This window comes from Erwinia sp. STN24 (assembly GCF_041320675.1).
In the GTDB taxonomy this organism is placed as follows: domain Bacteria; phylum Pseudomonadota; class Gammaproteobacteria; order Enterobacterales; family Enterobacteriaceae; genus Erwinia; species Erwinia aeris.
Genome location: NZ_JBGGPM010000005.1, coordinates 230,686 through 326,827 on the forward strand (window position 1 = coordinate 230,686; position 96,142 = coordinate 326,827).

Annotated in this window: 81 protein-coding genes, 4 tRNA genes, 2 pseudogenes and 1 riboswitch (1 of these 88 cut by a window edge); of the genes and pseudogenes, 51 read left to right on the forward strand and 36 right to left on the reverse strand. The window is 55.9% G+C overall.

Annotated features, from left to right (window positions below; genetic code table 11):
• Both ACA373_RS17590 and ACA373_RS17595 read left to right on the forward strand, forming a co-directional pair.
• Nucleotides 1-2,961 carry the 3' portion of an efflux RND transporter permease subunit gene (locus tag ACA373_RS17590; RefSeq protein WP_370734896.1) on the forward strand. 147 nt of this gene lie to the left of the window's left edge, so 2,961 of the gene's 3,108 nt are visible here — the last part of the coding sequence; its start codon lies beyond the left edge, outside the window; the stop codon is at nucleotides 2,959-2,961.
• A complete protein-coding gene (locus ACA373_RS17595) occupies nucleotides 2,961-4,010 on the forward strand; it encodes an AI-2E family transporter (RefSeq protein ID WP_369895398.1) in 1,050 nt (349 codons plus the stop codon). The genes ACA373_RS17590 and ACA373_RS17595 overlap by 1 nt, the downstream gene beginning before the upstream one ends.
• On the opposite strand, the gene ACA373_RS17600 is transcribed toward ACA373_RS17595, so the two are convergent.
• A complete protein-coding gene (locus ACA373_RS17600; protein ID WP_253456434.1) occupies nucleotides 3,998-5,437 on the reverse strand; it encodes a carboxylesterase in 1,440 nt (479 codons plus the stop codon). The two genes, ACA373_RS17595 and ACA373_RS17600, sit on opposite strands and share 13 nt — an antisense overlap.
• A gap of 619 nt (nucleotides 5,438-6,056) precedes the next feature.
• Here ACA373_RS17600 and mgtA point away from each other — a divergent pair.
• Complete coding sequence (gene mgtA, locus ACA373_RS17605; protein WP_370734897.1) at nucleotides 6,057-8,702, forward strand: magnesium-translocating P-type ATPase; 2,646 nt, start codon at nucleotides 6,057-6,059, stop codon at nucleotides 8,700-8,702.
• 211 nt (nucleotides 8,703-8,913) lie between these two features.
• Here the strand turns inward: mgtA and ACA373_RS17610 are convergent, their stop codons facing one another.
• On the reverse strand, nucleotides 8,914-9,156 hold the full coding sequence (locus ACA373_RS17610) for a DUF1158 family protein (protein ID WP_125289315.1): 243 nt from the start codon (nucleotides 9,154-9,156) through the stop codon (nucleotides 8,914-8,916).
• Between the two features lie 371 nt (nucleotides 9,157-9,527).
• Between ACA373_RS17610 and mntP the strand changes: the two genes are divergently transcribed.
• Both mntP and azuC read left to right on the forward strand, forming a co-directional pair.
• Nucleotides 9,528-10,094, forward strand: a complete 567-nt coding sequence (gene mntP, locus ACA373_RS17615) for a manganese efflux pump MntP (RefSeq protein ID WP_253456428.1) — start codon at nucleotides 9,528-9,530, stop codon at nucleotides 10,092-10,094.
• A gap of 172 nt (nucleotides 10,095-10,266) precedes the next feature.
• Nucleotides 10,267-10,344, forward strand: a complete 78-nt coding sequence (gene azuC, locus ACA373_RS17620; protein WP_367317866.1) for a stress response protein AzuC — start codon at nucleotides 10,267-10,269, stop codon at nucleotides 10,342-10,344.
• Between the two features lie 349 nt (nucleotides 10,345-10,693).
• Here the strand turns inward: azuC and ACA373_RS17625 are convergent, their stop codons facing one another.
• The 7 genes from ACA373_RS17625 to ACA373_RS17655 form a co-directional block, all read right to left on the reverse strand.
• On the reverse strand, nucleotides 10,694-11,035 hold the full coding sequence (locus ACA373_RS17625; protein WP_253456425.1) for a hypothetical protein: 342 nt from the start codon (nucleotides 11,033-11,035) through the stop codon (nucleotides 10,694-10,696).
• A gap of 108 nt (nucleotides 11,036-11,143) precedes the next feature.
• Nucleotides 11,144-11,326, reverse strand: coding sequence for a hypothetical protein (locus ACA373_RS17630; RefSeq protein WP_253456422.1), 183 nt, complete (start codon nucleotides 11,324-11,326; stop codon nucleotides 11,144-11,146).
• A gap of 172 nt (nucleotides 11,327-11,498) precedes the next feature.
• Nucleotides 11,499-11,954, reverse strand: a complete 456-nt coding sequence (locus tag ACA373_RS17635) for an SgcJ/EcaC family oxidoreductase (RefSeq protein ID WP_253456419.1) — start codon at nucleotides 11,952-11,954, stop codon at nucleotides 11,499-11,501.
• 349 nt (nucleotides 11,955-12,303) lie between these two features.
• Nucleotides 12,304-12,945: an RpiB/LacA/LacB family sugar-phosphate isomerase gene (locus tag ACA373_RS17640; protein ID WP_370734898.1), complete on the reverse strand. Its 642-nt coding sequence runs from the start codon at nucleotides 12,943-12,945 to the stop codon at nucleotides 12,304-12,306.
• Nucleotides 12,946-12,987: 42 nt separating this feature from the next.
• The gene (gene kduD / locus ACA373_RS17645) at nucleotides 12,988-13,749 is read right to left on the reverse strand and encodes a 2-dehydro-3-deoxy-D-gluconate 5-dehydrogenase KduD (protein ID WP_253456414.1); all 762 of its coding nucleotides are present in this window, start codon (nucleotides 13,747-13,749) and stop codon (nucleotides 12,988-12,990) included.
• Between the two features lie 13 nt (nucleotides 13,750-13,762).
• Nucleotides 13,763-14,902: a glycoside hydrolase family 105 protein gene (locus ACA373_RS17650; RefSeq protein ID WP_253456411.1), complete on the reverse strand. Its 1,140-nt coding sequence runs from the start codon at nucleotides 14,900-14,902 to the stop codon at nucleotides 13,763-13,765.
• A gap of 31 nt (nucleotides 14,903-14,933) precedes the next feature.
• A complete protein-coding gene (locus tag ACA373_RS17655) occupies nucleotides 14,934-16,520 on the reverse strand; it encodes an MFS transporter (protein WP_301252841.1) in 1,587 nt (528 codons plus the stop codon).
• A gap of 308 nt (nucleotides 16,521-16,828) precedes the next feature.
• On the opposite strand from ACA373_RS17655, the gene adhP reads away from it, so the two are divergent.
• The 3 genes from adhP to ACA373_RS17670 all read left to right on the forward strand — a co-directional run bounded on the left by adhP (nucleotide 16,829) and on the right by ACA373_RS17670 (nucleotide 19,775).
• Nucleotides 16,829-17,854 (forward strand): alcohol dehydrogenase AdhP, encoded by a 1,026-nt coding sequence (gene adhP / locus ACA373_RS17660; RefSeq protein WP_253456406.1) that lies wholly within the window; start codon nucleotides 16,829-16,831, stop codon nucleotides 17,852-17,854.
• A gap of 356 nt (nucleotides 17,855-18,210) precedes the next feature.
• The gene (locus tag ACA373_RS17665) at nucleotides 18,211-19,221 is read left to right on the forward strand and encodes an alpha/beta fold hydrolase (RefSeq protein ID WP_370734899.1); all 1,011 of its coding nucleotides are present in this window, start codon (nucleotides 18,211-18,213) and stop codon (nucleotides 19,219-19,221) included.
• A gap of 407 nt (nucleotides 19,222-19,628) precedes the next feature.
• Nucleotides 19,629-19,775: a hypothetical protein gene (locus ACA373_RS17670; RefSeq protein ID WP_253456401.1), complete on the forward strand. Its 147-nt coding sequence runs from the start codon at nucleotides 19,629-19,631 to the stop codon at nucleotides 19,773-19,775.
• A 9-nt stretch (nucleotides 19,776-19,784) separates the two neighbouring features.
• Here ACA373_RS17670 and ACA373_RS17675 read toward each other — a convergent pair whose 3' ends face one another.
• A complete protein-coding gene (locus ACA373_RS17675; protein ID WP_370734900.1) occupies nucleotides 19,785-20,801 on the reverse strand; it encodes an ABC transporter substrate-binding protein in 1,017 nt (338 codons plus the stop codon).
• Nucleotides 20,801-22,915, reverse strand: coding sequence for a TonB-dependent receptor (locus ACA373_RS17680; protein WP_370734901.1), 2,115 nt, complete (start codon nucleotides 22,913-22,915; stop codon nucleotides 20,801-20,803). Before ACA373_RS17680 ends, ACA373_RS17675 begins: the two co-directional genes overlap by 1 nt.
• 867 nt (nucleotides 22,916-23,782) lie before the next feature.
• On the opposite strand from ACA373_RS17680, the gene ACA373_RS17685 reads away from it, so the two are divergent.
• Nucleotides 23,783-24,379, forward strand: a complete 597-nt coding sequence (locus ACA373_RS17685; protein ID WP_370734902.1) for a helix-turn-helix transcriptional regulator — start codon at nucleotides 23,783-23,785, stop codon at nucleotides 24,377-24,379.
• A 46-nt stretch (nucleotides 24,380-24,425) separates the two neighbouring features.
• Here the strand turns inward: ACA373_RS17685 and ACA373_RS17690 are convergent, their stop codons facing one another.
• The 7 genes from ACA373_RS17690 to tssF form a co-directional block, all read right to left on the reverse strand.
• Complete coding sequence (locus ACA373_RS17690; protein WP_253456389.1) at nucleotides 24,426-24,911, reverse strand: DcrB-related protein; 486 nt, start codon at nucleotides 24,909-24,911, stop codon at nucleotides 24,426-24,428.
• The gene (locus ACA373_RS17695) at nucleotides 24,908-26,305 is read right to left on the reverse strand and encodes an OmpA family protein (RefSeq protein WP_370734903.1); all 1,398 of its coding nucleotides are present in this window, start codon (nucleotides 26,303-26,305) and stop codon (nucleotides 24,908-24,910) included. Before ACA373_RS17695 ends, ACA373_RS17690 begins: the two co-directional genes overlap by 4 nt.
• A 2-nt stretch (nucleotides 26,306-26,307) precedes the next feature.
• A complete protein-coding gene (locus ACA373_RS17700; RefSeq protein ID WP_370734904.1) occupies nucleotides 26,308-26,892 on the reverse strand; it encodes a hypothetical protein in 585 nt (194 codons plus the stop codon).
• A complete protein-coding gene (locus tag ACA373_RS17705; protein WP_370734905.1) occupies nucleotides 26,889-28,220 on the reverse strand; it encodes a GlcNAc-transferase family protein in 1,332 nt (443 codons plus the stop codon). Before ACA373_RS17705 ends, ACA373_RS17700 begins: the two co-directional genes overlap by 4 nt.
• A 96-nt stretch (nucleotides 28,221-28,316) precedes the next feature.
• On the reverse strand, nucleotides 28,317-29,354 hold the full coding sequence (locus ACA373_RS17710; protein ID WP_370734906.1) for an ImpA family type VI secretion system protein: 1,038 nt from the start codon (nucleotides 29,352-29,354) through the stop codon (nucleotides 28,317-28,319).
• A 29-nt stretch (nucleotides 29,355-29,383) separates the two neighbouring features.
• The gene (gene tssG, locus ACA373_RS17715; protein WP_370734907.1) at nucleotides 29,384-30,388 is read right to left on the reverse strand and encodes a type VI secretion system baseplate subunit TssG; all 1,005 of its coding nucleotides are present in this window, start codon (nucleotides 30,386-30,388) and stop codon (nucleotides 29,384-29,386) included.
• On the reverse strand, nucleotides 30,388-32,265 hold the full coding sequence (gene tssF, locus ACA373_RS17720; protein WP_301730628.1) for a type VI secretion system baseplate subunit TssF: 1,878 nt from the start codon (nucleotides 32,263-32,265) through the stop codon (nucleotides 30,388-30,390). The genes tssG and tssF overlap by 1 nt, the downstream gene beginning before the upstream one ends.
• A 436-nt stretch (nucleotides 32,266-32,701) precedes the next feature.
• Between tssF and tssH the strand changes: the two are divergent.
• The 16 genes and pseudogenes from tssH to ACA373_RS17800 form a co-directional block, all read left to right on the forward strand.
• A pseudogene (tssH, locus tag ACA373_RS17725) lies at nucleotides 32,702-35,344 on the forward strand (type VI secretion system ATPase TssH); the annotation flags it as partial.
• A 146-nt stretch (nucleotides 35,345-35,490) separates the two neighbouring features.
• Entirely contained in the window at nucleotides 35,491-36,024 is a 534-nt protein-coding gene (gene tssB / locus ACA373_RS17730; RefSeq protein WP_253456366.1) for a type VI secretion system contractile sheath small subunit, read from the forward strand.
• Nucleotides 36,025-36,047: 23 nt separating this feature from the next.
• Entirely contained in the window at nucleotides 36,048-37,535 is a 1,488-nt protein-coding gene (gene tssC / locus ACA373_RS17735) for a type VI secretion system contractile sheath large subunit (protein ID WP_369895430.1), read from the forward strand.
• A 111-nt stretch (nucleotides 37,536-37,646) separates the two neighbouring features.
• The gene (locus ACA373_RS17740; RefSeq protein ID WP_253456364.1) at nucleotides 37,647-38,132 is read left to right on the forward strand and encodes an Hcp family type VI secretion system effector; all 486 of its coding nucleotides are present in this window, start codon (nucleotides 37,647-37,649) and stop codon (nucleotides 38,130-38,132) included.
• An 82-nt stretch (nucleotides 38,133-38,214) separates the two neighbouring features.
• Nucleotides 38,215-38,739, forward strand: a complete 525-nt coding sequence (gene tssJ, locus ACA373_RS17745) for a type VI secretion system lipoprotein TssJ (RefSeq protein ID WP_370734908.1) — start codon at nucleotides 38,215-38,217, stop codon at nucleotides 38,737-38,739.
• A gap of 3 nt (nucleotides 38,740-38,742) precedes the next feature.
• A complete protein-coding gene (gene tssK / locus ACA373_RS17750; protein WP_301252824.1) occupies nucleotides 38,743-40,089 on the forward strand; it encodes a type VI secretion system baseplate subunit TssK in 1,347 nt (448 codons plus the stop codon).
• Complete coding sequence (tssL, locus tag ACA373_RS17755) at nucleotides 40,089-41,438, forward strand: type VI secretion system protein TssL, long form (RefSeq protein ID WP_370734909.1); 1,350 nt, start codon at nucleotides 40,089-40,091, stop codon at nucleotides 41,436-41,438. The genes tssK and tssL overlap by 1 nt, the downstream gene beginning before the upstream one ends.
• 10 nt (nucleotides 41,439-41,448) lie before the next feature.
• A complete protein-coding gene (tssM, locus tag ACA373_RS17760; RefSeq protein ID WP_370734910.1) occupies nucleotides 41,449-45,273 on the forward strand; it encodes a type VI secretion system membrane subunit TssM in 3,825 nt (1,274 codons plus the stop codon).
• Between the two features lie 22 nt (nucleotides 45,274-45,295).
• A complete protein-coding gene (locus ACA373_RS17765) occupies nucleotides 45,296-45,925 on the forward strand; it encodes a hypothetical protein (protein ID WP_370734911.1) in 630 nt (209 codons plus the stop codon).
• 92 nt (nucleotides 45,926-46,017) lie between these two features.
• Nucleotides 46,018-48,201: pseudogene (locus tag ACA373_RS17770) on the forward strand (type VI secretion system Vgr family protein); the annotation flags it as partial.
• 126 nt (nucleotides 48,202-48,327) lie between these two features.
• The gene (locus tag ACA373_RS17775; RefSeq protein WP_253456345.1) at nucleotides 48,328-48,594 is read left to right on the forward strand and encodes a PAAR domain-containing protein; all 267 of its coding nucleotides are present in this window, start codon (nucleotides 48,328-48,330) and stop codon (nucleotides 48,592-48,594) included.
• Between the two features lie 15 nt (nucleotides 48,595-48,609).
• Nucleotides 48,610-49,422, forward strand: a complete 813-nt coding sequence (locus ACA373_RS17780; protein ID WP_370734912.1) for a TagK domain-containing protein — start codon at nucleotides 48,610-48,612, stop codon at nucleotides 49,420-49,422.
• Nucleotides 49,423-49,439: 17 nt separating this feature from the next.
• Nucleotides 49,440-50,243 (forward strand): type VI secretion system accessory protein TagJ, encoded by an 804-nt coding sequence (locus ACA373_RS17785; protein ID WP_253456339.1) that lies wholly within the window; start codon nucleotides 49,440-49,442, stop codon nucleotides 50,241-50,243.
• A 3-nt stretch (nucleotides 50,244-50,246) separates the two neighbouring features.
• Complete coding sequence (gene tssE, locus ACA373_RS17790) at nucleotides 50,247-50,735, forward strand: type VI secretion system baseplate subunit TssE (RefSeq protein ID WP_369895418.1); 489 nt, start codon at nucleotides 50,247-50,249, stop codon at nucleotides 50,733-50,735.
• A 75-nt stretch (nucleotides 50,736-50,810) separates the two neighbouring features.
• Nucleotides 50,811-51,206, forward strand: coding sequence for a polyketide cyclase (locus tag ACA373_RS17795; RefSeq protein ID WP_253456333.1), 396 nt, complete (start codon nucleotides 50,811-50,813; stop codon nucleotides 51,204-51,206).
• A gap of 88 nt (nucleotides 51,207-51,294) precedes the next feature.
• Nucleotides 51,295-51,822 (forward strand): GNAT family N-acetyltransferase, encoded by a 528-nt coding sequence (locus ACA373_RS17800; protein ID WP_253456330.1) that lies wholly within the window; start codon nucleotides 51,295-51,297, stop codon nucleotides 51,820-51,822.
• Here the strand turns inward: ACA373_RS17800 and ACA373_RS17805 are convergent.
• From ACA373_RS17805 to ACA373_RS17820, 4 genes are all read right to left on the reverse strand, one after another.
• Nucleotides 51,800-52,402: an alpha/beta hydrolase gene (locus tag ACA373_RS17805; RefSeq protein ID WP_301730634.1), complete on the reverse strand. Its 603-nt coding sequence runs from the start codon at nucleotides 52,400-52,402 to the stop codon at nucleotides 51,800-51,802. The genes ACA373_RS17800 and ACA373_RS17805 overlap by 23 nt on opposite strands.
• Nucleotides 52,403-52,521: 119 nt before the next feature.
• The gene (locus ACA373_RS17810; protein ID WP_301252810.1) at nucleotides 52,522-53,433 is read right to left on the reverse strand and encodes a LysR family transcriptional regulator; all 912 of its coding nucleotides are present in this window, start codon (nucleotides 53,431-53,433) and stop codon (nucleotides 52,522-52,524) included.
• A gap of 69 nt (nucleotides 53,434-53,502) precedes the next feature.
• Nucleotides 53,503-54,465 carry an alpha/beta fold hydrolase gene (locus tag ACA373_RS17815; RefSeq protein WP_370734913.1) on the reverse strand — a complete coding sequence of 321 codons (963 nt, stop codon included), beginning with the start codon at nucleotides 54,463-54,465 and terminating at the stop codon, nucleotides 53,503-53,505.
• A 94-nt stretch (nucleotides 54,466-54,559) separates the two neighbouring features.
• Nucleotides 54,560-55,165, reverse strand: a complete 606-nt coding sequence (locus ACA373_RS17820; RefSeq protein ID WP_370734914.1) for a TetR/AcrR family transcriptional regulator — start codon at nucleotides 55,163-55,165, stop codon at nucleotides 54,560-54,562.
• Nucleotides 55,166-55,279: 114 nt separating this feature from the next.
• On the opposite strand from ACA373_RS17820, the gene ACA373_RS17825 reads away from it, so the two are divergent.
• Nucleotides 55,280-57,112 carry an ABC transporter ATP-binding protein gene (locus tag ACA373_RS17825; protein ID WP_253456315.1) on the forward strand — a complete coding sequence of 611 codons (1,833 nt, stop codon included), beginning with the start codon at nucleotides 55,280-55,282 and terminating at the stop codon, nucleotides 57,110-57,112.
• 30 nt (nucleotides 57,113-57,142) lie between these two features.
• On the opposite strand, the gene ACA373_RS17830 is transcribed toward ACA373_RS17825, so the two are convergent.
• From ACA373_RS17830 to ACA373_RS17840, 3 genes are all read right to left on the reverse strand, one after another.
• A complete protein-coding gene (locus tag ACA373_RS17830; protein ID WP_370734915.1) occupies nucleotides 57,143-58,270 on the reverse strand; it encodes a GNAT family N-acetyltransferase in 1,128 nt (375 codons plus the stop codon).
• Nucleotides 58,271-58,372: 102 nt separating this feature from the next.
• Entirely contained in the window at nucleotides 58,373-59,749 is a 1,377-nt protein-coding gene (locus ACA373_RS17835) for an MFS transporter (protein ID WP_370734916.1), read from the reverse strand.
• A 310-nt stretch (nucleotides 59,750-60,059) separates the two neighbouring features.
• On the reverse strand, nucleotides 60,060-60,959 hold the full coding sequence (locus ACA373_RS17840) for a LysR family transcriptional regulator (protein ID WP_125289359.1): 900 nt from the start codon (nucleotides 60,957-60,959) through the stop codon (nucleotides 60,060-60,062).
• Between the two features lie 163 nt (nucleotides 60,960-61,122).
• Here ACA373_RS17840 and ACA373_RS17845 point away from each other — a divergent pair, with 163 nt between their 5' ends.
• The 4 genes from ACA373_RS17845 to ACA373_RS17860 all read left to right on the forward strand — a co-directional run bounded on the left by ACA373_RS17845 (nucleotide 61,123) and on the right by ACA373_RS17860 (nucleotide 63,504).
• A complete protein-coding gene (locus tag ACA373_RS17845; protein WP_301730638.1) occupies nucleotides 61,123-61,497 on the forward strand; it encodes a helix-turn-helix domain-containing protein in 375 nt (124 codons plus the stop codon).
• 27 nt (nucleotides 61,498-61,524) lie between these two features.
• Nucleotides 61,525-61,755 carry a hypothetical protein gene (locus ACA373_RS17850; protein WP_370734917.1) on the forward strand — a complete coding sequence of 77 codons (231 nt, stop codon included), beginning with the start codon at nucleotides 61,525-61,527 and terminating at the stop codon, nucleotides 61,753-61,755.
• A 95-nt stretch (nucleotides 61,756-61,850) separates the two neighbouring features.
• Nucleotides 61,851-62,357: a TIGR00645 family protein gene (locus tag ACA373_RS17855; protein WP_125289362.1), complete on the forward strand. Its 507-nt coding sequence runs from the start codon at nucleotides 61,851-61,853 to the stop codon at nucleotides 62,355-62,357.
• 244 nt (nucleotides 62,358-62,601) lie between these two features.
• Complete coding sequence (locus ACA373_RS17860) at nucleotides 62,602-63,504, forward strand: alpha/beta hydrolase (protein ID WP_370734918.1); 903 nt, start codon at nucleotides 62,602-62,604, stop codon at nucleotides 63,502-63,504.
• Nucleotides 63,505-63,539: 35 nt separating this feature from the next.
• Here ACA373_RS17860 and coaA read toward each other — a convergent pair whose 3' ends face one another.
• Nucleotides 63,540-64,490 carry a type I pantothenate kinase gene (gene coaA / locus ACA373_RS17865; protein ID WP_253456300.1) on the reverse strand — a complete coding sequence of 317 codons (951 nt, stop codon included), beginning with the start codon at nucleotides 64,488-64,490 and terminating at the stop codon, nucleotides 63,540-63,542.
• A 208-nt stretch (nucleotides 64,491-64,698) separates the two neighbouring features.
• Between coaA and ACA373_RS17870 the strand changes: the two genes are divergently transcribed.
• From ACA373_RS17870 to rpoC, 14 genes are all read left to right on the forward strand, one after another.
• Nucleotides 64,699-64,935 (forward strand): hypothetical protein, encoded by a 237-nt coding sequence (locus ACA373_RS17870; protein WP_253456297.1) that lies wholly within the window; start codon nucleotides 64,699-64,701, stop codon nucleotides 64,933-64,935.
• A gap of 17 nt (nucleotides 64,936-64,952) precedes the next feature.
• Nucleotides 64,953-65,028, forward strand: a tRNA-Thr gene (locus ACA373_RS17875).
• A gap of 12 nt (nucleotides 65,029-65,040) precedes the next feature.
• Nucleotides 65,041-65,125: transfer RNA gene (locus tag ACA373_RS17880), tRNA-Tyr, on the forward strand.
• 472 nt (nucleotides 65,126-65,597) lie between these two features.
• Nucleotides 65,598-65,672, forward strand: a tRNA-Gly gene (locus ACA373_RS17885).
• Between the two features lie 6 nt (nucleotides 65,673-65,678).
• Nucleotides 65,679-65,754 (forward strand) — tRNA-Thr (locus ACA373_RS17890).
• A gap of 113 nt (nucleotides 65,755-65,867) precedes the next feature.
• Nucleotides 65,868-67,052 carry an elongation factor Tu gene (gene tuf / locus ACA373_RS17895; protein ID WP_253456294.1) on the forward strand — a complete coding sequence of 395 codons (1,185 nt, stop codon included), beginning with the start codon at nucleotides 65,868-65,870 and terminating at the stop codon, nucleotides 67,050-67,052.
• 229 nt (nucleotides 67,053-67,281) lie between these two features.
• Nucleotides 67,282-67,665, forward strand: coding sequence for a preprotein translocase subunit SecE (secE, locus tag ACA373_RS17900; RefSeq protein ID WP_253456291.1), 384 nt, complete (start codon nucleotides 67,282-67,284; stop codon nucleotides 67,663-67,665).
• 1 nt (nucleotide 67,666) lies between these two features.
• A complete protein-coding gene (gene nusG / locus ACA373_RS17905) occupies nucleotides 67,667-68,212 on the forward strand; it encodes a transcription termination/antitermination protein NusG (RefSeq protein WP_024966040.1) in 546 nt (181 codons plus the stop codon).
• Nucleotides 68,213-68,375: 163 nt separating this feature from the next.
• Entirely contained in the window at nucleotides 68,376-68,804 is a 429-nt protein-coding gene (gene rplK, locus ACA373_RS17910; RefSeq protein WP_125290943.1) for a 50S ribosomal protein L11, read from the forward strand.
• Between the two features lie 3 nt (nucleotides 68,805-68,807).
• On the forward strand, nucleotides 68,808-69,512 hold the full coding sequence (gene rplA / locus ACA373_RS17915) for a 50S ribosomal protein L1 (protein ID WP_125290944.1): 705 nt from the start codon (nucleotides 68,808-68,810) through the stop codon (nucleotides 69,510-69,512).
• A 414-nt stretch (nucleotides 69,513-69,926) separates the two neighbouring features.
• Nucleotides 69,927-70,424 carry a 50S ribosomal protein L10 gene (gene rplJ, locus ACA373_RS17920; protein WP_125290945.1) on the forward strand — a complete coding sequence of 166 codons (498 nt, stop codon included), beginning with the start codon at nucleotides 69,927-69,929 and terminating at the stop codon, nucleotides 70,422-70,424.
• A gap of 59 nt (nucleotides 70,425-70,483) precedes the next feature.
• Nucleotides 70,484-70,849 (forward strand): 50S ribosomal protein L7/L12, encoded by a 366-nt coding sequence (gene rplL, locus ACA373_RS17925; protein WP_253456287.1) that lies wholly within the window; start codon nucleotides 70,484-70,486, stop codon nucleotides 70,847-70,849.
• A 320-nt stretch (nucleotides 70,850-71,169) separates the two neighbouring features.
• A complete protein-coding gene (gene rpoB / locus ACA373_RS17930; RefSeq protein ID WP_253456284.1) occupies nucleotides 71,170-75,198 on the forward strand; it encodes a DNA-directed RNA polymerase subunit beta in 4,029 nt (1,342 codons plus the stop codon).
• A gap of 77 nt (nucleotides 75,199-75,275) precedes the next feature.
• On the forward strand, nucleotides 75,276-79,496 hold the full coding sequence (gene rpoC / locus ACA373_RS17935) for a DNA-directed RNA polymerase subunit beta' (protein WP_125290948.1): 4,221 nt from the start codon (nucleotides 75,276-75,278) through the stop codon (nucleotides 79,494-79,496).
• A 725-nt stretch (nucleotides 79,497-80,221) separates the two neighbouring features.
• Here the strand turns inward: rpoC and ACA373_RS17940 are convergent.
• A complete protein-coding gene (locus tag ACA373_RS17940; RefSeq protein ID WP_370734919.1) occupies nucleotides 80,222-80,419 on the reverse strand; it encodes a DUF1127 domain-containing protein in 198 nt (65 codons plus the stop codon).
• Between the two features lie 468 nt (nucleotides 80,420-80,887).
• Between ACA373_RS17940 and ACA373_RS17945 the strand changes: the two genes are divergently transcribed.
• The gene (locus tag ACA373_RS17945; protein WP_253456279.1) at nucleotides 80,888-81,916 is read left to right on the forward strand and encodes a glycosyltransferase family 32 protein; all 1,029 of its coding nucleotides are present in this window, start codon (nucleotides 80,888-80,890) and stop codon (nucleotides 81,914-81,916) included.
• Nucleotides 81,917-81,972: 56 nt separating this feature from the next.
• On the opposite strand, the gene thiH is transcribed toward ACA373_RS17945, so the two are convergent.
• From thiH to rsd, 7 genes are all read right to left on the reverse strand, one after another.
• The gene (gene thiH, locus ACA373_RS17950; RefSeq protein WP_253456277.1) at nucleotides 81,973-83,094 is read right to left on the reverse strand and encodes a 2-iminoacetate synthase ThiH; all 1,122 of its coding nucleotides are present in this window, start codon (nucleotides 83,092-83,094) and stop codon (nucleotides 81,973-81,975) included.
• A complete protein-coding gene (locus ACA373_RS17955; RefSeq protein WP_253456274.1) occupies nucleotides 83,091-83,867 on the reverse strand; it encodes a thiazole synthase in 777 nt (258 codons plus the stop codon). Before ACA373_RS17955 ends, thiH begins: the two co-directional genes overlap by 4 nt.
• A 1-nt stretch (nucleotide 83,868) precedes the next feature.
• Nucleotides 83,869-84,069, reverse strand: a complete 201-nt coding sequence (thiS, locus tag ACA373_RS17960) for a sulfur carrier protein ThiS (RefSeq protein ID WP_253456271.1) — start codon at nucleotides 84,067-84,069, stop codon at nucleotides 83,869-83,871.
• The gene (locus tag ACA373_RS17965; RefSeq protein WP_253461160.1) at nucleotides 84,053-84,814 is read right to left on the reverse strand and encodes a HesA/MoeB/ThiF family protein; all 762 of its coding nucleotides are present in this window, start codon (nucleotides 84,812-84,814) and stop codon (nucleotides 84,053-84,055) included. Before ACA373_RS17965 ends, thiS begins: the two co-directional genes overlap by 17 nt.
• The gene (thiE, locus tag ACA373_RS17970; RefSeq protein WP_301253452.1) at nucleotides 84,807-85,451 is read right to left on the reverse strand and encodes a thiamine phosphate synthase; all 645 of its coding nucleotides are present in this window, start codon (nucleotides 85,449-85,451) and stop codon (nucleotides 84,807-84,809) included. Before thiE ends, ACA373_RS17965 begins: the two co-directional genes overlap by 8 nt.
• Nucleotides 85,451-87,382, reverse strand: coding sequence for a phosphomethylpyrimidine synthase ThiC (gene thiC / locus ACA373_RS17975; protein ID WP_253456266.1), 1,932 nt, complete (start codon nucleotides 87,380-87,382; stop codon nucleotides 85,451-85,453). Before thiC ends, thiE begins: the two co-directional genes overlap by 1 nt.
• A 75-nt stretch (nucleotides 87,383-87,457) precedes the next feature.
• A riboswitch (TPP riboswitch) is annotated at nucleotides 87,458-87,558 on the reverse strand.
• 89 nt (nucleotides 87,559-87,647) lie between these two features.
• Entirely contained in the window at nucleotides 87,648-88,151 is a 504-nt protein-coding gene (gene rsd / locus ACA373_RS17980) for a sigma D regulator (protein WP_253456264.1), read from the reverse strand.
• Between the two features lie 73 nt (nucleotides 88,152-88,224).
• Here rsd and nudC point away from each other — a divergent pair, with 73 nt between their 5' ends.
• The 6 genes from nudC to ACA373_RS18010 all read left to right on the forward strand — a co-directional run bounded on the left by nudC (nucleotide 88,225) and on the right by ACA373_RS18010 (nucleotide 92,627).
• On the forward strand, nucleotides 88,225-88,998 hold the full coding sequence (gene nudC / locus ACA373_RS17985; protein ID WP_253456262.1) for an NAD(+) diphosphatase: 774 nt from the start codon (nucleotides 88,225-88,227) through the stop codon (nucleotides 88,996-88,998).
• Nucleotides 88,999-89,037: 39 nt separating this feature from the next.
• The gene (hemE, locus tag ACA373_RS17990) at nucleotides 89,038-90,105 is read left to right on the forward strand and encodes a uroporphyrinogen decarboxylase (protein WP_125290957.1); all 1,068 of its coding nucleotides are present in this window, start codon (nucleotides 89,038-89,040) and stop codon (nucleotides 90,103-90,105) included.
• Nucleotides 90,106-90,107: 2 nt separating this feature from the next.
• Complete coding sequence (gene nfi / locus ACA373_RS17995) at nucleotides 90,108-90,776, forward strand: deoxyribonuclease V (protein WP_125290958.1); 669 nt, start codon at nucleotides 90,108-90,110, stop codon at nucleotides 90,774-90,776.
• Between the two features lie 65 nt (nucleotides 90,777-90,841).
• Nucleotides 90,842-91,432 carry a YjaG family protein gene (locus ACA373_RS18000; RefSeq protein WP_253456260.1) on the forward strand — a complete coding sequence of 197 codons (591 nt, stop codon included), beginning with the start codon at nucleotides 90,842-90,844 and terminating at the stop codon, nucleotides 91,430-91,432.
• A gap of 188 nt (nucleotides 91,433-91,620) precedes the next feature.
• Nucleotides 91,621-91,893, forward strand: a complete 273-nt coding sequence (hupA, locus tag ACA373_RS18005) for a nucleoid-associated protein HU-alpha (RefSeq protein WP_017803060.1) — start codon at nucleotides 91,621-91,623, stop codon at nucleotides 91,891-91,893.
• A 146-nt stretch (nucleotides 91,894-92,039) separates the two neighbouring features.
• Nucleotides 92,040-92,627 (forward strand): DUF1481 domain-containing protein, encoded by a 588-nt coding sequence (locus ACA373_RS18010; RefSeq protein ID WP_301253455.1) that lies wholly within the window; start codon nucleotides 92,040-92,042, stop codon nucleotides 92,625-92,627.
• Between the two features lie 51 nt (nucleotides 92,628-92,678).
• On the opposite strand, the gene purD is transcribed toward ACA373_RS18010, so the two are convergent.
• Both purD and purH read right to left on the reverse strand, forming a co-directional pair.
• Nucleotides 92,679-93,959, reverse strand: a complete 1,281-nt coding sequence (gene purD, locus ACA373_RS18015; RefSeq protein WP_253456258.1) for a phosphoribosylamine--glycine ligase — start codon at nucleotides 93,957-93,959, stop codon at nucleotides 92,679-92,681.
• A 13-nt stretch (nucleotides 93,960-93,972) separates the two neighbouring features.
• Complete coding sequence (gene purH / locus ACA373_RS18020; protein ID WP_369896996.1) at nucleotides 93,973-95,562, reverse strand: bifunctional phosphoribosylaminoimidazolecarboxamide formyltransferase/IMP cyclohydrolase; 1,590 nt, start codon at nucleotides 95,560-95,562, stop codon at nucleotides 93,973-93,975.
• Between the last annotated feature and the right edge of the window lie 580 nt (nucleotides 95,563-96,142).

Sequence of the window (96,142 nt, forward strand, 5' to 3'; positions counted from 1 at the left end):
CCCGGCGCCAGCGCCCGCGACGTGGCCGAAGCGGTGGGCGGGCCGGTCGAGGCGCAGCTCAACGGCGTCAGCAATATGCTCTACATGGAGTCCACCAGCAGCAATAACGGCAGCTATCAGCTGAGCATTACTTTCGCCAGCGGCACCGACCCGGATATGGCGGCGGTGGAAGTACAGAATCGGCTGTCGCAAATCAGCGCCCGCCTGCCTGCTGAGGTCAATCAAAACGGCATCGCCGTGCGGAAACGGGCCAGCAATATTCTGATGAGCATCAGCGTGCTGTCGCCGGGCAACAGGCTTGATGCGCTCTCTCTCAGCAACTACGCCTCGGTGCGTCTGCGCGACGCGCTGGCGCGTATCCATGGCGTAGGCGACGTGCAGGTCTTTGGCGCGCGCGATTACAGTATGCGTATCTGGCTCGATCCGCACCGCATGGAGGCGCTAAACATCACGACCGATGACGTGATGCAGGCACTAAGGCAGCAAAACGTGCAGGCCGCCGCCGGGCAAATTGGCGCCGCGCCAACGCCTGCGACCCAGCAAACCGTACTGACCGTCAGCGGCCAGGGCAGGCTGCTGACGCCGGAAGCCTTTGCGCAGATTGTGCTGCGCAGCAACGCACGCGGCGGCATGGTGCGTATTGGCGATATCGCCAGCACCGAGCTGGGCGCGCAGAATTATCAGATTAACGCCGCGCTGAACAATACGCCGGGCGTTTTTCTGATGGTCTATCCCGCTCCGGCCGCCAATGCGCTTAGCGTGGCGAAAGCGGTGCGGGCCGAAATGGCGGAGCAGGCGCGGGTTTTCCCACAGGATATGGCGTATCAGATCAAGTTTGACGCCACTACGCCCGTGACCGCCACGCTGCATGAGATCGCGCTTTCGCTGCTTGTCACGCTGGTGGTGGTGCTGGTGGTGGCCTGGCTGTTTTTACAAAGCCTGCGCGCGACATTTATCGTGGCGTTGACCATTCCCGTTTCGCTGCTGGGCACCTTTGCCGTGCTGCTGGCGGCAGGCTACTCGGCCAACACGCTGAGCCTGTTCGCCATTATCCTGGCGCTGACCATCGTGGTGGACGACGCCATCGTCGTGGTGGAAAACGTCGAGCGCCTGATGGAGGAGGAGCCGCTGCTGTCGCCAGCCGAGGCGACGCGCAAGGCGCTTGCGCAGATTGCCGGGCCGGTTATCGCCACCACGCTGGTGCTGCTGGCGGTGTTTGTGCCGACTGCCGTGCTGCCCGGCATCGTGGGCGAACTTTATCGGCAGTTCGCCGTCACGCTGTCGGCGTCGATGGTGCTGTCCAGCGTTTGCGCGCTGACGCTGACGCCCGCGCTTTGCGCCTGTCTGCTGCGGCGGCGCGTCGTGCCGACGACAGGGCCGCTGGCGAGCCTCAACCGTTTTATCAACCGGACGCGTGACGGCTATGTCGCGCTGACGCAAAAAATTAATCGCTACGCCATCACCACGGCTGCGGTGATCCTGGCGGCAGGCGTCGTGACCTGGATGAGCTATCAGCAGCTGCCCGATGGCTTTCTGCCGCAGGAAGATGAGGGCTACCTGTTTATCAACGTTCAGCTGCCGGAAGGCGCGGCGCTGCCCAGAACGCAGCAGGTGATGGAGCAGATGTACCAGGTCGTGAAGAAAAATCCGGCGGTGGCGGACGTGATCAAAATCACCGGTTTCAGCCTGCTGGGCGGCGGTAATTCGCCCGACAGCGGCTTCGGCATTGTGCTGCTGAAAGCGTGGCACGAGCGTCCATCCATCGCGCAGCTTTTGCCGCCGCTTCAGCAGCAGCTGGCCGCCATTCCTGCCGCCACCATTATGGCTTTCGTGCCGCCGCCGGTCAGCGGTCTGGGCAACGCTGCCGGTTTCGATCTGCGTATTCAGGCGCTGGAAGGACAGTCGCCGCAGGCGCTGGCGCAGGCGGCCCACGCCGTGATTACGGCGGCGAACCAGCATCCTCAGCTTAGCCGGGTATTTACCACGTTCAGCGCGACGGTGCCGGAAATGAGCCTGACCATCGACCGCGAGCGGGCCGCGCTGATGCAGGTGCCGGTCAGTCGAATTGTTGCCGTATTGCAAACCGCGTTCGGCGGCAGCGAGGCGGGCGACTTTACCCGGAACGGCCGCCAGTTTCGGGTACAGGTGCAAAATGAGATGCGCTTTCGTCAGCACAGCGAGCAGCTGCTGGCGCTGACCGTGCGTAGCGACACGGGCGCGCAGGTCAGGCTGAACCAGCTGGTTACGCTGAAGCCGTCGCTCGGCGCGCCTTACATCATGCAGTACAACCAGTTTCCGTCGCTGGCGATCGGCGGCGGCGGCGTGCAGGGCGTCAGCTCAGGGCAGGCGATGCAGGCGATGACCGAAGTGCTGGCGCAGCATCTGCCGGAAGGCTACAAATACAGCTGGAGCGGCATGTCGTATCAGGAGCAGCAAACCGGCAATCAGGCCGTGCTGATCTATCTGGCGGCGGTGCTGTTCGCCTGGCTGTTTATGGTGGCGCAGTATGAAAGCTGGAGCGTGCCGCTGGCGGTAATGCTGTCGGTGGTTTTCGCCGCCGCAGGCGCCGTAGCCGGCCTGCATCTGATGGGCTTTACCAACGATGTCTATGCGCAGATTGGGCTGGTGTTGCTGATGGGCCTGGCCGCCAAAAACGCCATTCTACTGGTCGAGTTTGCCCGCGATCGCCGCGCCAGCGGCGTGCCGATCGGCCAGGCCGCGAAGCAGGCCGCCAGCCAGCGTTTTCGTGCGGTAATGATGACCGCCATTTCCTTTATCGTCGGCGTGCTGCCGCTGGTGATGGCCAGCGGCGCCGGCGCGGCCAGCCGCCGGATTATCGGCATCACGGTCTTTAGCGGCATGCTGGCGGCCACGCTGTTTGGCATTTTATTTATTCCCGCGCTCTGGCTGCATATTCAGCGCCTGCGGGAGTGGCGCAAACGGCCCCGGGGAACGCGTTAATGGCCCACCATGACAGGGCATTGAAAGCCGTTGTGATGCTGGGCATGTTGGTCATTATTTTTGCGGGCATCCGGGCGGGGGCCGATATCGTGGTGCCCTTTATTCTGGCGCTGTTCGTGGCGGTCATCCTCAATCCGCTGGTGATGTTGTTGCAGCGGATTGGCCTGCCGAGGCTGCTGGCCGTTGCGCTGATTATCGGCATTATCGTGCTGGCAAGCGTTCTGCTGCTGACCACGCTGGCGGCAATGCTTAACGACTTTGCCCGCACGCTGCCGCAATACCGGCTGGTGATGCTTGCCTGGCTGGAAGAGACGCGGCAGCTGATGGCGCGTTTTGGCGTGCCGTTCTCTTTTGGCGAAGCGATGGCGCTGGCCGATCCTAACGCGGCCATCAACCTGGTCAGTCGCCTGGTATCGCAGCTTTCCGGCGCCATCAGCGGCATCTTTCTGCTGCTGATGACGGTGGTGTTTATGCTGTTCGAAGCGCCGCTGCTGCCGGGAAAGCTACGGCGGATCCTCAGCCGACCCGGCGATGGCATGGCGGCTATCCAGCAGGCGCTCGACAGCGTAAGCCGCTACCTGATCCTGAAAACCGCTATCAGCCTGCTGACCGGCGTGGTGGTCTGGCTGCTGCTGTGGCTGATGGGCGTGCGCTTTGCGCTGCTGTGGAGCGTGCTGGCCTTTGCGCTGAACTACATCCCCAATATCGGCTCGGTTATCGCCGCCGTTCCGCCTGTGATCCAGGCCTTAATCTTTAATGGCAGTTGGGAAAGTGTGGTGGTGGCCGTCGGCTATCTGCTGATTAATCTGGTGATTGGCAATATGCTGGAGCCGCGCTGGATGGGGCGCGGGCTGGGCCTGTCCACGCTGGTGGTTTTTCTGTCGCTGATTTTTTGGGGCTGGCTGCTGGGGCTGGTCGGGATGCTGCTCTCCGTGCCGCTGACCATCGTGGTGAAGATAGCGCTGGAGCAGACGCCGGGCGGCGAACGGCTGGCGCTGCTGCTCAGCGACGGCAGGCCTCCTGGCGACGGCAGGCCTCACAGCGTCTGATTAACGCGCTGCTGCATCCAGAACCAGAACGGATTGGAGGCCTGGCGCATCAGCATATCCAGGCTGACCATCAGCACGCTGCGCTCGCCGCGCGGCGTCAGGACGCCAAAGCTGACGCCAAACTCGTTCGGCCGGTCGGGCTGACGGCCATACAGCGAATCGCTGAACGGAAAGGGCAGCGCCACGTGCGAGAGGGAATAGACGTCCGCCGGATAGCGGACGCCCAGCGGCACGCTGGTGGTCACCTTGCTGCCCGCGGGCGTGGTGCGGGCAACGGCATCGTTGCTGGTCGGCGCCGCGTTGGTCACCAGCGTAACGGCGTAATTGCGCGGCGTCGCCGGCAGCAGATTATCCGCCGCGTGCAGCGCCGTGGGACGCATCAGCGGAGAAAGCGCCACCGAACGATTAACGTCGAAAAGCACCAGCTCGCTGCCGTTAGCGGGCAACAGATTATAGAGGCCGCGCACCACGGCGGGCGTGCTGACCGTCGCATCGGCCACCGACTGGAAGGTCAGCACCGGCGGCAGTTTGTCCAGCAAACGGCTGGCGCGATCGCGGTGCAGCTGACTTTGCAGCGCGCTGGTCAGCAGCCACGACTGCCGCGCCGCTTTTACCGGAAAGGAGTTGTATTTAAAGGGATTGAACTCCGGCAGGATGCTCAGCCAGGCCGAACGGGCAAACGCGGGCAGCAGAGAAGGCAACCCGGCCAGGCCCGCGTAGCGCGCATAGCTGCTGACGCCAATCATCGGCGAAATCAAAATTAGCCGGTTCGGCACGGGCAGCGAGGGATCTTCCAGCGCGTCCAGCGTATATTTCATCGCCAGCGCGCCGCCGTTGGAAAAGCCCATTATTTGCAGCGGCGCGCCCGCCGGAATGCGCCGATGGGCTTCCCGCACCGCCAGCCTGGTGGCCGCCAGCCAGTCTTCCCATTCGGTTTGGGTCAGCGCCGCCGGGACGGTGCCGTGACCCGGCAGCCGGATGGCGACCACCACATAACCATGCTGCTGATAATCTGCGGCGAAATGTCGCAGGCTATAGGGCGAATCCGTCAGCCCGTGCAAAAGCACCACCGCACCGCGAGGCTTTCCCTGCGGCAATAACTGATAAGAACGGTTCCAGTCCGTGGCGAAACGCGCCGGATAAACCGGGCTTTTCTCCGCATAACGGTTATAGCTATCCGCGCTGTCTTCCGACGGTCTGACGTCGATTTTCATCCGGGCAAAGATCTGCTGCTCATTGCGCAAATAGGCGGACCAGTCGCTGCGGTCCATCTGACGGTCGCTCATTTCGGCAGGCAGCCAGGTATGCCACGGCTCCAGGGCTGGCCCGCGCTCGGTAACGGCAACACGCAGCGCCAGCAGCAGGAAGGCCAGCAGGACAACCAGTAACACCAGGCGTCTTATCCAGAATCGTGTGCGTTGTAGCATGGCTGTTCCCGTTGGCAAATTTGCGCAGGAAGTATAGAGGAAATCAGGACGATAGCGTTGATCGTCATCATTCGCGCTGGTGTGCCGTACCCACCAAGTGACCCATTAAATCGCACTCGTTGAGTCAGGGTTTAGATTAACTCAGCGGTTAGTTACGGTTATAAATTAGTTTAATATATTGATTATAAATGAAAAATAATTGTTTACGCTGAAAAATTCGCTCGCCGCCGTCTGGGTTTACTTCCCCGGTAAGCGGGATTATAGTGGCGGCGATTTCCTTAACGGAGCCAATAATTGGACAGTCATCCTTTACGTTTTAACTCATAAGGCAGGCTACGCCGTTTGCTTGCCGATAACCGGTGGGCACTGTTTTTCTCTCTCCTGAGCATTACGTCCCCGTCATAACTTTTTTCTCCCGCGCAGCCGCCGGGCAAGGATTAACGATGAAAGAACCTCCGACCAGCGACGGGCGATGGCAAACAGGCAGAGTTAAGCGTACACGCTTCCCGTAACGTCCTCTTTTCCTCTTCCCCGCCTCGCCCAATCCTGACCCCAAAAATCAAATCCTCATGCGCAGGGTCGCTTCTCTGCGCCTGAATAAAAATAAAGGATTAGGCACATGAAAAAATCCCGCTCCCGCGATCTGGCTATCGCACACGAAATAAAACTGAGCCTGGACAGCACGCTGGCTCGTCTGCACACCCAACGCCATGGTTTGACCGCCGCTGATGCCAGCGAGCGCCTGTTGAAATATGGCAAAAATGAGGTCGCCACGGCTCAGGCGCCGCACGCGCTGATCCAGCTGATCCAGGCCTTTAATAACCCCTTTATCTGGATCCTGATCGTGCTGGCCGCCATCAGCTTTTTCACGGATTACCTGCTGCCGCTGCGGCAGGGTGAAGAGACCGATCTTACCGGCATTATCATCATGCTGACCATGGTGGCGCTCAGCGGCCTGCTGCGTTTCTGGCAGGAGTACCGCACTAATAAAGCGGCGGAAGCGCTGAAATCGCTGGTACGCACGACGGCAGCCGCTATTCGCCGCAGTAGCGAAAACGCCGCGCCGGTCAGAATGGAAGTTGCGCTACAGGACGTGGTGCCCGGCGACGTGATCTTTCTGTCGGCTGGCGACATGGTGCCGGCAGATGTGCGCCTGCTGACCGCTAAAGATTTGTTTATCAGCCAGGCTTCGCTAAGCGGCGAAGCGGTGCCGGTAGAAAAACATGCCGCGTCAGATCGGTGCCAGCCAGATGACGATCTGCTGAACAGGCCCGATATCTGCCTGATGGGCACCAGCGTCGCCAGCGGTACGGCTACCGCCGTCGTAGTCGCGACAGGCAACCGTACCTGGTTTGGCTCGCTGGCAAAATCCGTGACCGGCAGCCGGCCACAAACCGCTTTCGATCGCGGCGTAAACAGCGTCAGCTGGCTGCTGGTGCGCTTTATGCTGGCGATGGTGCCCGTGGTGTTGTTTATCAACGGCTTTACCAAAGGCGACTGGGCAGACGCCACGCTGTTCGCGCTGGCCGTGGCGGTTGGCCTGACGCCGGAGATGCTGCCGATGATTGTCAGCTCTAATCTGGCGAAAGGCGCCATTGCCCTGTCGCGGCGCAAAGTGGTGGTGAAGCGGCTTAACGCTATTCAGAATTTTGGCGCGATGGACGTGCTGTGTACTGATAAAACCGGCACGCTGACCCAGGATCGCATTATCCTGGCGCAGCATCTTGACGCGCACGGGCACAGCAGCGATCGGGTTTTGCAGCTGGCCTGGCTGAACAGCCGCCATCAGACCGGCGTAAAAAACCTGATGGACAGGGCGATCCTGAGCTTCAGCCAGGGAAAATGGGTGGTTAGCGGGCTGCATCGCTATCGCAAAATCGACGAGCTGCCGTTTGATTTTGAACGCCGCCGTTTGTCCATTGTGGTGGCGGACGAACACGATCGGCAGAAACTGATCTGCAAGGGCGCGGCGGGCGAAATGCTGTCTGTCGCCACGCACTGGCAGGACGGACGCGAACGGCGTCCGCTGGATGAGGCCGCGCGTCAGCAGTGGAGCCAACAGGCGGCGCGCTGGAATCAGCAGGGTTTTCGCGTACTGCTTATCGGCGAGCGCGATCTGAGCGATATGCCGCTAACGCTGCCGCTGCACAAGGATGATGAGCGGGATTTGACGCTTTGCGGCCTGCTGACCTTCCTTGATCCGCCCAAAGAGAGCGCCAGAGAAGCGATTGCCGCCCTGCACGAGCACGGCGTAACGGTAAAAGTGCTGACCGGCGATAACGCCATTATCACCAGTAAGATTTGCCGCGATGTCGGGCTGGAGCCAGGAGAGCCGCTGTGTGGCAGCGAAATCGAGCGGCTGGATGACCGCGAACTGGCGACGCTGGCGGACTCACGCACCATTTTTTGCCGCCTGACGCCGCTGCAAAAATCCCGCGTGCTGAATATGCTGCAACAAAACGGCCATACGGTCGGCTTCCTGGGCGACGGCATCAACGATGCGCCAGCGTTACGGGAGGCGGATGTCGGGATTTCCGTCGACAGCGCTACGGATATTGCGAAAGAGTCTGCCGATATTATTCTGCTGGAAAAAAACCTGATGGTGCTGGAGCAGGGCGTTATCAAAGGCCGTGAGACTTTCGGCAACATTATTAAGTACCTGAATATGACCGCCAGCTCCAACTTCGGCAACGTTTTTTCCGTGCTGATCGCCAGCGCATTCCTGCCTTTTTTGCCCATGCTGGCTATCCAATTGCTGATCCAGAACCTGATGTATGACCTTTCCCAGCTGGCGCTGCCCTGGGACAAAATGGATAAGGCGTTCCTGCGTAAGCCGCGTAAGTGGGACGCAAGGAATATCGGCCGCTTTATGCTGTGGATGGGCCCGACGTCTTCGCTGTTTGACGTCACCACCTTTCTGCTGATGTGGCACGTTTTTTCCGCCAACAGCGTGGAGCATCAGGCGCTGTTCCAGTCAGGCTGGTTTGTCGAAGGTCTGCTGTCGCAAACGCTGGTGGTGCATATGCTGCGCACGCAGAAGATCCCTTTTATCCAGAGCCGCGCGGCGCTGCCGGTGATGCTGATGACGGGGCTGGTGATGGCGCTGGGGATCGCCATCCCCTTTTCACCGCTGGGCGAAGCGGTTGGGCTGACGCCGCTGCCCTGGGCTTACTTCCCGTGGCTGGTAGCGACGCTGCTGGGTTATTGCCTGGTGACGCAGGGAATGAAGCGCCTTTATATCCGCCGTTTCGGCCAGTGGTTCTGAGGAGGAAAGATGAAATATAACAACGCCATCACTGCTATCGTGCTGTTCTTTGTTGCGTTAGTTATCCTGTCCAGCGGCCTGCTGATGATCTTCGGCCACTGAAAAGGAGCAGGTATAGAGCCGGGCGCGGTTGGCAGAAGCTGTAAACGAAGCCCGCCGCGCCGTCGTTAACCTGATCCGGAACCCGCGTGGAGGGCCGGCAAAAGTTTGTTTATACCTTGATAAACCGCAGATAAATAAAGCGAATCACATAGTATTCCAGCGCGCCTAATAGTAAAAACCACAGGCAGAACACCAGCGTATAGAGCTGGCCGACATCGCTGAGATGAAACAGCGTGGTCAGGCGGCGCGTCAGCTCCACGCCAAACCAGGGCGCGGGCAGCAGCAGCGCGGAGAGAAAGCCCAGCATCAGCGTGCTCATCGGCATTAAAAAGGTCAGAAAAGGATTGTTCATAGCGGTTCCGTCTCGGTCAGTGACGGCCATTTTCCGGTAAACGGCTGGCGGGTTCAACCTTGCACGCGCAGGGAATTTTTTCGGCGCTTTTTGGCGATTTTTATCGCGCGTAATTCCCCACCGGCTGAAAGGTCGCTCATCATAACCCGGTAATTCCTTTAGTGTTTTTGCGCCTCTTTTTTGCGCGAAATTAGCATTCGTTAAAAAGTATAGCCAAGGCTATACTTAAACACCTGATTTTATTGTCTTTTTATACGCGCAATCGCGTGGTAGGATGCACGCACATTAAGCCTGAGGGGCTTGTTTCTTCAACAAGAACCGTTCTTTTGATGTCTGGGCGAGAAGATAACCGCCAGACCGGTATAACCACAATGAACCTATATGCAACCCTTATTCTGGCCTTCGGCATGTCGATGGATGCTTTTGCCGCCGCGATTGGCAAAGGCGCAAGCCTGCAGCGTCCGGGTCTGAGAGAAGCGCTGCGCATCGGCCTGATTTTCGGCGCGATTGAAGCGCTGACGCCACTGATTGGTTGGGGCGTAGGCATTGCAGCCAGCCGCTACGTAATGGCATGGGATCACTGGGTCGCTTTTACGCTGCTGCTGGTGCTTGGCGGCCGCATGATTCTGGAAGGTTTCCGTAAAAAGGATGAAGAGTGCGAAGCGCCCCAGCGTCACGGATTCTGGCTGCTGGCGATGACCGCCGTTGCGACCAGTCTGGATGCCATGGCCGTCGGCGTCGGCCTGGCTTTCCTGCAGGTGAATATTGTGACGACCGCGCTGGCGATTGGCGCTTCGACGCTGGTAATGGCTTCGGCGGGCATCCTGTTAGGCCGTTTTCTTGGCCCGGTGATGGGCAAGTGGGCGGAGATTTTCGGCGGCGTGGTGCTGATTGGCATTGGCACCAGTATCCTGGTTGAGCACCTGGGCATCCTGTAAAGGTGCAGACAAAAGACCGGGTTTACCCGTCTCGTTTAGCTTTTGTTTAGGTTCGCTTTCGCATAATCTTGCGAATTATGTGATCTGCTTCAAATTTATTTGCCTGGAAAGTGCGCTTCTTGTATACTTTTTTTGCGTTCTATCAATAAAAGTTGAATTTCAGGTGCAAAAAATGAAAAAAGTTATCAATTACGTGTTCCGTAGCTATGTTGAAACATTTAAACACGTACCGCCAGGCGCTATGTATTAATGGCTCCGGCCCGAAACCCTCGATAGCCGCGGTCAGGGAAAGACCGATGGTTATCACCTGTTATCCCGCTAAAATTTTCTTCGCTTATCCCGTTTTCGACTCGCTAAAACCTTCTTCTCTTATCCCGTTTTTGACTCGCTAAAACCGTCTTCGCTTATCCCACGTTTTAATCGTTTTCAGCTCGCTAACACGCTCTTCGCTTTTCAATCGCTTCCGGTCTGCTGATGACAATGACCGCTTTGGCTTGCTACGCCTGCGTTCTCTGCCGCCCGCCGGTTTTGATGGCGCCACGCAGTCAAAAAGAAGCCGCCGCTGCTGACTGCGTCACAGCCAGCAGGGCGAAAAGCCATTAATCCTGGCTCTGGTACTCGTCCAGCGTAGCGCTCTGACAGGCTTCCATATTCTGGCTGGCCTGCTTCTTCTGGTCTTCGCTCAGATTCATCCAGGCAGCAACCACGGTTCGGGCTTCGTCTTCGTCAAAGTCCGGTTTTTCCTGCGCGGAAGGCGACTGGCCGCGCATGTGCAGCGCTTTCAGCTTGGTGATATAGCCATCCGCCGAGTCGGCTGCTTTATCCTGCGTCACCAGCGTACAAAGGTTAGCGATATAGCCCTGGGCCGGATCGTCTGAGTCTGCAGCCTGCGCTGCGCCAGTTACCGCCAGAGCGGCAAGCAGCAGCATTATTTTTTTCATATTTGCTCCTTAACAAGGATTTACGTTCGGCCGGTTCGGCATGGCCCGTTAAGGATAGCGCTTCCGTAGCGGGCCGGCACCGTACGCCTGAAGAGTAAATACTTTAATTCAGAGCCAGGCTCTGTACCAGTCGATCTGCTGCGCGATGAGGTGATCGAAGCGCGGGCCGCTGTAGCGAGCGTAACGTTTTGCCTCCGCTTCTACATGCAGCTTTTTCTCTGCCGCCGCCACGATATCAAACAGCGCAATGCCCTGCGGCGGCGGATTGACGCGATCGTCGCCCGCTATCACCAGTCCCGGGCAGGAAAGCTGGCTGGTAGTGCAGCGTCTTCTACATGGTCAGAAAGGCGATTTTAGTAACCATCACCGGGAACGGTGTTTTATGGCGCCTGAATAGTTTTAGCGGGAGGAATAAGAAGGAGGTGCAAAAGTCTCCACGATCTCAACCGTGGAGACAGCAATCTTAACCTTCGGGCATGGCGGAGGAATGATGGCTTGAAATAAGCCATTTCTGTCCGTCCCATGCATAGGTAAAGGTATAACGCGCGGCGGCTTTAGAACCATCGCCAAAGGTAAAGGTATAGGTGCCGGTATCGATAGCTTTATTACAGCCGATGCGAACGGTACGGCTGTCGATATGGCCAACCGGCTTCTTCGCCAGGAATTTTTTAAAATAATCAACGCGCTCTTCGTCCGTCAGGCGAGCTTTGTTCGACAGCGTTGGCAGCAGCACGGCATCTGACAGATAGTTCTGCGAAACGGTGTTGGCATCGCCTGTTTTTAGCGAATCATTCCAGCGATCGAACATAGAGGCAACTTCCTGCTCGGTCATTTTAACGCAGGAAGTACTCTCCTGAGCAAAAGCCGCCGAGCTGGTAAGCACGCCGGCAATCATCAAACCAATTAATCCAGCCTTCATTAATTATTTCCGTAGTATTTGTGTTTTTAATAAAGATAAAATACCAGAAGCTAATAAACGCATATTAAACGTTCGCAGCGATGGGAAAAGGCTATGCCAGAGGATTGATATAGATCACGTCAATAAGCATTCTTTATTGTAAGCACTGCGTTAATTATTTATTTATTATTAACGGCAATAATAAAGATGAATAACATAATTTATATTATTCGGGCGTTTCTTTAATAAGCTGAGATAAAGGCAGGGTTTTATAGCGAAAATGCGCCGTGTGGATAAGCAGGGCAGTGCAAACGACAGGAGCCGGGCGGGTAAAAAAAAGATGGTCAGCCGAAGCCGACCACCAACGTTTTTATTTCTGTAATAGCTGCTTAACCCAGGCAATGATTTCTGCATCTTTGCCCTGCTCAAACAGGCATTTCTGGAAGCGTTCGCCGCCGACGGCGGTTTTCACCAGTTCCGGGTCAATTGCGCACAGCGTATCCAGATAGTTATCTTTGATTACCGCGCTTTTTACCTGATTGAGGATACCGGCGTTGCGTACCTGCGGCTCTTTACGCTCGACGGGATAGCCTTCGCCCCGGCGGCCGGTAAAGGCCTTTTCAAACATATAGCGCACGTTCAGCTCGGCGCCCCAGCCAAAGCCTTTGGCAAAGGCCAGCGACAGCGCGTTGCCGTTATTGATTTGCGCAAACAGAAACGCATCCGCCGGATCGAGGCAGTAGCCGCAAACCACGCCAGGATGGATATTTAACGACATCAGCGCGCCCTGACCGGTGCCGCAGCCGGTGACCACGAAATCTACCGCCTTTGCGTTCAGCAGAATGCTGGCCATAATGCCTAAGTGGATATAGGTCAGATGATGATCGTTCTCGTCGCTCATGCCGACGTTAAACACCGCGTCTTTATTCTGCGCCGCTACGGCCTGTAACTGCTCCAGCACCACGGCGTTTTTCGCCGCCTGGCTGTTTTCCATCATCAGTGCAATATTCATCTTTGTTCTCCAGTATTCAGTCATTGAGAGGCCGATGGCGCATCAGCGCGCCAGCCAGCCGCCATCTACCGCAAGGGTATAGCCGTTGATGTAGTCAGCGGCTTTTGATGCCAGAAAAATCACCGGACCCATTAAATCCTGCGGCGTACCCCAGCGGCCTGCCGGGATACGCGCCAGAATTTCCGCACTGCGCTCTTCATCGCTGCGTAGCTGCTCCGTGTTGTTAGTGACCATATAACCCGGCGCCAGCGCGTTAACGTTGATGCCGTATTTCGCCCACTCGTTGGCCAGCTGACGCGTCAGCCCCATCACCGCGCTTTTCGACGCGGTATAGGAAGGCACGCGTACGCCACCCTGGAAAGAGAGCATCGAGGCAATATTGATAATCTTGCCGCCGCTCCCTTGCTTAATGAACTGACGGGCGGCCAGCTGCGATAAAAAGAACAGCGTCTTGATATTGACGTTCATCACGTCATCCCAATCCTGTTCGCTAAAGTTCAGCGCGTCTTCGCGGCGGATCAAACCCGCGTTGTTGACCAGGATATCGATATGCCCCATCTCTTCTACCGCACGTTCCAACAGTGATGACAGCCGATCCTGACGGCCGAGATCGGCTTGCAAGCTGAGAAAGCGTCTTCCCGTTGCGCCGACTTCCGCCGCGGTATCGGCGGGATCGCGGCGATTAATCGCCACGATGTCACAGCCCGCCTGTGCCAGAGCCACTGCCATACTTTTCCCTAAGCCGGTATTACAACCGGTGACCACAGCCACCTTTCCCTGTAGAGAAAAATCGTCAAGAATCATGCAGTTTCCTTATTTATAGATAGACGTGCAGGTATTCCACCAGACACAGGATCGCCATCGCCTGGCCATAAGGCATGGAGGTCAGCGGTATCTGGCGGTAGAAATCGAGGTCTTTACCCATGCCGGTGCCAAAGGAAACCTGTGTCAGCTCTCCGTCCTTATTGATGCGGGAGATCAATCCTTTAATCGCCTTTTCCGCCACCGCTATATAGCGAGGATCGGCACAGCGGCGACGCGCGGCTTTTAACATGCCGAAGGCGAAGCCAGCCGTTGCGGAGGCTTCAAGATAGGAGTTGGGATCGTCCAGCAGCGTATGCCACAGGCCGCTTTCGTCCTGACATTTTTCCAGCGCCTCCAGCTGGCGGGAAAGCACCTGTTGCAGATAGCGCCGGGTCGCATCACCTTCCGGCAGCTCAAGCAGCTCAACGAATTCCGGAATAACGATGGTCAGCCAGCTGTTGCCGCGCGCCCAGCGAGCGTTAGCAAAATTATGGTGACCATCGAACGTCCAGCCGTGGAACCACAGCCCGGTTTCCTTATCCATCAGATGCTGGATATGCAACATAAACTGATACTTGGCTTCTTCGATATAGTCCGCGCGGTTCAGCAGCTTGCCGATTTTTGCCAGCGGCAGCACGGTCATCATCAGCGTGTCATCCCACAGCTGCTGATGGTTCTCTTCCGCCAGCGTGATGTGCTGCAAACCCCTCATATCGGTACGCGGCATATCATGCATAATCCAGTCTGCCCAGCTTTCCAGGTAGGGCAGCCAGCGTGGATCGCGGGTTTCCTCATAGCGGTATGCCAGCGTCAGAAACGGGCAAACCGTGTTCACGTTACGGGTGGTGGAACCTTCAGCAAAACGGTCGTTGAACCAGTTATCAATGATGGCTCGCAGCCGATCGTCCCCGGTTTGGCGGTAATACTGATGAATGCCGTACAGGCCGATGCCGTGCGTCCATTCCCATCCTGCCCAGCCTTTGGTATCAATCACCCGGCCATCGTCAAGCCTCAGTAAAAACTCGCCGGTTTCGTCGGTAATATTCACCAAATTGTCCACCAGTTTGTTGATCAGCTGATGCAGCTCCTGGCTGGAGATAAACCTTTCCGGCTGGCGCAGGAGTGGGCTGTGTTTTACTGGGTATACGACCATAATTGCTCTGTCCTCGTGGATCTTAAGTTGACTATGAATGCGTTAAATTGTCGCCGGGCGCCGCTTTTGTGGTCTGAGCGGGCAGAGTGCCGGCCGCTGGCTTATGCCGATTCAGGTAACCAATGTTGTTATTGCCCCACAGCGATTCGTAAGGCATTCCGGCCAGCATCTCGACGGTAGCGCGAGCCTGCGGCGTGATGCTGTCAGGGACGACGCCGCCCGCTATGCGCATTTTCTCGGTTTCGTCACGCAGGATTTTGTGCGTGGTCAAATTCAGCTTGAAGCGCAGGGAGATCAGGAAGCCCATGCACAGGACCAGGATCGTGCCGCCGCACATGATCATCAGGATCGCATGACTGACGTTTTCGGCCTGCTCGGTGCTGCCCGCCACAAAACCGGAAAGCTGCATCAGGATGCCGACCAGCATGACGGCACCAGCCTGCGAAGCCTTACGCGTCAGGGTCATGATCCCGGCGAAAATGCCTTCGCGACGCTGACCGGTAATCACCTCGTCCACGTCCGCAATGTAGGTATAGATATTCCACGGCACGTAGTTAATGCCGCCGCGGCCCAGGCCAGCGATAGCGGAGATCAGCAGCAGCAGCGAGAAGACATCGCTCATGCCGCTGTAATAAAGCACGCCGTAGGAAAGCGTACTGAGCGCAAACAGCGCCACCACGATGCGGTAGGCGGGCGCCGGCCCAATACGGATACAGAGCGGGATCATGCCGATCACGGCAACAAACTGGAGGATCGCCATCGTGCCCATCAGGTTGGAAGCCACGGTGGCCTGCTGCATCAGCACAAATACCACGTAGTAGGTAAACACGGCGTTAAAAACGTCCTGCGCGATATAGCCGCCCAGATACATGCCCAGATGCTGACGGAAGATACGGATGCGCAGCGTAGATAACAGCTCGGTTTTCAGGCGGCCAAGGCTTTGCCCCAGCGTCAGCTTCTGCTGCTCGGCTGCCAGCGCGGCGGCGGATTTTTTCTCGGCCGGGCGCTCCCAGGTATAGCGATAAACCAGCGTCAGCACGATGGCGCACAGCACGGAAAAGACCAGGCTGGAATAGAAGAAAGAGAGCGGATTATCCTTGCCGAAATAAGCCAGCAGGATACCCGGCAGGAAAGCGGCCAGAATAGCGGAAAGCTGCGCCAGCGCGATGCGTGCGCCGGAGAATTTGGTTTTCTCTTTAAAGTCGTCGGTCATCTCCGGCACCAGGGTTTCATAAGGCACCAGAATCGAGGTGTAGACCACTTCAAAAAAGAGGTAGGTCAGCAGGTAGTAGACGTAGGTCATGTCGCCGACCCACATCAGGCTGTAGCTGAACACAAGGGGAATGCCCAGAAGGATAAAGAATTTACGGCGGCCGAAGCGTTTGCCGAGTCGGGTAGAGCCGAAGTGGTCGGTTAAGTAGCCCATTAGCGGGCTGACCACGCCATCCACAATGCGCGCCATGGCGAAAATAGAGGTGGCTTCAATAGGGCTGAGGCCGCAGAAGGTGGTGTAAAAGTAAAGCAGCCAGGCAGATGTTAATGCCATCGTACCGGCACCCAGAAAATCCCCTGATCCATAGGCGAGATAATTAAGCGTTCCTGGTTTACGTATTGTCATAATGTTCATCCTGAGTAACCAACATGCACAGCCCGGCTGTATGTCGGGAGAGGAAGTACGTTAGAGTTATGACGTCCAGAAAACCTTTGCGATTTTGCCAGCCGATATAAGGCGGTGGCGAAGAAAAGAAGATAACGGCGGGCGGCTTCACTAATTTAATAAAATGGCGTTTCAATTTTATTGAATTAGCCATTCAGGCTTTGCCAGGCAAGATTTGTTGCGATCTGTGGTTGATTTTATGGCGTTAAATCAAAGTCAGCGGTGAAAATGTTTATATAGTTAAAAACCCAACCGAAGAGGAAAGCACAATGAAAGCTGCCGTGGTCAACAAGAATCATACTGTCGATATCGTTGAGAAAAAGCTGCGCGCGCTGGCGCATGGCGAAGCGCTGTTAAAAATGGAATGCTGCGGTGTCTGCCACACGGATCTGCACGTTAAAAATGGGGATTTTGGCGATCGTACCGGCGTGGTGCTCGGCCATGAAGGCGTCGGCGTCGTCAGCGAGGTCGGGCCTGGCGTGACCTCATTGAAGGTGGGCGACAGGGCCAGCGTGGCGTGGTTTTATAAAGGCTGCGGCCACTGCGAATACTGCACGACGGGCAATGAAACCCTGTGCCGCAACGTATTAAATGCCGGTTTTACCGCGGACGGCGGCATGGCGGAAGAGTGTATCGTGGTAGCGGACTACGCGGTGAAAGTGCCGGACGGGCTGGATCCGGCAGCGGCCAGCAGCGTAACCTGCGCGGGCGTCACCACCTATAAAGCAGTAAAGGTTTCTGGCATTCAGCCAGGCAAGTGGCTGGCAATTTATGGCCTGGGCGGACTGGGCAATCTGGCGCTGCAATATGCCAAAAATGTTTTTAATGCCAAAGTTATCGCCGTGGACGTAAACGATGCGCAGCTGGCTTTTGCCAAAGAAATGGGCGCCGACTTAGTTATCAACTCGCTGAAGGAGGATGCGGCGAAGATCATTCAGGAAAAAACGGGCGGCGCGCATGCGGCAGTGGTAACCGCAGTGGCCAAAGCGGCATTTAATTCGGCGGTAGACGCCATGCGTGCCGGTGGCCGTATCGTGGCCGTTGGCCTGCCGCCAGAATCGATGAGTCTGAATATCCCACGTCTCGTTCTGGACGGTATTCAGGTGGTCGGCTCGCTGGTGGGCACGCGTGAAGATCTGGCTGAGGCTTTTCAGTTCGCGGCAGAGGGAAAAGTAGTGCCGAAAGTCACCAAACGTTCTCTTGAGGAGATTAATGAAATTTTCGACGAAATGCTGGAAGGGAAAATTAAAGGCCGTATGGTGATTGATTTTACTGCTGACACCCACGCTGGCTAAAGCTGACTTGCCTGTGGAAACGGCTTAACCGCTTATTTCCACAGGCAAATATTTACAAAACCTGTCACGCGCTCATAAAGAAGCTCGACCGTGCTGGCGCTTCCGGCTCCAGTCGGCAACAGAGGCTTAGCCACAGCAGTGACACCAGCCAACCCGCATTGTTTAACATTTGTTTTCCCTTTGAACACATGGTAACAAATTAACTTTACTCACCCGTGGAGAATTCGCCACAGGCGTAGCTCTTTTTGCTAAGCGCTGTGGCGTTGTACAGCAAGGGCTGCACGCCTTATCGGGACGATTAACCGCTAAGCTCAGAAGTCATCGTTTCGCTTTGAACGTTAATGAGGAGAGTTAAGGTGTTAAAAAAGGCTAAAACAGGGCTGCTCGCAGCCGCGCTGCTGACCTTTAGCGCAGTGGCTGCCGACAATACGCCGCAGTATGGCGTAGAGCTACAGGGCTTCGATTTCCCTTATCCAATTGAAAAGTTTAATTTTTCATCACAACAGCAGCCGCTTTCTATGGGCTACATTGACGCGCGACCGGCAGGGAAAGCGAACGGGCGGACGGTAGTGCTGATGCACGGCAAAAACTTCTGCGGCGTGACCTGGCAGGATGCCATAGAGGCGCTGCGTCATGCGGGCTATCGGGTAATTGCGCCGGATCAGATCGGCTTTTGCACCTCAACCAAGCCTGCTTACTATCAATACAGTTTCCAGCAGCTGGCGTTAAACACGCATCAGCTGCTCGCCAGCCTGCATATTGATAAGATCACGCTGGTCGGCCATTCAACCGGCGGGATGCTGGCTACACGCTATGCGTTAATGTACCCACAGCAGGTAGAAAAGCTGGCGCTGGTTAACCCGATCGGGCTGGAGGACTGGAAGGCGAAGGGCGTGCCCTGGCGCAGCGTGGACGACTGGTATCAGCGAGAGCTGAAAACCAGCGCGGAAAGCATTAAGGCGTATGAGCAGAAAACCTATTACAGCGGCCAGTGGAAGCCGGAATACGATCGCTGGGTCACTATGCTGGCGGGGCTGAATAACGGGCCGGGCCACAAGCTGGTTGCCTGGAATTCCGCGCTGCTCTACGACATGATATTTACCCAGCCGGTTTATTATGAATTTGGCAATCTGAAGGTGCCGACAACGCTGCTGATTGGCACAGCAGACACCACCGCTATCGGTAGCGATATCGCGCCGCCGGAGGTGAAAGCGACAATAGGGCATTATAACGAGCTGGGCAAAGAGACGGCGAAAAAGATCCCCCATGCCGTGCTGATCGAATTCAAAGGAATGGGACATGCGCCGCAGATGGAAGATCCCGCTATGTTTAACCGTACGCTGATTGACGATCTGAACAAGCTATGACGGGCAGCGCAGGCTTCCAGCCTGCGCTGTGCACGCGTCAGCATGACGCCGGGTGCCTCCCGGTGAGTCAGAAAAGCCATAACCTGACCCGCTATTTGCCACATGGTTAGCTGACTGGCTTAGCCCCGCCGCTCAGGGGGATCCGCCATACGGAAAAAAGCATAAATTTATCGGCATCAACCAAACCGAAACGATAGCGTGTTGCTTGCGAAATAAATAATAATTAACGGGAAGGTTTCAGGTGTTAATAGTGGATTAAATTAATAGCTATTCGCGCCATATTAATAATATTATTTCCTTCAAAGTTGTAAGTTTACTATTAATTTTTGGCTATTATTCGGCGCGTTATCATTACGTTGACGCTATCGTTTTTATTCTTTCTTCAGGCAATTTTCTCTGAAGATAATATGAAAAAATATAGCGTTCTGGTCTGTTTTTTACTGCTGTGTGGCTGCATGGGGCACCGTCATGCTCAGCAACATAATCCGGTTGCAGACTGTTCCAGCCACGACGATGAAATCGACTGTAGCTGGAACGTGCCCGACAGGCCGTAACGGCCGCGCTTATGCCGGCCCCTGCGCGTGCAATATGCGCTGCGCCTGGTCCACCGTTAGCGCGTAATCGAAAAAGCGGCGGTAAAAATCCTGCGTCGCCTTGACCATATCAAGCTGCGGGAAAAGCTCGGGATGCAGAAGTTTTGCCGCCCACTGAATTTGCAGCCCGGCTTCCGTGCCGTAGCGATCCCAGGGAAACACGCCCGCCGGATTTTGCCAGACCTGATGGCGTTTTACCGCCTGCAGATTGGCAAACAGCGCCGCATAGTCTGAATCGGCCAGCTTTCCGGCTCCCGCGCCGATAATGATGATATCCGGCTGCCAGAAAAGCACGTTTTCCGGCGAGGTTTCTTTCATATTGCCGTTTACTTCCGCCGCCACATTGCGGCCGCCAGCCAGGCGGATCCAGGTGTCGATCAACGTGTTGCGTCCGTCAACCTTCAGCGGATGCAGGGACTGAATATGTAAAACGCCAGGCCGCTGGCTATTGCTTAGCCCTGCGGTTTTCGCCTGTATAGCGGCAATCCGGGCATCGAGCCAGGCGTTATAGGCTTGTGCTCGCCGTCGCGCCTGCGCCGTGCCGACCACCCCGGCCGTCGTCAGCAGCGAGCGCTGCATAGAGGGAAAATCGTCAAAGTGCATGACCAGCGTCGGCAGCCCGGCCCGCCGGTAAGCGTCAGCATCCGCATCTTCTGCCGCTACAAATACTGTATCGACCCTTGCGGCCAGCAGCGCCTCGCTGTTAAACGTGCGGCCATGAACCGACAGCGCCTGATGCAGCGACGGCGCTATTTTAAACATCCAGGGGCGATCGCTGGCGTGATTAACGGTCGCCACGATGCGGTCGCCCGCGCCCAGGGTCATCAACAGCGAATGATGCGCATACCAGCCGTCGGCGATCCGTCGGGCCTGCTGCGGTACCTCGACCTTGTTGCCGGCGTCGTCAATAACGCTCCGGGCAAAGCCAGGTGTAGCAAAAAGCAGGAAGAGAGCCGCCAGCAGCGGCGTAATCAGGGGTTTTATCATCAGAACCTCAGCTGTAGAGAAAGCTGCGCCATGCGCGGTTCGCCGAGCTGGGCGCTGGCATAGCCCGCGCCGCTGTAGCCGTTCAGGCCGCCGGGCACGATATTCGTCCAGTAATGGCGATTAGTCAGGTTGGTGACATCCAGGCGAAAAGTGGTTTCCGTATTGAAGAGCCGCGTTGTGTAGCTGCTGCCGATATCGAAAGTCGTATAGCTTCCTGTCCAGCTGTCGTTGGCGTTATCGGTACTGCGGCGTCCTACGTAGTGCATCCCGCCATGAATATCCGTACCGCGTAAAAAAGGTAAATCGTAAGCGGTGAACAGGCTGGCCGTATAGCGAGCCAGGCCCACTATCTGCCTGCCGGTCGTGGCGGGGCTGGCAGTATCGCGCAGGCGTGGATCGAGCCATGTCATGCCGCCATACAGATGCAGCCTGTCGGTAACGTCGCCGTCGGCCATCAGCTCCAGCCCCCGGTTGCGCTGGCTGCCGTCCACGGCATAGTCGCCGCTGGCGGTGGCATAAGCGAAAGGGCGGTCAATCCGGAACAGCGCGGCGGTCAGCAACAGTTTATCAATCGCCAGCTTGCTGCCCACTTCCAGCTGCTTGCTGCGATAAGGCGCCAGGATACTGCCCGCGTTCGTGGAGCCGCTCGGCGCGGTATCGCCCTGTTGCAGGCTGTCTGCCCAGCTCATATAGAGCGTCAGCGGTTCGACAGGCTTAAACATCAGGCTGGCCGAACCGCTAAAGCCGCTGTTATCTGAATGGCTGCTGCGGCTGCCGGTTTTTGCATAGTTAGCGGAAGTCAGGAAGCTTTCGCTACCGGCCAGCAGCAGGCTCCACTGCGGTGAGAAGGTCAGCGTATCGCTAAGCAAAAAGGCCTGCTGCGTGGCGGTAGCCGAGTGGTAGTGATGGGTGAAATCCGGGTAGTCCGGTTCGGCAAAGGATTGCGGCTCGTCGAGCGAGGCGCTACCCAGCGTGCTGGTGGTGCCGTTCAGCGGATTATAATTTTTCCAGACAAAGCCGCGCAGGCCGGTGGAAAGCTGATGATGCAGCCAGCCCGTTTCCAGCTCGCCGTTCAGGTTCGCCATATAGCTGTTAATGGTAAAGCGGCTGGCTGTAGAAGAGGAGGTGGTGGTTGTATAATGACCGGCGCGGTCGGTAAAAGTATTCGTTACCGCCGTGGATTCACGATCGGCAATCTGCCGCAGCACGCCCAGTTCGCCCTGCCAGTTCCCGTCAAAATCGTGCTTCAGATGTACGCTGGCGGTCAGCGTATGGTTATCGCTACCGGCATAGTATTGTCCGAGATACGTCTTTTTGGGATCCGGCGCGGCGGGGAAAGAGAGGCCATTGCCCAGCGCAAATTTGCCCGGCAGCCCTTTTTCATAATAGTGGTAATAACTGAAATTGCTTTCTAACGTCGTGCGATCGGTTAGCGTTGCGTCCAGCCCCAGGCTGAACAGCTGACGGCGCTTTTTACTGCCGTGTGCAAAGCCGTCACCCTCATCATCCAGAAAATTAGCGCGATAGCGCAGGCGGTCATTGTCGTCCAGCGGGCCGCTGAAGTCGCCGGAAACCAGGCGGCTGAGGCCGGTGCCAGCGCCAAAAGTAAGGCTGTGCTGTGCGATATCGGTGGGGCGCTTCGCCACAAAGTTAAACAGCCCGGCCGGATTTGCCGGCCCGTAAAGCGATCCACCCAAACCGTTCAGCACTTCCAGATGGTCAAACTGCTCGGCAGCGTAATCGGTAGTCGAGACGACATTCAGGCCGTCAATCATAGAGTTCTGTACCACGCTGCCCTGCATTCCACGCGTTTGCGGGCGGGCGCCGTCACCCTGCACGGAAGGCATATAGCGATAGATATCCGTGATGCTTTTTAACTGCTGGTGCTTCATCAGCGTTGGGGAGACTTGCTGCACGGACCAGGGCGTATTGCGGATTTCCTGCTTGCCCAGGTTACCCAGCGTGACCTGCCTGTCGGGCGCAGCCGCTTCGCTATCCGGCGCGGCGGCTACAGTGAGGGTTTCTTCCTGGGTAGCGGCCTGAGCCTGAATACCTGTCAAAATCAGTACGTAAAGCGCGCGCTTCATCATGCGCGGCGGTGAGGCTATTGTCATTTTATACCTTGCCGATCGAAAAGCAGCCTTCGGGCTGCCTGAATGCAGATGCCTGTAAAGTTCACGCGAAAGATAGCATATCGTTATATGATAAATTATATAGCGAGTGCTATCCGCAGGAGCCTGGAATATGCTGCTGGATAACGGCCCATCAACAATAATTAATGATGCCTACAGATTTTCTGCATCATATTATTTTGCGTAAAGCGGGAACATTATCAGATGGGTAGAAAATTTTTGTGATAAGCGGCAGGCCTGTAAGGACGGTTTTTTCGCCTGTATTTGATGCCAATATGCCATCAGGTATTTTACCGCCAGGCAAATGCCGTCCGTATTTGTTGTGCCCGATCTGAATTTTGATAAAATAGCGACTTGTTGGTAACCTTCAGTAATACGGCATAAAAGGCACACAGAAAGGTTGAGCCTGTTCCTTGAGGAATATTTGTTATTCACGGTATCAGATTATTTTTGTATAAAATACTGCTATATCTGTTTATTATGGGATCAATAAGATAACGTAATCCATGCAGGTCTGTCGGAATAGAAAAGGATGTGTTTCGGCAAGTTATTTCTTCCCGGTTTTACCGCCGGAGTGGAAAGTATCAGGATCTTATAGGCTATTTTAGCCATTGCTATCGATTATTATTTTAGGGTTGTTCATATTTCACTCACTTTTTAAGGTGGAAAAAGCTTGCGTAAGGATGGGCGCACGGCATCGGCGGGTAAACCGTCTTTTACTTTTCCTGTGCCTTTAAAATCGATACCGGCGTTTATCTCCGCCGTCACAGCATATTAATGTTGTGAAAAACCTGCGCGACTGCATAAAACAGAAACTCATTGCGTAATTTATATTCAGGATGAAATATTATGCTAAAGATAATCGTTTCCAGCGATAACGTATATTACCGGAAAGGCGTTGAATCGCTGATTACAAGTGCAGGGAAAACCCTCAGGGATGGGTTATTTGAAGTGGTTTCAGAAACAAGTAGCCCGGTAACGAAAGAAGCCGATATTGTGTTCAGAGACATTATGATCAGCGTTTTTTTCTATAAGCGCGAAACGATTGCCGGCAAGGGCCAGGCGGAACCTCACCTGTCAGCGCTACACATTCCCTTTATCTGTCGTGGAGATAATATACCGCAAATTACCGGAAAGATTAGAAAAATCATGCTGATAGCCACTACTAACGCGGCCAGCTTTGCCAGCCGTGAAAATTATAAGTTAACCGGGCTAAAAGACTTTATGCAGCTCTCTTCTACAGAAAGCAAGGTTATGCTGATGGTTGGCCAGGGCTACGATACGGAAAATATATCCAGGATGTTAGGGCGTTCAAAAAAAACCGTCAGTACGCATTGCCGCAACGCCATCAGAAAAATGGGGATGCTTAACCGGGTCGAATTTTACAAATATGCCTCTTTTGTAGCGCAATATGGTAATAAAAAAGGTAATACGCTCTGCCTGTAACATTATCTTACGGCCCGCCTTTAAGCGGGCCATATAAAGCGGTAGCTTAACTGTCGACTATCGACACGGTTTCAGGATTAAAGCTGTTGATGATTTGCACATAATGCTTACGCTGGAAGTCATTAAATTCCGCTGAGGAAGCCAGCGTAAATACAATCAGATTTAGCCTGGCAGGATTGATTACCGGATGCCAGGGAAGCTCGACGGTAGACTGCACCTGCTTAACCGGCTGTCCATTCTCCAGAAAAGAGTTGGCCGTCTGGATCACCGGCAACTTAGCCGGGCCGATTTCATTCTTCAGCATTTTTCCCTCGCTTTTATAGCCGGGCAGGCTGTTGGCCATAAAATTAGTTTGCGTTTCGCAAAATTCTTCCAGCGTTTGCCCCTCATTTTTAAATGATCGATTAATCAGGATGGTATATTCGTTCGCTTCCGGATCGCGAAAACGCAGGACGTTAATGCTCTGATCATAAAAGGGCGCCTCGGTCAGAAAAGTGCCTTCGTACATGATGTAGCTCTTTTTTTTACTCATGGTTCACCTGTTTTATTTGTTGCATCCGCCAATGGGATGATTTCCACACGCCTGTTTCTTTCCCGGCCTTCTCCGGTCTGATTACTGGCAACGGGCAGGCTGTCGCCCATCCCTTTAATCACAAGTTTGTCCGGCGGGACGTTGGCATGGCTGACCAGCCAGTCACGAACCGCCTTCGCCCTGCGTATCGAGAGCTGGTAGTTGGCTTCCGGGCTGCCGGTATTGTCGGAATGCCCAACGATGGCAAAAGTTGTTTGGGCATTGTTTTGCATTAACGGCAGCAGCCAGGCCAGATTTTTACTGCTGTCAGGCCCGAGCGTGGCGCTTCCTCTGGCAAACAGCGCGACGGAGCCTGACGCCATAAAAACCGGCGACGGATTGTAATTTTGCAGGGCGTCACTGACGCGTGCCGCCATTTCCCCACAGCGCGAAAATCGCCATAGCCGACTAAACCAGGCGTCGCGGCAGTACAGCAGCTGCTGTTTCTGGTCGCGCAGTCGTTGATAAACCGCTCTTTTTTTCTGCAGCTGTGTCTCTTCCGTTTGCCGGAAATCGGCCAGCGTACGGGTCGCCGCAGCGATATTTTTAGCCTCAAACCAGGTGGAGCCGATCAGCAGCATCGCCAGCAGCAGCGCAGCGCAAACCGGCAGCCAGCGCCAGGAAAACCCCGAGCGTTGCCTGTCGGGCTGATAAGGCACGCCCGGGTCAATGACGTCAGGTAAGCTGGGCAGCATAACGCCCGGAGAAAGACCCGGACAGAGCCCGAATTTCTGCTGTAGCCACTGCGCCCAGGCGCCATGACGGGTAAAGCCGTTGCCGTTATCTGCCAGCAGAACGGCGCTTAGCCGTAGCGAAGAACCGGAGAACAGCGCCTGTAGCGCTTTGGCTATCCCCGAACTTTCCAACCACAGGCGCAGCGCGTCCGTCATGGCGTAACGGTAGATTGAGTGGCAGCTGAGCGGCTCAGAGACGGCGAGTAGCTTTGCCAGCTCGCGCGCGAGGGTGGTTTCACCGACCTTGCGGAGGTCAAACTTACCGGACCATTTTGCCTGTCCGGCCTGGCTTTCATGGCTCAGACGGGCATAGAGACCCAGCACGCACGGCAGCGCCTCCTGCTCATATAAGCGCCATGCTGCGATTTTCGCCAGCGCCTGAGCGTCGGTTTCCTCGCCGTCCGGGAAAAAAGGGAAAAAAGCATAGAGGCGATGCTTCTTCTTTCTCATCCGCTTTACTATTTCCGGCAGCGCTTCCGCTTCCGGTACCACGATCCAACTTATCGGCTCGTCTTCCTGTTCCGGCTGCCGGTCAGAAAACCATTTTGCGGCATAGGGGCCGATAATAAGGATGGCGGGCGCGGCGGCAGCGGGCTGATTTTTTAATAACGAAGCTGGCATGGTTAAAGCGCCTCCAGCCAGGCAGAACAAAACAGCCAGAGCACGATCAGCAGCAGGCTCAGCAGGATAAGCTGCAACGGCAGATGAAAACGAGGCGGTGAGCGCGTCGGCAGGGTATCCGGAGCCGCCTCCTCTGTTTCTGTCTGGCAGGCGGCGGCTGGCTGAGTGACAGACAGTGACAGCAGGGGAGCACTGTTCCTGCCGGTAAAGGCCGAAACAAGAAACAATTTCCGGGCGTAGGTGAAGATCTGGCCCTGGCCGTCGGCCAGCAGCGGTTCAAGCCTGTCGCCCAACGTCATTGGGCCGTCCGTATAGCCGTAAAAATAGTGCGTCAGCGCATAGCGGTCCCAGGCAATATTGTCGGCGCGAAGGCGTAACGCGACTCGCCGATCCAGATAGCAGCAGAGCGCGTGGCACAGCTCATCGCTAAGTTGTTCGCATTCACCTTCAGCAATCAGCGCTTTGCTGAACCGCTCAATAAGCGCGATCAGCATTAACTGCAATTCCGGCAGGGAAGGAATAATGCCGTCAAAAGAGAGCAGGGCATCAATGCAGATCAGGCGATGGTAGAGCGTTGTGCTTTTCACCAGGCTTTCTCCACAACCTTACTCCACCCGTCGCTATCGTCATAAGCGCTAAAACGTATCGCGGCGGGCGTGAACATGATCGGAAATGTCACGTCCAGATCGATTGCGATTTCTCCGCCGTCATGCCCGGCCAGGCATTCATTTATTTCCTCTCCCGACAGGATTTTTTTATAAAGCAGATCGTTGGCGTTGCTATAAACACCAATATGCAGGCAGGTGATATCAGCCAGCGGCGAGGTAAACTCTTCCTGCGTCAACCCAATAGTTTTTTGCTGATGGCTGCTTAATCTTTCCCGCCAGTTGCCATAGGGCGGTGGAAACCAGGCGACACGTTCCGTTCCCAGCACTTCTGGCAGCACGGCAAATTTGGTAAAGGAGATGCCCAGCGCGGCCTCGAACTCAGCCAGCGTGCGCCTGCTGCCCAGCCCATAGCGACCCATGTCGGCCGGTTCAGCCTGCTCCATACCCAGCAGGGTTCTGACTCTTTTTTTCGACAGGCTGTCTCTTTCGTGCCAGGCACGGTCTACGGAACCGGATTTTTTTGCCTCGTCATCATGATCGCCCCAAATTCGACTGGCCTCTTCCCTGCCGTAAAAATGCCACAGCACTATTTTATGCGGATGCCAGACGTCATAACCGTGGGTAAAGGCCCGGGCCGCCATCGCTATCTCTTCGCCCTCGAAGAAGATTTGCGGATCGTTCGGCACCTCCTTTACGAAACGGCCTTCGGCGAAAATAAAGCCGCCCGCCAGATAACTGCCTCTGACTGGCGCCGCTTGTTGAAAATCAACCGAAGTGAGCTGCACTATTTTTTCACTGGAAAAGCCTCTGAAAACCAGGCGAAATATCGCCTGGGTTTTTTCCTCTTCTTTGCCGGGTACATAGCCCGGCGGATAAGAGGAGAGCACCGGCTTTTCACTTTGCGCCTTCAGCGCTTCCAGCATGGCAACCATTTCTCTGTCCCAGCCCTCTACAAAGCGGCAGTGGGAATCGATTTGCAGCACATACTCTTCCTCGCGGTAAAGCGTTTCACACTGGTTTCTGGCCCAGCAGGCGCCTTTACTGAAGAAATAGTGCAGGGAAATCATCCGGATTTCCGTCTCCAGATAACGCCAGGTCAGGAGGTCATACTCTGCTGTTGATTCCGCCGCGCAGAGCGTCATGCCGGCCTGCTGAAAGCGCTGGCGGTCGCCCTCATCCTGCCAGCAGACGGCCACGGCAAGCCTGTAGCATCCGGAGGCCTTCTCAATTAAATCCCGGAGCGTCGGGATCAGTTCCGGATCGCGATAGCTGGCGATGCTGATAAAAATGGCTGGTTTCCTTTCCATAGAGCCGCCTTGTGATTTGACGTTGATAAATCCCTTGATCGAACGGTGCTGCCAGAGTTGCCGGGCGCGGCTGGCTGCCGCAAGCGGCATGCTACGCTATTCTTTGTCGCTATCGAGCCTGTCGATAATTTCCGGCGGCAGCATTTTTACCAGCTGAGAAAAGCTTTTTCCCACCGTCTTCTCCGCATACTGAAGCAGCAGGATCGCCGGACTGCCGGGTTCCATTCGGGTAAACCATAGCCGCAGCTCCTGTAGCCTGAGCAGCGCATCGGCGCGGCTGGCAATACCGGTCTGGCGGGGCGTAATCAGGGGGGCGCTGACGGCTTCGTTTTCTGCCGCCTTTTCTGCCTGAACCGGCTGTTCTACCGTTTCTTCTGCGACAAAAGAAACGGCTGGCAACGGCGGCGAAACCGTAGTTTCCTGACTGATAAATAGCCGCAGAATGGCGCCTAACCGCGCAAAATCCGGCGCTTCATCGCCCAGCGAGGTTGTCAGGATGGCGCGGAGTTCCATCAGGCAGGCGTGCGCTTTTTGCAGTGAGAGGAGGGTTTGATCCTGACGGGCTTCCCATTCGAGTAGCAAAGCCGCCGCCGTCGCTTCGGGCAGCGCGCCCTCTTCACGCGGCGTGGCGTGCGCTTTTTCAAAATCTTTTATGGCAATTTGCAGACCTGCCGCTTTCGGCAGAGGCAGCTGACGAAAATCGGCAAGCAGCCCGTTGATATCATCCAGCTCGGACAGGGCGTTAGCCCGCATAACCGGATCGAACTCGCCTTCTTCCGTCAGCTGCGGATAAAGATCCGTAGGGAAAGTGGTCAATAAGTCACGTAATATCAGTAGCCCTTCATGCAGCGCCGCCATGCCGATTTGCCTGATACGGCAGCGCATCAGCGCCACCACCAGCCGGATATCGCGGCTTCGTTGCAGCAGCGCCTGACAGTCGCGCTCAATCTCCGCCCAGTTCACCGGTTCGGCAGCCTCGACGAAGCTGCCGTACTCCGCGTCCAGCCTTGGCTGAAGCCTGGCCTGCAGCATAATAAAAGCGGCGTCATATTCCAGGTTTTCACCACAGGGCCGATCGCCGGGCACCGGCTGTAACAGATCCTGATAGTAATGATGCTTGTTGCTTTCCGTCACGATGTTGTCCTTTATATCGCGTCCAGGCGCTACGGGTGATAGCGCTCCGGCTCAAAGCTCATGCCGTAAACCGGCGTAACGTCCTCTTTTCTCTCCAGCCAGACGGCGTAGCCAAGCTGATGACTGCCGTCCAGCGTCGCCTGCGGCACCTCGCTGGCAGCCAGCACCAGCTGGACATCCCAGGCATATTCGAACCCCGTAAAATTGCGCACCCACTCTCGCAGTACGGGTAGATCCGATCCCCACGGGCTGAAGCGCATATAGTTATCCAGCGTTAAGGGGCCGAGCAGCAGCTTGAATTTGTGCTGCCTGTCCCGCACGGTATTGCCTAATATTGCGCCATCGCCCAGCAGCATGGCCGCATCGTTGCCCAGCACGGAGCAATCAGCGGGATCCAGAAAGATCCACTGGGTCACAAACTCTTCCAGCCGGGCTTTTATCTGGAAGTAATATTCGATGGCGCCCGCCAGTCCTTCCGGATTGCGCGCCTCGCGGATCAAATGGGCAGAAGAAGCCAGTCGGGCGTGGGTCGGCAGCGGTTTATCGTGTAGCTCGGCCAGATCCATGCCTGCCAGACTGGCAATATAAAAAGAGAACTGTTCCTCATTCGGTCTGTCCAGCGAGGCGGTATCCTGCGCGACAAACCAGGCGCGATAAAACAGCGACAGGGCGCGATGATGAAAAACATCGAGAAAGTCGGTCAGCGTATTGTCCTGGGCCTCCGTTCGCGAGTACGCCAGTTCGGAAAAATGCAGCGGCATCGCGCCCTGCGGGCCCCATACGCCGGGGCCAAAGAGTTTTATCCCGATGCGGCCATTCTCCAGGCCGAGAGAAGCGATTTCGCGCGGCGCAAAAATCAGAGAGGCTTTTTGGCCTATGCGGAACGTCTCCTGGCCAGGCAGCACCGCTGTACCGGGCACCGGCAGCGTCTGCGTTTTAGCCGTAATTGCGCGCATGATACTGATAAAACCGGCTTCCCAGGGCCGCTCGTTATTAAACCAGGCGGCCAGCATATCGACGGAGGAAGCGCGCATCAGAACGAGCCTCGTTTGCCGGGGCGGGCCTGCCAGCTGGCGATGACGCCCCTCTGCATCGAGTGCAGCTCCGTTTCGGTAAACACGTTGATAGCGGCGTGGCGAGAAAGGTAATTCTCCATCACCAGACCGAACAGGTAAGGACTGACGCCGGAAAAGCCTTCTTCATCTACCGTCAGCACGCAGCGCACGCCTCTGCCGTAAATCAACAGGCCGTCACCGGGAAGACGCCGGGTGACCGGAAACGTTTTACAGCCGATCAGGCTATCTACCTGAGTATTGGACTCGCGATCGGCATTGTGTAAAAACAGGCGCAGCATATTGCGCAGCGATTCCCCGCCCGGCCCGTGCTCCAGATCGGAGAGCGGCAGATAGTTAAAGCTAAGCTGGCGGATCAAACGCCAGGCCGACTCCCCCAGCGCAAAAGGCTCGCGTGGCGCGCTGGGCTGGCAAACAAAGGCCGCGCCCAGAACAGGAACCGCGTCGGACAGGGTTAAATCAAAGCTGCCGCTTCTGGCAATCAGGCGTGGCAGATCCCGGTTGGTGACCATCGCTTCGACCGTAAGATAGCGAATATGGTCGGCATAGGGCGCTTCCTGCTGATCGACCAGCGAGACGAAGACCTCTGTTCCGGGATAAGGCGTGCGGGTGTCATATTTTCTCTTGCTCTCGCTTTTTACTCTGGCTTCGCGATTGAGCGAGAAGTAACGGCCAAAATTGCCATAGTCGCAGTGACGCGTTTGATAAAGCGGTTGAAACACCACTTCCTCGCTGCTTTCCGCCTGCTGGCCGCGCACCTTATGCACGGAAAAAACCTCGTAATCAAGGGGACGGCTGCGATCGGGAACCACATGGAAAGCGTTTAGCGCCCGGTTGACTTCGATCCTGTCCACCACTTTGGGAAACAGGTTAATCACCGGCGTACAAAACGGTAAAAACTTTGACGCGTTAACATGGCCAATCAGCTGCTGGGGAAGCCGATCCAGCAGCACTATCAGCTCGGCCTCGTTGCTGTGGTTGCGGGACAAACCGGCGGCCAGCTGGGTCAGCGTAAAAAAATAAAAGCGCTGACGACAGGCGAAATATTCATGGATCAGGTTATGTCCATGAAACATGTTCCAGGAGAGCGGCAGCAGCGTCTGATCGGGATGCAGCCCTTCAAAAGTCAGCGGGCGCTGGGCGATGACCACGTCTTCCGCTTTGCTGTTGCCGGCCCGTACCAGCATAGCCACATTGCTGGTATGCAAAAGTTCAAAAAGATGGGAAACAATGCGCTCATCGCCGTCGATATAGAGCGGCAGCCGATCGAAGCCGGTCAGCTGCGAGAATACCCGTTCCCCCTGCGCACGCAATTTGATCCGCAGAGCGCCTTTCAGCCTGGCGTAAGGAATACGATACTTTTCCAGATTGGGAATATCCGGCGGAACGGAAGTCAGGCGAGCCTCAACGATTTCTATTGGCCACAGCGTAACATCCTGACCGTTGCGAAACTCGCAGCGTGTATTTTCGCCTGGCAATATGCGGGTATAAAACGCACTGTTTTTGGGAACAAGATAGCCGTGGCCTAGCTCTCCTTCTTTCAGGTCAGGCGCAAGTTGAACCACGCCGATGGAGGGCGTGGGCGAATTATAATTAGGGTAGACGATGTCCAGAAGCCGCTGCGTAAACTTTGGGAACTCCGCATCCAGTTTTAAATGCGTACGTGCAGATAAAAAGCAAAATGCTTCAATCAGTCTTTCAACATAAGGATCGGCCGTTTCGATGCCTCTCATCCCCAGACGCCCGGCAATTTTGGGATGTTTTTCAGCAAACTCACGCGCTGACTCTTTCATAAAAGTGAGTTCCTGATTGTAATAATCGAGGAATTTATGATTCACAATTGCTCCCGTTATCCTTGTTTTTAAACGTAGGCTTTGTCTTTATTAATTTGGCCGTCTGAACAGGGTTTTTTAGTAAGCTAACTGTTATTTTTTGAAAAACAACAGGGTGTTATTAATTAATAATCGCGTTAAATACACGTAGCGGTTTTTATGCTTTTTTCAGATTTTATAACATGTGAAAAAAACAGTCTCAATGCCATTGTGAGGAAATGCCAGGGATTTCACCGGGTCACCAGGTTATTTGACAGGAAAGATCTTTTTAAATAAGGGGTTATAATCGTAGCGGGTCTGTTATTCAGGAATAGCGTTCGGGCGGTATTCTTAATTTATTTTTACGGCGTGGACAAGGGTATTATATTTTGTTTTCCTTCCCCGGAAGACTCTGGTCTGTGTGATTTTATGCCTGTGAAAAATGTACCCGGAGGAATGATACGTGGCGATTACAAGGCAAAATTTATTCGGCAAGCTGGATGAGACATTATTCAGAACGATTGAAAGTGCAACCACGCTTTGTAAGCTGCGCGGCAACCCCTATGTTGAACTGGTGCATTGGCTAAATCAGATCTGGCAGCAGGAGCAAAATGATTTACGTCTGATAGCCCGCCATTTTGAGGTCGACGCGCAGGCGCTGGAACAGGGCTTCGCTCAGGCGCTGGCCCGATTGCCGGCAGGCGCCAGCACTATTTCGGACTTTTCATATCATATTGAACTCGCTATCGAACGCGCCTGGATTTATGCCAGCCTGGAATGTTTTGAAAGCCGTATTCGCAGCGGACATTTGCTGATCGCCATGTTGACCACCATGGAGCTGCGGCGCGCCCTGTTTGCTATCTCTTCCGCTTTTGAACGGATCTCTCTGGAACATTTGACCGCCGATTTCGGCTATATCACTCAGGCTTCGCCGGAAGTCAGCGAGGCGACGACGGAGGCCGGCGTCATGCCCGGCGAAATTAACGCGGCTATCGGCGGCCAGACAAAAAGCGGCGGGCTGGCGCAGTATGCCACCGATCTGACCGCGTTAGCGCGCGAAGGCAAAATCGATCCGGTAACGGGACGCGAGCATGAAATCAGCACCATGACCGATATCCTGCTGCGTCGCCGTCAGAACAACCCGCTGCTGACCGGCGAAGCTGGCGTCGGGAAAACGGCCGTCGTGGAGGGGCTGGCGCAGGCCATCGTGGCGGGTAATGTGCCGCCAGCGCTGGCAAAAGTCAGGCTGCTGGCGCTGGATGTCGTCGCCCTGGCCGCCGGCGCCAGCATGAAAGGCGAGTTTGAGGCGCGGCTGAAAGCCGTGCTGGATGAGGCTATCGCTTCGCCCCAGCCCGTTATCCTGTTTATCGATGAAGTTCATACGCTGATTGGCGCCGGGGGCAATGCCGGGACGGGCGACGCGGCTAACTTGTTGAAGCCTGCGCTGGCGCGGGGCCAGCTGCGCACTATTGGCGCCACGACCTGGAGCGAATTTAAACGCCATATTGAGAAGGATCCGGCGCTGACTCGGCGTTTTCAGGTGCTGCAAATTGCAGAGCCGGATGAGGAAGCCGCCGTCGCTATGCTGCGGGGGCTGCTGCCGGTGCTGGAAAAGCATCACGGCGTCTGGATTATGGAAGAGGCTTTGCAGGCCGCCGTGCGGCTGTCGCACCGTTACATTCCGGCCCGGCAGCTGCCAGATAAGGCGATAGGCCTTCTTGATACGGCCTGCGCGCGCGTGGCCGTCGCGCAACATGCGGCGCCGGTCATGCTGCAACGTCTCCACTGTCGGACGGACGCCGCCCGCGCAGAGCTGGGCCTGGTTGAAAAGGCCAGCCGATTTGGCAAACTGCAGCCCAACAGCGGCGAACGCCTGAGACAGGAGATCGCCGAGCGGACCGAGGCCTCCCTTCAGCTGGAGCAGCGCTGGACGCGGGAAAAAGAGCTGGTCGCCGCCATCGTCGCGGTACGTGAAAAACTACAGGACGAGGCCTCTACGGCTGAGGAAGAGATGGTGCCGCTGCAAAATGAGCTGGCGGAGCTGGAAGCGCGCCTGCAGGCGGCCCGGAACGAGCAGCCGCTGGTGCAGGCGGAGGTCAATGCGGATGTCATCGGCGCGATAGTGGCCGACTGGACGGGGATCCCGGTCGGACAGATGTTAAAAGACGATCTTCGCGCCGTGCTGGAACTGCCGCAGCGGCTGGCCGGGCGCGTCATCGGCCAGGACTATGCGCTGCGTCAGGTCAGCGAAAGCATCCAGACGGCTCGCGCGGGGCTGGCGGATCCGCGTAAGCCGGTCGGCGTCTTTATGCTGGTTGGCCCGTCCGGCGTGGGGAAAACGGAAACCGCGCTGGCGATCGCCGGGCAGCTTTACGGCGGCGAGCAGAATCTGATCACCATCAATATGAGCGAGTATCAGGAGGCCCATACCGTTTCCTCGCTGAAGGGATCGCCACCGGGCTACGTGGGCTATGGCGAAGGCGGCGTGCTGACGGAAGCGGTACGTCGCAAGCCCTACAGCGTAGTGCTGCTGGATGAGATTGAGAAAGCGCATCCCGACGTGCATGAACTGTTTTTTCAGGTCTTCGACAAGGGCAGTATGGAAGATGGCGAAGGGCGGCAAATCGACTTTAAAAATACGGTGCTGCTGCTGACCAGCAATGTCGGCAGCGAAACGATCGCCAGCCTGTTTGCCGATGCAGAGACGGCGCCCGATGCCGAAAGCGTCAGAAAAATGGTGCAGCCTGAACTACTGAAAGTTTTCCCGGCAGCCTTTTTAGGGCGCCTGGCCGTGGTGCCTTATCTGCCGCTTCAGGAAGCATCACTACAACGTATTGTCCGGCAGCAGCTTGACAGACTGGCTTTGCGTTTACACGAACAGCATGGCGCTTCGCTGCATTATGGCGAAGATTTGGTGACGCATATTATCGGGCAGTGTCCCGTGGCTGAAACGGGCGCACGAATGCTGATCCGATTTATCGAGCAAAATATCGCGCCGGAAATAGCGCGCCAGATATTAAACAGCCAGGCATCACTAAGCGAACAATGTCTCTACATAACGGCAGGGGATAATATCGTTATCCGTTTTCAGCCGAAAGGGGAAGAAGAAAACGCGATAAATGATAAAACAGGCGAGAAGCGAGAAAATCCGGCAAGGCAGGACGGATTTTTAACGGGTAATAGCGCCGCTTAACAGGCCGCTATTAATGTGAATATAGGCTGTTTTTAATAAAGCACGATGAAAGGGATATCATGATTTCAAGAAATGGCAGTGCTCAAAAATTTATCGCCAGAAACAGGGCGCCGCGCGTACAAATTGAATATGACGTGGAGATCTATGGCAGCGAGAAAAAAATAGAATTGCCCTTTGTTATGGGCGTATTAGCCGATCTGTCCGGGAAGGCGATTGAGCCTTTGCCGCCGGTTGCCGATCGCAAATTTCTCAGCATTGATATCGATAATTTCGACGAGCGAATGAAAGCCATGAAACCGCGCGTGGCTTTCGCCGTGCCCAATACCCTGACCGGGGAAGGGCAGCTGATGATCGATATGACGTTTGAAAGCATTCATGACTTTTCACCGGACGAAATCGCCAAAAAAGTGGATTCGCTTTCCCAGCTGCTGGATGCCCGCACCCAGCTGGCTAATCTGCAAACCTATATGGACGGCAAAGCCGGCGCGGAAAGTCTGCTGATGAAAGTGCTACAGGATAAATCGCTGCTGACCGCGCTGGCTTCCGCACCGAAACCAGTGAAAACAGACGGCAACCCATTAGGGAACGAATAAGGCGAGAGAGGGATATCATGTCGATGCAAGCTGAGAAAAAGAACCAGGCGACCAACGCAGGCTACAGCGATTTTAATACGCTGTTAAGCAAGGAGTTCAAACCGAAATCGGAGCAGGCGAAAACCGCCGTAGAGAGCGCGGTCAAAACGCTGGCCGAGCAGGCGCTGAGCAGCTCGGTCACCATGGCCGACGACGCCTATAAAAATATTGCCGCTTTTATTGCCGAGATCGATCGCAAGTTGTCCGAACAGATCAATTTGATCCTGCATCATCCACAGTTCCAGTCCCTGGAAAGCGCCTGGCGCGGACTGCATTATTTAGTCTACAACACCGAAACCGACGAAAAGCTGAAGCTGCGGTTTATGGATATTTCCAAAGATGAGCTGAGGCGCAATATGCGGCGCTTTAAAGGGATCGCCTGGGATCAAAGCCCGCTCTTTAAGCAGGTATATGAAGAGGAATATGGCCAGCTGGGGGGAGAACCTTACGGTTGCCTGGTCGCCGACTACTATTTCGATCACACCGCGCCAGACGTGGATCTGCTGGCCTCCATTGGCAAAATCGCCGCGTCTGCGCACGTGCCGTTTATTACCGGTGCGGCACCGTCCGTGCTGCAGATGGACTCCTGGCAGGAGCTGGCTAATCCGCGCGATCTGACCAAGATCTTTACCCAGAATCTGGAATATGCGGCGTGGAACTCGCTGCGGCAGTCGGAAGATTCACGCTATATCGGCCTGGCAATGCCGCGTTTTCTGTCGCGTTTGCCGTATGGCATTCATACCAATCCCGTCGACGACTTCAATTTTGAAGAAACCACCGACGGCGCCGATCACAGCAAGTACGCCTGGTCCAACGCGGCCTATGCGATGGCGGTCAATATCAACCGCTCGTTCAAACACTACGGCTGGTGCACGCTGATCCGAGGCGTGGAAAGCGGCGGCGTGGTCGAAGGCCTGCCGTGCCATACCTTCCCGACCGACGATGGCGGCATTGATATGAAATGCCCAACGGAGATCGCTATCTCCGATCGTCGCGAAGCGGAACTGGCTAAAAACGGCTTTATCCCGCTTATTCATCGTAAAAACACCGATTATGCCGCCTTTATCGGCGCGCAGTCGTTACAAAAACCAGCGGAATATTACGATCCGGACGCCACGGCAAACGCCAATCTTTCCGCGCGGCTGCCTTACATGTTTGCCTGTTCCCGCTTTGCCCACTATCTGAAGTGCATCGTGCGCGACAAAATCGGTACATTTAAAGAACGCGATGAAATGCAGAAATGGCTGAACGACTGGATAATGAATTATGTCGACGGCGACCCGGTTAATTCCACTTTTGAAACCAAAGCGCGTCGTCCGCTGGCCGCAGCGGAAGTGGTGGTTGAGGATGTGGAAGGCAACCCAGGCTATTACCAGGCGAAATTTTTCCTGCGTCCGCATTTCCAGCTGGAAGGCCTGACCGTTTCGCTGCGTATGGTAGCGAAATTACCGTCGTTGAAAGGCGCAGCATAACGATCGCAGATTTTAATATTGTTAACAGCAGCATTGTTCGCAAGGCTGCTTTAACTACATACGCTGCGCGCAGGCGTAGCGATTTTAATAGTGCTGAATAAGGGAATGATCATGGCACAAGATATGTTTATTAAGATCGACGGCATTGAAGGTGAATCGCTGGATGCCGCACATACCAATGAAATTGAGGTACTGGAATGGCATTGGGATGTTTCACAGCATTCCAATATGCACAGCGGATCCGGCGGCGGCTCAGGCAAGGCAAGCGTGGCCGATTTCTGCTTTACCCATTACACCGATAAGGCCAGCCCTAATTTATTAAGCCACTGTCTGACGGGCAAGCATATTAAAAACATTGTCTTCGTGGTGCGTAAAGCGGGCGGCAATCCGCTGGAATATTTAACCATTAACTTTACCGACACCATTATTACCCGTGTCGATATGTCAGGATCTTCAGAGGATGAAACCCGTCCTCGTGAGCTGGTTAAATTCTCCTTCACTAAAGTGACGCAGGATTACGTCATGCAGAACTCTGAAGGCAGCAAATCTGGCGTTATCTCCGCAAGCTATGACGTCAAAGCGAACCTGAGCAGCTAATACGTTAAGCGATACAAAAGCTTGTCATCCCTGGGTGACAAGCTTTTCGGCCTGGCTTCGGGATTTTAAGGTGATATTTACCATGCAGTTAATCAACATAGCCCGATTCATTAGTCGTTTGCTTATTATTCTGGCGGTTTTAACGTCAGCGGGCTGCCGTTCCCCTTTCAGCGACTCTCCCAAGCCGGAGTTAACTATCAGGCTGGAAGCGTCAAAAGAAATTAATCCCAATGAAAAGGGAGAGCCTGCGCCGCTGGATATTACTTTTTATCTTTTAAAATCGTTGGATAACTTTGAAAACAGCGATTTCTTTACGCTTACCGATGGCGCGGACCCGGCTTTACAGGCGGAGGCGAAAAAAGTCTATGAAGGCATATTACAGCCTGGCGAAAACAGAATAATCAGCCTGACGCCGGAAAAGGATACCGTTGCATTAGGCATCGTCGCCGCCTATCGGGATATCGACCGCGCGGGATGGAGTGAAACGTGGGAGCTTTATAAAAAAAATAAAAAACGATCCTGGTGGCGAAAAGTGTTGCCCGGAGAAGCGGTCGTGCTGACGGTACATTTTGATGCCTTAACCATCGCGCTTGATAAAAGGGAATAGCCAGTGAGAACAAATAAAGTTATCTGGAGCGAAGGACTGTTTTTACGTCCGCAGCTGTTTCAGCAGCAAGAACGCTATTTTGAATATTACGCCCACAAGCGAGCGGCAACGATATCGCCTTTTTTTTGGGGGTTTGCGCAATACGATATCGATCTGGAGGCGCTCTCTTACGGCAAACTGGTGCTGCGCGCCGGGCGCGGCGTGCTGCCGGACGGCACGCCTTTTGATATACCAGGCCATGCCGAACTGCCTGAACCGCTGACCATTACGCCGGATCATCTGGGGCAGCTGATTTTCCTGGCCGTGCCGCTGCGGCTGGATAACAGCGACGAAACCATCTTCGATCTCAGCGACAGCGGTTCGCTGGCGCGCTTCGCCGCTTTTGAAACGGAGCTGAGCGATACCAATGCGATCCGTCAGGGGCCAAAACCTGTCCAGCTGGCAAGGCTGCGCCTGAATCTGGTTTCTGAAAAAGAAATGACGGAATCCTGGATTGGTCTGCCGCTGACCCGCATCAGGGCCATTCAGCCCGATGGCAGCGTGCTGCTGCATACCGAAGACTATATTCCGCCGGTCACCGGCTATGCGGCCAGCACGCTGTTAGCCGAATGGCTGACGCATCTTAACGGTCTGGTCAGGATGCGCGCCGATATGTTGGCGGGCCGACTGGCTAATAGCGACGGCAAAGCCAGCGCCAGCGCCGAAGTGGTCGACTATCTGCTGCTGCAAATTTTCAATAAATATGAGCCGGTGTTGGATCATCTGCGGCACGTGCCCGAGCTGCCGCCAATTGTGCTTTATCAGGAGCTGGCGAAATTCTCGGGCGAGCTGTCGACCTTTATCCGTACGCAGACGCGACGCCCGGTGAGCGCGCCGGGCTACGATCATGCCAGGCTTTATCCTTCTGTTCGCCCGCTGGTTGAAGAGCTGCACTATTTGCTGAATCAGATTTTGATCCGTGCCGGTCAAATGATCGACCTCCATGCGAAAGGCAATGGCGTCTGGACGGCCGCCATGCTGCCGGGCGAGCTGCGCGAGTTTTCTAATCTGGTGCTGGCCGTACACGCTCAGCTGCCCATGGACGTGCTGCAACAGCAGTTTTCGGCGCAGGCGAAAATCAGCGCGCCGCAGCAGCTGCATGAGCTGGTTCGTTCACACCTGCCGGGGCTGGTGTTACAGGCGCTGCCGGTGCCGCCGCGTCAGATCCCTTATCACGCCGGCTATGTCTATTTCGACCTGCTGCAAAGCGGGCCGTTCTGGGACAAAATTGCCGCAACCGGCGCGCTGGCGTTACATATTGCAGGTGATTTCCCTGACCTGAATATGGAGCTTTGGGGAGTCAGAAGCTGATGCGCGACGAGAGCCAATCTGCCGCGCCGGATGCCGCGCCCGAAGAAACGTTGACGCCGCAGGCGCTGGGCAAGTTTCTGCTGGATGACGATCCGGGAAACCCAGGAACGCCGGAACGCGGCGATCCTGATGCGTTTATCCAGGGCTGGTCCAGCCAGAAAAGTGAGGTTTTGCTGCAAAGCGAAGGCGTACAGCTGCGGGTGCAAAAGGTAAGGGCGGCTGAAAATCCGCTGCTCGAAGCCGCCCAGCCACTGCTGCGCGCGCTTAGCGAGATGCCGAAAACCATCCCGTATCCCGAACATGTCGAGCTGCTGAAACAAAGCCTGAAACACGACATCAATCTGTTTAGCGTGGTATGTGACGAGGTCAATATCGCCTGGAAAAAGATGGCTATCGTTCGCTATTGCCTTTGTACCGCGCTGGATGAAGCGGCACATACCACAACGTGGGGAATGCAGACCGGCTGGTCGCAAAGCAACATCCTTAACCATTTTGAAGGCGACAACGACGGCGGCAACAAATTTTTCCTGCTGGTTGGCCGTCTTTCTATAGATCCCCACGAGTACGGAGACGTGCTTGAAGTGCTGCTGCGTATCCTCGGGCTGGGTTTTGAGGGCCGCTACAGCATTCTGGAAGATGGCGACCGACAGCTGATGAAAATCCGTCAGCGGCTTCTGACCCTTATTCAAAGCACGCGCGACTCGCTCTCGCCAGCGCTGTCGCCGCATGGCGCGGCCATACGCGGCCAGAAAAAATCTAAAAGGCGCATTGTGCCCGTGCGCGTCACGCTGCTGCTGAGCTGTCTGCTGGTCGGGAGCCTGTGGATTTGGTGCAAATACTGGCTGGGTACGCATCAGATAGCGCTTCAGCAGCGGATCCACGCAATGCAGCAGCTGAAGATAAGCCGCCCCGTAGCGGCAATGAAGCTACGGCTGGCTATTTTGCTGAAAGAAGAGATCAGGCAGGGGCTGGTCAGCGTTGACGAAACGCAAAGTCAGAGCAAGGTCGTTTTTCGTGGCGATTCCGTGTTCCTTTCAGGATCGGACAAAGTCATCGCCGATATGGAGCCTATTATCAAACGCGTCGCGAAGGAAGTTCATCGCGTGAATGGCAGGGTAGTGATCGTAGGGCATACGGACGCCACGCCCATCAGGACAAAAGCTTTTCCCAATAATCAGGTGCTGTCGGAAAAACGCGCGACGGACGTGGCGCGCTATTTTCTTACCGAAGGGATAGCGCCTGACAAAATCCGCATTCAGGGCGCCGGAGAGAGTCAGCCCGTCAGCAGTAATAACCATGCACAAGGACGTGCGCAGAACCGGCGCGTGGAATTTTTTGTGACCTATTAATGAGTTAGCCATGTTTAATCTGAACAGGATGTTCTCGCTTCGCGTTTTTAAAGTAGTGATGGTCATAGCCTTTTTTATGCTGATTATCGCTGCGGTTTGGTTTCTCGGCCCTTTACTGGGCTTTGGCGACACGCGTCCGCTGGCAGGCGTTGAGGCGCGCGTGATTTATGTTGTTCTGGCGCTGCTTTGTCTGATTGGGCTGTGGTTTAACGTACCGTCGTTTCTTCTGCTGGCCGCAACGGCCTGCGTTGTCGTCTGGACGATTGGGCCTTACCTGCTGATCGGTGAAAGCTATCCGCTAAGCGGTATCGCCACCAGGGCCAGCCTGATTGGCGCTATCCTGCTGGTCACGCTGCTGTATGGCGGCTGGAAGCTGCTGCTGGCGCTGAAAAACAATCCTAAGCTGCTTGACGCTTTTTTCGGCAGCAAAGAGGTTAAAAGCGATGGCGACGTCAGCGAGGTTAATGCGGCTATCCGTGATGCAGCGGCATATATAAGACAGCTGCGTAAAAACGGTACCTGGCTTAAGCGGTTTTTTTCATTTGGAAAAATGCACGGCGAGCTTCCCTGGTACATGACTATCGGGACGCAGGGCGCGGGAAAAACCACGGCGATCTTATCGTCGGGCCAGCATTTCCCGCTGCCGGAACAGCTGAGCAGGGTCTGCAAAGAGAGCGCGCCTACCCGTAACTGTGAGTGCTGGTTTGCGAATGACGCGCTGTTTATCGACACGGCCGGAAAATATCTTGATTCGTCGGACGAGCAGCCGGAGTGGGACGGTATTATCAAGGCCATTAAAAAATATCGTCCGATAGAGGCGATTAACGGCGTGATTGTGGCGATCGGCGTGACCGACGTAATGGGTAAAAATAAAACGGAGCTCTACGATCTGGCCGCGAAAGTTCGCGCCAGGCTGGAGGCGATGCGCAGCAGACTGGGGGTACGCTTTCCGGTTTATATGCTGATTACCAAACTGGATCGGCTGATGGGGTTCGCCGAATATTTCCGCAGCCTGACCGAGCAGGAGCGCGAGCAGGTATGGGGCGTGACTTTCCCCTGGGGGGAAGAGGTGAAAACCGGCATTGGCGATCTGCGCGAACGGGTCGGAGCGGAGTTTGCGCTGCTGGAAAATCGTCTGGAAAAGGCAATGACGGTGCGCCAACAGGAGGAATACAGCAATACGGACAGAAAGCGCATGTACGTGCTGCCGCAGGATTTCCGCATGCTGCTGGACAGCGTAACGGAAGTGGCGCAGACGATTTTCTTCGCCTCACGCTATGATGAAAATCAGGGCTATACCTCGCTGCGCGGTATCTACTTTGTCAGCAGCCACCAGCCTGAGGATACCGTTATGGTCAATAACGGGACGCTGATGCAGAAGTGGCGCAACTATATTGCTAACCGACAGACGGTGCCGTTGGCTTATCCAGCTTCGCTGACTGGTGAGAGCGAGGCTCTGGTCAGGGATGTTGCCTGGGGCAGGCACTATTTTCTGAAATCCCTGTTTTCCGACATCATCCTGAAAGATGGCGATCTGGTGCGGCGCAATTTACGGGTAGAGTCAAAATATCGCTTCCAGAACTTCTTTGGTCATATGCTTTGCATCGCGGCCTGCTGCTGGTTACTGAGCGGGATCTACCACAGCTATCATCATAACGGCGGCTACCTTGTCGCGGCCGGGGAAAAAGCGACCAGGCTGGAAGCAGAGGTCAAAAGCTATCAACAGGCGGCGGATCCCGGCAAGCTGCCGCTGCTGCTGAATCTGGCGCACTATCTGCCTGAATTTAACGGCCTTGACGTGTTGCATCCCGATCTTCCTTTCCGCTATGGCCTTTATGTCGGCAAGCGTTTAACCCACGATGCCGACGGCCTTTACCACTATTTTCTGCAGCGGCTGCTGTTTCCGCAAATCGAACAACAGGCGCATGAGGCTTTGCAGAGCGCCGTTTATGAACGCGATCCTGCGACACTTTACAACGCGCTTAAACGTTATCTGATGCTGGCAGGACAGGGCCAGTTCGATCGGGCATGGCTGGTCAGCGAGATTGCCTGGCAGTGGGACAATGCCGGAAAGCTCCAGCCTTATGAAGAAAGGAGCCTGTTTATCGCCCATCTTGAGGCGTTATTCAGCCGCCCGGACTGGCGGCAGTATGGCCAGCAACCGGATAAAAACCTGGTGGCGGAAGCGCGCGAAATACTTAATCGCAACACGCCGGTTAATCGACTTTATTCACGCGTGATAGCGCAGATGCAGGCGGAAGCGCCGGAGAATCTGACCTTAAGCAAAATGACCGATGAGGACGCCGGTCAGATTTTTACCCTTACCGATGAGGCGCTGGCGGAAAAAGGGATGCCTGGACTGTTTACCTGGGAAGGCTATCACCACGTATTTAAAAAAAAGCTGGGCGACAGCGTGCGGGCGTTACAGGCTGAAGATAGCTGGGTAATGGGCAATAGCGAGGCGCAAAGCGCCCTGAAAGCGCTGAAGGTGGACAGAGGATCGGGCATTGTCGATCCGACGCGCGAAGCCCTGATGACGCTTTATCTGAAGGAGTATACGCGGCGATGGCAGGCTTTTTTGCAAAGCATCCGGCTGAAAAGCGAGGATGCAGACCAGAACAATACCGGGCTTTCTTTTGATATCTACATGCTGCGCACGCTGGTTTCTACCCACTCGCCGCTGGTAAATCTGGCGAGGCGCGCCGTCAGGGAAACCACGCTTGCCGTGGATCAGCAGGATAACCTGCTAAAAAACCAGCGTGTCAGCAGCTCAGGATTATCCAACAGTCGACTGGTGGATGCCGCCTCAAAGCTTAATCTGGCGCTGGCCGCTCAGGAGAAAAAAGCGCTGCGTCAGGGAGTGGATAACTATTTTGTGCCGCTGCGTGAATTCGTGGGCGGCGGCGAAAAAGGCATGGGCGCGGCTTCCGGCACTAAGCTGCACCAGATTATGGGCGTGCTGAACGATCAGTACACGCTGCTGGTCATCTCCGACAGCGCGATCAAAAACGGCAATCTGCCGTCGGTGTCCGACGCAGGACAGCGGCTGAGCGCGGAGTCCGCCGTCTGGCCCGACCCTTTTAAATATATTATCGCGCCGCTGCTGAACGGCGCTTACCGGCGGGTCAATCATCAGATCGTCTACAGCAGCAATAAAACCATCGCCTCAGGGCCGGGCGAAGTGTGCCGCAACACTTTGCAGGGCCGCTATCCTTTTGCGGATAACAGTGAGGAAGTCAGCCTGCGTGACTTTGAGCGCTTTTTCGCCACGGGCGGCGTGCTGGATGACTATTTTCAAAAAAAACTGGCCGACAAAGTTGATACGGCAGCAAGGCCCTGGCGCTATCGCGGCGATATTAATAGCCAGGATTCAGACGCGCTGGATGTTTTTGAGCAGGCCGCTGCGATCCGCAGTGCCTTCTTCCAGAACGGCGGCCGCACGCCGGGTATCGATTTCTCCGTTTCCATTCCCTACCTGGATCCTTCGGTTACCCAGCTTAACCTCAACTTTGACGGCAGCGTAATGGGGTATTCGCACGGCCCGGTTACGCCAAAACTTTTTCACTGGCCGGGCGCGCGTGCGGAATCCGTCGTCAATATGAGCACCAAGCCGCGCATTCTGGGGCAGGAAAACGGCCTGACCTTCACCGGTCCCTGGGCGCTGATGCGCTGGCTGGATACCGTCAACGATATTGGGACTTCGCCTGGCGGCCAGCCGGTGCTGCTGTTTAATCTGCATCAGCGGCCCGTCAAAATCGAGGTCACCGGCCTGACCTGGAACGATGAGCTTATCGTGGATTTACTGAAAAATTTTAACTGTCCCGGCGCATTTTAAGCCGTGGGGCACGGAGCGGCATATGGCCATTCGTACCGGTATTATTGGCAAAGAGGCGCGAACGTTATTGCCAGGCAGAGAGCGGAAAAAAGTCGCCGCCGTACTGGCCGAAAAAGTGGTGCCGGCGATGCAGTCGACGCTGCCCGGACAGCTTTTACCGGCGCATTACCCGTGGTGCTTTATTCTGCCGCCGTTGCGGAAAAAAGGCCGCTTTTACGTGGGGGCATTGGTCAACAGCCGCGCGGCGGGGCTTTCGGCCATTTACGCCGCCGTCAGCGTGCAATGGCTGCGAAAGGAACTGGCGTCTGACTTTCATATCGCCTTCTGGCTGGCGAGAATTATGATGGCGCAGCAAAATCAGGATGGCGTGGTTAATCAAGATATCTATTTGAAAAAATGGGTTAATTTATTAAGGTCTCGCTACTCCCCGTTTCGCGAACGGCTGCTTAATGAGCGCTATCGCTTCAGTTATCATGCGGATTTGCTGTTGGCGGAGCTGAGCGAGTACGACAGAAGCATCACGGAGGAAAAAGGCGTCGGCAGCATGCCCTGGCCGGACTGGCCGGAAATTATCCAGACGGATCGCAAAGCGTGGCTCTGGCGGCAAAGCCGCTACGGCAAAATTATCGATTCGCAGCACATTATCTGCTGAAAAGGAGAGGGAGAGGCGCTCCCTTAGGGTGCAATACAAACCAAGGATTAGGTGTTGATATGGCAAGAACCATAACGTTAAGCAGCTCAGCAATGCCGCTTTTGCTGGGTGAAACCGCGCTGGTATTAACGAAGCTGGAAGGCAAGGAGTCGTTCTCTTCTTTATATACCTACAAGCTAACTGCCAAAACGCCAGCCAGCGATCTTATTCCCTGGCAGTCAGCGGCGAACGTGGATATTAAAGCGCTGATCGGTAAAGAGATGACCGTGTCGATAGAGCTGGACGGCAACGGGCTGGATGAATTGATGGGCATCGGCGCGGGCAGCCGGGAAATCTCCGGCTTGGTGCAGCGTGCCAGGTTTCTGGGGCGGGATGCGAATCAGGCCATCTTTGAAATTATCCTTCGCCCCTGGCTTTACCTGACGGAGCTGACCTCCGACTTCAAGATCTTCCAGCAAAAAACGGTGGTGGAGATTATTGACGAGGTGCTGGAGGAATATAACTTTCCGCTGGAAAAACGGCTAACCGGTTCTTATCCCCAGCTGGATTTTCAGGTGCAATACGGTGAAACGGATTTTAATTTTATCGAGCGCCTGATGGAGGAGTGGGGGATTTACTGGTTTTTTGAGCATGAAGACCAGAAGCATAAGCTGGTGCTGGTGGATCACGTTGGCGCGCACAAGCGTTTTTCCAGCGAGGCCTGGCATGTGCTGCAATATATGCCGAGCGAACCTAAAGCCGGCCAGGAATATATTACTCGTTTTGAATTTCAGGAAACCATTACCTCCGGCCGGTGGTATACCAACGATTACGACTTTACAAAATCCCGAGCGGATATATCGGCTGCCGACAGCAAGCCTCGTCAAACCACCTTTAACGACATGGAGCTTTACCACTGGCCCGGCGATTACGATCGGCCAGATATCGGCGAACAGCTGGCGAAAGTCCGTATGGAAGAGCGGGGCGCGATCGGATCAAGAGCATCCGGCTCCGGCGAACTGCGGGGCGTGGTATGCGGCACCAACTTCGAGCTGCAAAATTACCCGCTGGAGAAAGCGAACCGGGAATATATGGTCATCTCCAGCGAGCTGATCGTTAGCGATGTCAGCCAGGTGACGGGGATGGGGGATTTCAGTTATCAAAGCCATTTCACCGTTCAGCCTACCACCAAGATTTATCGCCATCCTCAGCTGGCGCTGCGCCCAAAAACCAGCGGGCCGCAGACGGCTGTAGTGGTAGGGCCACCGGGCGAAGATATCTGGACCGATACCTGGGGCCGCATAAAAGTGCGCTTTTTATGGGATCGCTACGGGCACAACCGCGAAACGGATTCCTGCTGGATCCGCGTCAGCCAGGCGTGGGCCGGCAACAATTTTGGCGGGATCTATATCCCACGCGTCGGTCATGAAGTGATCGTGGACTTCATTAACGGCGATCCGGATCGTCCGCTGGTGATCGGCAGCCTTTATAACAACGTCACCATGCCGCCGTGGGATCTGCCTGCCAACGCCACGCAAAGCGGATTAGTGAGCCGCACGGTAGGCGGCGGACGCACCAACTTTAACGGCATCCAGTTTGAGGATAAACCAGGGCTGGAGCAGTACTGGGAACAGGCCGAGCGCGATATGTCCCGCCTGACCAAGCGTAATGAAACGCAAACCATCGGGCTGAACTCCGATCTTGCCGTCGGCGCGACGCGCTCTGTCAGCATCGGTGTTAACAGCAACAGAGTGGTTGGCGTTAATGAATCCACCACGGTAAATGGCAGCAGCTCGTTAATGGTCGGCGGCGCGCTGGGCTTTACGGTTGGCGGCGCGCAGTCCGAGTCGATAGGCGGTGCGAAAGGGATTAACGTCGGCGGCGCTTTTATGAATAACGTGGGCGGGTATTACTCGCTTGCCGTCGGTGGCTACATCGGCATGGTTGCAGGTGGCGCTATGTCATTAACGGCAGGCGGCGTGCTTTCACTTTGCGCGGGTAAAATTATCCTGTGCGCTAACCATATCGTGCTTCAGGGAGGACAGGTCGATTTAAATCCTGGCGATTGCTGTAGCTGCTGTAGCTGTGGCGGCGGCGGCGGCGGCGGCTTTGTCGCGGGCGTGCCCAGCCTGAGCGTTTTTGGGTTTGCCGCTCTTCCCTTCCCGCTGCCCCCACTGCCTGTACCAACGCCGACTTCCCCGGCACCGTCGCCGACTATACCCACGCCAGTCCCGACTATACCCACGCCGGTGCCTACCGTTCCCCCGGGCGGCAGGACCACGCCTGTGCCGACCGTGCCCTGAGCCAGTGGTTTAACCGCGCATGGGGTAGCAGCCGGCGGCGTTATAGCCAGCCCGTCGTTGTTCCAGGCGTTTTATCAGTAACCGGGCTGGCATCAGCCCAACAGCAAGATGAGGTGAAAAATGGGAAGCTGCGCAGCCAGACTTGGCGATGCAATCGCACATGGCGGAGCAATAGTAAGCGGATCGGGGAATGTACACACTAACGGCTGTTGCGCTGCAGCAGCAGGCATCAGCGCCGCAGTGTGCGCTTTTCATGGCGGCGCGCCCGTCGCGTCAGGATCGGGCAGCGTATTTATCAACAACTGCAATGCAGCACGGCTGGGTGACGTCACCGGTTGCGGCGCAGCCGTTGTCTCCGGTTCCGGCAACGTGACTATCGGCGGTTAACTCGTGCAGCTGCTAATGACCTGGCCCGATAATCAGCCCGCTTTCCCGCTTGGCGAAAGTTATACCGTCGAACGCCCGGTCTGCTTCAATCCGCAAAACGGGCAATTTAGCGAGGCCGGTTCGTCGGACGCCCTGTGGTTTTACCGCTCGCCTGGCGGGCCAGTTATCTTCAATACCTGTAAGGATCTGCTTTGTCTGGTTGATAACGGCAGAGTGGCAGAGGGCGAGCGCCGCGTGCTCCGCCTTAATGCGGCGATCCAGCTGGGTCACTATGGCTTTACCGTAGTGGATGATGAAGACGTGCCGGGAGAGGCGCTGTGCCATATGCTGCTTGACGGCGATCCCCTGCAGAAAAGGCCGCTACCCGAAGTGGACGATATTTTGCCCAGCGGCGGGCACTATATGGGCGATTATCGCTACCTTAACGAGGCCGCGGCGGCGAAGACAGAAGCCGCCGCGGACATTCTTGAAGCGCTGGAGGAGGAATACAAAAAGTTTCTTATCTGGGGCGAGCAGCACCGCCACGTAGCCCAGGAACGCCCTACGCTGACCCGGCTTCCCGACTGCGATGATTACTTCGAGGCCGTCCGGGAGGAGATGAAGGCGAAAACGTTGACGGAATGCCTGATCCAGACGCCTTCGCTGATTGATAAGGTCTGGACGGAGCTGAACGTTGAAGGGACAACCGGCCCGCTGATTTTCGATGATGAAAAAACGGATATTTTAAAACTGCTGGCCCCAGAGAATATCGCTTCAAAAGAGAAGCAGACCATACCGGAACTGGTTTTTCACGATCTTTATAAGCCCGGGCTGGACAGCCCTTATTAACCCAGGATGGACCCATTATGCATGATGCAAAATCTTTAACCGCACTGCTGAAAACCACCTCGTTAAGCGATCTGATTGCGGAGGCGGCCGCGAACGTCAAAGCGCGTCCTGACGATAGCGCGTGCCGCAACGCGCTGTTCGGCCTGTACTGCCTTGATGGACGATGGGAAAAAGCGCTGATGCAGCTGCAAACGCTGGCCCTGCTGGATGACGTCGAGCCAAAGCAGTGCGAGCTGGGCAAGAACCTGATCCTCAGCGAGCTGATGCGGGAAGACGTGCTGGCGGGTAAACGCAGCCCTGGCCTGTTTACCGCCGCCGCACCGGAATGGATGACGCTGCTGCATCAGGCGAACAAAGCCCAGGCGGAAAACGAGCCGGAACGGGCCGAGACGCTTCGTCAGCAGGCCTTTTCTCTGGCCCCGGAAAGCGCCGGCAGCGGGGAGATAACGGGAAGGTTCGCCTGGATAGCGGACAGCGACGGGCGTATCGGGCCAGCCTGCGAATTTATCAGCGCTGGCGGCTATCGTCAGGTGCCTTTTTCCTCGCTGCAGCTGCTGCACGTTCGTCGACCTGAAGATCTGCTCGATCTGATTTGGACGCCCGCCCATATTAAAACAGACGGCGAGTTTCACTACGGCTACGTGCCTGCCCGCTATCCCCTTACCGCTGAAGCGGAACAGAGCGAGAAGCTGGGGCTGCTTAGCGAATGGCAGCAGGTTTCCGCTATGCTGGCGACGGGCGCTGGCAGAAAGGTGCTGATTACTGATAGTGGGGAATTTTCCCTGCTGGAAGTGGCCGAAATCCGCTTTGGCCAGGTGTAGGCAATGGAAAGAAAACAGAGTTTTTCGCCTACGCTGCTGGAAAGGCTGCTGGACGACGAGCCGAAAAAACAGCGTGAAAGCTACGATGCCTGCTATGTGAGCGCTAAAGAGTTGCGCGCCATCGTGCAAAAGGATATCGCCTGCCTGCTTAACAGCACGAACCTTGAAGAACAGCTGGATGAAGCCCGGCACGGCGCGTTAATGGTCTCCGTGTTTAACTATGGCGTAGCGCCGCTGACGGGCAAATATGCCAGCCACCATAGCTGGCACATTATTGAGAAAAACATCCGCAACGCGCTGCTGCGCTTCGAGCCAAGAATTATTCCGGAAACGCTGCTGGTACGGCCGGTGACAGAGAGGGCGCCGGGACAAAACGGTCAGGTGCTGTTTGAGATAGGCGGCTTGATTAACTGGCAGCCGCAGCCTGTCGATCTCAGCCTGAAAGGCGCTTATGATGCGGAAACGGCGAAGGTAGCGTTAAAATCTTTTTAAGGGCGGGCCGCCGCCCCTTTTCATCCTTACCTGCCGATGGTTAAATCCCCTGACGATAAAAATTCAGGAGGCCCTATGCTGCCATCGCAAACCATCAGTCTGACCATCCCCCGTAACTGGGTTGATCTTTACGAGACCATCTGGAAACCCGACTATTTTCCGAAATGGATCGGCGCCCTTAGCGAAACGACGCTGGAGCAGGACGGCACCTGGTGGAAAATCGTCGGGGCGGAAAGCGCGAAAAAAATCCGTTTCACCGATCACAACCCTTATGGCGTAATGGATCGCTACGTGGATACCGGTTTTGGCAAGGAGACAGTGGTGCCGATGCGGGTGGTTGGCAACGAAGAGGGATCGGAAGTGCTGATGACGATCTTCCGGCAGCCCTTTACCTCCGAGGAAAAATTTGCCGAAGAGATCGCGACGGTCCAGCAAGATTTACAGAGGCTGCATACGCTGCTGACCACCTGAGCCGCCGCGCCGATCTGTTTTGCCCGAAGCGGCCCATCTGCCGCCGTTGTTTATGCGCATCGCCACTCATTAAGGACGTCAGCCAGCAATGAAGATCGTTACCTGCACCGAAGACCGCCACAGCGCCGCTATTCTGGCCATTTTCAACGACGCTATTGTTAATTCTACCGCGCTCTATGACTACGAGCCGCGCCAGCCGGAAAGTATGCAGAGCTGGTTCGCCGTTAAAAGGCAGCATGATTTCCCGGTTATCGGCGTTGAGGATGAGGCGGGCAGGCTAATGGGCTTTGCCAGCTACGGCACTTTTCGCGTGCACGCCGCCTGCCAGTTTACCGTTGAGCATTCAATTTATATCCACCCCGATTTTCGCGGGCAGGGACTGGGTAAAACGCTGCTGGACGCGATCGTTGAGCAGGGGCGGGAAAAAGGGATGCATCTGATGATCGGCAGTATTGACGCGGATAACCGCGCCAGCATTGTTCTGCATGAGAAAAAAGGCTTTACGCTGGCCGGAACGCTGAACGAGGTCGCCTGGAAGTTCGACCGCTGGCTGAACCTGGCGTTTTATCAGAAACGGCTGAACGACGGCGCGGCTACGCCAGGCACGTCGCGATAAATTCGCTGGCGCTGCGTGCGCCCTGGGCGGAAATAGTATGGCCAACCGACGCGTCAAATTGGGTGCTGACGACCGCGCCCAGCTCGCGTAGCTGCCTGGCTGCCGCTTCGCTTTCCGCACAGGGAATAACGCTGTCTGCCATGCCGTGGATCAGCATGACCGGCGTTTTCGCCGGCATGTCATAAGGCAGCGGCGACGCCAGCCTGCCGGAAAACGCCACCACGCCCGCTACCGGCCAGCGCCCGGAAACTACGGCGTCCAGCGCCATAATGCTGCCCTGGGAAAAGCCGACCAGCATCACGTTCTCCAGACGATCCTGCATCTGGTGGATTGCCAGAATAGCGCTAAGTTGGCGATCGAAAGCCTCCCGCGCGTGATAAACCCGCTCCGCCCGATTAGCAGACGTGACGCCGCTCAGGCTAAACCACTGATAGCCGGCGCCGTGTTCAAAAGGAAAGGGCGCATTGGGACTGGTGAAAGCCACCCGAGGCAAACCTTCTGCCCAATGCGCGCCCAGTCCGGCCAGATCCTTACCGTTGCTGCCGACGCCGTGCAGTAAAATAATCAATCCTTTCGTCACGGGACTTCTCCTGTTGAGCCGCTCTCCACTGTGGAAACGGTTTCACTCAAGGCTACACGGATCCCATGAGGATGATAATCCCTTGCTCAGCGCGGATATTCCTTCCGAAATGGAAAGAATTACCAGCCGCGATCCCACTCGGCCTCGCCTGCGTAATGCGCTTCAAGGAATTCCGTTAATGCACGCACCTTGTGCGCCAGATGGCGCGCTGGTGGATAGACAGCGTAAAGGCCGAGCGGCGGCATCTCATACTGGCGAAACAGCGGCACGATCGCGCCGCTGCGCAGCTGGTTTCCGGCGATAAACGTTGGCATCCGCGCAATGCCCAGCCCCGCGGCGGCGGCGCTCAGGCAGGCTTCAGCATTGGAAAAGCGCAGCCTGCCTTTTACCGCCACCGACAGAATACGTTCGCTGCCGTCGCGAAACTGCCAGTTCAGCGGCTCGCGAAAATTGGTATCGATGATGCAGTCATGCTGCGCCAGCTGACGCAAATCCTCTGGCGTGCCGTGCGCGCGCAGGTAGCTTTCGCTTGCCGCCACGATAATACGGATATCGCTCAGCCTTCGTGCAATCAGGCTGCTGTCGCTGAGCCTGCCAATACGCAGCGCAAGGTCGAAACCCTCATCCACGATATTGACCATGCGGTCGGCGAAGCTGACGTCCAGCTCAATTTCCGGGTACTCTTTGGCAAAGGCTATCAGCACCGGCGCCAGGCTGCTGGTGCCGAAAGTCAGCGGCGCGGTCAGCTTCAGGCGGCCTGAAGGTTTGCCGGAAGCGTGACGTACCGAGGCGTCCAGCGCGTCGAAGTCGTCCAGAATGCTTTTGATGCGGTCAAAATAGGCCTGGCCTATTTCTGTCGGAAAAAGCGCACGGGTGCTGCGTTTCAGCAGCTGGACGCCCAGCTCGCTCTCCAGGCGGGAAACCAGTTTCGACGCCTGCCCGCTGCTGGTGCCCATGCGTTCCGCGGCGGCGGCGAAGCTTCCCAGCTCCATTACCGCCACCAGCATACGATCACAATCAAGCCGTTCCATCTCCGCCCCTCTGCCTCGGTCGTTATTGTCCTTATGCGCGCGTCGCCTGCCGCTTCCTGTGCGGGCCTGCTACCGACCGTCTGTCGGGCTACCAGAGGGTATAAAAAAATCGGCCAGCAGGCCAGCCAGCGTTGCGGGCGCCTCTTCCGGAATGTAATGACCCACGCCGGCGATAACGCCGCCTTTTACCTCAACCGCCAGCTGTTGCAGCGTCGTCAGCAGGGTATCGCCCACGCTGCCTTCCGCCCCAACGGCCAAAACCGGCATCAATAATTTTTTCTCCGCCCGCTGCCGCGCGGCCGCCAGCGAGGCCGGTGAAAAGCCGGTGCGGTAGTAGCTCAGCGCCGAACGCAGCGCGCCGGGAAGCTGGTTAACGCGGACATACTCTTCCAGATCGGCTGGCGTGATACTCCAGCTCTTCAGGGATTTGGCCGCAAACAGCCAGCTAATCAGCTCGCGTTCACGGCCCGTAAACAGGATTTCCGGCAAATCGTTCAGTCGATTGAAAGCAAAGTGCCAGCTCTTCACATTGGCTTCGTCAGTGGGAATGCCGGACGGCGGCGGCGGCGAGATGCCCGGCAGCGCGGCGTCGAACAGCGCCAGTCGTTTCACATCTTCCGGCCAGTCGGCCGCCAGCGCATAGCCTATCCAGCTGCCGATATCGTGGCAGACCACATCTATCGGGCCAGACTCGTTCAGCTTCAGCGTGGCGATCAGCTGATGAATATCGTTAGCAGTGGTGGTCATATCATAGCCGTCGGCGGGATGGGCCGAGTCGCCCAGACCACGCGGATCGACCGCAATCACGCGGCGGCCCGCAGCGACCAGCAGCGGCATCACGTAGCGCCAGGCGTACCAGCTTTGCGGCCAGCCGGGCAGCAGCAGCACGGGTTCGCCGCTGCCGCCCGTGACGTAATGAAGACGAATACCGTTGACCTCAACGTACTCCTGGCGGAACTGCTGCCAGAAAGTTGCGGTTTGAAAGGCGGCAATGGCCTGACGGTCGGCCTCAGTGTTGGTAGAGATAAGCATGGTTGCCTCTGCGGTTTGGGTATGATCGTTTCCAAATTGAATGTAATTTGGTCTGTTGGGCGCGCGGCGCCAGGCCGCGCGCAAAAGCGAAATATCAGCCGAGTAGCGTCAGGGCGTTATCAACCAGCTGCGCCATCTCTTCTGTGGTACGGCCGGTTTTTCCCAGCACGCGCATTCCCTGCGTCAGGCACAGCAGCATGGCTGCCGTAGCCGGTACGTTAAGATCGGGAGAAACAGAGCCATCCTGCTGACCCTGGCGCAGAAACGCCTCAAAGCGCGCCTCGTTGGCCTCCAGCGATTGCGTGATACGGCGCGCCAGCTCGTCGTTGCGCGTCGCCAGCTCGACGGCGCAGCTCACCACCAGACAGCCGCGCCGCCCGGTTTCGCCCACGCTGCTTTCGCTGTAGTGGCGCAACAGCGCCTCTACTCTGGCCCGCCCGTTGGGCGCGTCCGCAAGGCGACGGTTCAGCGCCTCGCCGCGCAGCTGCTGGTAGCGGGTCAGCGCGGCCAGGAAAATCGCCTGCTTGTCGGCGAAAGCTTTATACAGGCTGCCGGGCGTGACCTGCATCGCACGGGCCAGCTCGCTGATGGAAGTCCCGGCGTAGCCCTGCTCGCTGAACAGCGCAATAGCACCGTCCAGAGCAAGATCGGCATCGAATTCGCGCGGGCGTCCCGGCTGACGTAAAGAAGATGTTTTCATCACTCCATAATAGAGAACGATCGTTTCCTAATCAAGCCGCAACCTGCGCCGCGTTGGTCATAACAGCAGAAAATGCACTACTATCAATTTTTTGGCTGTAAAAGTGAGCTAGCTATGCTGTATCGCCGCTTTGAGAAACTGATCGATATCTTTCAGGACGCCCCCAGCGACACGCCGCCCAATCGCGTCTGGGCTTTTTACGTCTACTATCTGCGCCAGGTGTGGCAGAGCTTTGCCTTACTGCTGGCGATCGGGCTGATCGCTTCGCTGATTGAGGTCGCGCTGTTCCGCTTTTTGAGCACCATTATTGATATGGTGAACACGACGCCCGCCGCCAGCTTCTTTAGCGAACACGCCAGCGAGCTGATCTGGATGGCGGCGGTGGCGCTGGTTTTCAGACCTATCTTTATCGGCCTGCACGATCTGCTGGTGCACCAGACGATCAACCCCGGCATGACCAGCATGATCCGCTGGCAAAACCACAACTACGTGCTGCGCCAGAGCCTGAATTTTTTCCAGAGCGACTTTTCCGGGCGCATCGCCCAGCGCATTATGCAAACCGGCAACGCGCTGCGCGACTCGGCAGTCCAGGCCGTGGATGCGCTCTGGCACGTGCTGATTTACGCCATTACCTCGCTGGTGCTGTTCGCCGAGGCGGACTGGCGGCTGATGATCCCGCTGCTGGTGTGGATTGTGGGCTATGTCGTCAGCATGAGGTATTTCGTGCCGCGCGTGAAATCCCGCTCCGTTGCCTCATCCGACGCGCGTTCGAAGCTGATGGGCACCATTGTGGACGGCTACACCAATATCACCACGCTGAAGCTCTTTGCGCACAGCGATTTGGAAAGAGCCTACGCGCGTGAGGCTATCGGCGATCAAACGGCTAAAACGCGTCAGCAGGGCCGGATGGTCACTAATATGGACGTGGTGGTGACCACGCTCAATGGCCTGCTGATCGTCAGTACCACGGGCCTGGCGCTGTGGCTGTGGACCCAGTCGCTGATTAGCGTGGGCGCTATCGCGCTGGCTACCGGGCTGGTGATCCGTATCGTCAATATGTCCGGCTGGATCATGTGGGTGGTCAACGGCATTTTTGAAAACATCGGTATGGTGCAGGATGGCCTGCAAACTATCGCGCAGCCGGTCAGCGTGGCCGACAAGCCGCAGGCGCCGAGGCTGAAGGTCGATCGGGGTGAAATCCGCTATGAGAACGTCGATTTCAACTATGGCAGCGCGCGCCGGGTAATCGACAAGCTACAGCTGACCATTCGTCCGGGCGAAAAGATTGGCCTGATCGGCCCGTCGGGCGCGGGGAAATCGACGCTGGTGAACCTGCTGCTGCGTCTGTATGACCTGGACGGCGGCCGCATTGTGATTGACGGCCAGGATATCGCGCACGTCAGCCAGGAAAGCCTGCGGGCGCAGATCGGCATGATTACGCAGGATACCTCGCTGCTGCACCGTTCAATTCGCGATAACTTGCTGTACGGCCGACCCGATGCGACAGAAGAACAGTTGCAGCAGGCGATCCATCGTGCGAAGGCCGACGAGTTTATCCCGCTGCTCTCCGATCCGCAGGGCCGCGTCGGACTGGATGCGCAGGTCGGCGAGCGCGGCGTGAAGCTTTCCGGCGGCCAGCGCCAGCGTATCGCTATCGCCAGGGTCTTGCTGAAGGACGCGCCGATCCTGATTATGGATGAGGCGACCTCCGCGCTGGATTCCGAAGTGGAAGCGGCGATCCAGGAGAGTCTGGAGACGCTGATGGGCGGCAAAACGGTGATTGCAATCGCGCACCGTCTTTCCACTATCGCCAAAATGGACAGGCTGGTGGTATTGCAGGAAGGGCGCATCGCCGAGATGGGCAGCCACAGCGAGCTGCTGGCGCTGGATGGGCTGTATGCCCGCCTGTGGCGACATCAGACGGGCGGCTTCGTCGGCGAGGATTAATCAATCAGCGGGCAGCGTCCAGGCTGCCCGTTATTCTCCGTCGCGGCGATAAGGCAGCGATGCGCGGGCTTCCAACGCCCACGCCTGCACGCCGGGCCTTTCCTGATTCAGGTAGTCCGCTACCGCCTCGAATAAGCCTTCATGCCGCAGATAGTGCCAGGATTCGGTGATCACCGGCTCAAAACCCCGCACCAGCTTGTGTTCGCCCTGCGCGCCCGCATCAAAGCGCTTCAGCCCGTGCGCGATGGCGTAATCCATCCCCTGATAAAAACAGGTTTCAAAATGCAGCCGGTTAAACTCTTCCAGGCAGCCCCAGTAGCGACCGTAAAGCGTTTCGCCGTCCATCAGGCTGAAAGCCATCGCGACGGCCATGCCGTTTTGCGTTGCCAGCACCACGCGAATGGCCTGCGGCATTTTCTCCGCCAGCATGCTGAAGAAAAGGCGGGTGAGATAGGGTCGCTGGCCGCGCACCGCGTAGGTGTTGGCGTAGCAGGCGTAGACAAAGTCCCAGTGCGCTTCGCTGAGCTGATGACCGGCCAGCCACTCGAACGCAAACCCCTGGCTGGCGACCAGCTCGCGTTCTTTGCGTATCTGCTTGCGCTTGCGCGACATCAGCGTATCCAGAAAGTCCTGGAAATCGCGGTAGCCGGGATTGCGCCAGTGATACTGGCAGCCAAGATGCGGCAGCCAGCGTGCTTCCGCCGCCACCAGCTCGCGGGTTTGCGCATCGCCAAAGTTGATATGGGCGCTGTGCAGCTGGCGCTGATGCAGAAAATCGGGCACGTGATGCAGCAGCTTTGCGGCAAAGGCGCGGTCGCCCAGTAGTCTTGCGCCGGTAACGGGACTGAACGGCACGGCGGCCAGCCATTTAGGGTAGTAGGGCAGGCCGGCGCGCTGGCAGGCCTCTGCCCAGGCGTGATCGAAAACGTATTCGCCCATTGAATGGCTTTTGCGGTAGCCCGGCAGCGCGGCGCGGATTTCGCCCTGTTCTTCCCACAACAGGTGCTCCGGCTGCCAGCCGGTGCCTTTTCCCAGGCTGCCGCTCTCTTCCAGCGTGCTGAGAAAGGCGTGACGCAGAAAAGGCTGATCGTCCGGCAGTAAGGCATCCCACTGACTGGCGGGAAGATCGGCCAACTGCGTCAGAAGGGTTAGCGACATAGGGGCACTCCGTCTTGATGCGGGCAGGGGCGCTGCCCGATTAACCATGACGCTAAAGTGAAGGTTTTGCGTGCGAAGATCAACGTCTTCCCGCACGGGCCGCTAAAGCCTGCGCACCACGGGAGCAGCGCCGGTCGGATAAGTGTTGTCTTCCGGCGTTTCGCCACCGACGCGTTCAATCGGCCCCATCACAAACAGGAAGCAGCAGGCGGCAACGATACAGTGCGCGCCGACAAACACCAGGCCCAGGCTGTAGCTGCCGGTCAGCGCAACCAGGTAACCGAACATGATCGGCGTGATAATGCCGGCGATATTACCGACGCAGTTAAAAATAGCGCCCGCCAGGCCAACCGCTTCCTTCGGCGCGGTGTCGCTGATCACCGCCCAGGTACCCGCTCCGGCCGCCACGCCCTTGCCGTAAAAAGCAAAGGACATAATGGCGATGACCCAAAAGTTGCTGTTGGCGACGGCGGCGGCCATGAGCGTCGCGGCCATCAGCATCCCGACAATGTAAGGCGTTTTGCGCGCCCAGGAGACCGACCAGCCGATGCGGATCAGGTAATCGGAAATAATGCCGCCGGAAATCCCGCCCGCAAAGCCGAACAGCGCTGGCGCCACGGTGGCGAAACCGGCATGCAGAATATCCATGCCGCGCGCCTGCACCAGATAGACAGGGAACCAGGTAATAAAGAAATAGCTCAGCGCGATGATGCAGTACTGACCGATATAGGCGCACCACAGCATCCGGTTAGTCAGCAGCCTGCGGAAGGTTTCGCGGGAAACGGGGGTTTTCTCCTTACGCTCCTGTACCGAGTCGATATCGATCAGGCCGCCGCCCGCGACGATATGATCCAGCTCCTGCGGCGACACGCTGCGGTGCGCGCGCGGCTCCTGCATATACCAAAGCCAGACGAAGAAGGCCCCGATGCCGATAATGCCCAGCACAAAGAAGGGCCACGGCCAGCCGAATTCGGACACCAGCCAGCCGGAAAGGGGCGAAAAGATGCCGACCGCAAAATACTGCGAGGAGGCGAACAGCGAGGAGGCGCGGCCGCGTTCGGCTTTTGGAAACCACATAATGGCGACGCGGGCGTTGGCCGGAAAGCTGGGTGCCTCGATCAGCCCCAGCGCGAAACGCAGCGTGAACATGATCACCAGCGCGCTGGTCAGGCCCGTAGAGAATTCGCCGACAAAGCCCATCGCCAGCGTGGAGATCGACCAGAGCACCAGCGTCATGCCGTACACTCTTTTGGTGCCGAAGCGATCCAGAAACAGGCCGCCGGGGATCTGTCCTATTACATAGGCCCAGCTGAACGCCGACAGGATAAAGCCAAGCTGGATGGGCGAGAGGCCAAACTCATCTTTAATCGCGCCGCCCGCAATCGACAAAATAGAGCGATCCGCATAGGCGATAACGGAAAGAAACAGTATCAGCATTAATATCCACACGCGCACGTGCGATCCGTTTTTAGCAGTCATAGTGCTTACCCTTATTTATTGTCGCTCTGAATACAGGCGCAGAGATGACGAAGCTTGCCGCAGCGGCAGGAGAGAAAGGAAAACGGCCCGCGGGCGTTTTAATCAACTATAGGAGGCGCTTTTCAGGCGGGTCATTGTGCTGTTGTCGGGATTAACGGGAAATTTTTGCGGTACATTCAGAAAGATGCACAAGGTGGCTTGAAGCGCTTCACATTCCGCACGTTATCCGCCGCGCTTGCCGCACGGCTTTCCTGGAACGTGCACTGGGTCTGGTTTTCTTTGCGCGCTCTCTTCTATAGGACGCGGTATCTCAGGGATCGATCATGGTCGGCCCGGCGATGCGCAGCACGTTGTAGAACCAGGTTTTTGCCGTGATATCGCCGATTTCGGTGTGCGCATAGAGGAAAACTTCCTGATTCGGCACGTGGAACGGCAGCTCCAGCATCCGGCCGTTGCCGCGACGTGCGTAGATCCTGGCGGCGCTGGAAGGCAGCGTTACCAGCAAATCGCTGGAGGCAATCAGCTCGCCCAGCGCGGCGAAGTGTGGCACTTCCAGCGCGATTTCGCGTTCCAGCTCAAACTCTTTCAGCCGATCTTCCACAATGTGGTGACCGCTGGTGGCAGCGACCACGACGTGGCGTTCCTGCATATACTCATCCAGCGACAGGCTCTCTTTAATTCGCGGATGGTCAACGTTGAGCAGGCAGACATAGCGTTCATAGGCCATCAGCTCGCGCTGCGCGGAGGAAACCGACTCATTGCGGCTACACAGCGCCGCGTCGATACGGCCCGTCAGTAGCCATTCGTCCAGCTTGTGCACGTCGACCGGGATCACCTCCAGCTGGATATGCGGCGCCACGCTGCGGAAAAGCGTAATCAGCTTGGGCAGCAGCAGCAGCTCGCCCAGGTCCGTCAGCGCCAGGCGGAACTTATAGCGCGAGGTTTCCGGCGAGAAGATGCGGGTTTCCGCCACGGCTTTTTCTATGCCGGTCAGCGACTTTTTAAACACCTTATAGAGCTGCATCGCGGTCGGCGTCGGCTCCATGCCTTTCCGGCTGCGCTTGAACAGCTCGTCGTTGGTTTCGCTGCGCAGACGGGCGAGCGCGTAGCTGGCGGAAGGCTGCGTAATAAATAGGCGATCGGCAGCGCCGCTGACGCTGCGAGTTTCATAGATAGCGGTAAAAACGCGTACCAGGTTGAGATCCAGCATGGCTACCTCTATAGAGACTATCTATTAACGAACATTAAAATTATCTATTTGAACTATTTTACACTTCTTTATATCCTTCCGCCAAATTTTGATAAGTTATTCCTTTTGTTGCATATCAAAATTTAACTAATAAAAACATATAGATATAATATTACATCGTGGAATGGCGGCGTCATATGCAGGATGCCGCTGCAGGAGAAAGTCAGTGAAAGGTGAAATCGTAGACGTGATTATCGACTGGATTGAAGCGCATCTGGACGATGGACTGAATATTGAGGCCGTAGCCGCGCGCTCCGGTTATTCTAAATGGCACTTACAACGCGCTTTTAAAGAGAAAAAAGGCATGACGCTGGGCAGTTTTATTCGCTATCGTCGCCTGGACGAGGCGGCAAAAAGCCTGGTGACCTCCCATAAAACCATCATGACCATCTCTATGGATTTGGGATTCTCCTCCCAGCAGTGTTTTCAGCGCGTCTTTAAAAAACACTTTAACGTGACGCCGAGAGATTATCGTAATCAGCATCGCGAGCTGCACTAAATTCGCGCATCTCTGAATAAATACCCTATGAAAAAATATGCTTTTCTTATCGCGTTGGCGATAAGCGGGACCGGTTTTGCTGCCGTTCCCGCTCGGCCAGCGGGCGTTCAGACGACCACGGCGTGCGAGCCGGGTTTTTGCTTACCGCTTGTCCGGGCCGGCGATGAACTGGCGCTGGGCATCGGCAGCATTGACCGGCAGGCGCGCCGGGTGCTTGAACCCGCCTCGGCAGGCATACTGACCGAGCCAACGGAGTAAATCCGTAAAATTCCCCCGGTGCAGGCCTGTGCCGTGAAAAATTTAACATTCCATCAGGTATACTACCGCTCGTGTTAACCTGCTTATGGAATGCTATGGAACGTCTTACTGAAAATCTTATTTACGCCTCGCGCTGGCTGCTGGCACCTATTTATCTCGGGCTGTCGCTGGGCCTGCTGGCGCTGGCGATCAAGTTCTTCCAGGAAGTTTTTCATCTGCTGCCCAACGTGCTGGCTATGGCGGAAAACGATCTGGTGCTGGTGCTGCTGTCGATGATTGACCTGACGCTGGTTGGCGGCCTGCTGGTGATGGTGATGCTCTCCGGCTATGAAAACTTCGTTTCCAGGCTGGATATCTCCGAGCACAAAGAGAAGCTGAGCTGGCTGGGGAAAATGGATTCCGGCTCGCTGAAGAATAAAGTGGCGGCCTCTATTGTGGCGATCTCTTCTATTCATCTGCTGCGCGTGTTTATGGATGCGCGCAATATTCCTGATAACAAGCTGATGTGGTACGTCATTATTCATCTGACGTTTGTGCTGTCCGCCTTTGTGATGGGCTATCTGGACGCGATGTCCCGTAAAGATAAAAACGCCCTGCACTGATTGCGCTTTGCCCGGAGCGGCTCCGGGCAATCCTGCCGTTATTTAGCGCCCGCCGCGAATTTCACTTGCCTCCCGACCGGCAAATCGCATAAAAAAGCGGTTCTTCTTGCCGATAAAGAATTATTCGTCCGCTTCGCCTCCTTCTGCCTGCCCGTTTCTGGCCTCCGCTTTGCATGTCTTAGCGAAGAGCGCTGCGTCGGCACGGAGCGCGGCGCGTTTATGTTACCAAGGAAAACCATGTCAGATGATTAGTCGACGCCGGTTAATAATGGGCACCGGCGCAGCCATGTTGGCGATGACCGCCGGAAAACTGTTTGCCAGAGAAGACATTATTCCCCTGTGGCCGGACGAGCCGCCGGGCGGGGGCGGGGGCGGGCCGGGCGGCAATCTGCATGTGTCCGCCAGCGGCGCCTGGTCGAATATCGTCAGTCCCGCTATTCAGCGCTTTCAGCCGCAGGAGCCTAACGGCTCGGCGGTACTGATCGCGGCGGGCGGCGGCTATCGCTGGATCGGCATGGGCGGCGAAGCCTGGCCGGTGGCGCGCTGGCTGAATGCCCGTGGCTATACGGCCTACGTGCTGAGCTATCGGCTGCCGCACGAAAAATGGCACGCGGGACGGCTCGCGCCCTTTCAGGATGCACAGCGCGCAATCAGGCTGGTGCGCTCGATGGAGCGGAAAGTACATCTGCTGGGCTTTTCCGCTGGCGGCCACCTGATGGGCATGTCGGCGGCGCGGCCTGGTTTCGTAACCTATGCGCCGCAGGATACGCTGGATCAGATTGCGCCGGTCGCGGACAGCGTTGCCCTGATTTATCCGGTGATCACGCTGGAAGCGCCTTACACCCATACGCGTACTCACAGCGAAATCGTCGGAAAAAACGCTTCGCCAGCGGATGAGGCGGGCTGGTCGGTGGAAAATTACGTTACGCGTAGCTTCCCACCTACCTTTCTGGCCCAGGCGGACGACGATCGCACCTCAAATCCGCACAACACGCAGATTATGCACGACGCCTGTCGGCGCATGGGCGTGCCGGTCGAACAGATCAAAATTACGCGAGGCGGACATGGTTTTGGTCTGGGAAGGGCGGGGACGCCTGCGGCTATCTGGGATGAGGCTTACGCTATCTGGCTGGCGGGACGTCGGTAAATGCTTTGGCGCCTTCCGTGGCGCCGTCTGGCAGGCTATTTTCTGAGCCGTACCAGATCGACCGCATGGTCGGTGCTTTTGGTCATGATCAGGCTGGCTCTTTCGCGAGTCGGCAGGATATTCTCTTTCAGATTCATCAGATTAATCTCCTCCCACAGCTGCGTGGCGATGCCTACGGCCTCGTCTTCAGGCAGCTTTGCGTAGTGATGGAAGTAGGAATCCGGATCGGTAAACGCGCCCTGACGGAACTTCAGGAAGCGATTAATGTACCAGTGGCGCAGCAGATCTTCCGGCGCGTCCACATAGATAGAGAAGTCGACGAAATCGGAAACAAAAACGTGATGCGGATCGTGCGGGTAATCCATACCGCTTTGCAGCACGTTCAGCCCTTCCAGGATCAAAATATCCGGCTGCTGCACGACCTTGTCGCCGTCAGGAATAACATCGTAGATCAAATGCGAATAGACCGGTGCGGTGACCTGAGCGGCACCAGACTTGAGGGCGGAGACGAAATTCACCAGGCGATGCATATCGTAAGATTGCGGAAAGCCCTTTTTCTTCATCAGGCCGCGCTCTTTTAACACCTCGTTGGGGTGCAAAAACCCGTCCGTGGTAATCAGCTCGACGCGACGATGCTCCGGCCAGCGGCTCAGCAGCGCCTGCAACACGCGAGCCGTGGTGCTTTTCCCTACGGCCACGCTGCCGGCGATACTGATGATATAGGGGATCTTCTGGCCATTGGTGCCCAGGAACTGCTCCAGCACCGCCTGACGGCGTAAATCGGAATTGATATAGAAGTTAAGCAGACGCGATAACGGCAGATAGATCTCCGCGACCTCATTAAGAGAAAGATCTTCGTTTATCCCCTCGAGCCGGGCAATTTCTTCTTTGCTCAGGGTCATCGGCACGGAATCACGCAGCGCGGCCCATTGCGAACGGTTAAATTGCAGATAGGGTGTGGTCAACAAGGATTCTTTTTTACTCATATACATGCTTCTGCCAGCAAGAACTTGCCTGTTGTGGCGTGCGCAGAGAAGACGCTGTCCGCTGCTGCCGCTCGCGTAACTAAGGTAAATTTCAGAAAACAATGGGCAGGAGGTTAACACCAGACGGGGCGGAATCAGAAGGAAAAATAAAAACGACCAACGCAAACGTAACGGCGGCCGCATTTATTGAAAAATAAACGCGCGCTTTATGAAAACGACAGCGAAAACAGCAGCCGATTCGCTTTGCGCAGGCGCCAGGGGAATGCTGCTGGACAAACAGAGAAAGAAATCGCCGCTTTTGCGCTGGCTAAAAAATAGCAATATCGTCGCTTCTTTGTACGGTTCCGTTGACGGGCAGCAAGATTTTGCGAAGAATTGCACAAATAACAGCCATAAGAACTTTTATCGCAATTTTTTTGTTGCATCCCGCCGCCACACTTCCTAGAATGCGCACCACTTGATGCCGGCTTAGCTCAGTTGGTAGAGCAACTGACTTGTAATCAGTAGGTCACCAGTTCGATTCCGGTAGCCGGCACCATCAAGTACCCCAGGTGGGGTTCCCGAGCGGCCAAAGGGAGCAGACTGTAAATCTGCCGTCATCGACTTCGAAGGTTCGAATCCTTCCCCCACCACCATTAATATCGTTCGCGATGTTAATGAGAGGCAGAAACTTCCAGATTCCCCACGGGGAAGGATGAGAAGCTTCGACCTCGAAGGTTCGACCCGAAGGGCACGGAACGCAGTGACGTGAATCCTTCCTGTACAGAAGTACAAAGTAGTTTGAACTACTGCCAACTTATGTTGGTTCGGCGTTAAAGCAGACTCTGTCAGCTTCCCCACGGGGAAGGACGAGAAGCTTCGACCTCGAAGGTTTGAACCGAAGGGCACGGAACGCAGTGACGTGAATCCTTCCTGTAAAGAAGCACCTATTCAGTCCTGACGTTTAACGGCTGAAGCCAGATGAAAGCAACAGCGTTCATCAACAGATTTTAGACTGAGCTCAAGCACAGTCGGAGTCATCAAGCAAATGCGGGTTGACTCGAAGAGCAGAAAAGCGTTTCTGTTGTTCACAAGCTACAGACAGAACAGGTAGCCGAGTTCCAGGATGCGGGCATCGTATAATGGCTATTACCTCAGCCTTCCAAGCTGATGATGCGGGTTCGATTCCCGCTGCCCGCTCCAAGCCGTGCTGATATGGCTCAGTTGGTAGAGCGCACCCTTGGTAAGGGTGAGGTCCCCAGTTCGACTCTGGGTATCAGCACCACTTCTAAATCTCCCTCCCTGATTCTTCTCTGTGCGTTAAAATTCAACAGTTCAGGCAATGCCTGGTTGATGTGGTGATATCACCGATTTATCCGTGTCTTAGAGGGACAAGCGATGTCTAAAGAAAAATTTGAACGTTCCAAACCGCACGTCAACGTTGGTACTATCGGCCACGTTGACCACGGTAAAACTACCCTGACTGCTGCTATCACCACCGTTCTGGCTAAAACCTACGGCGGTTCTGCTCGTGCATTCGACCAGATCGATAACGCGCCAGAAGAAAAAGCTCGTGGTATCACCATCAACACTTCTCACGTTGAATATGACACCCCGTCTCGCCACTACGCGCACGTTGACTGCCCTGGCCACGCCGACTATGTGAAAAACATGATCACCGGTGCTGCGCAGATGGACGGCGCTATCCTGGTTGTTGCTGCGACTGACGGCCCAATGCCGCAGACCCGTGAGCACATCCTGCTGGGCCGTCAGGTTGGCGTTCCTTACATCATCGTGTTCCTGAACAAGTGTGACATGGTTGATGACGAAGAGCTGCTGGAGCTGGTTGAGATGGAAGTACGTGACCTGCTGTCACAGTACGACTTCCCTGGCGACGACACCCCAATCGTTCACGGTTCCGCGCTGAAAGCGCTGGAAGGCGACGCCGAGTGGGAAGCGAAAATCATCGAGCTGGCCGGTCACCTGGATAACTACATCCCGGAACCAGAGCGCGCAATCGACAAGCCGTTCCTGCTGCCAATCGAAGACGTATTCTCCATCTCCGGTCGTGGTACCGTTGTTACCGGTCGTGTAGAGCGCGGTATCGTTAAAGTCGGCGAAGAAGTTGAAATCGTTGGTATCAAAGATACCGTGAAATCAACCTGTACCGGCGTTGAGATGTTCCGTAAGCTGCTGGACGAAGGTCGTGCGGGCGAGAACTGTGGTATCCTGCTGCGCGGTATCAAGCGCGAAGATATCCAGCGTGGCCAGGTTCTGGCTAAGCCAGGCACCATCAAGCCACACACTCAGTTCGAGTCTGAGGTTTACATCCTGTCCAAAGACGAAGGCGGCCGTCATACTCCGTTCTTCAAAGGCTACCGTCCACAGTTCTACTTCCGTACAACTGACGTGACCGGTACCATCGAACTGCCGGAAGGCGTTGAGATGGTTATGCCAGGCGACAACATCAAAATGGTTGTTACCCTGATCCACCCAATCGCAATGGACGACGGTCTGCGTTTCGCAATCCGCGAAGGTGGTCGTACCGTTGGCGCGGGTGTTGTTGCTAAAGTTATCGCTTAATCGCTGATAATATTTGACGCAACGCACAAGAAGAGGGCATCATTTGATGCCCTTTTTGCACGCTGTAACATAGAACCTGGCTCATCAGTGATTTTCAACCATAATCATTGCTGAGGCAGGCTCTGTAGCACGGCGTTATATGCCGAGTTTCGCCTGAGCGCATTATTCGGTTCGGTTGCCGCGTATTACGGGGCAAAATAGTTTCTGATCTATTGTGGCAGGTTGGTTTATGAGTGCTAATACCGAAGCTCAAGGGAGCGGGCGTGGACTGGAAACGGTAAAGTGGTTAGTGGTGGCGCTGCTGCTGCTCGTGGCCGTGGTTGGCAACTACTACTATCGTGAAGTCACCCTCCCGCTGCGCGCGCTGGCCGTTGTAATCCTGATCGCAGCAGCAGGTGGCATTGCGCTGCTGACGACGAAGGGCAAAGCAACCCTGGCTTTTGCCCGCGAAGCGCGCACAGAAGTTCGCAAGGTTATTTGGCCGACTCGTCAGGAAACGTTGCATACCACGTTAATCGTTGCCGCGGTTACTGCCGTGATGTCACTGATTTTGTGGGGACTGGATGGTATTCTGGTCCGTCTGGTATCGTTTATCACTGGCCTGAGGTTCTGAGATGTCTGAAGCTCCAAAAAAGCGCTGGTACGTCGTTCAGGCGTTTTCCGGCTTTGAAGGCCGTGTAGCCCAGTCGCTGCGCGAGCATATCAAATTACATAACATGGAAGAGCTTTTTGGCGACGTCATGGTGCCAACCGAAGAAGTGGTTGAAATCCGTGGCGGTCAGCGTCGCAAAAGCGAACGCAAGTTCTTCCCGGGCTATGTTCTGGTACAAATGGTCATGAACGATGCAAGCTGGCACTTAGTGCGCAGCGTGCCGCGTGTCATGGGTTTCATTGGTGGTACATCCGATCGTCCGGCACCTATTAGCGATAAAGAAGTCGACGCGATCATGAACCGCCTGCAGTCTGCTGGCGATAAGCCACGTCCGAAAACCCTGTTTGAACCAGGTGAAATGGTCCGCGTTAACGACGGTCCGTTTGCCGACTTCAACGGTGTGGTGGAAGAAGTGGATTATGAAAAAAGCCGCCTGAAAGTTTCCGTTTCCATCTTTGGCCGCGCTACGCCGGTTGAGCTGGACTTTGGACAGGTTGAGAAAGGCTGATCGGCCTGCATAAAATGTAAGCCGATAACCAGAATAACGGTTGCGGAAGGCGCGAAATTGCCCTACAATTTCGCGCCTTTTGTTTTTATGCGCTGCTACAGCGCGTGAATATTAATTACGGGGAGCTCTTTGCCGAGCGATTGAACCCAATAGAGGAATTATCATGGCTAAGAAAGTACAAGCCTACGTCAAGCTGCAGGTTGCAGCCGGTATGGCAAACCCAAGTCCGCCAGTAGGTCCGGCACTGGGTCAGCAGGGCGTTAACATCATGGAATTCTGTAAAGCGTTTAACGCCAAAACAGAATCCGTTGAGAAAGGTCTGCCGATCCCGGTTGTTATTACCGTTTATTCTGACCGTTCTTTCACCTTCGTTACCAAAACGCCTCCGGCAGCTGTACTGCTGAAGAAAGCGGCGGGTATCAAGTCTGGTTCCGGCAAGCCGAACAAAGACAAAGTAGGTAAAGTATCACGCGCTCAGGTACGTGAAATCGCAGAAACCAAAGCTGCGGACATGACTGGTGCTGACGTTGAAGCGATGACTCGCTCAATCGAAGGTACTGCTCGTTCCATGGGCCTGGTGGTAGAGGACTAAGAAATGGCTAAGCTGACCAAGCGCATGCGCGTGATCCGTGACAAAGTTGATGCAACTAAACAGTATGACATCAACGAAGCTGTCGCTCTGCTGAAGGAACTGGCAACGGCCAAGTTCGTAGAAAGCGTTGACGTAGCAGTAAACCTGGGCATTGATGCTCGTAAATCTGACCAGAACGTGCGCGGTGCAACCGTACTGCCACACGGTACCGGTCGTTCAGTACGCGTTGCCGTATTTACCCAGGGCGCAAACGCTGAAGCTGCTAAAGCGGCTGGCGCAGAGCTGGTAGGTATGGAAGATCTGGCTGACCAGATCAAAAAAGGCGAAATGAACTTTGACGTGGTTATCGCCTCTCCGGATGCGATGCGCGTTGTTGGCCAGCTGGGCCAGGTTCTGGGCCCACGCGGTCTGATGCCAAACCCGAAAGTTGGCACCGTAACGCCAAACGTTGCTGAAGCGGTTAAAAACGCTAAAGCGGGCCAGGTTCGCTATCGTAACGACAAAAACGGCATCATCCATACCACTATCGGTAAGGTTGATTTCGAGTCCGATAAGCTGAAAGAAAACCTGGAAGCCCTGCTGGTTGCGCTGAAAAAAGCGAAACCTTCTCAGGCGAAAGGCGTTTTCATCAAGAAAGTTAGCATCTCCACCACTATGGGTGCGGGTGTGGCAGTTGATCAGGCTGGCCTGAACGCTGTAGCTAACTAATCTGCTTTACGCGGGCGAAATTTTCGACTAGAATCTTTGGCCCGTTGTTCTGTAAATATACAGAACCTCTATTTAAGTCAATCGGACCGAGACAAGGCGGCAAAGCAGTGAATCGCCGGGAGCATAGCCCGCTATGTAACTGGTGTGAACGAGAGCGGCCAACGCAGTATCCGAATGACGCAGAATAGACAGAATTTTCGGTTGGAGCCTGGCCTTATCCAGGCCTCCGTCCAAGACCGCAGGTGTTTCGAAAGGAACTTAATTTCCTGCGTAGACGGTGACAGAACCTGAAGAATATTTTTATAGTCTTTGCTGGATTCTGCTCACCGTGTTTGAGCGCCTGCTGACTTCGGTCGCAGGTGATGTGAGTTCCGGGGGAATCCTTCCCCGGTCAAAATCCAGGAGCAAAAGCTAATGGCATTAAATCTTCAAGACAAACAAGCGATTGTTGCTGAAGTCACCGAAGTAGCCAAAGGCGCGCTGTCTGCGGTAGTTGCGGATTCCCGCGGCGTGACCGTAGACAAAATGACTGAACTGCGTAAAGCAGGTCGTGAAGCTGGCGTTTACATGCGTGTTGTTCGCAACACCCTGCTGCGCCGCGTCGTTGAAGGAACTCAGTTTGAGATCCTGAAAGACACGTTTGTTGGTCCGACCCTGATTGCATACTCTATGGAACACCCGGGCGCTGCTGCTCGTCTGTTCAAAGAGTTCGCGAAAGCGAATGCAAAATTTGAGGTCAAAGCTGCGGCCTTTGAAGGTGAGCTGATCACGGCGGCGAATATCGACCGTCTGGCAACTCTGCCAACTTACGAAGAAGCGCTGGCACGTCTGATGTCGACCATGAAAGAAGCCGCTGCAGGCAAACTGGTCCGCACCCTGGCTGCCGTACGCGACGCGAAAGAAGCTGCTTAAGCTTTTTGCCCGTTGCACTTTAACGTATAAACTATTTCTGATTCACAGGAACAATTGTCATGTCTATCACTAAAGATCAAATTCTGGAAGCAGTAGCGGCTATGTCTGTAATGGACGTTGTTGAGCTGGTTTCCGCTATGGAAGAAAAATTCGGCGTTTCTGCTGCTGCTGCTGTAGCTGTTGCTGCAGGCCCGGCTGAAGCTGCTGAAGAAAAAACTGAGTTCGACGTTGTACTGAAAGCTATCGGCGCTAACAAAGTTGCCGTAATCAAAGCCGTACGTGGCGCAACTGGTCTGGGCCTGAAAGAAGCTAAAGACCTGGTTGAGTCTGCACCTGCTGCCCTGAAAGAAGGCATCAGCAAAGACGACGCAGAAGCTCTGAAGAAATCTCTGGAAGAAGCTGGCGCAGAAGTTGAAGTTAAATAAGCCAACCTTTCAGGTTGCAGCCTGAGTTAATCAGGCTGACGGCTGGTGACTTTTTGGTCACCAGCCTTTTTGCGCTGTAGAGCGTCAGTGGCGTTTCACACCGTTTAGTCACTGATTTGCTTAATGTCTTTTTCTATCGACGCCTTAATATATTGCTTCCCCGCAGGGTTCCCTGCCTTGCACGGCAACGAAATGATTTAAGAGTGATAGAAAGAGGTATTACGGAAGATGTTCATTCCGGCCCAACAAAATAGTGTTGCATGAACTGTCCCCCCTGGACGGACAGAGAGGTTCTACTTTTCAGCGAGCTGAGGAACCCTATGGTTTACTCCTATACCGAGAAAAAACGCATTCGTAAGGATTTTGGAAAACGTCCGCAGGTTCTGGACATTCCTTATCTCCTTTCTATCCAGCTTGACTCGTTCCAGAAGTTCATCGAGCAAGATCCGGAAGGTCAATATGGTCTGGAAGCGGCATTCCGTTCCGTATTCCCTATCCAAAGCTATAGCGGTAACTCTGAGCTGCAGTACGTCAGCTACCGTTTAGGCGAACCCGTCTTTGATGTTAAAGAGTGTCAGATCCGTGGCGTCACGTATTCTGCCCCTTTGCGCGTAAAACTGCGCCTGGTGATCTACGAGCGTGAAGCGCCGGAAGGCACCGTTAAAGACATCAAAGAGCAGGAAGTGTACATGGGCGAAATTCCGCTCATGACCGATAACGGTACCTTTGTGATCAACGGTACAGAACGCGTTATCGTTTCTCAGCTGCATCGTAGTCCTGGTGTCTTCTTTGACAGCGATAAGGGTAAAACCCACTCGTCGGGCAAAGTGCTGTATAACGCACGCATCATCCCTTACCGTGGTTCCTGGTTAGACTTCGAGTTTGACCCGAAAGACAACCTGTTCGTTCGTATTGACCGTCGCCGTAAGCTGCCAGCGACCATCATTCTGCGCGCGCTGAACTACACCACTGAGCAGATCCTTGACCTGTTCTTCGATAAAGTGGTGTATGAGATCCGCAACAACAAGCTGCAGATGGAACTGGTGCCTGAGCGCCTGCGCGGTGAGACTGCCTCCTTCGATATCGAAGCCAACGGTACTATTTACGTTGAGAAAGGCCGTCGCATTACAGCACGCCACATTCGTCAGCTGGAAAAAGATGGCGTTGAGCACATCGAAGTTCCGGTTGAATATATCGCGGGTAAAGTCGTCGCTAAAGATTACATCGACGAAAGCACCGGCGAACTGATCGTTGCCGCGAACATGGAGCTGTCGCTGGATCTGCTGGCCAAGCTGAGCCAGTCCGGCCACAAGCGCATTGAAACGCTGTTTACCAACGATCTGGATCACGGCCCGTACATCTCTGAGACCGTACGCGTCGACCCAACCACCGATCGCCTGAGCGCGCTGGTTGAGATCTACCGCATGATGCGTCCTGGCGAACCGCCAACGCGTGAAGCGGCTGAAAACCTGTTCGAGAACCTGTTCTTCTCGGAAGACCGCTACGATCTGTCAGCGGTTGGCCGTATGAAGTTCAACCGTTCTCTGCTGCGTGACGAGATCGAAGGTTCCGGTATCCTGAGCAAAGACGACATCATTGAAGTGATGAAGAAGCTCATCGGTATCCGTAACGGTATTGGCGAAGTGGATGATATCGACCACCTCGGCAACCGTCGTATCCGTTCCGTCGGCGAAATGGCTGAAAACCAGTTCCGTGTAGGTCTGGTCCGTGTTGAGCGTGCGGTGAAAGAACGTCTTTCCCTGGGCGATCTCGATACCCTGATGCCTCAGGATATGATCAACGCCAAGCCGATTTCTGCGGCAGTGAAAGAGTTCTTTGGTTCCAGCCAGCTGTCACAGTTTATGGACCAGAACAACCCACTGTCTGAGATTACGCACAAGCGTCGTATCTCTGCACTTGGCCCGGGCGGTCTGACGCGTGAGCGTGCAGGCTTTGAAGTTCGAGACGTTCACCCGACTCACTACGGTCGCGTGTGCCCAATCGAAACGCCTGAAGGTCCAAACATCGGTCTGATCAACTCCCTGTCTGTTTATGCGCAGACCAACGAGTACGGTTTCCTGGAAACCCCATACCGTCGCGTTCGCGAAGGCGTGGTGACCGACGAAATTCATTACCTCTCTGCGATTGAAGAGGGTAACTACGTTATCGCTCAGGCAAACACCAACCTCGACGACGAAGGTCACTTCGTAGACGACCTGGTGACCTGCCGTAGCAAAGGCGAATCGAGCCTGTTCAGCCGCGACCAGGTTGACTACATGGACGTTTCCACCCAGCAGGTGGTTTCCGTCGGTGCGTCCCTGATCCCGTTCCTGGAGCACGATGACGCCAACCGCGCATTGATGGGTGCAAACATGCAACGTCAGGCGGTTCCGACTCTGCGCGCTGACAAGCCGCTGGTTGGTACCGGTATGGAACGCGCGGTAGCGGTTGACTCCGGTGTAACAGCCGTAGCGAAACGTGGTGGTACCGTTCAGTACGTGGATGCGTCCCGTATCGTTATTAAAGTTAACGAAGACGAGATGTACCCGGGCGAAGCCGGTATCGACATTTACAACCTGACCAAGTACACCCGTTCTAACCAGAACACCTGCATCAACCAGATGCCGTGTGTCAACCTGGGCGAGCCAATCGAGCGCGGTGACGTGCTGGCCGATGGTCCTTCAACGGATCTGGGCGAGCTGGCGCTGGGTCAGAACATGCGCGTCGCGTTCATGCCGTGGAACGGCTACAACTTCGAAGACTCCATTCTGGTCTCCGAGCGCGTGGTACAGGAAGATCGCTTCACCACTATCCATATTCAGGAACTCGCCTGTGTGTCTCGCGACACCAAGCTGGGGCCGGAAGAGATCACTGCTGATATCCCTAACGTGGGTGAAGCTGCGCTCTCCAAACTGGATGAATCCGGTATCGTTTATATCGGTGCGGAAGTGACCGGCGGCGACATTCTGGTTGGTAAGGTGACGCCTAAAGGCGAAACCCAGCTGACGCCAGAAGAGAAACTGCTGCGTGCCATCTTCGGTGAGAAAGCGTCTGACGTTAAAGACTCTTCTCTGCGCGTACCAAACGGCGTGTCCGGTACCGTTATCGACGTGCAGGTCTTTACCCGCGATGGCGTGGAAAAAGACAAGCGCGCGCTGGAAATCGAAGAGATGCAGCTGAAGCAGGCGAAGAAAGACCTGTCTGAAGAACTGCAGATCCTCGAAGCCGGCCTGTTCAGCCGTATCAACTACCTGCTGGTTTCCGGCGGCGTGGAAGCGGAAAAACTGGACAAGCTGCCGCGCGAGCGCTGGCTGGAACTCGGCCTGACCGACGAAGAAAAACAGAGTCAGCTGGAGCAGCTGGCGGAGCAGTACGACGAGCTGAAGCACGAGTTTGAGAAGAAACTCGAAGCGAAACGCCGCAAAATCACTCAGGGCGATGACCTGGCACCTGGCGTGCTGAAAATCGTTAAAGTGTATCTGGCCGTTAAACGTCAGATCCAGCCTGGTGACAAAATGGCAGGTCGTCACGGGAACAAAGGTGTTATCTCCAAGATCAACCCGATCGAAGATATGCCATACGATGAGAACGGCACGCCGGTCGATATCGTACTGAACCCGCTGGGCGTACCGTCACGTATGAACATTGGTCAGATTCTTGAAACCCACCTGGGTATGGCTGCTAAAGGCATCGGCGAGAAAATCAACGCCATGCTGAAAAAGCAGGAAGAAGTCTCCAAACTGCGTGAGTTTATTCAGCGCGCTTACGATCTGGGCACCGACGTGCGTCAGAAAGTAGACCTGAATACCTTCAGCGATGACGAAGTACTGCGTCTGGCAGAGAACCTGAAAAAAGGTATGCCAATCGCCACGCCAGTGTTTGACGGCGCGAAAGAGAGCGAGATCAAAGAGCTGCTGCAGCTCGGCGGCCTGCCTTCTTCCGGTCAGATTACCCTGTTTGATGGCCGTACCGGCGAGCAGTTTGAGCGTCAGGTTACCGTTGGCTACATGTACATGCTGAAACTCAACCACTTAGTGGATGACAAGATGCACGCGCGTTCTACCGGTTCTTACAGCCTCGTTACTCAGCAGCCGCTGGGTGGTAAGGCGCAGTTCGGTGGACAGCGCTTCGGTGAGATGGAAGTGTGGGCGCTGGAAGCATACGGCGCCGCCTATACCCTGCAGGAAATGCTGACCGTGAAGTCTGATGACGTCAACGGCCGTACCAAGATGTATAAAAACATCGTTGACGGCAACCATCAGATGGAACCGGGCATGCCGGAATCCTTCAACGTACTGTTGAAAGAGATCCGCTCGCTGGGTATTAACATCGAGCTGGAAGACGAGTAAGCACTCGAATTTGTACTGGTTACAGGACGCCCGGCCCCGGGCGTCCTGAGAAGTCTCACTCCGACGGGAGCTAATCCGTGAAAGACTTACTTAAGTTTCTGAAAGCGCAAACTAAGACCGAAGAGTTTGATGCGATCAAAATTGCGCTGGCTTCGCCAGACATGATCCGTTCCTGGTCTTTTGGTGAAGTTAAAAAGCCAGAAACCATTAACTACCGTACGTTCAAACCAGAACGTGACGGGCTTTTCTGTGCGCGTATTTTCGGGCCGGTAAAAGATTACGAATGCCTGTGCGGTAAGTACAAGCGTTTAAAACATCGCGGCGTGATCTGTGAGAAGTGTGGCGTTGAAGTTACACAGACCAAAGTTCGTCGTGAGCGTATGGGCCACATCGAGCTGGCTTCGCCGACTGCGCACATCTGGTTCCTGAAATCGCTGCCTTCGCGCATCGGTTTGCTGCTGGATATGCCGCTGCGTGACATCGAACGCGTGCTGTACTTCGAATCCTATGTGGTGGTTGAAGGCGGCATGACCAACCTTGAGCGCCGTCAGATCCTGACCGAAGAGCAGTATCTGGACGCGCTGGAAGAGTTCGGTGACGAATTCGACGCGAAAATGGGTGCGGAAGCGGTTCAGGCCCTGTTGAAAAACATGGATCTGGAGCAGGAATGCGAGCAGCTGCGTGAAGAGCTGAACGAAACCAATTCCGAAACCAAGCGTAAAAAGCTGACCAAGCGTATCAAGCTGCTGGAAGCGTTCGTGCAGTCTGGCAACAAGCCAGAGTGGATGATCCTGACCGTGCTGCCTGTACTGCCGCCGGATCTGCGTCCGCTGGTGCCGTTGGACGGCGGTCGTTTCGCTACTTCAGATCTGAACGATCTGTATCGTCGCGTTATCAACCGTAACAACCGTCTGAAGCGCCTGCTGGATCTGGCCGCACCTGACATCATCGTACGTAACGAAAAACGTATGCTGCAGGAAGCGGTCGATGCGCTGCTGGATAACGGTCGTCGCGGTCGTGCCATCACCGGCTCCAACAAGCGTCCTCTGAAATCTTTGGCCGATATGATCAAAGGTAAACAGGGTCGTTTCCGTCAGAACCTGCTGGGTAAACGCGTCGACTACTCTGGTCGTTCCGTTATCACCGTAGGGCCATACCTGCGTCTGCACCAGTGTGGTCTGCCGAAGAAAATGGCGCTGGAGCTGTTCAAACCGTTTATCTACGGCAAGCTGGAGCTGCGTGGTCTTGCTACCACCATCAAAGCCGCCAAGAAAATGGTTGAGCGTGAAGAAGCTGTCGTCTGGGATATCCTGGATGAAGTGATCCGCGAACACCCGGTCCTGCTGAACCGTGCGCCAACGCTGCACCGTCTGGGCATCCAGGCATTTGAGCCAGTGCTGATCGAAGGTAAAGCTATCCAGCTGCACCCGCTGGTCTGTGCGGCTTATAACGCCGACTTCGATGGTGACCAGATGGCTGTTCACGTGCCGCTGACGCTGGAAGCCCAGCTGGAAGCGCGTGCGCTGATGATGTCTACCAACAACATCCTGTCACCTGCGAACGGCGAACCAATCATCGTTCCTTCTCAGGACGTTGTACTGGGTCTGTACTACATGACCCGCGACTGTGTTAACGCCAAAGGCGAAGGCATGGTGCTGACCGGTCCAAAAGAAGCCGAGCGTATTTACCGCGCTGGCCTGGCGTCTCTGCACGCTCGCGTTAAGGTGCGTATCACCGAGCACGAGAAAAACGAGCAGGGCGAATGGACCTCAAAAACCAGCCTGATCGATACCACGGTTGGTCGTGCCATCCTGTGGATGATCGTGCCGAAAGGCCTGCCTTACTCCATCGTCAACCAGGCGCTGGGTAAGAAAGCGATCTCCAAGATGCTGAACACCTGTTACCGCATCCTGGGCCTGAAGCCAACGGTTATCTTTGCTGACCAGACCATGTACACCGGTTTTGCCTACGCGGCACGCTCTGGTGCGTCTGTAGGTATCGACGACATGGTGATCCCAGAGAAAAAAGTTGAGATCATCAGCGAAGCGGAAACCGAAGTGGCCGAGATCCAGGAGCAGTTCCAGTCTGGTCTGGTTACCGCGGGCGAACGCTACAACAAAGTGATCGATATCTGGGCTGCGGCCAACGAACGCGTTGCGAAAGCGATGATGGAAAACCTCTCTACCGAAGTCGTCATTAACCGTGACGGTGAGGAAGAGCGCCAGGTTTCCTTCAACAGCATCTTTATGATGGCCGACTCCGGTGCTCGTGGTTCTGCTGCGCAGATCCGTCAGCTGGCCGGTATGCGTGGCCTGATGGCTAAGCCAGATGGCTCCATCATCGAGACGCCAATTACCGCGAACTTCCGTGAAGGTCTGAACGTACTCCAGTACTTCATCTCGACCCACGGTGCTCGTAAAGGTCTTGCGGATACCGCACTGAAAACCGCGAACTCCGGTTACCTGACTCGTCGTCTGGTAGACGTAGCGCAGGATCTGGTGGTGACCGAGGACGACTGTGGCACGCACGAAGGCATCATGATGACTCCGGTTATCGAAGGTGGCGACGTGAAAGAACCGCTGCGCGAACGCGTACTGGGTCGTGTTACCGCAGAAGACGTGCTGAAGCCGGGTACGGCCGACATCCTGCTGCCACGCAACACCCTGCTGCACGAACAGCAGTGTGACCTGTTGGAAGAGCATTCTGTCGACAGCCTGAAAGTCCGCTCCGTAGTAAGTTGTGAAACTGACTTCGGCGTGTGCGCCCACTGTTATGGACGCGATCTGGCGCGTGGTCACATCATCAACAAAGGTGAGGCCATCGGCGTTATCGCAGCACAGTCCATCGGTGAGCCGGGTACTCAGCTGACCATGCGTACGTTCCACATCGGTGGTGCGGCATCGCGTGCGGCTGCTGAATCCAGCATTCAGGTGAAGAACAAAGGTACCATTAAACTCTCTAACGCCAAGTCGGTTACCAACTCCGCTGGCAAACTGGTTATCACCTCGCGTAACACCGAGCTGAAAATGATCGATGAATTCGGTCGTACCAAAGAGAGCTATAAGGTTCCTTACGGTTCTACCATGGCGAAAGGCGACGGCGAGCAGGTTGCAGCGGGCGAGACCGTAGCAAACTGGGATCCGCACACCATGCCGGTTATCACCGAAGTGAGCGGTTTCGTCCGCTTTACCGACATGATCGACGGCCAGACCATTACCCGCCAGACGGATGACCTGACCGGTCTGTCTTCTCTGGTGATCCTGGACAGCGCAGAGCGTACGTCCGGCGGTAAAGATCTGCGTCCTGCGCTGAAAATCGTTGATGCCAACGGCAATGATGTGATGATCCCAGGCTCCGATATGCCTGCTCAGTACTTCCTGCCGGGTAAAGCGATTGTGCAGCTGGAAGACGGCGTGAAAATCAGCTCGGGTGATACCCTGGCTCGTGTTCCGCAGGAATCCGGCGGTACCAAGGACATCACCGGTGGTCTGCCACGCGTTGCTGACCTGTTCGAAGCGCGTCGTCCGAAAGAGCCAGCAATCCTGGCGGAGATCAGCGGTATTATCTCCTTCGGTAAAGAGACCAAAGGCAAGCGTCGTCTGGTGATTACGCCGGTTGACGGTAGCGATCCGTACGAAGAGATGATCCCGAAATGGCGTCAGCTGAACGTGTTCGAAGGTGAACGCGTAGAGCGCGGTGACGTGGTTTCCGATGGCCCAGAGTCTCCACATGACATTCTGCGTCTGCGTGGCGTGCATGCGGTGACCCGTTACATCACTAACGAAGTGCAGGAAGTTTACCGCCTGCAGGGCGTTAAGATTAACGATAAGCACATCGAAGTCATCGTTCGTCAGATGCTGCGTAAAGCAACCATTGCAAGCGCGGGCAGCTCCGACTTCCTGGACGGCGAGCAGGTTGAAGTTTCACGCGTTAAGATTTCTAACCGTGAGCTGGAAGCCAACGGCAAAATCGCAGCGACCTATATGCGCGATCTGCTGGGTATCACCAAAGCGTCACTGGCGACCGAGTCCTTCATCTCCGCCGCTTCCTTCCAGGAAACGACGCGCGTACTGACCGAAGCAGCCGTTGCGGGCAAACGCGACGAACTGCGCGGCCTGAAAGAGAACGTAATCGTGGGTCGTCTGATCCCAGCCGGTACCGGTTACGCTTATCACCAGGATCGTATGCGCCGTAAAGCGGCAGGCGAAGCGCCTGTAGTTCCTCAGGTCACGGCCGACGAAGCGTCTGCCAGCCTGGCAGAACTGCTGAACGCGGGTCTGGGCGGCAACGACGATTAATCGTCTTTCCTGCTGACCGTAAAAACCCCACTTCGGTGGGGTTTTTTTATGCCTGAAATTTGAGGATGGGTCAGTCAGCGTCGGGATGTGGCCGTAAAAAATCCGCCCCGGAGAGCGGCTTGCGGCCTGACTGCTCTGATTTACGTTAAACAGGATATGGATATTCGACAGGTGAATTTGCCAGGCTCCTTTTCCGCTTAACATCAGCGCCATGAATAACGTGACTAAAAAAAGTCCGTGGCGTTTTTTCATGGAAGATTCCCTTCTCAGGAACCGCTATCGTCTACTGCCCACCGGAACGCTGCAAACGAAACAAGCAGTGTGATTGACTTGTTTTTCGCGGTATCACAGAACCCGTTCCCTGAGTCCGGTGCCCTGCGGCAACAGGTGAAACGGCCCCGACGCAACGATAACAGCTACGACAATGAACAACATTTTATTATTGAAGAGATGCGAGTTATCACGCAGTAAGAAAGAAGTTGTTCCAGGTTATTACATGCGACAAGTGACGAAGCATGCAGAATCATCAAGTACTAAAAATTGGATAAAAATACGCTGGTTTTTTATACTTTATGACGATATATTGACCGGGTGGTTGACTTGTATTCGCATACCATCAGTACCTTTCAGAGCAGGACGGCAATCCTCTTCTGAAATAAAGAACCCCGCGCTGGCGGGGTTTTTTATTACTGAATACCCTGCATCCGTGGTTCGGCTGACCCGTTTTACCTGTATCGCTTAATGTCATCGCCGGTTAACCCGATATCTTTCAGCTGCGCATCGCTTAATCGCGCTAATATTTTACGGCTGTATATCTCCTGTCGCCAGGCCAGCCAGAGCCGCCGCGCCAGGCTGAACATCAGTACAAAGGGCGATGCTTTAAAAGCTGCTCGCCGCCGTCTTACAATATTTTCCTGTGGCATCTGCTTTACCCGTCCGCAGGGCGGCTATCGAAGCGGCGCTACCTGATTTGTTGGTGAAGTAGCAAGAGGCGGGCCCGCGAGGGAAAACTGACGGGCCCGGACGCTTTTTCTCCAGCGTCGGCAGCGATTCTGGCAGCTTTAACAGGGCCAGTCATAACAAGAGTGGATTTATGGAAGTCGTGCCGCATATTTATCAGGCGCATTCATTTTTACGTTAAAAAATAAAAAGTAAGCGAAAACTAATTTTTTATTTATAAGATTTTTCACAGGTGGCTATTTTAAATCTTCATTGATTTATATTTTTGCTTCTCATTTCTTCCCTGAGCTTTCTCTTAAATCTATTAATGGCAATGTCTTAATATTGAGATGTTTATCTCACCTTGCTAAATTAATACAAATTCCCGCTGCCGGATACGCCGCGCTTTCCATTTGTCGCTCAGCACTGTCAGCCAGCTGCTGTGAGGTATTATGAATAAAAATAAGATAAAGGCCATGGTGCGCCCGGCGCTGAAAAATGCGGTTTCGCTACGCCTGCGTATAGAAAAAGCCTTATTAAAAAGGAAAAAATTAGCGGAATACAATCCTGCTCTGGAACAGGATATGGATATCGTTATTCATAACAGAACGCCCGGCGAAATTCCTGAACGGGTCTGGATGTTCTGGGCCGGCTCGACGCTGCCAAAGGAAATCCAGAGCTTTGTTGATAAGGTTGCGCGAGAGAACCCGGACTGGTCAGTAACGGTAGTGAATGACAGTAATCTGTCGCACTATCTGCCGGAGCTGGTCTTTACGCGGCAGGACATGCTGGTTGCCCACAGAAGCGACGTTATTCGCCTGGAGCTGCTGTATAAATATGGCGGCGTTTGGATGGATGCAAGCGTAATACTAAACCGCACGCTGGATGAATTTCTGGCGGTCAACGGCAACAGCCGTTATGACATGGTCGCCTTTTATCGCGATGTCTCCACTGTCGATCGGCGCTATCCGGTGATTGAAACCTGGTTTATGGCCGCCCCGAAAAAGAACCCGTTTATTGCAAGCTGGCTGCGCTATTTCCGCCCGATTATTACGCTGGGCGCGGCAGACATGTTTAAGCAGCTGCAACAGCTGCCCAATTATCAGGAACTGGTACAGAAAATTACCGATCCGCAATACCTTATTCTGAATATTACGCAGCAGCAGGCGCTGCGTGAATATAATGAGTACAACCTTTATTTAAGAAAGTGCGAGGCCAACGCGCTTTATTATCAGCGTCTGGTAAGCTGGGACGCCGTACAGCTTAGCCGGATGCTGATGATCGATCGCCTGCCGGATGTTCTGCCGCCTATCGTTAAGCTGACCGGGCTGGATCGAAAATACCTTAGCACCAATTTACGCTATGGCGCGGTAAATAAAGACAGCCTGTTGGGACAGGTGCTGTTTGCGGATGCGCCGGACAGAATGCCGGACATGCCGGATATGCCGATGCCCGGCATATCCGGTAGCGCAGGCGCTTAGGCTCCTCTGAACCAGGCAGGAGACGCAGGTCTTCTCGGTCCCGGTAGCGCAGGCGCTCAGGCTCTTCCCAGCCAGCTGTCCCAGTCTTTCCAGACCGGCTGCATGCCGGCGCGGATCAGCGCTTCGGCTACCTGCCGCGGATGGCGATTATCGTGCGGCGAGAACTGTTCCAGCTCGCTTTGCGTCTCGGCGTAGCCGCCAGGCTGCGTTTTTGAGAAAGCGCTGATCGTATTGATCGCCAGCGGCACCACCTTGTCACGGAACTGCGGCGATTCGCGCGTTGACAGCGACTGCTCCACTTCCGGCGCAAACAGACGAAACGCGCAGATAACCTGTACCAGCTGGGCCTCATCCATGACTGAAGCAGGCTGAATGCCGCCAGCGCAGGGGCGCAAGCGAGGGAAAGCCACTGAATAGCGGCTTTGCCAGTACGTTTTCTGTAGCCAAAGCAGATGTTCCGCCATCATATAACAGTCGGCGCGCCAGCTGTCAGAAAGGCCGATCAGCGCGCCCAGCCCGATCTTATCGATCCCCGCGCGTCCCAGCCTGTCCGGCGTTTCCAGGCGAAAGAAAAAGTCCTGCTTGTTGCCTTTCAGATGGTGCTGACCATACACCGTTGGATGATAGGTTTCCTGATAGACCAGCACGCCATCCAGCCCCAGCGTTTTCAGCTCCGCATACTCCTGCTGGCCCAGCGGCTGCACTTCCATCATCAGCGAGCTGAAATGCGCGCGGATGGCGGGAAGATGACGGCGAAAATAATCCATCCCAACTTTCGCCTGATGCTCACCGGTGACCAGCAGCAGCTGATCGAAGCCCATCGCCCGGATCGCCAGGCACTCGCGCTCGATCTCCTGCGCATCCAGCGTCTTACGCTTGATCCGGTTGCTCATAGAGAAGCCGCAATAGGTGCAGTCGTTGGCGCACAGGTTGGAGAGATAAAGCGGAACGAAGAGGTTTACGGCATGGCCGAAGCGCTGGCGCGTCAACAATTGCGCCTTACGGGCCATCGGTTCCAGCCAGGCCTGCGCGGCAGGCGAAAGCAGCGCCATCAGCTCCTCGCGGCCAACGACAGACGCATTCAGCGCCCGTTTCACGTCAGCCGAAGTTTTGCTGTTGATGCGCAGGCGGATATCGTCCCAGTCCAGCTGCTCCCACTGTGAGACGAAGCTTTTCATGGCGTCACTCCGCTTTGCAAAAAGCTGGTCAGCGGGCTGGTGGCGACGGCCTGCTGCTGCTGACTGCCCAGGCCGCTTTGCCGCGCCAGTTCGCCCGCTTCTACAGCGAGGCGGAAAGCGCGCGCCATCTGCACAGGATCGCGAGCAGAGGCCATGGCGGTATTCACCAGCACCGCATCGGCGCCCATTTCCAGCGCTTCGCTGGCGTGGCTGGGCGCGCCAATGCCTGCGTCAATCACCACCGGGACGCTGGCCTGCTCGATAATAATCGTCAGCAAATCCCGGGTTTTCAGCCCCTGATTGCTGCCAATCGGCGCGCCAAGCGGCATCACGGCGGCACAGCCCGCTTCTTCAAGCCTTCTGCACAGTACCGGATCGGCATGGCAGTAGGGCAGCACGGTGAAGCCTTCCCGCACCAGGGTTTCCGCCGCCTTCAGCGTTTCGACGGCATCGGGCAGCAGATAACGCACGTCGGGATGGATTTCCAGCTTCACCCAGCTCGTGCCCAGCGCTTCCCGCGCCAGGCGCGCGGCAAAAATGGCTTCCTCGGCGGTTTTCGCGCCGGAAGTATTGGGAAGAAGCTGCACGCCCAGCTGACGTAAAGGCGCCAGAATGCCGTCGTCGCCGCCGCGTAAATCCACGCGTTTCATCGCCATTGTCACCAGCTGCGTGCCGGATTCCCGAAGTGCATTGAGCATCACGGCAGGGCTGGAGAACTTACCTGTGCCGGTAAACAGCCGGGAAAAAAAGGTTTTATCAGCAATCTGTAGCATATTAACCTCCGGCGATAGCCTGGAAAATCACCAGGTTGTCGCCTTCCTGTAAAAGATGAGTGTCCCAGCGATCCCGCGGCACAATCTGCTGATTGACAGCCAGCGCGGTGCCAGAGTGGCTATGGGCAAGCTGCGCCAGCAGCGCGGTCAGCGTCAGCGGCGCGACAAAAACGTGCGGCTCATCATTAATGATGATGTTCACGATGGCCTCCGCATACCGGGCAGCCGGGGCTGCGCTCAAGGTCAAGCGTGCGCCAGGCCTGCGTTTTGCCGTCAAACAGCCGCAGCTTGCCGTCCAGCGCCGACGGCTGGCCGGCCAGCATCTTCAACGCTTCCAGCGCCTGCAGCGTGCCCATCACGCCGACCACCGGGCCGAGTACGCCTGCGGTGCGGCAGTTGCGCTGCGGCTCCGCTTTATCGGGCCACAGGCAGCAGTAGCAGCCACGCCGGAAAGGCGGGGTGATCGCCAGCAGCTGGCCGCCGAAACCGACCGCGCTGGCGCTGATCAGCGGCGTGCTGGCTGCGACGCAGGCGGCATTCACGGCGTGACGCGTCTGCATGTTGTCGCTGCAGTCCAGCACCAGATCGACCCGCTGCGCCGTTTCCTGCAGCGTGGCGGCATCCATACGCTGCTCAAGCGCTATAAACTCGACCTGAGGATTCAGCGCCTGCAAACGATCCTTCGCCAGCGTGGCCTTTGGCTGGCCGATATCGCTGCTGCGGTAGAGGATTTGACGCTGCAAATTGCTGATATGCACCCTGTCGTCATCGGCCAGCAGCAGCTTGCCCACGCCGGCTGCGGCAAGATACGTCGCAGCCGGCGAGCCTAAGCCGCCCAGGCCGACAATCAGCACGCTGGCCGCCAGCAGCTTTTCCTGCGCCTGCGGGCCAAACTCCTCCAGCAGCAGCTGGCGGCTGTAACGCATAAAATCGCCGTCGCTAAGCATCAAGCGGCCCTCCGCTTCCTGCCAGCGCCAGCAGCTGCGCGGTGGCGGCCTGCCAGTCTGCCGCCTGGGTAATGGCACTGACCACGGCGATACTGCCGACGCCGGTTGCCAGCACGTCTGGCGCCCGCGCCAGCGAGATACCGCCGATAGCCACGGTTGAGACGTTCTGCAGGCGCCCGACATGCCGCTTCAGCTCCTGAAGCCCCTGAGGTGAAGAGGGCATAGCTTTAGTTTGCGTAGGAAAGACGTGTCCCAGCGCGATGTAGGATGGGCGCTCGGCCAGCGCGCGATCCAGTTCCGCGTCATCATGCGTGGATAACCCCAGCCGCAGCCCGGCGCGGTGGATCGCATCCAGATCGGCAATAGCCAGATCTTCCTGGCCCAGGTGTACGCCATAGGCGCCATGCTGAATCGCCAGCCGCCAGTAATCGTTGATAAACAGACGGGCCTGATAGCGTTTACCCAACTCGATGGCCGCGGCGATATCCTGTTCCACCGCCGCTTCCGGCAGATCTTTAATGCGCAGCTGGATAGTGCGCACGCCAGCCGCCAGCAAACGCTCGATCCAGATGACGCTGTCCACCACCGGATAAAGCCCCAGCCTGGCTGCCGTCAGGGGAAAAGCGCTACGGCTCATTATTTTTCCTCCTGCGTTAAGGCATCCATGGCATGGTAAAGCTCGCCGCCACGACGGCGGAACGTCTCTGACATCTCCGCCATGCCGATCGCTATCGGCTCTGCTTCCGCTTCCTGTTTTGCTGCGTATTCGCGGACTTCCTGGGTGATTTTCATCGAGCAGAATTTCGGGCCGCACATGGAGCAGAAGTGGGCAACCTTACCGGACTCCTGCGGCAGCGTTTCATCGTGGAAAGCGCGTGCGGTATGCGGATCCAGCGCCAGGTTGAACTGATCTTCCCAGCGGAATTCAAAACGCGCTTTCGACATGGCGTTGTCACGGATCTGCGCGCCGGGATGGCCTTTGGCAAGATCCGCCGCGTGGGCCGCGATCTTGTAGGTAATCAAACCTTGTTTGACATCTTCTTTATTCGGCAGGCCCAGATGTTCTTTCGGCGTAACGTAGCAGAGCATGGCGCAGCCGAACCAGCCAATCATCGCCGCGCCGATGCCGGAGGTAAAATGGTCGTAGCCAGGCGCGATATCGGTAGTCAGCGGGCCAAGCGTATAGAAAGGCGCCTCGTGGCAGTGTTCGAGCTGCTCGGTCATATTGCGTCTGATCATTTGCATCGGCACGTGTCCCGGCCCTTCAATCATCACCTGCACGTCATATTCCCAGGCGATTTTCGTCAGCTCGCCCAGCGTGCGCAGCTCGGCAAACTGCGCCTCGTCGTTGGCATCCTGTATTGAGCCAGGACGCAGGCCGTCACCCAGCGACAGCGAGACGTCGTAAGCGGCGCAGATCTCGCAAATGTCACTGAAGCGTTCGTAGAGAAAGCTTTCACGATGATGCGACAGGCACCACTTCGCCATAATGGAGCCGCCGCGAGAAACGATGCCGGTCAGGCGTTTCGCCGTCATCGGCACATAGCGCAGCAGCACGCCGGCATGGATGGTGAAGTAATCCACGCCCTGTTCAGCCTGCTCCAGCAGCGTGTCGCGGAATATTTCCCAGTTGAGGTCTTCCGCCACGCCGTTGACTTTTTCCAGCGCCTGATAGATCGGCACCGTACCAATCGGCAGCGGGCTGTTGCGCAGGATCCACTCGCGGGTTTCATGGATATTTCGCCCGGTGGAGAGGTCCATCACCGTATCCGCTCCCCAGCGTGCCGACCAGACCAGCTTTTCGACCTCTTCTTCAATCGAAGAACTGACCGCAGAGTTGCCGATATTGGCGTTGATCTTCACCAGGAAATTGCGGCCGATAATCATCGGCTCCGATTCAGGATGGTTGATATTGGCCGGGATAATCGCGCGTCCGGCAGCCACTTCCTGACGAACAAACTCGGCGGTGATATTTTCCGGCAGCCGCGCGCCAAAATCCTGTCCCGGATGCTGCTGCAACAGCACCTCGCTGCGAACGCGCTCGCGGCCCATGTTTTCGCGCAGCGCGATAAATTCCATTTCCGGCGTGATAATGCCCTGGCGCGCGTAGTGCAGCTGCGTGACGCGGCGACCAGCCTGGGCGCGGCGCGGCCGCGGCAGATTCTCAAAGCGCAGATGATCAAGCCCTTCGTCCGCCAGACGCTGCTGCGTATAAACGGAGCTTAATTGCTCAATCGGTTGCGTATCGGCGCGCTCTGCAATCCAGCTTTCCCGCAGCCTGGCGATACCGGCGCGCACGTCAATAGCGGCGTCGGGATCGCCATAAGGGCCGGCGGTATCGTAAACCGGCACCGGTTCGTTTTCTTCAAACTGTGGATTGTCTTTTCCGCCGCCGGTCAGGGTGGGCGAGAGCTGAATTTCACGCATGGGAACGCGCAGATCGGCTCGCGAACCGGTCAGATAAATGCGTCTGGAATTGGGGAAAGCGGTGCCCTGTAAAGCAGCGATAAACTGCTGCGCTTCAGCACGCTGTTCGCGGCGGTTGGATTTCTTAACCTGGGTAGACATAGCAAGTTCCTGACTTAAGGGAAATTTGCTTGTCCGGAGTTCGGAGGAGTAAGCGCAGAGCCGATGGCCCTGACCTGGATCTTTACTCTTGTTCCCTTCGCAGGTTCTAACCTGATCAGGTTCCGCGGATCCCGAATTAACGGTCTCAGCCCCGAGGGGCACTCCGACAAGAAGAAGTCTGGCTTTCGCCAGAGGCAATCATGCGATTGCCTTTTCAGCATAAAGGGGCGTTATGGAAAGCTCAAGGGATTAAACAGTTAACTTTTCAGGCAGGACGAGCCATCGCAGAGTCATTAGCGGCGGACTTATCCGCATACTTCTCCAGCGCCAGCTGAATAAATTTATCTTCCAGGGTGAAGCGGGCTTCCAGCGCTTCGCCGACGATCGACAGCGCCTGCTGGAACTCCAGATAGTTATCGTGATCGATGGCGTTTTCCAGATGGGCGTCGTAAATCGCCATAATCTGTTCGGTATTCGCCTGTAGCGAAGGATAAATCAGCGCCGCTTTGGCCAGCTGGTCGGTGCCTTCCATTTCCTGAATAAACCGTTCGTACGCCGTGAAGTGGCCGGTTGAGAGATAATCAACCAGGCTTTGACAGAAGTTATCCAGCGCCTCTTCGTCGAGCGTAGTCAGCGATTCTTTGTTAGGCTTCATGCCAACCATTTGATAATAAGCAACTAACAACTGCTTGCGTGAGTGAAGGCAAAAGTCTACCAGTTCGCTGCATCCGCCTACGCGTGAGGCCAAAACTTCCAGCTGGTCAAGCATGAGTGACTCCAAAAGTGTTATTTTAACTGTCTATCCCAATCCGGTAAGTGCGTGAAGTGAGGATGAGCAATTTATGGAACTTGAGATTTCAAGCGTAGACGCTGGCTGGTGGATTGTCAGCCATGAACAGAAACTTTGGCTGCCAAAAGGTCAATTACCGTACGGAAACGCACAAGATTTAGGCCTGGCCGGCTCGAAAGGCGCGCTGATTGGCGAATGGCAGGGCGAACCTGTACGGCTGATTAGCGAAAATCGTCCGGAAGGGATGGCGTCGCTGCGGCAGCTGCTCGATCAGGATCCCGCCCTGTTTCAGCTGGCGGGACGCGGCATCCAGCTGGCCGAATTTTATCGCTCGCATCAGTGGTGCGGCTACTGTGGACACGCGATGCATCGCAGCAAAACGGAATGGGCCTGCCTGTGTGGCCACTGCCGCCAGCGCTATTATCCGCAAATTGCGCCCTGCATCATCGTGGCCATTCGTCGCGGCGATGAAATCCTGCTGGCTCAGCATACCCGACACCGCAACGGCATCTACACGGTGCTGGCGGGTTTTGTGGAGGTAGGCGAAACGCTGGAGCAGACCGTAGCGCGCGAGGTGATGGAGGAGAGCGGCATCAAGGTGAAAAACCTGCGCTATGTTTCCTCGCAGCCCTGGCCTTTCCCGCAGTCATTGATGATGGCGTTTATGGCCGACTACGACAGCGGCGAGATCAACATCGATCCCAAAGAGCTGCTGGATGCCAACTGGTATCGCTACGACGCCTTGCCACAGCTGCCGCCGGCGGGAACGGTGGCCCGTCGGCTGATAGAAGACACCGTCGCGCTCTGCCGCGCCGCTGCGGAATAACTGATATACTGTGCGTCTGAATGAAAAAGAGTCCTGAAGATGAGTGAACTGAAGAACGATCGTTATTTGCGTGCTCTGCTGCGTCAGCCGGTAGACGTTACGCCCGTATGGATGATGCGTCAGGCCGGACGGTATTTGCCGGAGTACAAGGCGACGCGCGCCCAGGCCGGCGACTTTATGTCGCTGTGTAAAAATGCTGAGCTGGCCTGTGAAGTCACGCTGCAACCGCTGCGTCGCTACGCGCTGGATGCGGCGATCCTCTTCTCTGATATCCTGACCATCCCTGATGCGATGGGGCTGGGACTCTATTTTGAAGCTGGCGAAGGCCCGCGCTTCTCCTCGCCTGTGACCTGCCGTGCGGACGTCGAAAAACTGCCCGTGTTCGATCCCGAACAGGAGCTGGGCTACGTGATGAATGCGGTGCGCACCATTCGTAAAAATTTACAGGGCGCGGTGCCGCTGATCGGTTTTTCCGGCAGTCCGTGGACGCTGGCGACCTACATGGTGGAAGGTGGCAGCAGTAAGGCCTTCACTAAACTGAAAAAAATGATGTATGCCGAGCCGGAAACCCTGCATCTGATGCTGGATAAGCTGGCCGACAGCGTTACGCTCTATCTGAACGCACAGATCCGCGCGGGCGCGCAGTCGGTGATGATTTTCGACACCTGGGGCGGCGTGCTGACCGGGCGCGACTATTTGCAGTTCTCCCTGCACTACATGCATAAAATCGTCGATGGCCTGCAGCGTGAAAACGACGGTCGCCGCGTGCCCGTGACGCTGTTTACCAAGGGCGGCGGCCAGTGGCTGGAAGCGATGGCGGAAACCGGCTGCGACGCGCTTGGTCTGGACTGGACCACCGATATTGGCGAGGCGCGTCGACGCGTTGGCCATAAAGTGGCGCTGCAGGGCAACATGGATCCTTCTATGCTTTATGCCACGCCTGCCCGTATTGAGCAGGAAGTGGCGGGCATTCTTCAGGGCTTCGGCAACGGCACGGGCCATGTGTTCAACCTGGGTCACGGCATTCATCAGGATGTCCCGCCGGAACACGCGGGTGCTTTTGTGGAGGCCGTCCACAAACTGTCAGGACAGTATCACCAGGATTAATTATGGATATACAGGCATTAAAGCAGGAACAGACGACGCGTGCGGCGGAAGTGGTACGCGCTGATGATTTTGACGTAATGCCACCGCGCTATATCGCCGGGGCGGACGTGGGGTTTGAGCAGGGCGGCGAGGTCACGCGCGCCGCGCTGGTGCTGTTGGAGTATCCGTCGCTGAAGCTTATTGAGCATCGCGTCGCGCGGATAGCCACCACCATGCCTTATATCCCCGGCTTTCTCTCGTTTCGCGAATATCCCGCTCTGCTGGCCGCCTGGGAGCAGCTGGAGCAAAAACCCGATCTGCTGTTTGTCGACGGTCAGGGCATCGCGCATCCGCGCCGTCTTGGCGTCGCCAGCCACTTTGGCCTGCTGGTGGATGTGCCGACTATTGGCGTGGCGAAACGCCGGCTATGCGGCAAGTTCGAGCCGTTAGGCGACGAGCCGGGCTCCCGACAGCCGCTGATCGACAAAGGCGAGCAGATTGGCTGGGTGCTGCGCAGCAAAAAACGCTGCAATCCGCTGTTTATTTCGCCGGGCCACCGCGTCAGTAACGATACGGCGCTGCACTGGGTGGAGACCTGCCTGCAGGGCTACCGTTTGCCGGAGCCGACGCGCTGGGCCGATGCCGTGGCGTCCAACCGGCCCGCTTTCGCCCGTCTCGGCATCCCGCTATAACGGTGTGAGGCGCCGGCTTTTCGGTTACACTGCAGCCCGCGCACTTTTGTTTAAGAGATCCCAACATGTTACGTAATCCGATTCACCTGCGGCTGGAAAAACTGGAAAGCTGGCAGCACGTTACTTTTATGGCCTGCCTGTGTGAGCGCATGTATCCCAATTACTGGGCTTTTTGCCGCCAGACCGAGTTTGGCGACGGCCAGCTTTATCGTCGTATTCTCGATTTGGTCTGGGAAACGCTGCTGGTGAAAGATGCCAAAGTGAATTTTGACTCGCAGCTGGAAAAGCTGGAAGAAGCCATTCCGGCGGCGGAGGATTACGATCTGTACGGCGTTTATCCAGCCATCGACGCCTGCGTCGCGCTGAGCGAACTGCTGCATTCCCGTTTGAGCGGTGAAACCCTGGCGCACGCTATTGCCGTCAGCGAAGCTTCAATCACCTCTGTAGCGATGCTGGAAATGACCCAGGCCGAACGTGAAATGACCGAGGAAGAGCTAAAAGCCAATCCTGCCGTTGAAGAGGAATGGGACATCCAGTGGGAGATTTTTCGCCTGCTCAGCGCCTGTGAGGAAAGGGATCCAGAACTGATAAAAGGACTGCGTTCTGACCTGCGGGAATCAGGGATTAGCAATATCGGTATAAATTTTCAGCAGTAAGGCGATAAAACGTGACTTCAGGCCTGATTTGTAGCGCCTTAAGGCTTCACATTCGCCCCCAGTCTGGTCTACATTTGTGGGGCTGAAAAAAGTGGCTATCGGTGCGTGTATGCAGGAGAGTGCCAGAAACTGGTTTTTCCCTCGCACTCGATGCTTAGCAAGCGATAAATACACTGTAAGGATAACTTATGAACAAGACTCAACTGATTGATGTAATTGCGGACAAAGCGGACCTGTCTAAGACCCAGGCTAAAGCTGCACTGGAATCCACTCTGGCTGCGATTACTGAGTCTCTGAAAGAAGGTGATGCTGTACAACTGGTTGGTTTTGGTACTTTTAAAGTTAACCACCGTGCTGAGCGTACTGGCCGCAACCCGCAGACCGGCAACGAAATCAAAATTGCAGCTGCAAACGTACCGGCATTCGTTTCTGGTAAAGCTCTGAAAGACGCTGTTAAATAATCGACAGTGAAAAGTTTTAAACAGGGGGGCGTTAAGCCCCTTTTGTTAAGGCTTTTTAGCTGTTTCTGCCAGGACAGCTTGTGACGATTTTCTCTCGTTCCCTTTTGCCGTTCCTGCTGCTGTTAGCAGGCTGTAGTTCACGGCAGATGCCTGATTTTACCGCCAGCGGCTATCTTGCCGATCGCGGCGCCGTGCGTATCTGGCGCAAAACGCCTTCCCCACAGTCAATCCATCTGCAAACGGTCTATACCCCTTTTACCGAGCCGGTAACGGAAACCACGGACTACCAGTGGCAAGAGGGCAAACTGATTTCTGTTGAACGCAAAATCGTGGGCGCAAATCCTGAAAGCGTGACGCTACGCTTTGACCAATCCGGTCGCCTGAGCTTTATGCAGCGCCAGCTGGCGAATCGACGGGAAGCGCTGACGGCTGATGCTATCGCGCTCTACCAGTTTGATGCCGGACGTATGCTGACTATCAGCGACGATTTGCTACGCGGACGCGTAAGGCTATTACAGGGAGAGTGGATGCCTTCGGGCGCGGTCAGGTTATGCGGAGGCGGTAAGGCTTCGCCTGGCTTCGACAGCAACGCAGTGCGTTATATCACCCAGCATCAGCAGGGATCGGGCGAACCGCTCAGCATTGCCTGGCTGGAAGCGCCGGGCGGCACGCAGCTGCTGCTGGCGACGCCGGAAGACCTTTGTCAGCAACAGCCGCAGGCCGACAGCTTTTAATCGGCTGCCAGCTTGAGAGAGAAGGGGACAGTGCTGCCCCCTGAATCACTCTTATTTACGCCCGATAGCGCGGTAGCCGATGTCCGTGCGGCAGAAGCTGCCATGCCAGGAGATGTGCTTAGCCAGTTCGTAGGCATGTTTTTGCGCCGCCGCAACATCTTCGCCCAGCGCGGTCACGCATAATACGCGTCCGCCGTTTGTCACCACCAAATCGTCCTGCATTTTGGTTCCGGCGTGGAAAACCTTGCCGTCCGGCGTCGCTTCCAGCGGCAAGCCGTGGATCTGGTCGCCAGTGGCGTAATCGCCAGGATAGCCGCCCGCCGCCAGCACCACGCCCAGCGAAGGACGCGGATCCCAGACGGAGTCTTTGCTATCCAGCTTGCCGTCAACGGCGGCAAGGCAAAGATCGACCAGGTCGGACTGCAGGCGCAGCATGATCGGCTGGGTTTCCGGGTCGCCAAAGCGGCAGTTAAATTCAATGACTTTCGGCTGGCCGCTGTTATCGATCATCAGGCCGGCATAAAGGAAGCCGGTATAGACGTTGCCTTCGGCCGCCATGCCGCGGACGGTCGGCCAGATAACCTCGTCCATAACGCGCTGGTGGATTTCATCGGTCACGACCGGGGCCGGCGAATAGGCACCCATGCCGCCGGTATTAGGGCCGGTATCGCCATCGCCCACGCGTTTATGATCCTGACTGGTCGCCATCGGCAGCACGTTCTCGCCGTCAACCATCACGATAAAGCTGGCTTCCTCGCCGTCCAGAAACTCCTCCACCACGATACGGTGCCCGGCATCGCCAAAGGCGTTTCCGGCCAGCATGTCTTTAATGGCGGCTTCCGCTTCTTCCAGCGTCATTGCGACAATCACGCCTTTGCCCGCCGCCAGGCCGTCTGCCTTGATCACAATCGGCGCGCCCTTACTGCGCGTATAGGCCAGCGCGGCCTCGACGTCGGTGAAGTTCTGATATTCCGCCGTCGGGATTTTATGGCGGGCCAGGAAATCCTTGGTGAACGCTTTAGAACCTTCCAGCTGCGCGGCAGCCTGGGTCGGGCCAAAGATCTTCAGCCCGGCCGCGCGAAAAGCATCGACTATGCCAATGACCAGCGGCGCTTCCGGCCCAACGATAGTCAGATCGATGTGCTCACGCTGTGCAAAATCCAGCAGTGCAGGGATATCGGTCGCGCCGATAGCGACGTTTTGCAACGCCGGCTCCAGCGCGGTGCCGGCATTGCCCGGCGCGACAAAAACGGTTTCCGCCAGCGGCGACTGCGAAGCTTTCCACGCCAGCGCGTGCTCACGGCCGCCATTGCCAATCACTAAAATTTTCATTGTCGGTTCCTTATTAATGGCGGAAGTGGCGCATATTGGTGAAAATCATGGCAATGCCGTGTTCATCAGCGGCGGCAATTACTTCTTCATCGCGAATCGATCCGCCAGGCTGGATAACGCAGCTCACGCCCGCCGTCGCCGCCGCATCAATACCGTCACGGAACGGGAAGAAGGCGTCAGAGGCCAGCGCGCAGCCTTCCACCACCAGACCTTCATCTTTTGCTTTGATACCGGCAATTTTGGCGGAGTAAACGCGGCTCATCTGGCCTGCGCCAATCCCGACGGTCATATTGTCGCGCGCATAAACAATGGCGTTGGATTTTACAAACTTGGCGACTTTCCAGCAGAACAGCGCATCGCGTAGCTCCTGCTCTGTTGGCTGACGTTTGGTCACGACGCGCAGCTGGCTTGCTTCCACCATGCCCAGATCGCGATCCTGTACCAGCAAACCGCCGTTCACGCGCTTGAAGTCCAGCCCGGCCTGACGCTGCTGCCACTGGCCGCAAATCAGCACGCGCACGTTCTGCTTAGCCGACGTCACCTTCAGCGCGGCTTCGCTGGCGGAGGGCGCAATAATCACTTCAACGAACTGGCGGCTGATAATTGCCTGAGCGGTCGCTTCGTCCAGCTCACGGTTAAAGGCGATAATGCCGCCGAAGGCAGAGGTAGGATCGGTTTTGTAAGCCAGCTCGTAAGCGCCCAAAGCCGAATCGCTAACCGCCACGCCGCAAGGGTTAGCGTGTTTGACAATCACGCAGGCCGGTTCGCTGAACTCTTTTACGCATTCCAGCGCCGCATCGGTATCGGCAATGTTGTTATAAGAAAGCGCTTTGCCCTGAACCTGCTGCGCCGTGGCGACCGAAGCCTCAGTCACATTCTCTTCTATATAGAAGGCGGCATCCTGATGGCTGTTTTCGCCGTAGCGCATATCCTGCTTCTTAATGAAGTTCAAATTCAGCGTACGCGGGAAGCGTCCGGCAGGCTCGCGGGTTTCGCCATGATAGGCCGGAACCAGGCTGCCGAAGTAGTTGGCGATCATGCTGTCGTAGGCAGCGGTATGCTCGAAAGCTTTAATAGCCAGATCGAAGCGGGTAGCCAGCTGTAGTGAGTTATCGTTGGCGTCCATCTCGGCAATCACCGCGTCGTAGTCGCTGCTCTTTACAACGATAGCTACGTCTTTATGGTTCTTGGCCGCGGAGCGCACCATCGTCGGGCCGCCGATATCGATATTCTCTACCGCATCTTCCAGCGAGCAGCCTTCGCGCGCCACCGTCTGTGCAAAGGGATAAAGGTTAACGACCACCATGTCGATAGGGGCGATGCTGTGCGCCTGCATGATGGCATCGTCCTGGCCGCGACGTCCCAGAATGCCGCCGTGAACTTTCGGATGCAGGGTTTTGACGCGTCCATCCATCATTTCCGGGAAACCGGTATAGTCAGACACTTCGGTAACGGGCAGGCCGGCCTCGGCCAACAGACGAGCAGTGCCGCCCGTGGAGAGCAGCTCCACACCACGCGCGGAAAGCGCCTGTGCAAATTCGAGGATACCGGCTTTGTCGGACACGCTGAGCAGAGCGCGGCGTACAGGACGAGGTTGTTGCATGAGGTTTTATCCCTTGGCTTTGGTTCGCATAGATAAGAGCGTTACATCAATCTTAGCTTTTCCCCTCCTTTATAAAGAAAGAAGCAGCGAAGATTCAGGTAACGCCCCCAAATGGGGGCCGGGATTTTTCCGGGGCATTGTAGCGAAAACGTTTGCGTGATGCTCGTCTAAATTTGTTCTTACCGCCGGATGTGGATAACTTTGTGGGTAAATGCGTATAAATAGCCCTTTTGCTGTGGAATGCAGCGAACGCGCTATTTTTCTAAAATTAGGGGTTGTCAGCCGCCAAGAACTCCCTATAATGCGCAACCACTGAGACGGCACAACGGCTTACAGGCCAGCGGCTCAGGAGGTTCAGGAAGCTGAATCGCCGGAGAAAAACTTCTGAAAAAGAGGTTGACTCTGAAGGAGGAAAGCGTAATATACGCCACCTCGCGGCAGGAAGCGAAAGCGCTGGCCGCAACGCTCTTTAACAATTTATCAGACAATCTGTGTGGGCACTCGCAGGATTGATATCAAGCGTCTCCGGACGCAAAAAAATATCAAGTCTTAAGAGTGAACACATAATGAAATTCATTAT

Coding starts and splice junctions, on each gene's coding strand:
- ACA373_RS17595 (WP_369895398.1), top strand. CDS start 2,961: ATGGCCCACCATGACAGGGCATTGAAAGCCGTTGTGATGCTGGGCATG.
- ACA373_RS17600 (WP_253456434.1), bottom strand. CDS start 5,437: ATGCTACAACGCACACGATTCTGGATAAGACGCCTGGTGTTACTGGTT.
- mgtA (WP_370734897.1), top strand. CDS start 6,057: ATGAAAAAATCCCGCTCCCGCGATCTGGCTATCGCACACGAAATAAAA.
- ACA373_RS17610 (WP_125289315.1), bottom strand. CDS start 9,156: ATGAACAATCCTTTTCTGACCTTTTTAATGCCGATGAGCACGCTGATG.
- mntP (WP_253456428.1), top strand. CDS start 9,528: ATGAACCTATATGCAACCCTTATTCTGGCCTTCGGCATGTCGATGGAT.
- azuC (WP_367317866.1), top strand. CDS start 10,267: ATGAAAAAAGTTATCAATTACGTGTTCCGTAGCTATGTTGAAACATTT.
- ACA373_RS17625 (WP_253456425.1), bottom strand. CDS start 11,035: ATGAAAAAAATAATGCTGCTGCTTGCCGCTCTGGCGGTAACTGGCGCA.
- ACA373_RS17635 (WP_253456419.1), bottom strand. CDS start 11,954: ATGAAGGCTGGATTAATTGGTTTGATGATTGCCGGCGTGCTTACCAGC.
- ACA373_RS17640 (WP_370734898.1), bottom strand. CDS start 12,945: ATGAATATTGCACTGATGATGGAAAACAGCCAGGCGGCGAAAAACGCC.
- kduD (WP_253456414.1), bottom strand. CDS start 13,749: ATGATTCTTGACGATTTTTCTCTACAGGGAAAGGTGGCTGTGGTCACC.
- ACA373_RS17650 (WP_253456411.1), bottom strand. CDS start 14,902: ATGGTCGTATACCCAGTAAAACACAGCCCACTCCTGCGCCAGCCGGAA.
- ACA373_RS17655 (WP_301252841.1), bottom strand. CDS start 16,520: ATGACAATACGTAAACCAGGAACGCTTAATTATCTCGCCTATGGATCA.
- adhP (WP_253456406.1), top strand. CDS start 16,829: ATGAAAGCTGCCGTGGTCAACAAGAATCATACTGTCGATATCGTTGAG.
- ACA373_RS17670 (WP_253456401.1), top strand. CDS start 19,629: ATGAAAAAATATAGCGTTCTGGTCTGTTTTTTACTGCTGTGTGGCTGC.
- ACA373_RS17675 (WP_370734900.1), bottom strand. CDS start 20,801: ATGATAAAACCCCTGATTACGCCGCTGCTGGCGGCTCTCTTCCTGCTT.
- ACA373_RS17680 (WP_370734901.1), bottom strand. CDS start 22,915: ATGACAATAGCCTCACCGCCGCGCATGATGAAGCGCGCGCTTTACGTA.
- ACA373_RS17685 (WP_370734902.1), top strand. CDS start 23,783: ATGCTAAAGATAATCGTTTCCAGCGATAACGTATATTACCGGAAAGGC.
- ACA373_RS17690 (WP_253456389.1), bottom strand. CDS start 24,911: ATGAGTAAAAAAAAGAGCTACATCATGTACGAAGGCACTTTTCTGACC.
- ACA373_RS17695 (WP_370734903.1), bottom strand. CDS start 26,305: ATGCCAGCTTCGTTATTAAAAAATCAGCCCGCTGCCGCCGCGCCCGCC.
- ACA373_RS17705 (WP_370734905.1), bottom strand. CDS start 28,220: ATGGAAAGGAAACCAGCCATTTTTATCAGCATCGCCAGCTATCGCGAT.
- tssG (WP_370734907.1), bottom strand. CDS start 30,388: ATGCGCGCTTCCTCCGTCGATATGCTGGCCGCCTGGTTTAATAACGAG.
- tssB (WP_253456366.1), top strand. CDS start 35,491: ATGATTTCAAGAAATGGCAGTGCTCAAAAATTTATCGCCAGAAACAGG.
- tssC (WP_369895430.1), top strand. CDS start 36,048: ATGCAAGCTGAGAAAAAGAACCAGGCGACCAACGCAGGCTACAGCGAT.
- ACA373_RS17740 (WP_253456364.1), top strand. CDS start 37,647: ATGGCACAAGATATGTTTATTAAGATCGACGGCATTGAAGGTGAATCG.
- tssJ (WP_370734908.1), top strand. CDS start 38,215: ATGCAGTTAATCAACATAGCCCGATTCATTAGTCGTTTGCTTATTATT.
- tssL (WP_370734909.1), top strand. CDS start 40,089: ATGCGCGACGAGAGCCAATCTGCCGCGCCGGATGCCGCGCCCGAAGAA.
- tssM (WP_370734910.1), top strand. CDS start 41,449: ATGTTTAATCTGAACAGGATGTTCTCGCTTCGCGTTTTTAAAGTAGTG.
- ACA373_RS17765 (WP_370734911.1), top strand. CDS start 45,296: ATGGCCATTCGTACCGGTATTATTGGCAAAGAGGCGCGAACGTTATTG.
- ACA373_RS17775 (WP_253456345.1), top strand. CDS start 48,328: ATGGGAAGCTGCGCAGCCAGACTTGGCGATGCAATCGCACATGGCGGA.
- ACA373_RS17780 (WP_370734912.1), top strand. CDS start 48,610: ATGACCTGGCCCGATAATCAGCCCGCTTTCCCGCTTGGCGAAAGTTAT.
- ACA373_RS17785 (WP_253456339.1), top strand. CDS start 49,440: ATGCATGATGCAAAATCTTTAACCGCACTGCTGAAAACCACCTCGTTA.
- tssE (WP_369895418.1), top strand. CDS start 50,247: ATGGAAAGAAAACAGAGTTTTTCGCCTACGCTGCTGGAAAGGCTGCTG.
- ACA373_RS17795 (WP_253456333.1), top strand. CDS start 50,811: ATGCTGCCATCGCAAACCATCAGTCTGACCATCCCCCGTAACTGGGTT.
- ACA373_RS17800 (WP_253456330.1), top strand. CDS start 51,295: ATGAAGATCGTTACCTGCACCGAAGACCGCCACAGCGCCGCTATTCTG.
- ACA373_RS17810 (WP_301252810.1), bottom strand. CDS start 53,433: ATGGAACGGCTTGATTGTGATCGTATGCTGGTGGCGGTAATGGAGCTG.
- ACA373_RS17815 (WP_370734913.1), bottom strand. CDS start 54,465: ATGCTTATCTCTACCAACACTGAGGCCGACCGTCAGGCCATTGCCGCC.
- ACA373_RS17820 (WP_370734914.1), bottom strand. CDS start 55,165: ATGAAAACATCTTCTTTACGTCAGCCGGGACGCCCGCGCGAATTCGAT.
- ACA373_RS17825 (WP_253456315.1), top strand. CDS start 55,280: ATGCTGTATCGCCGCTTTGAGAAACTGATCGATATCTTTCAGGACGCC.
- ACA373_RS17830 (WP_370734915.1), bottom strand. CDS start 58,270: ATGTCGCTAACCCTTCTGACGCAGTTGGCCGATCTTCCCGCCAGTCAG.
- ACA373_RS17835 (WP_370734916.1), bottom strand. CDS start 59,749: ATGACTGCTAAAAACGGATCGCACGTGCGCGTGTGGATATTAATGCTG.
- ACA373_RS17840 (WP_125289359.1), bottom strand. CDS start 60,959: ATGCTGGATCTCAACCTGGTACGCGTTTTTACCGCTATCTATGAAACT.
- ACA373_RS17845 (WP_301730638.1), top strand. CDS start 61,123: ATGGCGGCGTCATATGCAGGATGCCGCTGCAGGAGAAAGTCAGTGAAA.
- ACA373_RS17850 (WP_370734917.1), top strand. CDS start 61,525: ATGAAAAAATATGCTTTTCTTATCGCGTTGGCGATAAGCGGGACCGGT.
- ACA373_RS17855 (WP_125289362.1), top strand. CDS start 61,851: ATGGAACGTCTTACTGAAAATCTTATTTACGCCTCGCGCTGGCTGCTG.
- ACA373_RS17860 (WP_370734918.1), top strand. CDS start 62,602: ATGATTAGTCGACGCCGGTTAATAATGGGCACCGGCGCAGCCATGTTG.
- coaA (WP_253456300.1), bottom strand. CDS start 64,490: ATGAGTAAAAAAGAATCCTTGTTGACCACACCCTATCTGCAATTTAAC.
- ACA373_RS17870 (WP_253456297.1), top strand. CDS start 64,699: ATGAAAACGACAGCGAAAACAGCAGCCGATTCGCTTTGCGCAGGCGCC.
- tuf (WP_253456294.1), top strand. CDS start 65,868: ATGTCTAAAGAAAAATTTGAACGTTCCAAACCGCACGTCAACGTTGGT.
- secE (WP_253456291.1), top strand. CDS start 67,282: ATGAGTGCTAATACCGAAGCTCAAGGGAGCGGGCGTGGACTGGAAACG.
- nusG (WP_024966040.1), top strand. CDS start 67,667: ATGTCTGAAGCTCCAAAAAAGCGCTGGTACGTCGTTCAGGCGTTTTCC.
- rplK (WP_125290943.1), top strand. CDS start 68,376: ATGGCTAAGAAAGTACAAGCCTACGTCAAGCTGCAGGTTGCAGCCGGT.
- rplA (WP_125290944.1), top strand. CDS start 68,808: ATGGCTAAGCTGACCAAGCGCATGCGCGTGATCCGTGACAAAGTTGAT.
- rplJ (WP_125290945.1), top strand. CDS start 69,927: ATGGCATTAAATCTTCAAGACAAACAAGCGATTGTTGCTGAAGTCACC.
- rplL (WP_253456287.1), top strand. CDS start 70,484: ATGTCTATCACTAAAGATCAAATTCTGGAAGCAGTAGCGGCTATGTCT.
- rpoB (WP_253456284.1), top strand. CDS start 71,170: ATGGTTTACTCCTATACCGAGAAAAAACGCATTCGTAAGGATTTTGGA.
- ACA373_RS17940 (WP_370734919.1), bottom strand. CDS start 80,419: ATGCCACAGGAAAATATTGTAAGACGGCGGCGAGCAGCTTTTAAAGCA.
- ACA373_RS17945 (WP_253456279.1), top strand. CDS start 80,888: ATGAATAAAAATAAGATAAAGGCCATGGTGCGCCCGGCGCTGAAAAAT.
- thiH (WP_253456277.1), bottom strand. CDS start 83,094: ATGAAAAGCTTCGTCTCACAGTGGGAGCAGCTGGACTGGGACGATATC.
- ACA373_RS17955 (WP_253456274.1), bottom strand. CDS start 83,867: ATGCTACAGATTGCTGATAAAACCTTTTTTTCCCGGCTGTTTACCGGC.
- ACA373_RS17965 (WP_253461160.1), bottom strand. CDS start 84,814: ATGCTTAGCGACGGCGATTTTATGCGTTACAGCCGCCAGCTGCTGCTG.
- thiE (WP_301253452.1), bottom strand. CDS start 85,451: ATGAGCCGTAGCGCTTTTCCCCTGACGGCAGCCAGGCTGGGGCTTTAT.
- thiC (WP_253456266.1), bottom strand. CDS start 87,382: ATGTCTACCCAGGTTAAGAAATCCAACCGCCGCGAACAGCGTGCTGAA.
- rsd (WP_253456264.1), bottom strand. CDS start 88,151: ATGCTTGACCAGCTGGAAGTTTTGGCCTCACGCGTAGGCGGATGCAGC.
- nudC (WP_253456262.1), top strand. CDS start 88,225: ATGGAACTTGAGATTTCAAGCGTAGACGCTGGCTGGTGGATTGTCAGC.
- hemE (WP_125290957.1), top strand. CDS start 89,038: ATGAGTGAACTGAAGAACGATCGTTATTTGCGTGCTCTGCTGCGTCAG.
- nfi (WP_125290958.1), top strand. CDS start 90,108: ATGGATATACAGGCATTAAAGCAGGAACAGACGACGCGTGCGGCGGAA.
- ACA373_RS18000 (WP_253456260.1), top strand. CDS start 90,842: ATGTTACGTAATCCGATTCACCTGCGGCTGGAAAAACTGGAAAGCTGG.
- hupA (WP_017803060.1), top strand. CDS start 91,621: ATGAACAAGACTCAACTGATTGATGTAATTGCGGACAAAGCGGACCTG.
- ACA373_RS18010 (WP_301253455.1), top strand. CDS start 92,040: ATGCCTGATTTTACCGCCAGCGGCTATCTTGCCGATCGCGGCGCCGTG.
- purD (WP_253456258.1), bottom strand. CDS start 93,959: ATGAAAATTTTAGTGATTGGCAATGGCGGCCGTGAGCACGCGCTGGCG.
- purH (WP_369896996.1), bottom strand. CDS start 95,562: ATGCAACAACCTCGTCCTGTACGCCGCGCTCTGCTCAGCGTGTCCGAC.